The following is a 115343-nucleotide window of genomic DNA, read 5'->3' as shown; positions in this document are numbered from 1 at the left end:
TGGCGGAGAATTTTAGCCAAGAACTATGAACAAAATGCACTGCATTCACATCTGCTGGGAATAATGTAATCGCACCATTGGCTTTTACCAGATCAAACTCAGACCGATGTTGACGCAACCAAATTGCACTCCGCCAAGAAAATATCATATTACGGATAAATTCTGTAGGCCAATTTTTCACTGGAATACTAATCCATTTAACTTGGCTATTTTCCTGTAATTCAGGAGCTACTTGGCTTGCTAATAAGGTAACATAGTGGCCTCGACGAATAGCCTCCCAGGTAATTTCATAATTTACCCGACCTTGACCATTACCTTTGATAACATTGTGGGTAACGATACTAAGTTTCACGCTTCAGTATCCTAAAATAATTATAAGTAAATTTTCAAATACTAGATGGCAACAATAATCTTTCAATTCGAGAACGACGCAGAATTTCTGGCCAAGCTTGAATAGCTTTTCGTTGTAACAAATATCTTGTCATCTGTATAAAATACAAAATAATAAAACTTAGTAGGTTCAAGGGATTAGGAAACAAATCTTTATAGCGTTTAATACCAATATAAAGCCTTGCTGCTTCTATATATAATTCATAATTACTTAAGCCACCTATACCAGATGTACCCACTTCCAGAATGCTATTTTCTCCAATACATTTTGCTTTTAATTCCGAACAATATAAAATCTTGTAACCACGCTTGAGCGCTCGTAAACAAAGTTCTGCATCTTCATAGCCAAAAAATATATTTTCATCCCATTGTTCTTGAGTAAAAAATTGTCTAGGAAACAAAGCGGCATGAATAACTACAGTTTGAGGAATATCTTTAGTAGGAGAGAAATGGCCTTGAAATGTAAGTTTGGCAGGTAAGAGTTGATTGCCAATATCATCATTTTTATGACGACTTGTACCTGTCAAAATAGTATATTTTCTTTCTTCACTCGTCATCTGATTATATCTATCTATAGCAAGTGCAATAAAATCTGGCTCAACAGAAATATCATCATCTACAAAAGCAACAAAATCGGTTTCGGATTCTGGAATTGCATTCACAGCATTATTGCGGTTGCCACAGACACCAGTTCGAGGCCCTAAAATATAACGAGTTCCTGGATATTTTTGGACAATTTGTAGATTTGCTTGCTGTACTTTCTCTTCGGGCGAATCATCGGAGACTACTACAATATGAGGTTTAACTTTAGAACTCCACAAAGCTTCCAGACAAGCATCAAGTTCTTTTGTACGATTTCTTGTTGTGACACAAGCAGATACTCGCATTGATTTTACCTATATAAATTGGAATAAATGAATCTTCTAGATATATGGAGTAAACTTGGATATTTTCTGTAGATATTTAAAATTTTGCTGCTACCTTTGCAGGAGTAAAACTTAGCATTAGTGCAGCCATTGTCCGTAAATTTAACTTCTTACACAAAGAACGCCAAAGATAAGAACGCGCTTGTTTAAGTTGTTCAGCTCGCATTAAACCAATTCCTAAGGTTGTACTTACCTTAACCCATTGTTGACGAAAATATGGTTTAAACTCCTTTAGTCTCTCATCTTCCATAAAACATTGAAAACAAAACATATCTGCCTGAGCTTTGCGAATTTTTGCCTGGTAGTTTTGTCTACCACTAAGCATTGTTTCTGTTTCTTCGTGTCTCCGGTATCTAGTTAATTTTTCCGGAAAATAATAAGCTCCCATACCTGTAGAGCAACACAGGTAAGTTAAGTAAATATCCCATGATCCGCCTACTTCTACAGGAATTTTATCCCAATCTATAACCTCTCTACGAATGACAGCCGCCATTGCTGTAGCTACCGCTTGATCTACTAAGCCAAGCTTATAGAAAGGTTGATAAATACCTTCTTGAAGATTAGCTCTTTGAAATAGCTTTGAACAATGCTCTGTAATCTCATGATTGATTTCACCATCAGCATTGATCACATAATGATCACAAAAAGATAAAACTAAATCAGGATTAGCTTCGAGGGGAGGAATAAGTTTTTCTAAAAAGTCTTCTTCCCACATATCATCATCAAGCAGAGTAGCTACATATTTTCCACGCGCCATTTTAAAAGCTTTCATAGTGTTGCTGAACATTCCTAAGTTCGTTTCATTACGCGAAAAACGAATTCGAGGATCTTTAAAAGAATCCACAATTGCTTGTGGATTTTCCAGACTACAATTATCAGAAACAATAATTTCTATATTTTTGTATGTCTGGCAAATAGCACTAGTCAGAGCTTGCTTTAAATACTCTGGACGATTATATGTTGGGGTAATAATACTAACTAGAGGTTGAATATTCATATCTATATCAATATTTACCTATAATGAAATTCTTAGAAAAACTTAATCAAGGGTAAAACTAAAACATTAATCAGAAAAACAATATTCTGTTAGTTGTTTAAAGTTTTATTAATTAACACATTTTTTCTCATATCCATGTATTGCTGCTTGTAAATTTTTTGCATCTAAAACTTCGTAAGCAAAATGATGAAATATTGACGTTTGTCAATCTCCTCAGATGCTACTATTGTATTTTTTGACATTGACTTGTGAGTTAATTCTACTTAATTAAATTTCTGTAGGCTGCCCACTCATAATTAGTTTTTTCCTTACTAGACAACTGTCTCGTTTACACTTACATTGGGATGAGTCAGCAATTTAATACTCTTCATCCAAAACCGCAACAGATAATAAACTTTTTCCCACAGACGATAAAATCGCCATCCCAGTATCAAGTTTGAGATGGCTAACACTTCTTTGGTATCCCATTTGCTACGTCTATAGAAGTTTGTACGCCGATATTGGAGATTTCGAGATAAATTTACTCTGTAAGGATGACCAATTTGTTCCAAAAATTCGTTAACATATCGGTTAGTCATCTCAATTCCTGCTAGTGCTTGCGCTTCTTCACTTTCACTTGTGGAATGTTTAATGAAGTGATTAGCACCGTGAATGCGATAACTTCCCAGGATTTGATTCAATGTTTTAACTTTGCCCAAAAAGGCAGTACAGTATATAAGACAACCATCTGCACATAAGCGCCACTTACTACAGTCAATAGGAAATACTTTTTCCAGAACTTTACGTCGATAAGCCAGTCCAGAGGTAGGCGGGAAACACCAAGCATTACCAGTGTCTACAATTACTTGTGCTAAATTTTCATCAAGCAACTGACCGACGGTAGAACTACCCTTGACAAGGTTGCCATTGCCATCAATATTGTTCAACAGATGCATCACTCCAACCACCTCGGATCGGTTGAACTCTTCTACTATTCGCTGCAATTTTTGCGGTTGCCATACGTCATCAGCATCCAAAAAGGCGATGATATCTCCGCTGGCAGCTTCAAATCCAGTGTTAAATGCTGCCCCTTGCCCTTGGTTTTGCTGGTAAATCGCCTTAATTTTATCAGGTGCTAATTGCTGTAACTCGGCAATTACCTCACGGCTATTATCTTTGGAGCCATCATCCACTAAGATGATTTCAAAGTTTGGATAGGTTTGTGCCAAAACAGAATCAATAGCTGTTGGTAAGTAACGAGCGTAGTTATAGTTTGAAATAATGACGCTAACCTTCATTTTGTTTAATTGATTATCGATAGAGCTAAAGATACTTTTGCTAATTCTATGATGCTCGTATTATTTATGACTTAGTTGGGAGACACAACTAAAAAATACGTCACTATGTATGAAAGTTAGCAAAAGGAATTACGTATATTTTTTAATTTATATCAAGGCTAATGGCAAAAGGTAATAATATTACCTAGCTTTTTTGAATCAAAATTTTTATTACGACTTTCTTTATAAGAACTTTAATTTGCCACAAGTAATAGCGGATGAACCATTGAGAACGCCACAAAAGATTTTCAATGGGTGTAAACCATTTACTGTCTTTGAGATAGCGAATCCACACTAACTGTTGCGGATGAAGGCAACCTATCTGCCAAGGTTTAGAACCTCCTGCAAAATGAAAGATATAAGGCTTGCTAATTAATTCTTGTCTAATAGCCCCAATCTCTTCCTTGTATGCTGATTCATCCCAAATGTCGTAAAAGTAAATATGTGATATGAGGTTCCATTTGAGATCTAGTCTTCCCCATTGATTAGCCAGCACGACATTAAGTCCTTCTTGGTCTCCTAAGTGAACATCTTGGCTATATTCTTGAAGATATTGAATTACACGTTGGCTAACGTTTTCTGCTCGCCATCTTTTTACATTGATTACCAATACTCCAGAATTGAAATAGGGTGTCTGAGGCGCAAGACCAAATTCTTGGTATTTAGCTATACCAAACGGAGAAGATACATAGGGAGTTCCCAAATCTTGAACAGCTAGTACTGCGTATTCGTTTAATGGTTGTTCCCACAAGTTTTTGAGATTTGCCTCTACTTGCAAGTCACAATCTAAGTAAATAGCTTTTTCAAAATGTTTTGGTAACAGATCTGGAATCAGCAATCTCAGATAGGAGGCTACCGTTATCCAGGGAAGGGTATGTAACTTTTTGAGTGATTCTAACTCTGATGGTGTTACCCATTTAAAATGAACATCAATATGCTCTAGATCAATTACACGCTCTAGCCGTTTTTTACTTTTGTTACTAATACCACCGTCGATAATATACAGATAGAGTGTGCAATTGTTTTCTAAATGGATCAGTGTGCTATACAGAGTTATGGCGAGGGGCATAGCGTAGTTATCATCCGCCCCACAAACTACAACAAGCGGTTCTTGTTGTAACATCGTAGAAATAACCATAGGTTAGTGTTTTAAGATTAAGTATATAAGATTGAAATATATGTAAAATATATTTCAATATTTAAAAATCATAGTTAAAATTCAAAAGCAGAGAACTTGCTTATCAAGGGTAAGTTCTGGGTGTTTTTAGCCTAATTGACCTAATTCATGCTGCATTTGGTGATAATTCCAAAGCTTGCCTCGTTGTTGTAGCAGTTCTTGGTATTTCCCTTGCTCTACAATACGTCCCTGTTCTAAGACAACGACTTTATCTGCTTTGGCTATTGTGGAAAGTCTATGAGCGATCGCGATCACGGTTCTACCGACAGAAAGCTTTTCTATAGATTCTTGGATTAATCGTTCTGATACAGAATCTAAAGCGCTAGTTGCTTCATCCAAAATTAGAATTTCTGGATCGCGTAGCAAAGCACGAGCAATCGCAAGCCGTTGTCTTTGCCCTCCAGATAACCGCACTCCGCGATCGCCTAGTTGTGTATCAAAACCAGCAGGCATTTCCTCTATAAATTCCAATGCATTTGCTAGTCGGGCGGCTTCTCGAATTTCAGCTTCAGTAGCCTCTGGTGTACCGTAAGCTATATTATTCCAAACTGAAGTATTAAAAATAAATGTATCTTGGCTTACTACAGCCATCTTACGTCGCAGCGAGTTAATTTCAAACTGCCGCACATCAACTCCATCAATTAAAACCTGTCCTTGTGTTGGATCATAAAATCGTGGAATTAAATCTACAACTGTGGTTTTACCAGCACCGGATGCCCCAACTAGTGCTGTCATCTTCCCTCGTTCAATCGTAAGTGTAATATTATGTAGTACTAAATCGTTGGGGTCATAGCCAAAATCCACTGAGATTAAATCAATTGCTCGTTTTAAGCTGCTAAACGCAATATCACCGTTCTGAAAGTAAGTTTTATTATCAGTTCGCAACAGCTCTTTGATATTTTCTACTGAACCTTTTAATGTGCTGAGGAAAGCAAATGTTCCATTCATATCTTGAATGCTTGGTACTGCTCTCAGCAAAACAAAGAAAAATGTCAGTAAGGAAGCAACTGGTAGTGTTAATTGCGTAAAAGAAATAATAATCAAACTCACAAGCACTGTAGTGGCGATCGCTTCTGCTACTGGCTTTACCAGTGTCCAAGCTAACGCTACTTTTACTGAGGCATTGAATACATTCTCACTAGCTTTGTAAAAACGCTGGCGCTCAAAATTTTGAGTACAAAATGCATGAACAGTACGAATACCATTAATAAATTCTATAGATGTTGAATTTAAAGTTCCATTGGCATTAGAAATCCCAAAACTTTGTTCTCGTATTCGGGCATTAAAAGTTGTTAGTCCCACTGCTAAAAGCGAGAATACTAACACTGAAATTATCGAAAGTTGCCATGAAATTAAAAACATGGCGATAAAGTAAACAGTAACTGTCAAACCTCGTGTAAATAAAAAAGCAATACCACCAAAACAGGCTTTTATTCTCTCAATCTCTGTGGTGATAGTATTTATTAACTCCCCAGAACGTGTTTTGGCAAAGTAGCTTATTGATAATGCTTGTAGCTGTTCAAACATTTGCACTCGCAAACGATGTGCAAGATTTAATTGAGCTGTTTCTGTATATATTGATGCAAAGTAATTGAATGTTACCCGCATCCAAGTACTCAATAAAATTAGAATAGATATTAGATATAAAGGATTAATGATTGTTGTATTTGCAATCCATGTATCCAACCACCCTATACCTATCTGAGGTTGGGCATTAGGATTAGTTAAGCTTTGCAAAAAAGAAAGTAGAAAACCAATACTAACACCCTCAAATGTTGCTGCTAGTAGAGAAAAGATAATAGCTAAAACTGTAGTTTTGCGAAAATGCTTAAATTCTCGCAATATTAAATAGTTGTCCTTCCAAAATTTATTAGCTGTGACTAGATTTTTAATTAGTTTGCGCAGTAGTTGTAAAAGTTTTAGATGCATGGATATTTTTTACAATATTTTGACAAAGAAGATATTCTGCTCCAGAAGCTATGCATACAATTATCTCAAGCACTTTGCAGAGAAAATAAGCGTTCACTGCATAGGCTTGATCAGCAATTGTTTCAAAATTGAAGAGGAGTTTTACAAATTGATATCTGCAAATGCTGGTATACAGTATAACTCTCATTAATACATTAATCCACTCACTTTAAAAAACGCAGAAGGCGGAAATCTAGAATAATTTCAGACCTTCTGGTGTGTGTAGACACGGCTACCTAAATAAATTCACTCACATAATTTGGCTGTCTAGTTGTAAAAGCTTCGTTTCTGTACCTTCTTGCCATAAACCCGTAATTCCAGGTAATTTATTAAGCTGGCGTTGAGCTTCTAAATTTAAACGTACTGCCTCGGCTAATGTCCAGTAACGGGGGCCAATCAAACTCATTTCACCCCGAACTACATTTAACAACAGTGGTAAGTTATGCAGTCCGTACCTAAGCATGAAGCGTCCCAAAGATGTAAATTGATGTTCATCCTCGCGATCGCCTGCATTAGATTTATAACTTCTTGTTGAATCGATCTGTGTTTTGTCGTTAGCTACAGTTGTGCGAAACTTGAGTACTTTGAACAGCCTACCCCTCTCTCCAATATGCCACTCTTGTTCAAAAATTGGCCCTGGAGAGTAAAAACGCATCAGCAATTGCAATCCGAACATAACCGGACTAATAATCAGCAGCAACATCAAAGCAACACTAATATCTATTAGCCGCTTTAATAAAACTTTTGATTGTGGTACTTTTTCATTAGTAGGTATACGTAAGTATATTGGCTTTGATGCTTGCTTGCATGCATCAGCCCAAAACCTTAGTTTTGCCTCACCCAACTTTGGATCGATGCGGACGAGCTTGATTGAAGAATACTTTAAACATTCTACTAAGTGTTGTTTATGGTCTAGTGAAGGTAAGTATGGCTGTTTGACTTGTCCAAGAGGTCTCACTAATAACTGCCCTTGTCGCCACTGAAGCGTACAATAGGGGGAGCGATGATCCTGGTTTTGTTGAATTACAGTATAGCGATCGTCTAAAGTTGAAAGAATAGAGTTAGGCATACGTATTGTTACTTAATAGTAGGATAGCGCGCCGAACTGATATCAAAAGCTGTTACACTAAATAACCCAATCTATATCTTGCTTTTTTGCAATAACAAACTCGGATAATAGTTATGCAGAGAAAATATGATAGGGTCGGTGTCAAGAATAAATTTGTACCTTAATAAACTCTAATTGAGAAAATGAAGACACACAGACACTAAAGTATTTATTCAGTTTTGAACTATCAAATTACTTATTGAGCGCGTTAATTTTTAATATGTGTTTCAATATCTAGGATATAAGACTCAGTAGAAATAACGGCGCACTAAGTAAACTCTTTATTTACTCTTTAAACAAATTGTCTCTTTCTTCGACTATTGTTAAGTTAGTATGAATTAATAGCAGGATATAATTAGTAAAGCTTATAGCTCATGATGTTGATTCTAACACTACTTAAGTGAATTGATTAACAAAATTTTTACTAATTATGACTTAGATGCACAAGAAAGCAAAAACACAATCAATTATCTGGTGTTAATTTAATCTAGTGATATAATTTTGCAATAAAACAATTAAAATCAAACACATCTATATCAACTTAAATTTAATTGACAAAAAATGAAAACCATGAGTTTCTAAATTGTATAAAATTCTCAATATTATTTTGAATAATTTACGAAGTTCTAAATATCTCACTTGTCAACAAAACGATTCATTATCAAATTTACTTGAGCAGTATTTTTATTATGCTAAATTAGTTTTTTAACCTATTTTTTGTATGGTATACGTAGACGGTTTACCCTCAAGCAATCAATTAACCGATAATCCTTTTAATATTAATTGACTTTATAACCTGTTGTTATTGACATAATCTAGTAGAAACTTTATCCTGGTTTCTGCCCTCAACGAAGTATTTTGAAGTCATTTACTTCAATTTATTAAAATGAAGTGGATTTCCCTACTATTAAGGTAATTTCATTGATAGAACAATACAGGTGCCACAGTCTAGCTTGAAAAATTAACAATAGTATTATTGCTATTTTTACTATCAAATTTTACCCATCTATATAATTGTTCATATCTACTAACTATATGAATGGCAGGATAGATGGTTTTATGATTTGTTATTGGTGTTTGTTAAATATTTATATTAAATTGCAGTTAGTGCTCAAAGGCATATATCCAAATATGGTATAAAGGCTGAATTTATATAATTTATTTTTAGGCTAGTTTGTGCTAAATCAAATTCTTTTTCAGTGTATTAAATAGATGATTCCAACAAGTAAGCAAAATCTAGCTGAAATACTTGAAATTAACTGTGATTTTTAGGGTAGTTAGGTATGTGGAAGCATATTATTAAAATTTGCTTACTTAATTTAATTATTATACCTGCTACCCCAACCATTGACTTAGGTGTCAAACTGATTAACCCAAGTTTTTCCATTTCTTTAGTTGCAAGATCTTTCCAAAGATAATCTTTAATAACCTTGCATAGGAAATGGAGAAACTTGAGAGTATAAAATTGTTATGAAATTTAAATGGTTACACAGTAATATTTTAGCTACTCTTCAATAGCTTGTTGCAATGCAAAAGAGTGATGTCTGGCATAAGGTACGTAGGTACTGCCAGAATTTGATACTCCGTTTGCTACAACACCAATTAAATTTAATTTACTGAGCATAGCTGTCGCTTGTGCAAGCTGATTTTTAGTTACCCTGCCAATACTTGCCGCCATAACTACACTTCGACAAGCTGATGCTGCAAGTAAGGCATCTACCAAGCCAAGGACTGGAGATGCATCTACGATTACCAAATCATAGCTTTCTTCAAATGCTATCATCAATTCCTGCATTCGAGGGGAACTAAGCAGATGAGCAGGATCAGCAGGTGTTGGACCAGCTGTCAAAATATCAATATATGAAGAACCCGAAGATTGAAGATTAATCTGATTTGGCAGAGTTACATCACTTGCTAATAGAGTTGAAAGCCCTTGTTCATTAGGAAGATTTAGCTGTTTATGTATATTAGGATCGCGTAGATTAGCATCTATTAATAATACCCGTTTGTGCAGACGGGCAGCGCTCATTGCTAAACCTAATGCTAAAGCAGATTTTCCTTCATCAGGTAGTGCAGAAGTGACCATTAAGGATTTGTATGTGGAAACTGAGTTTATAAGTTCAATGTTTTTATAAATCAGATCCATCGATTCCCAACGTGGCGGTGATTGTAGTACCTGAATTGTCCAAGGAGCCAAAACCTCAGGCTTTCCAAAAGGCAATTTGAAGACTGAATCTCTAGCTCTAGCTGGAGGCAATTTAGGAGTTGTTCCTAACAGTGGGATGGCGGCTTGCTTTTCTAATTCAGCTGTGGTGTGAACAGAATCATCAGCAGCTTCACGAATAAAAGCGACAACACTTCCTAGCATTAACCCAACTACTGCACCTAACAAAAGGTTTTGCTGGAGATTAGGACCAACGAAAAAGCCTCTGTGAGGTTCTTCTACTACCTGCCAATTAAATCCTCCCTTAGCAAGTTCCTGTCGCAATTCTTGTTCTGCCTTTAACAGCTGCTGTAACCTTTCTCGGCTTAACTGGACTTGCGGTTGTAAACGACCGTACTCAGCCAACTTAGCAGGGAAACTTTTGAGTTCGTCCCGTACTTGCAGTTCTTTTTGTGCCAAAGTTTGATCGCGAGCTGCCAAAGCCAATAAATTTGTTTGAGTTTCAACTAATTGGCTTGCTAGAGTGAGGTCAATTTCACCAAACTGTCCTTGGTTAAGGAGATTTCCTTTTGAAACATCAGTATTTTCAGACTCTCCTCCCAAAGTGCGCCCTACTTCTTGTTGTAGTAGTGCCATCTGCTCCTTACGCTGTTCTAGCAATTTTTGCACTTGGGGAGTTTCATCAGTGAAACGTAAACGTTCCTGTGCTAAAGCTAATTCTGTTTTTTGAATTTCGTTGAGTAATGATTGATAGCGAGAAGACTGACTAAGACGAGAAGCAACCAAAGCTTTTTGAGGAGTACGATTCAGTTGTTGTTGCAAAGATGTATAACGAGCTTTAGCCTCTTCAAATTGAGAACGAGCTGTGCGTCGCTCTTGCAGAATACCATTCAAATTATCTTCTAAAACTTTTGCTTGTGACTCTGGATTAATTAAATTCTGAGTTCGGCGAAAGCGTTGTAAGTTAGCTTCGGCATTTGTAACTTCTTCACTTACCTTTTTGATCTGTTCTCTAACAACTCTAAGACCTCCCCTTAAACGTTCGTCCTGCTGCGCTCTATTGTATTCCAAATAAACTTTTTGTATTGCTTGTAGAATTCTTTCTGTTTTATCTGGGTCTTGAGCTGTATAATCTACTTGAAAAATTTTAGTGGGAAGATTTTCTTCTCCCGTTCTTAATTGATTTAAGACTAAAGCCCCTTTAATTTCATCTACAGTTATGTCTGGATACTCTGGTTTCAATTTGTCAACAGCTTTTTGGATGAGTTTGGAACTCTGCATCAAGCTGAGTTGAGTGGCTGTGTCTATTTCTACATTTGTATCGGTGAACTTATTTTCCCCTGCTGTTCCTTCTTGTTTGCCTTGATAATTTGGCTCTACTAGAAGCTGCATTGAGCTTTTGTAAGTGGGTGGTGTTCTTTTTGTTATAGCTCCTGCAATAGCAATAGAAGCAATAAATACTACTAAAAACCAGGGTAATCTACGGATTAAGATCGCAAATAGTTGCCCATAACCCGGTTCTGTCTCAGTTACTGGATTTACTTGGAGGCTTAGACTGGATTGATTCACGTTTACTATCCCTCAGCTAACAAATCAAACGAGTGATCTATTTAAGTTACAAGCTTGGTCAATTACTTGCTCAACTTTACTAAAGAAAGCCTGTTCAGAAAAATTTGCTACTGCATGACTGCGGATATTTTTATAATCCCAACAGATATTATTGCCTTCTAGTAGTGCAGCTTGCAGGGATTCGGGTGTTTGCCTTTTAAAAAGTACCCCAGTTTTACCAGGTATTTGAGTATCTAATACTCCTCCTGCTCCATAGGCAATCACTGGCGTTCCACTGGCATTTGCTTCTACCGGAACTAATCCATAGTCTTCTAGAGCCGCTATTATGATAGACTTGGCTTTGGCAAATAACTGAGTACGTTGTACATCTGTAACGTGTCCTAAAAATTTTATATTGTCTAAGGCTTTGGATTGCAACCGTTCTCGTTCAGGCCCGTCTCCTGATATTAATAATCGCCATCCGAGCCAGTTAAAAGCTTCAACTATTATATCAAGCCGTTTATAGCTGATCATCCGAGCAGAGGCAAGATAAAAATCTTCTTTGAGATCAGAAAAAATGAACTTAGTAGTATCAATGGGATAGTTAATAACGATCGCTTTTTTGCCATAAGTTTTTTGAATACGATCGGCGACAATACTAGAATTTGCTATGTAAAGGTCTGGTTCCTGTGCGTATAGGAGGTCTATCTTTCTCATAACTTGGAACACTTGTTCAATTAAAGGAGCAAAATATCGATAGTCTCCATACTCACGTAAATAAGTTTCTGTATCCCATAAAAAACGAGTAATATTGTGGCAAAAGCAAATGTGTTTTGCTCTGGGATTTTTTTGCACAGCTTTAGCAAAACTAGTACTGCTACTAATAATCAAATCGTACGCTTGCAGATCCAGTGCGCGAAAGGCGGGGAAATAAAACGGGGCCATCAGACGGAAATATTTTGCTGCACCGGGAATATTCTGTAAGAAAGTTGTTTTAACTATGCGTTCACCCAAGTCAATTGTTTTTTGAGGGTCGTAAACAGAGGTGTAGATGTCGGCCTGAGGGTAGCGCTTGCAAAGTAATTCAAAAACTCTTTCTGCGCCCCCTCGTTGAGTTAAGTAATCATGTACTAAGGCTATTTTCATAAAATTATTCCTTATTAATTTAGTTTATACAAAAGCTAATTTAGCTTTGACACTACACCGACCTAAGTGATTTGTTATTGTTCTTTAGATACAATGTGTTGGCAGAACAAACCCGAATTTTTTCAAGAAAAATTGCTGTAAGTCATGCTAGTTTTGTAAATTCTTGATGAAGATTTACTGTTGTGCTCACAGGCAGCGATCGCACTCGATATAAGTTCGAGGAAACTTCTGTTTAGAGTCTAACTCGACCATCTATACAGGCTATCCACTGTCCATCCTCCATGAGATGAGGATCGATATGGTGCATACCAGAACCATTCCATCCAGTATTACTCGGTTCTAAGATAGGTTTTGGGCTTATTTCTCGTTCACGATACGTTGTTGGTGACAAATCATCGATTTCAAAGGCTCGTACTTGAATCCCGTATTCGGGATCGCAATCTTGGGTATGTCGAATAATGCTATCTTTCATAACTAGAACTCTACCGGCTGGTCTAGCAATATGGGCATTGCCGTTAACTATTGGACTATTTGGATGTTCGATCCAACAACCAAGTAAATCATCGGCATAATAAAGACGGAGGGTATCCCATTTATGTTCTGGGTTAGTCTCAGTGAATAACCACCATTTGTCCGCGTAGCGAAAAACAGATGCGTCCAAAAACACTGAGCCATTCAGAATATTTCCTACAAAATTCCATTGAGTAGGAAATTTGGATGCCTTATACAATTTTACAGAGTTAGCTTGGTAAGTCTCTGGAATCATGTAATATTCATTCATCCATTGAAAAACATACGGATAAGATAGGTGATATGGCTCTGCCAAAACGATTTGTCGATACTGCCAATCCACAGTATTTTGACTAATTGCCAGTCCAATTTCTCCTTTGCATGTCTGACTATTGAAAACTTCAAAAAACATATACCAAGTCTGCTTTACTTGCAGCATAAAGGGATCAGCAACAAAACCTGCCCGCACATCTGATACATCTTGGCGAGTAAGAACAGGATTTTTTTGCAGACTTGCAGAAGATAAATCCAATAATGAATTTCCTCTGTAGATACCAATTGACCATTGAAGAGACTTTACTGGCAAGCCGATAGGCAAGTTATTAGTTAACTTGGGTGGTAGCTTATTGATAATTGGTCTCAGTGGTTTTTTGATGAGTGTTTTTATGCTCTTCATTTACAAATTCTCAGTGAATAGAGGCAGAAGGTTTAGTCTTACATCTTCCGATTCATAAAAACTTTAAATAGGCTCTATGAATTTATTAATGATTAATCTAAGCAGTGTGACGAGATGACGATATATAGGGATATTAACTGAGAACAAGCACAGTAATATATTGTATTTTTGATTTTTTGGTAAAAATAATCTAAAAGTTTTATCTACAGCAAATAAATAGTTTTGCTATGAAGGATAACAGGAATAAAACTTTAGATATATCTGCTTATGAATCCCGAAAATCCTTCTTTGGAGTGAAATAAAATCTCAACTATGTATTTATACCTGAAAATAATATTTTTTAAATATTAACTAGTTAAATAATATAAATATACTCATTTATGTAGTCGTTGCAAATTTTACAACATATAGAAGAGAGACTGGCAATTAAGGTTTGAGTAAAAGCGATTGTTGCATCTAGAAAAAATTATGTATCTTGTTTGACTATTACCTATAATTTTTGTCACTAATTTAATATTTAGGATGCTAAGAAAAATTTTGTAAATTTTCTATACTCAGGTTATTAATCATAGTAACACGGTATTCTCCTGCTCTCTCAACAACAATATTCTCAATTTGGATAAATCTTTAGATAAAACTTAAGACCTACCAACAAGTAAAGTATTTTGCTCTTGGTAGGCATTACTTATCCCTAACTACTTCAATTTTTATGTATTAGCCTAGTATTTAAGACTGGTAATGTTGTTTCGATATTGTGATTTTCTTGGATAGTATTAATTGTCTGTAGATAAGTTGTACGAAATTTCTCTTTGGTATGATGTGCTCTAGCATATTCCCATGACTGTTGTGCCATTAGTTTAAGTTGCGCAATAGACAAACAAGAAATTCTAATAATTGCCTCCTTAATTTCTGTAATGGAACACTCCTGTAAAATCACACCAAAATTATGCACATCTACGCCAGATTCATAACTGAGAATTGGAATTAAACCTGCATGCAGACAAGTTACCACTGCACCAGATTGCCCTTCAGAACAAGAAGGATAAACTAGTCCTATGCAACTATTTGTAATTTCTCGAAATCGATGACTGGTAATATCTATCCAACCTACAGTATGAATATTCGGTGTTTGATACAGCTCTTTATAAAAAGCTTGGACAAAATCTTCTTCTTTGTCAACTGGACCACAGATAGTCAGATGATAGTCCGACATTTGCGAAAACACATCTAAAAGCAGATCTAACCCTTTGTGAACCAAACCACCACTGCTGAACCACACAAAATGCTTACGACAGGCATCAAAGTTTTTATTTTCCGGCCACGGATAGACTACTGGTGTAGTGATAGGAATTGGATAAAGTGGTTTTTGAGCATATTTGTAAGTATTAAGAGTAAACTTATTACCCAGAACTATAGCACAATCAGCATGTTCAATGGCTTGGTTGGGTGGTTCGTACCTACGAGGTTTGAGAGTAATGCCACGTCGCTGTTGTAGTGCCAGAAGTCTATTGGCTTCAGCAGCATTGTGAAACAAAAGATGCGCTGTATCTGCATGGAATATTTTAATGCAATCTTTGTTTAGGTGTGGAGTGCTTCTTTGTAAATTCCAACGGGTTTCAATGAAAAATACGTAGTCTTTTTGTGGGATAAAAACATCATTGTCGCAACGGATCACATCCACGCAATAGCCCATTTCTAAAAAAGTTTTTGCTATTTGCAAGCACTCCCAGTAGTGAGTGTGGGAAACAGGAAGAGATTCATCTACTTTTAAGAGAAACGGTTCAACAATATATGAGATCAGCACGTTACCTATGGCACGCTGTTCTGGCTTGAGCGATACCATCATTCGTCTTTGCATCCGAGCTTGGATTTTGCCTGCCAAAACAGCGACAGTACTTTTGACACCACTGATAACGTTAATTTGCATACACACCTCAATGACATGAATAATGAAAGTTTTGTGGAGAACTAGATTACTCAATTGCCATTGACTGTTGCCGACGAGCACTCCCACTCTAAAGATTGCCTAAATTAAATTTTTATGTGCTTTGCACAACCTGATTGATTACACCATTCTCAAGCTATTCAATGTCAACCGATTATGACCAGACGCGAAATTTCACGCCTGGTTGAATCAGTTTTAAAATTATTGAGTCAAAGTGTTAACTTTCACCAATTTTAGTCCTTAGCTAAAAACTTTTTAAGCTATACTTTCACTCTACTGAGATTGGCACCAGATATGAACTGAAAAGCTTACTTAACTGCTGCTAAGGTTTTAGGCGAAGTGAAATAAGCGTTTTGCTCAGATCTGAGTTTGTCACAAAGTCTGTCTTGGGGTAGTTCTACGTCATCATAGGTTAAAACCCCATCCTTAGGAATATCTCGCTTTAGACGACATCCTTCAGCTAAACCTATAGGCAGGAGATTTTGTTCTTGAGCTATGTCAGAGTTTTCACACTGTCCGTAGGTCATATAGTAGCCTATGCCATCTAAAGTCTCACCTGCTTTCAAGTCAATTTTGGCAGTAGTGACAACATCAACAAGGGGAGCACCTAAAGGACTTAAGACGTAATCTTTGAAAAGAACTGCTCGTGCAACAGACATTGGCACTTCAAAGTGACAAAGGTGGTAAGGAGTGTAGAAGCTATACAGGGGGCCTTCACCCAACTTGTAGAGGTTGAGGTAATGACGTTGCTTGGGATCATCGTGGCTGGCAAATACAAAAACTCCTGGCCCTGGTTTGGCTCCAACGACGTAATCAACGATTCCACCCAATTCTTTGAGTTGTTCAACGTCATACATATTAGTCATTTCATCGACATGGCCGTTGAAGTCGTATCCTAACATTCCACGCTTGGCAACTTTCATTCCTGTGGCGTTAGCAACGATCGCCTGTTCAAAGGAAATTTTTGTGCCATCGGCGAAGCTGGTGACCATGTGGGGCTTCTGTCCCCAACGTTTAGCAAATGCTTCCTGGGTAGTTGGATTTCGGTATGGATCCTGCAGCCCTTTGATGTTACCACACAGTAAGGGAGTTAGACCAATGCTTTTGACAAAACGGTAGAGGTTCATTTGTACCCCTGGTTGATCGCCGTCGCAGGCGGAGAGGATGACGCCTGCCTTATCGGCATACACTTTTAGGATTGGGCCGATAGTGCCGTCAAGTTCAGCATTCATCATGATCACGTGCTTGCGATTGGCGATCGCTTCCATGATTATATGTGCGCCAAACTCAACTGCGCCAGTCACTTCAATTAAAGCATCGATGCCCTCAGCCCGGCATAAACTAAGCGCATCTTCGGTAACTGCGTAGTTACCGTGGGCGATCGCATCTTCTAATTCAGTGACAGTGGAGGCGATTTTAAATTCCTCAATACCTGCTTCTGAATAAGCTCTTTTAGCTGCATCGAGATTACGGTTAGAGATGGCAACTAGCTCCATACCGGGAACAGAATTGATAATTTGATTGGCAATTCCTCGTCCCATAAAACCGGCACCAATCATACCAACCTTAATGGGGTTGCCTGCTTCAGCGCGGGCAGCTAGAGCAGTATCAACGATAATCATCACTTAAACTCCTTTGTTAACTGAATTACTAGCTGTATACGATAGCAAAACTCAAAAATTGTAGTTTAGGAAAATAACTGTGGTATACATGGTTTTTTCCACAATATTTTTCGATAGAGTTAGATAAGTTTGCTTCTTGTGTGATGTGTGCTAGATATAATATTTTCATGATTAGCTCACTGTATACTTCAAGCTACACAATAAACACATTGGCAATTATGATTCAGTGACTTTTTGATTCCTTTCCTACAATTGAACACTCCTTAATTTTGTTTACGATTTTTCATGTAAATATCCCTCCCAATACTTCTTAGAAAATCTGACAATAAGTATCAGGAGGATATAATTAGTTGCACTCACACAAAAAACTAGTGCGATGATTATGAGTGAGATTTAAATTTATTTAAACCTAAAATTGCCTCACTTTAGCAAAGCTCAGTCAAAAATCTGATTATTCTTGTGTTAAGACTAAGATTTCATAGTGTTAGCTGAGTACTTGATGTTCGAGAATTTTTATCCTCGTTAAGAAGATGCACTACCAACAGTCATCATTGTCATCAAAGGCCAAGTTCTATCTTTTTCAGAAATTTCCGTAACTTCTAGAGGCCATTCAATATTAAAAAATGGATCATCATAGCGCAAACCTCTTTCATACCCTGGTGTGTAAAATTCACCAACTTGGTATAAAACTTCAGCTCCATCGGTGAGTGCTTGATAACCGTGGGCAAACATTTCTGGTACATACAGAGCGCGACGATTTTCTGCTGTTAGTTCTACACCGATGTGTTGTAGAAAAGTAGGCGACTCAGGACGCATATCAATAATTACATCGTAAATGGCACCTTGAATGCAGCGAATTACTTTCGTTTCTGCTGCTGGAGGTATTTGATAATGCATTCCCCGCAGAGTTCCTTTTTTGTGGTTAAAAGACAGGTTACACTGAGCAACGGTTGGCTTTAAACCATGAGCCTCAAATTCTTGAGCGCAGAAGGTACGGGCAAAAAAACCACGGTGATCGTGCTTTTCTTCCAAATCAATAATGTATGCGTCTTTAAGTTCAGTTTTGGTAAAAATCATAGATTAATTTAGACCTCGTAAAATTATGGAGAAAATCACCTGTGAAAAATATTTACGATTCACCTATCACATTAATTAATTATAAATAATAGGTGTAAATAAGACTTAGCTAATTTCCCAATACAATACTTTCTGGAATTGCTTCTATTTGCTTACGTGGAATAATAATTCTGAAAGCTGATTTACATACTAAACTCAGATAAGGAATTATTGTGGAGATTGCCAGTAAGGGCCATCTTTTCAACGCACCGAAGAAAACTCTCCAATTATTTTTGATAAAATGCTGCAAGACCAATCTGCTGCAAAATTCTGGAGAATATCCTATTTCCATCAATTTTACATAAAGTTTGGGTAAATCTATATATTGCATCTTCAATAAAACTTTTGGTTCACGCATCCAATAACTCAGCCCAAAAAGGCTTTCTACATATGTATCTTTCGTGACTTTTACACTACCATGAGCAGCACAAAAAGCTGTCCAGTATACTTGTAATTCCATATTATCCAAGCCGGATAAACATTTTTTTACAGCAGACTGGGCCAATGCTGTTCGATATATCTGAGCAGTCATAAAACCTACACCGGAGTGATTTTCCTGCAAGCAACGTTGAAATACTGCTTTGCCATCAACGCAAACTTCTTCATGTTTAATATCAAAGCAGCGTTCATAAATTATTTGACCAGTTGGTTCATAACGACAAGAAAAATTGAGAATTAATAAAGATAATTCTGGATATTCTTTGAGATTATTTGATACATAAGCAATAGTTCTATCCTGAATAGGATCGTCATCACCAACTGTCCATACATATTTACCTGTAGCTTCATTGATACAGTAGATAATATTTTTGATTACACCTATATTCTTGCTATTTCTATTTACTTTGATTTGGATATAACCAAGTCTCTTTAACCATTTTTCAATGATTTCCTGTGTATGATCTGTAGAACAATTATCAGAGATAATAATTTCACATTCTGACTCAAAGCCTTTGATAGCTTGTGAAAGCCACATTAGCTGGCGATCAAGTAATTCAGCACGGTTATAAGTAGGGATAGCGATTGTTAATAATTTGTTCATACGGGATGTGGTTGTATCTGTGGGAAAGTTGTTTTTGTACTTTGTAATTGCGTCATTGGTTACTTCAATTTCAATTACATTCAAAGTAATAAGCAAAATTAAATTAGGTAAATAACATCAGATTTCCTCAAGCAAATCGATGATTTCACATATAGATAATTCCGAATCAACTATGCTTGATTCGGAAACTTTGAAGGTTTGTTACTACCAATCAAGAAATTCTACTACTTCTTCGCCCAAAAGAAATCTTGGTCAATTTGTTGGGTACGAATTAAGTACTCTAGCTGTTTTAACCGAGTGAAACCTCTAGAGAAGAAGGTGTCCTCTGTCATATCAATGAGGTTGAATAAGTCAAATAACTGCTTTGCACCCTGTTCAGCATTCCAATCACATTTAAAACCAGGAAGTTTGGTGTTGATTTTCTCAAAAGAAACACGATAGCTGCGATTATCTGAACCTTGCTCACCAAAGCTGAGTTTACATCCAGGAAATGTGTCTGCAATAATTTCTGCAATTTCTTTGACTCGGTAATTGTTAGCGGTATCACCAACGTTGAAGATTTGGTTATGAACGATGTCGCGGGGTGCTTCAAGGGTGCAGGCGATCGCTTTGGAAATATCCAATGCGTGTACTAGAGGACGCCAGGGTGTACCATCACTGATCATCTTAATTTCTTTAGTAGTCCATGCCAACCCTGCCAAGTTATTTAAAACAATATCAAAGCGCATCCTGGGAGAAGCACCAAAGGCTGTGGCATTTCGCAAAAAGGTAGGGGAGAAATCATCATCAGCTAGTGGTTTAACATCTCGCTCTACCAAAGTTTTGCATTCTGCGTAAGCTGTTTGGGGATTGACAGGTGATTCCTCGGTAACGTCTCCGTCGGTAGCAACGCCATAAACACTGCACGAAGACATATAAACGAAGCGACGCACACCTGCTTCTTTTGCTAGTTTTGCAAGGCGAACTGAACCCTTGTGGTTAATATCGTAGGTAATATGAGGTGCGAGTTGTCCAGTCGGATCGTTGGAGAGTTCCGCCATATGAACGATTGCTTCAACACCTTGCAAATCTTCAGTAGTTATGTGACGGATATCTTTGTTTAATGTTTTGGCTGTTAACTCAGTACCGTTATATAACCAACCAACTTTGTAATAACCTGTATCTACACCTATAACTTCATGTCCCTTTTGAAGCAACAAAGGAGCTAATAAGGAGCCGAGATATCCTTCTGTTCCAGTTACTAGTACTTTCATTAAAAAATCCTTGTTGTTGATTGGTTGAATTTAATTTCTTTCAGGATAATTCAGGTACCTGTTAACTTCTGCGAATTGTTCGCGCTGAGAATTACAAGTAACTACGGACTTTAAACTAGTGCAGTTTCTAAATGCTGTTGCTCAGGAATTTGTGCAATGATTGCTTTACCAATTTCAATAGAAGAAGTCGCTGCTGGGGAAGGAGCATTGCACACATGAACGGAATTTTGCCCATGAATAATCAAAAAGTCGTCTACTAACTTACCATCATTCATTAATGCTTGGGCGCGAACTCCGGCATGGGTAGGAACTAAGTCTTCTGCTTGGACTTCGGGAATCAGTTTTTGTAAACTTCTTGTAAAAGCTACTTTACTAAAGGAACGAATAATTTCCTTAATTCCTTCATCAGCGTGTTTTGCTGCCAGTTTCCAAAACCCTGCATAAGTCATGACTTCAGCAAAATCACGCAAGTCAAAGTCTGTTTTTTTATATCCTTCTCGCTTGAGGCTAAGAACTGCATTTGGCCCGGCATGAACGCTACCATCAATCATGCGGGTAAAATGCACCCCTAAAAAGGGAAATTCTGGATTAGGAACGGGGTAAATTAAGCCTTTTACTAAATAGCGCTTTTCTGGGGTGAGCTCGTAATATTCTCCTCGGAAAGGAACTATTTTTGCTTGCGGATCGACTTTGCCTAACTTGGCAATGCGATCGCTGTGCAATCCAGCACAATTGATCACAAAACGAGCTTCAAAAGTGCCATTACTTGTTTCTAGTACCTGAGTGTTATTACTGCTAACAATCTTTTCAACCTTGGTATTGAGTCGCAGTTCACCCCCTTGCTGTGCAATTATTTGAGCATATTTTTCGCAAACTTGCTTATAATTTACAATACCTGTTGAAAGTACATGAATCCCACCTACACACCTGACGTGAGGCTCGATTTCTTTAACTTCTTCAGGGCTAATTCTCTTAATTTCTATACCATTCTCTAAGCCACGCTTGTATAGGTTCTCTAGACGTGGCAATTCTTCTTCTTCAGTGGCAACAATTACCTTACCGCAAACTTCATAATCAATTCCGTGTTCTTTGCAGAACTCTACCATTGAATGGCAACCGTTACGGCAAAACTTAGCTTTAAAACTTCCTGGTTTGTAGTAAATACCAGAGTGAATTACACCGCTATTATTGCCAGTTTGATGGAATGCCCATTTACTCTCTTTCTCTAGTACTAAAATCCGGGCATGGGGATAGCGTTTACCTAAAGCCATACCGGTGGAAAGACCTACAATTCCTCCACCTATAATTGCAAAATCGTACATTGGTAAAAAGGCCCTTCCACAACAATAAATGAAATTTGAGTGATGAATAATCAGGAGTTAATAGTCAATTTATTTCATCACTAATAACTCTTTAACTAGATTTATAGCCTACCATGCCTTCCAAGGAGCCTTACCACTCTTCCATAGCTCCTCTAAATAATTTTTATCCCTTAATGTATCCATTGGTTGCCAGAAACCATTATGTTTAAAAGCAGATAGCTGTTGCATTTCCGCAAGTTTTTCTAAGGGTTCTTTTTCCCAAACACAAGAATCATCTGAGATAAGGTTGATTACCTCAGGTTCTAAGACAAAATAACCACCATTAATCCAAGCACCATCTCCTTCTGGTTTTTCATGGAAGCTGGTGATTGTAGTTTGCTCTTGTCCTAATATAATTGCGCCAAAACGTCCTGGGGGTTGAACAGCAGTGAGTGTTCCTAAAGTCTTTTGTTCTTGATGAAATTTAATTAGTTCTGTAATATCAACATTACATACACCATCACCGTAGGTGAAGCAGAAAGTCTCGTTTCCGATATGTTCTTTGACTCTTTTTAATCTACCACCAGTCATGGTATTGTCACCTGTATCTACCAAAGTGACACGCCAAGGTTCAGCATAACCTGAGTGTACACTCATTTGGTTAAACCGCATATCAAAGGTCACATCTGACATATGCAAGAAGTAGTTGGCAAAATACTCCTTGATGATGTAACCCTTATAACCGCAGCAAATGATGAAGTCATTAATACCGTGGGCAGAATAAATCTTCATAATATGCCATAGAATTGGCTTACCGCCAATTTCAACCATAGGTTTTGGTCTGATACTAGTTTCTTCACTTAGGCGTGTGCCTAACCCACCAGCCAAAATCACTGCTTTCATGCAATTGCCTCGGATTGTTATAAGTATTAATGATTGTTTGACTGCTTATACACTTAAAATCAAGCAATTTATTGATTGCTAAATTTCTCAAGTATATAATTTAAGCGTATTTCTGCTAATTTTTATGAAGCCTGAGTAAAAAAACTTTCTTTGACTGTGAAAAGATTAAAAAGCTTAAAAATAGTAAGCTTTAATTTTTCAGTAAAACAAATACATAACAAAGTAGCTAGCTAGGTTTTTAAATGTTTTGAGTGATTTCACTCTTCCTAAATTAGGATAAGCTAGCTACCAATGCCAATATTATGATTTGCTATTTGCTTTTTTACTTGTTCTAATCTAAAAAATTAGTGTTTTGGAAGACTGATTCACACTTATTTTCGAGAACTACGCAAATACTACTGAGGGCTTGTTGATAATTATCCACATCTTCTTGCTCAAGGGAAATTTTGGCAGCAGTTTGCAAATCATTTATTGCTTTATTTTTATTAAGACTAGATTCACTGCCTCCATACTGAGCAAGTTCATAGCGAACCATCCCTCGTTTAAGATAAACTTTTGCTAATCGTGAATTCAGAAGTAAAGCTTGGTCAAAGTCTGCAATTGCTTGGTTATATTCTTTTTCAAAGTCACTACCATATTGAGCAGTTTGATAGCGGACAAGTCCGCGTTGGAAATAGGCTTCTGCCCTTGATGAATTAATAGCGATCGCTTGATTAAAATCAGCTATTGCTTTTTGATAATTTAGTTGGGAATCGCCTGTATATTTGGCAATTTGAGCGTGAGAAATGCCCCTTCTGATATATGCTTCTACTTCCTTTTCATTAAAGCGTAAAGCACTATTAAAGTCACTAATTGCTAGGTTGTAATATTTTTCAGGATCGCTACTAGATTCAGCAATCATATAGCGAGCATTACCCCGATTAACATAAGCTTTGACTTCTTTGGGGTTAGTTTGAATTGCTTGGTTATAATCTGCAATTGCAGCCTCATAATCTTTAAGATTATAGTGCGCATTGCCTCTATTTATGTAAGCTTTGGCGTATGTGGGAGCTTGTTGTATTGCCAGAGAAAAGTTTGCGATCGCTTGATCGTAGTCTTTGACTTTGTAAGAGGCATACCCTTGCTTGTAGTACTCTGCAAACGTAAAATTTCTACGATTGGCATTATTGGTATTAGGAGAAATCAATGTTTGTTGAGAGTAGGAATTTTGAGTTAGATAGGGGCGACTGGTAAATTTAACTACTAAGTCTAAATATCCTAATGTACCCAATCCAAGCAAGCCAAGGATAATTGGATAAAATTTGGGCTTTCTGGCAGGTTTGTAATAAGGAACGTTGTGATGAGCAAATGAGCTGTAACGATGAATTTGTTGCAATGGAATAACTGGCTGTGGAACACGCCGATTTTGGGAATAGCGCTTTCTTGATTGTGGGCGGGGTTTGAGATGTTCTCTAGCAGCGATCGCAGCTGGTGAGGGAAAAGGATCGCGTCCTCCCAATCTTAAAGCGCGTTCACACCAAGGGCAAGATTGTAAATGGTTGCTGTAGCGATGTTGGGGGTTAGCTTCACAGTTCATTAAGGCTTCTTCAGCTTCTGCCAAAGCTAAAGCCCAAGTTTGCGCACTAGGACGCAGTAAGGGATTGTTGTGTCCTTCTTCAAAACAACGCACAAACAGATCCTGCAAACTGGGATGCAGAATTTTCCAGGCAGGTGCGATTGGAGTAGGAATATAGGGTACAGAATGATTCTTACTGTAAGTGAAATGACCACTTGCTATGCGAGCTTCGTAAGGAGGTGGTTCACCTGCGCCTGTGTAAATACCAGAAAATGGATGCGTACCTTCCATCAATAGTTGGAATATTAGTACTGCTAAACCAAATAAGTCATGGGGAACAGCGCGATCGCAGTGAGCAAAAGTTTTATTTTGTAGTTCTGGCGGAGTAAATTCTGGTTTGCCAACAGGACAACGGTAAACGAAATCGTTGTCTGGATCGCTGACTTGGAATGAGTCTGTGTCTACAACTGTCACCAAAGCTGTATCACTGACAAGAATATTTGACTCATTCACATCACCAACACAGTATCCACTGGCGTGCAAAGCTGCAAAAGCCGCTGCTAAGTTGCGAGCGGTACGGAGCAAATATTGATAGCTAAATAAAGGACAATGCTCTCGACGAGTTCTGGGATTGTAGAAATCGATGATCGGGCGCATTCCCCGAATGCGCGGCATTAGAAAACCAATAATACTGTTGCTACTATCTTTTGCTCGTAACAACTCTACAGGCCAAGCAATCGAAATGTGTCCTAAGCTAGCTGTTGGGTTTTCTGGTGGGTGAGAGAGCATCACCTCAAGTTTGCGAGCTTGTTGCTCTGAGGGCTTGTGATAAACTTTAGCCACTAAGCCGGTATCTGTTGGCACTGTATAAATACAGGCTTCACCACCACGCCCTAAACTGACAGTGAGATTGAGAGGAATTAATGTTTGGTTAGGAAGATAACGTAGTACCTGCATAATGATGTTGATCTTGATAAATAGTTGGGGTAGGTTGACAAAACTCTTGAAGGCTTTGAGAAGTAGTCTTGCGATTGTCGGTTAATGAGTTAGCGCTGCTACGATCAGGGTCAAATCATCGTCTGTCCTTTGCGCGATTCGCTCTGAACGCAAAAATTTCACTAGTTGCTCTTTCGCCACAATCTTGTCGTCGGCGTTAGCAACAAAGTCAAACAAAGGAAGAAAGAAAGGTTTGTGAGGAGCACTGACAGTCATGTTCATCGCTAACCATTGAAGTCCATCAGTAATAACACTGAGATTAACTACGGATTGGCGCGATATTTTTACTTGTGCTCTTTCTATCGCACCGGGTGAAACCAAAAAAGTGGTTTCATTCATGTATTCACCGTTGTCAGGAGTGGTAAGTGCGCTGAGATTGCCTATACTATCTTTCGCTACTGCCACACCATCTCCGATTTGTACAACTGCCACAAGTTCTGGTGTGGCAACTACAACAATTAATGTGCTTGCCAAATCGTGTGGTTTTCTGTTACAGGCAATAGCCTCTTCTTCCACGGCGGTTTTGGCGGCTAATATGGACTCCATTAAAAGCGATCGCACCACAGCATCATCTTCAAGCGCGGCCCGATGAATTTCTTTTTGAGATATAGTTTCGACTGCGGTTTCTGTCGCAACCATCGCCCCAACCTTACCTAAAATGGCAGATCCAGCACCATCCGCTGCTGCCACCACCAAAACATTATCTGGCAATATTAAAAAATGGTGAGCATCCTGACACAGCTGCTTATTTTTTATGTGACTTGTACCGCATACTGATGCGGCTACTACCCGCCATTGAGGTATTTTAATTGAAGTTTTCATAAAGCCATTTCCGACAGCTGTGTGAGTGTAAGCAGGAAATCTCAATTAAACAGAACCCCAACCAATTGGAGGTAGCGCCACTTGTTCGTCTACTTTTGAATGGGAAACCGCTGACATACTCGCAGATAGCCAGACAAACAACTCTACAAAATTTAATCCATTTAGCTTTAATGGAGTACGGACAGCAATATTACTTAACCGTGTCATATTGGCATTTTCTACACCTACTGTAAAAAAAGCCACTTTTTTGTTAGCTTCATCTACCTGCAAACGTTTCGTAGCTTGGTCTATGATGTTATCTGACTCGCCTTGCGGTTCTCCATCAGTAATCATAAACACCCAAGGACGATAGTAAGCAATGCCGTTACTGCGATACTGAGCTTTGCGCTCTTGAATCATATCTAAGGCTTTATGGATTCCAGAACCCATATTAGTCAATCCTTGAGCAGTCAATATGGGCGGATTAAATTGATCTGCTGTCACAAAGTCTTGTACAACATTGACATGACTATCAAAGGTAACTATAGCTACCTCAACCCTCCTAGATGCCAAGGAATTTTTAATCAATTCATCCTTAAAACTCAGTAACCCTTCATTCAATGCATTAATTGGTATTCCTTGCATTGAACCGGATGTATCGAGTAGCAGCACACAAGGGCAACGTGGCTCAGGATTTTCAGCAAATTCAACTACTTCATCAAGTTTTAATGTATCTTGCATAACTTCTCTTGTTATGTCAAACTCCAAAGATTTGTTTACCTATTGTTCAGAGTATTATAGTTTCCAGTACTGCTAAACCTCAGATGTTTGTGTATGGTTCAGTAGATTGGTTACTATACAATGAAACAGGTCGCTGCTACCAGAATACGCACAACTTCTAAAAAATCTTCCCTAAGACTTAGTTAATAGTTTAAGAAGGGAACTTGCCAGAGGCTGGCATTACTGTAGAAGTGCTGATAATAAATTTATACATTATTAAACTAGAATACTATAATTACGTACCTTTGCTGACGCATTCTTTTAAAGATTTCGTGTAGAACAGTAATATTTTAGATGAAATCCATTAACAGAATTAAATAATCAGCATTATCAATAAAACCTTAAATAAAAATAGAATCAAAATTTCTTAAAAAATACTTAGAACTACTTACTTTAAGCTTGAAATAATTTTTAATAAAGCTAGCAAGATTTAGCTCCAGTAGCACTCCAGCTATGTATAGTCAACAAAGTTGATTTAGAAAAACGAATCATTTAACTTAAAATCATAGTATCTTCTACTATGCCAAATTTATAAAATTTATTTTGAATAACCATGAATTTTTATAGTGATGATATAGATACAGCATATTTACAAAATTATATTCATTCAGTTAGTCATCACAACTAGATGGTTGTTCTGGCAGTAATTGCTTTACAAGCATTAAATAACTCAAGATTCTGGTCAATTTTTCTAGATTAGGGCAAAATCACCTATGATACTCATTGAATTACAGTCTTTGTGCGGCTAGAAACTTAATTACGTCGCTTTATTCATCACATTTCCACCTTATCTTATGACACTTGAGTTCAATTTAGTTTGATATTTGAATTAGACTTAGTATAGTTATTCAACCAAATCTTACAGTAGTTTTCCGGAAGAATTATGTCTCACTTCGTCTCTCTTCAAACTTGAGTTAGAGGAACCTCATCCCTAACCTCTCCCCGCAAGCGAGGAGGGGATGAATAGCTCTGATGTGTGCAAGGGAAGAGAAGAATGAATTTGCTTGTTGTATTTGGTGAGGAACTTCAGCGATTAGTTCTAGAATAGTCATTGCATTCTGATTTCAGATCTGATTTCGCACAAGCACACATTCCATGCGTATTTCTATTAAATGGCTGCGGGAACTAGTCGAGGTAAAACTCAGCCCGGAAGATTTAGCAGAAACTCTGACAATGGCGGGGTTTGAAGTAGAAGATATTGAAGATCGCCGCACTTGGGCAGATGGTGTTGTTGTGGGAAGAGTGCTTGAGCGCCAATCCCACCCCAATGCTGATAAATTAAGTGTTTGCCAAGTTGATGTTGGCACAGGTGAGACTTTAAATATCGTCTGCGGTGCTCCCAATGTCCGGGCAGATATTTATGTGCCAGTAGCAACAGTAGGCACTTATCTACCAAATATTGATTTAAAGATTAAACCTGCAAAACTACGGGGTGTTCCGTCAAATGGCATGATTTGTTCTTTAAAAGAACTGGGTTTGCCTAGCGATGTTGACGGGATTCATATTTTTACCCAGGAAAATTTACAACTGGGTAGTGATGTGCGATCGCTGTTGGGTTTAGATGATGTGATTTTAGATGTGACTGCTACTGCTAACCGTGCCGATGCTTTGAGTATGGTAGGTATTGCGCGGGAAGTAGCAGCCCTGACAGGTGGAAAATTGACTATTCCCGAACCTGTTGAGGTATCGATTCCCCAAGGCGCAGGAAATTTAGCGATTAAAATAGCTGATACACAAGCTTGCCCTGCCTATATTGGCACAGTCATTAAACAAGTTAAAATTGCTCCTTCTCCGGAATGGCTACAACAACGGTTGCGGGCTGCGGGAGTACGACCGATTAATAATGTAGTAGATATTACTAACTACGTATTATTAGAGTGGGGACAACCACTACATGCCTTCGATGGCGATCGCCTACAATCAGTCGCTGGATCTGAAAAATTAACCATTGGTGTCCGCTTTGCCAATGCAGGAGAATCTTTGAAAACCTTAGACGGGCAAACTCGCACCCTCTCTACTCAAAATTTATTAATTACTGCTAACGATAAACCCGTTGCTTTGGCTGGAGTAATGGGCGGTGCAGAAACTGAAGTCCATGAAGGTACGCAAAATCTAGTATTAGAAGCTGCATTATTTGATTCCGTAGCGATTCGCCGTTCTTCTCGAAGTGCAGGATTAAGAAGCGAGTCTTCATCTCGATACGAGCGGGGTGTGAATAGGGCTGGATTGGAAATAGCTACACGCCGCGCCTTATCCCTACTGACGGAACTTGCTTTTGGAAAGCTTGAGACTCAGGAAATAGCCGATACCCGCCCCGATCCATCAACTTGGACGCGTTCGATAGAATTGCGTTTAGATCGAGTGAATCAGGTACTGGGGCCTATTGATTTAGGAGAAAAAAACGGAGAATTACAAAGTGAAGATGTAGAACGCATCCTCACTGCCCTCTCGTGCCAGCTAAGTCCAATCGAAGAGCGTACTTGGATGGTAACAGTACCACCCTATCGTTATCGAGACTTAGAGCGAGAAATTGATTTGATTGAAGAAATCGCCCGCCTCTACGGTTATGATCGCTTTTGCGATACTCTGCCAGAAAAGTCAGAGGCAGGATATTTACCTTTTGAACAAGAAATCTTGCGTAAATTGCGCGCTGCCTTTCGAGCTAAAGGATTGACAGAATTAATGCACTACTCCTTGGTAAAACCGGGAGAAGATAGACAAATAGTGCTAGCAAATCCTTTATTTGTAGAATACTCAGCGCTACGAACCGATTTAATTTCTGGGTTGATTGATGCTTTTCAATACAATTTAGAGCAAGGAAGCGGCTCTCTCAATGGTTTTGAAATTGGGCGTATTTTTTGGCAAGAAGAAAATGGGTTGCAAGAAGCAGATGCCATAGCCGGAATTATGGGAGGCGATCCTACCTCCAGCAAATGGACAAGCAGCGGGCGCGAACAACCCATGACATGGTTTGAAGCCAAAGGCATACTCGAAAGTGTATTTCAACTCATGGGCTTGCAGGTGGAATATCAACCCGATTGCCGCGATCGCCGCTTACACCCAGGGCGCACTGCTTCCCTGTGGCTGGGAGGCTCTAGATTGGGTGTGTTTGGGCAACTGCATCCCCAACTCCAGCAAGAAAAAAATTTACCAGATGCAATCTATGTATTTCAGTTAGATCTAGATGTGTTGTTGGATGCGCTCGATCAAGATGAAATTCTTGTTCCCACTTTCAAGCCTTATTCTACTTATCCAGCTACCGACAGAGACATTGCCTTTTTCGCACCAGTGAAAGTGACAGTTGCAGAAATTGAAAAAGTTATTAACAAAGTTGGCAAAGATTTGCTAGAGTCTGTGGAATTGTTTGATCAATATCGTGGCGAACACGTACCTCAAGGACAGCGGAGTTTAGCATTCCGCTTAATCTATCGAGCCAGCGATCGCACTCTCACAGATGCAGAAGTAGAACCCGTGCATCAAAAAGTCCGCGATACATTGGTGGAGAAATTTGGCGTCTCTTTGAGAAGTTAAGAGTGAGTGGATAGTGGATAGTTGTTAGTGGATATTAGTTACAACCGACTACTGTACGGGCGGATTTTAACAAAAATATCTCTAGAATAACGAAATTATTTATATAAACCCGCCCCTACTACCTACTAACTACTAACCCCTGATCAGACCTTTTGAATTTTGAAATTCGATTAATTATGCCAAAATACGTAATGTGGGGAAGTTACTGCGAAGATGTACTTGAAAAACGCGCTCCTTATCGTCAAGTACATTTAGATGGATTGGCAAAACAGAAAGAATCTGGTGTATTAATTACTATTGGCCCTACCCAAGATTTAACTAAAGTTTTTGGCATTTACGAAGCTCCAGACGAAGATACAGTGCGCCAATTAGTAGAAAATGATCCTTACTGGAAAAACGGTGTTTGGACTGAATACACTATTAAAGAGTGGATTCAGGCTTTTTGACGAGTCTCAAACTTAAATATTGGAGCGATAGAGGAAATACACTTTTGGCAATCCGTTAGAAATACTTGGAACTTTTCAGCGATTCCAGGTTCTAAAAATCAGGCTATATGTTTAGCCCAAATGGGTGATGGCACCAGCGTATGCTACAAGTATTATGAAGTAGTGTTCACTCAGGAAAACTTTGCTGTTGTTTATCCTCAAAACGTGGGACAAAGCAACACAATTTCAACTTTGACTGTCCTCTGATTGGGTAAATTAGTTGAGGAACGTAGATCTATGAACAAGATTTTCAAACGCGCACTCATACCTAACCTGATGGCTGCCAGCTTAATGGGTGTTAGCTTATTTCCTGCTCAACCTGCATCTGCTGATGAATACATCCTCCAAGATACCGCGATCGGAGCCGGCACTGGTATCTTATCTGGTGCGATTAGAGGGCGTGGTAATGTAGTCAGAAATGCAGCTAAAGGTGCTGCTGCTGGTGCTGCTGTCAACGCCGTTCATGGCACTAGACGCCAACCTCAAAACCGTAGAAACCGTAACTTAGGTCAAGATCTGGCAGCTGGTGCAGCTACGGGTGCAGCAGCTAGTGCTATTCTTAACGGAGGCAAAGATGTTGTTGGTGGTGCAATTGACGGTGCAGCAGCAGGTGCAGCTATCAATATTCTTACCAATGGAAAAAGACAGTAGTTGAAATTTCCATTTCAAGTACGAATTACGTGCTGATAGCAAAACTCCAATGCCTCTGAAATATTGGTTGTTTGCTGGGGATAATTAACCTCTGGGCGGTTAATCACCACTAAAGACACATCTAACTCTGCTGCCACTTTTTGCTTGACGTCCTCTCCTCCCGCCTGCCCCGATGCTTTAGTGACAACTAAAGAAATGTTCCACTGTCGCCACAGTGCCTTTTCTAAATCAACTGAGATGGGAGGACGCAAGCAAATTATTCGATCCATTGTAAATCCTGCCTTAAAAGCTGCTTCTAAAGCTGTCACCGAAGGAAGTAGCCTTGAAAACAAAACTGCTCGCTCCTGCCAAGACTGAAATAGATGCAACTGTCTATAGCCTACAGTCAATAGCACCTGTTGCTGTTCTAAGTATTTTCCGTTTACTAAAGTATTAAAACTATCTAAATAAATAATTCCTCTTTTCCCCTTGTCTCCCCCTTGCTCTCTCTCCTCCACAACTGGGCGTTCATAGCGTAAATAGGGGATCTGCAATTTTTGACAAACAGCGATCGCACCTTGAGATATTTCTACCGCATAAGGATGGGATGCATCTAAAACAGCGGTAATTTGTTGTTGATACAAAAATTCATCAAAGTTTGTAAAATTTAAACGCCCTACCCAAACTTGCAATGTCGCTACATTTGGGTAGAGCGAATGCGCTGCTTCTGTGGTGACAGAAACAATACATTGAATTTGAGAGTGGGCGATCGCTTTTGCCAATACAACACTTTCAGTAGTTCCACCAATTAACCAAATCCGCCCCACTGCCCTACTCTCATAACTAGAAATTGACAATTAGCCTTTAACCTTTGAGAGCCTTTCTAAAGTTTTGACGATAGGATTTATTACTAATGTACAAAGCAGGCCACAGTAAGGATAAACTCAGGCGATTGCTAAGGCTTTGGTTGAAATTAGTTTTTCTAAATCCACTCCAGAACTTCCACACGCCAGCTGCGTAACCCACTATCACTACGAAACCGATTAACTCTCCCATTCCAATTAACTCCACAAAAAAATTTGAGTTAAGCATTCCCACACTACTGTGGTATTTCATCACCAAAATTCAGAAGACATTACTGAATACCGCGATTCGGCATTTCAGTCAATTTATAAACCTCTATACCCCAGTTTAAATCAGCCTCCTCTGGAGTAGGGAGTACAGGAGTAGGAAAGTGGGAGAGTGAGTTAGGAACAGATGAGAAAGATAGGGAAGATGGGAAGAATGATTCTTTGTGTTCCCGCGTCTAAGTGTCTCCGTATCTCCATGTTCTCTTCCTATCACCTAACAAACAAGCTACTGTGGAGAGTAGTTTTACTTACGTCTTCCTAGATGCATCTTGTGGAAGTTCCTCAAATTTCAATATCCGTAGGAGACTAAAGAAAGAAGAAAAAGTTTATCTGATTAGTCTTGACGCAGCAAGTGGTGCAAATAGCTCAAGGAGGATTGTATGCGAGCAGTACTGATGGCAGGAGGATCGGGAACGCGACTTCGTCCGCTAACTTGCGATCTGCCGAAACCGATGGTACCAATTCTAAACCGACCGATTGCCGAACATATTATTAATCTTCTCAGACGACATGAAATAACAGAAATAATTGCCACACTGCATTATTTACCTGATGCGTTACGGGATTATTTTCAAGACGGTAATGATTTTGGCGTACAAATTACTTACGCTGTAGAAGAAGACCAACCTTTGGGTACTGCTGGCTGCGTGAAAAATATTGCCGAACTTTTGGATGAAACATTTTTAGTAATTAGTGGAGATAGTATTACAGATTTTGACCTAAGTGCAGCAATTGAATTTCACAAACAAAAAAAATCAAAAGCAACTTTGATTTTAACCCGCGTTCCCAATCCAATTGAATTTGGAGTTGTAATTACTGATGAAGAAGACAGAATTCGCCGATTTTTAGAAAAACCTTCTACTAGTGAAATCTTTTCTGATACTGTTAACACCGGCGCTTATATTCTAGAACCAGAAGTTTTAGAGTACTTACCTGCTAATCAAGAATCTGACTTCTCTAAAGATTTATTTCCGTTACTGCTAGAAAAAGGCGAGCCAATGTATGGTTACATTGCTAAGGGCTACTGGTGCGATGTTGGTCACTTAGACGCCTATCGAGATGCTCAATATGATGCATTAGATCGGAAAGTAAAACTTGACTTTCCTTATCAGGAAATTTCTCCAGGTTTATGGGTTGGTCAAAATACTTACATAGATCCCTCTGCTGTAATTGAAACTCCTACCATTATTGGTGACAATTGTCGTATCGGTGCCAGAGTTAATATTGAAGCAGGAACCGTAATTGGAGATAATGTCACCATCGGTGCTGATGCTAATCTCAAACGCCCAATTGTTTGGAACGGAGCGATTATAGGCGATGAAGCACATTTGTCGGCTTGTGTAATTTCTCGTGGTACTCGTGTAGATCGTCGCGCTCATGTATTGGAAGCTGCTGTAGTTGGTTCGCTGTCAACCGTAGGAGAAGAGGCCCAAATTAGTCCAAGTGTACGAGTTTGGCCAAGTAAAAAGATTGAGTCGGGGGCAATTTTAAATATTAATTTAATTTGGGGTAACACCGCTCAACGCAACTTATTTGGACAACGGGGTGTACAAGGGTTAGCAAATATTGATATTACCCCAGAATTTGCAGTGAAGTTGGGTGCTGCTTATGGTTCTACTTTGAAACCCGGTTCTAAAGTTACAGTTTCGCGTGATCAACGAAATATCTCTCGGATGGTTACCCGATCGCTAATTGCCGGTTTGATGTCGGTTGGTGTTAATATTCAGAACTTAGACGCTACAGCTATCCCGATCGCACGTACAGTTATACCAACGATGGGAGTAGCTGGCGGTATCCATGTGCGGGTACATCCTGATCGCCCAGATTATATTTTGATCGAATTTTTGGATGCGAAGGGCATTAATATTTCCAAAGCCCAAGAAAAGAAAATTGAAGGAGCTTACTTTAAAGAAGATATGCGGCGATCGCTAATTCATGAAATTGGTGATGTTGCTTATCCCAGCCAAGTAGTTGACATTTACTGTACAGCCTTTGAAAAGCTCTTACACATTGATACACTACGTAACAGTCGCGCCAAAGTGGTAATTGACTACGTTTATGCGGTGTCTGGTGCGGTGCTACCGCAAATGTTAGACAAATATGGGGCGGATGCGGTAGTACTCAATGCTAGTCTTAATAAAACAGCAGTGTCTACTACTGATCGCGAAGCCCTATTGGCACAGTTAGGGCAGGTAGTGGAGGCGTTAAAGGCTAACTTTGGTGTTCAAGTATCGGCGAATGGTGAACAGCTGATTTTAGTCGATGAATCTGGGATACCGATTCGCGGCGAAATGTTAACAGCACTGATGGTAGACATGATCTTAACTTCTAATCCTAGAGGGACAGTAGTTGTACCAGTGCATGCATCCAGCGCTGTAGAACAAATTGCCCGTCGCCATGATGGCAGAGTGATTCGCACCAAGGCAAACCCCACAGCACTGATGGAAGCAAGTTACAAAACTGCGAATGTAGTTTTGGGAGGCAGTGCAGATACAGGTTTCATTTTCCCGCAACTACATCCAGGGTTTGACTCAATGTTCTGCATCGCCAAAATTATTGAAATGCTCACAATTCAGGAGCGATCGCTTGCTTCTGTGCGAGCAGAATTACCGCGTGTGATTCACAGAACTCACACAATTCGTTGCCCTTGGACAGCCAAAGGAGCGCTGATGCGCTACTTGGTGGAAACTCACCCAGCCCAAAACCTAGAATTAATAGATGGGGTAAAAATTTGTCAACCTCACGATGACAGTTGGGTGCTAGTTTTACCAGATGCTAGCGAACCACTCGTACATTTGTACGCCAACAGTCATGATCGCGATTGGGTGGATGAAACTTTGAGACAGTACCGTACCCGTGTTCAGGCGTTTGTAGAAAAAGAACAGGAACAATTGGTGGCAGAAGTTTAAGTAGGTAACAGGGAATAGGGGACAGGGGACAGTAGTTTTTGATTCCCTGTTCTCTATCAATGCTCGCTTCCGATAAGTTGACTAATATGCTTGAGTACTTGTTTAGAGTCAATTACTGTTATCCACAAATTTTTTTTGATCAGTAAAAAATCAATTCGCCTATTTTATCTACCAGTCAATATATTTTTAATTAACCGCTGAGTACCAGAAACCACAGAGGAAGAATTAAAAGAGAGCTTAAATCATTATTTATTAATTCAAAAAAGCGGCTTTTTGATTACTAACGTTATTGGAGTTGGTGTGTGCGAAAAATAAATTTCTGTAGGGTAGGCATAGCCCACCCTACTAGTAATTAGCGGTCTACAGACCCCATAATCACATCAATACTACCCAAAATCACTACAATATCTGCTACCTTTACACCCCGCAGCAGATGAGGAAGAATTTGCAGGTTATTGAAATCTGCCGGGCGAACCTTCCAACGCCAAGGGAAAACGTTATCATCCCCAACCAAATAAATTCCCAATTCTCCTTTGCCGCTTTCTACACGGGAGTAGATTTCACCTTTGGGAATTTTGAAGGTAGGAGCGACTTTCTTAGCAATGTACTGATAATCAAACGCATCCCACTCAGATTTAGGCCCAGCTTGCATCCGCTTGGCTTCCAAATTTTCGTATGGGCCTCCCGGAAGCGCTTTTAGAGCTTGCTTGAGAATCTTCACAGATTCGCGCATTTCCCGCATCCGCACCATATAACGGGCTAAACAATCACCAGCAGTTTCCCACTGTACGTCCCAATCAAAGTCATCGTAACATTCATAATGGTCTACTTTCCGCAAATCCCACTTCACGCCAGAAGCACGTAGCATCGGCCCAGAAAGTCCCCAATTAATTGCCTCATCGCGGGTGATGGTGCCAATACCCTCTACGCGACGGCGAAAAATAGGATTATTTGTAACCAAGCGCTCGTACTCATCTACTTTGGGCAAAAAGTAGTCACAGAAGTCCATGCACTTGTCAACCCAACCATAGGGCAAGTCAACTGCAACCCCCCCAATCCGGAAGTAGTTATTGTTAACCATGCGATAACCTGTGGCTGCTTCCCACAGATCGTAAATCATTTCTCGTTCGCGGAACTGATAGAAAAAGGGAGTTTGAGCGCCTACGTCCGCAAGGAACGGGCCAAACCACAACAAGTGGTTGGCGATGCGGTTTAACTCCAGCATAATCACGCGGATGTAGCTAGCGCGTTTGGGAACGGTAATGCCTGCTAACTTTTCTGGGGCGTTAACGGTAACAGCTTCGTTGAACATACCCGCCGCATAGTCCCAGCGACTCACATAGGGGACATACTGGAGATTGGTGCGGTTCTCCGCAATTTTTTCCATTCCTCGATGTAAGTAGCCAATTACCGGTTCACAATCAACTACATCCTCGCCATCCAAAGTCACAATTAATCGTAGAACCCCGTGCATTGAGGGATGGTGAGGCCCCATGTTCAGCACCATAGGTTCAGTACGGGTTTCTATTCTTGCCATAAATTCAGTGTTCTCCGGTTTATGAACGATGAAGCCAGTAACCCCTACCTAGAAAGATGTTTGACGTTTTGAGTTCGGGTGGCCTTTTGAATATATGTTTGCTACGAATACCCTGAAATCAACAAATTTATGTTGTGGGATTCATGCGTTTTGATTGCATTTAACTAATCTAATTATATTGAGATGGGTGTAATGAAGCCGATTTCTACTCACAGAACTATCTATAAGCATTCTAGAAGATTGCTATAGGTTCTATTGGTATTTGATTAGGTTGCTATGCATAAGTATGACTTTAAATCAAGAGCATTTTGATATATTGGTTCAGATACTCAATATTGAACTCGTCCGCGTCGTTGAAGTTTGCGTTCTAACTGTCCATTTCTGCGCTAGTCTATATGAATTCTCATTCCTCAGAACCACTAGATATCGAAGAATTAACTTTTTCCCATGTTCCCGTCTTACCTAAAGAAGTTATTGAAGGTTTAGCAGTGCGTTCGGGGGGAAATTATCTTGATGCAACGGTAGGAGGTGGTGGGCATACTCGGCTCATTCTTGAAGCCTCACCAGATGTACGAATAACGGCGCTTGATCAAGATGAGGATGCTTTGGCAGCGGCAAAAAAGAATTTGGCAGAGTTTGGGGAGAGAGTTAGTTTTATTCACACTAATTTTGCTGCTTATAAGTATCCATCTAATAATTTCGACGGTATACTTGCCGATTTGGGTGTGAGTTCTTACCATCTAGATCAGCCAGAGCGGGGTTTTAGCTTTCGCAATACTGCTAGTTTAGATATGCGGATGAATAGGCAGCAATCCCTGACAGCAGCTGATGTCATTAATAATTGGGATGAAGCTAAATTAGCAGATATTTTCTTTAAATATGGAGAAGAAAGACTATCGCGGCGCATTGCCAAACGTATTGTTGAACAGCGTCCGTTTCGCACTACTACCGATTTAGCAGAAGCGATCGCATCTTCTGTTCCCCCCAAATACCGTTACGGCAGAATTCACCCTGCTACCCGTGTTTTTCAAGCACTGCGAATTGTGGTTAACGACGAATTAAAATCTCTAGAAACCTTTTTAGAAAAAGCACCAAATGCTCTCGTCTCAGGTGGCAGAATCGCAATTATTAGTTTTCACAGCTTGGAAGACAGGATTGTCAAGCATAGTTTTAGAAATTCCCCAATGTTAAAGGTTTTGACGAAAAAACCAATTACTGCCCAAGCAGAGGAAATTGACATTAATCCCCGTTCTCGTTCTGCCAAATTGAGAATTGCCGAGAAGGTTGGGTGAGGAGGAGTGGGGGACAAAGGGACACGGGGACGCGGGGAGGGGGAGACAAGGGGAGGAATAGACAAGCAAGTTACTAACCACTAACTACTGTACGAGCGGGTTTAAAAGATAAATCGTCGATTCTAACCCAAAGTTAATCAACAAAACCACTACCCACTAACCACTAACAAATACCTCTCGACTTTTAACCCTTATCTAATAACTAACCACTAGATGGTGCTATTGACTCCAATAATGGGAACACTAAAAAAAACCAATTGTGGTTAATTACTCTTATGTTTTACGTTAGTTCCCATTTATGAATAGTACTAAGGAAGATTCTACAATTCAATTTGTTGATTTAACTAACTGCGATCGCGAACCTATTCATATTCCTGGTTCGATTCAACCTCATGGTGTATTGTTTGTATTACAAGAACCGACTCTAAAAATTTTGCGGGTTAGTAGCAATACCTTAAGTTTTTTAGGAGTATCACCAGAGAGCTTACTTAATCAAAGTTTGGGTGATTTGCTCGATTCTTATGCGTTTGAGTCATTAAAACAAAGCCTATCACAACCCGAACTTGAGAACGTCAATCCCCTAAAACTGTCGCTTCAGCTTGAAAACAAGTCTCTTCTTTGCAATGGTATTGTCCACCGTTCTCACGGGTTATTAATTTTAGAATTAGAGCATTCACTCACGCCAGAAGTTCTATCTTTTTTGGATCTTTACCACTTGGTGAGAACCTCCGCTAGCAGCATCCAAAAAGCAAAAACCCTCGAAGAATTATGTCAAACCGCTGTCAAAGAGATTTGCAAGCTGACTGGCATGGATCGGGTAATGATCTATAAATTCGATCCACAAGGACATGGGACAATCGTTGCGGAAGAAAAACTGGACAAATTGTCAGCATTTCTAGGGTTGCACTATCCCGCTTCTGATTTACCCAAACAGGCAAGGCGACTTTATCTGGAGAACTGGATTCGACTCATTGCTGATGTGAATTATCAGCCTGTGGAAATTATTCCTGCAATTGCATATCCATATGATCAATCGTTAGACTTGAGTTTTTCAGTACTCAGAAGTGTTTCTCCCCTTCACATTCAATATCTCAAAAATATGGGGGTGGGTGCATCTATGTCAATTTCGTTAATTGCCGAACAAAAGTTGTGGGGATTAATTGCCTGTCATCACTATTCTCCTAAACAGATTGCCTACGAAGTCCGAACAGCGTGTGAATTTATCGGGCAGGTGATGTCGTCACAAATTCCCTATTTGGAAGCTAATCAAGATCAAGACTATAAGCTTTACTTGAAATCTATTCAGAACAAACTAATTGAATATGTATTTGCTGAAAATGACTTTGAAAATAACTTTACTGATGGTTTGCTGAAGTATCAACCCAATTTGCTTAATTTGGCGCAGGCTCATGGTGCTGCAATTTGGTTTAACGGCGATTGTAAGGTAATTGGCAACACACCTGAACAAGAAGAGATTCAAGCCTTGGTTGAGTGGTTAGCTCAAAATATGCCGCAAACTGTCTTCCAGACTAATTGTCTGTCTCAGCTTTATCCACAAGCAGAAACCTTCAAAGAAGTTGCTAGTGGATTGTTAGCGATCGCTATTTCTCCGAGCCAATATGTATTATGGTTTCGCCCAGAAGTTATTCACACCGTTAACTGGGCAGGCAATCCGAACAAGCCAGTGGAAATTGACGAAGATGGAATTGAGCGGCTCTCACCTCGCGGCTCATTTGAACTGTGGCAAGAAACTGTACGGCTGACGTCACAACCCTGGAAGCCTTGTGAAGTGGAAGCTGTAGATGAGTTGAGAACTGCCCTAGTTGGCATTGTGTTGCGTCAAGCAAACGAACTTGCCAAGTTAAATCAGGCATTGCGGCAATCGGAAGTGGAGCAACGTCAGAAAGCGATGCAGTTAGAGCAGGCATTACAGGAACTGCAACATACTCAAGTTCGCTTGATTCAAAGTGCAAAAATGTCGAGCTTGGGACAACTGGTGGCAGGAATTGCCCATGAAATCAATAATCCGATCAACTTTATCTATGGTAATCTCACTCACGCTGATACTTATATAAACAATTTGCTAAAGCTGCTGCATCTTTACCAGCAGGAATTAGCCACACCAGGATCTGAACTGCAAAAAGAGTTGGAGGCGACTAACGTTGAGTTTGTTCGAGAAGATTTACCCAAGCTGTTGCAGTCAATGCAAGCAGGAGCAAGCCGCATTCGCGATATTGTTTACTCATTACGAAACTTTTCACGGTTAGATGAGGCAAAGCTCAAGTCTGTGGATATTCATGAAGGATTAGACAGTAGTTTGCTAATTCTCAGCAATCGATTGAAGGCAAGATTGGGCTTCCCAGAAATTCAAGTGGTGAAAGAATATAGCTATCTGCCGTTGATTGAATGCTATGCCAGTGAACTTAATCAGGTGTTTATGGCTCTGCTCACAAATGCGATTGACGCGCTGGAGGAGCGTCATCGTCAGTATACACTCGATGAAATTGCTACCAATCCAAGCAAGATTACAATTCGCACATCTGTGGTTAGTAGTGATCGCCCATCAGTAACCGAGAAAAAAGTGCTAATTCAAATTATCGACAATGGAATGGGAATTGCAGAAGATATTCAATCCAAAATCTTTGATCCCATCTTTACCACCAAATCTGGAGATAAGCGTCTGCGGGGAATGAGTCTGGCTATTAGCCACCAGATTGTAGAAAAACATCAAGGACAAATTACTTGCATTTCCAGTTTAGGTAAGGGAGCAGAGTTTCGGGTTGAACTGCCGATGTAACAAACTTTAGGCAATTGTTAGTTGGGCGATCGCTACTTTCACACAGGGTATATTGTGATCAAAATCACCTAATTTAGGGGAGTATAACTCCAAACTGCTGCAAAAAATTACGTGCTGAAGGCGTATCCAGCCGATAATCTACATCAGTGGCTCGGCAAACAGTGTCGCCCGTGCTAGTAATTGCTACAATCATGTCTGATTTTTCGTCGCCAAGGAAATGTGGCCCGCCAGAGTCGCCGTAACAAGTGCCACCATCTCCCGTCGAGGGATTTTGAGACAACCGCAACCAAGCTTTGTTCAAAGCCTGGAATGTTTGCAGTACCATGTTTCGATTAGCATTATCCATGATTGCCCGTGGCCCCAAACGCTTTGTCTCACGCACTTGTCCATAACCGACAGCTGTAAAAACTTGATTTTTAAGCTTTCCTTGAGCCTTCAAGTTATCAAGTAAACCAGCCTGAGGCAGCTTGGCTAGAGGTAGCGGTGTTAACGTCCCAGGTTGTAGTGGTTCCTCATTTAACAGGATGACACCGATATCCTTTGGATCGTTCTGATTTTTGCTGTATTCTGGGTGGGGAACGTAACTACCACTGTAAAATGTGTTGGATTGATCGAACGTTTGATTGAAGCTAACGTAAACTGTACTAATGCCGTAGCCAGGGAGAAAGTCAAGGCAGTGTGCTGCTGTTAGCACAACCCTCGGCGCAACCAAAGTACCCGTACAGAAGGCAAATTTCGTACCTGTACCATCAAAATCAGCCGAGAGCGCGCCAACATTAGGGTGACGTCCTTCGTCTGACTCGCCAAAGGTAATACTACTGGATTTAGTAACAGCGAACAGATTAAGCAGTAAAGCCGCGGACAAAACGAACGACAGCCGACGCATGGTTACTCCTTATACGCACACTTACACTCACATATTTTTGAATTTCGATAGGAGTATAACTTGCATCAAAAACAGATGCAGAATTTTTCGTCATCCTTAAGCAGAAATGGAATGACGAAGGATTCCCCTATCATTGGTTGAATTGTTTTAGACAATCACCAGCAGATTGTACCGGAAAAGAAGGGCAAAAAGTATATTCACAACTGGATTTTAGCCACCTGACACGATCGCAGATTTTTTTGTCTTACGATGCTCTTAAGTGGCGCTGCTGTATCCTTTCAGGGCTACCAGTAGGAATGGAAGCAATTAATTTCTGAGTGTATTCCTCTTTTGGTTCGCGGTAGATGTTTTCGGCTATACCTTGCTCTACGATTTGACCTTGATTCATCACCAGAATGCGATCGCTCATAAATTTGACGACACTCAAGTCATGGGAAATGAAAATATAAGTCAAACCAAATTCGCTTTGCAATTCTTTAAGTAAATTTAGTACCTGTGCCTGCACTGATACATCTAAAGCCGAAACCGATTCATCGCAGATAATAAACTTAGGATTTAAAGCCAAAGAGCGGGCAATACAAATTCGCTGCCGTTGCCCACCAGAAAATTGATGGGGATAACGGTTCATGGCATCTGCACTCAAGCCCACCCTTTCTAACAGATAAGCTACCCGTTCTCGCCGTTGTTGTTTTGTTTTGGCAATAGAGTGAATTACCAACGGTTCTGCGATCGCAGTTCCCACTTTCATGCGCGGATCTAAGGCGCTAAAAGGGTTTTGGAAGACAATTTGCATTTCCCGCCGCAGTTTTTGCAATGCTTCGCCTTTGAGAGTAGTAATATCTCGCCCTTCAAAGACGATCTGCCCACCCATTGGTTCGATCAACCGCAGTAAGGTTCTGCCTAAGGTTGTTTTGCCACAACCCGATTCGCCAACTAACCCCAGTGTTTCCCCACGTTTAACATCAAAGGATACGCCATTTACAGCCATGTTGTAGCGTTTTGTACCACCAAACATTCCTTTGACGGGAAAGCCTACCTTGAGATCGTGTATTTCCAATAGAGGCTGTTCTTTTTCTAAGATTGCCAATCTTTGGGCAATTTCTTCGGGCGTTAAATCTGGAGGTTCTGTCGGTTCTTTTGCCTGAACGATCGCTTGTCCTGTTGGCAGTTCCTCCACGTTCATATAGTCAGCAACGGTGAGTAGCTTTTGGGGATGGCGGTGAAGTTTGGGACGACATGCTACCAAACCTTTAGTATAGGGATGCTGGGGGTTAGCAAAAATTTTGACTGCATCATCAAATTCGACAATCTTGCCTCTATACATCACTGCAACTCTATCTGCAACTTCCGCGATTAGTCCCAAATCGTGGGTGATGAAAATCAATGCCATGTTGCGACTAGTCTGCAATTCTCGCAGCAACTCAAGAATTGTCGCTTGCACCGTTACATCCAATGCTGTGGTTGGTTCATCAGCAATTAATATTAACGGGTTACAGGAAATTGCCATCGCAATCATCACCCGCTGCAACTGTCCCCCAGAAAGTTGATGGGGGTAACGTTCTAGAATTGCTTCTTTGTGTTGATTTACTAACTTCAGCAGTTGGTGTTCGTCTTGAGTAGTTTTTGAGTACTGTTGTTTGAGTTGCTCATCGCTCGGAAGCAGTTTTACTTCTTGCAGGCGGGCGATCGCTTGTTGTCGCGCTTGGTGCGTGGAAATATTTTGATGTCGCAAAATTGCTTCTACAAGCTGAAAACCAATGGTATAAACCGGATTTAGGGAACTCATTGGTTCTTGAAAAACCATAGCGATGTCACCGCCCCGATATAATTGCATTTCTTGAGGAGGCAACTCTACTAAATTCAGAGGTTTGCCATTCTCCTGGGGATGAAACCAAATTTCCCCGCCACTTATTACACCTGGAGACTGTAGCAAACCCATCACCGCTAAGGCTGTTACCGATTTTCCACTTCCCGACTCTCCGACTATTCCTAGAGTCTCACCACGATGCAATTTAAAGGAAATATCATCTACGGCTTTAACTATTTTGTCATCGCCAGCAAATTCAACTTGCAGATTGCGAACATCTAGGATAGTTTCTTTCATAGAAGCCGGGTATTAATCTTAAATTTAAAATTATTAGGATTTTAACAGTCGCTATCTTGTTTTATGTTAAATCTAACTTTTGTTAGACGAAAAGTGCGTGTCAGGGTGGCTACAAAGACTTCCAGTGGTAAGCCAAGGCAGTTGTAGCCTCCTTGACATTTCTATAAATTTTTCAAGCCATGTTTTTGTCTGGCACTCCTGAAGCTAAAAAGGAATGTCATCAATATCCGGTTCTTCGTTCGCAGCTGGTGTCGAATAAGAACTACGCTCGTAATTGGAGCTTTGCGATACAGGTTCTGAGAAGTCTTTTTGGGAAGTGACACCAACTTTATTTGAAGCTGGAGCCGGTTTACTCGACGGTGGTGATTCGTAATTGGAAACTGTTTTCTGGCTCTGGGTGGGGGTAGTAACAGGTACTGCTGTCGCTCCTGGCGATACTGTGATATTCCCGTCCACAACTAGCGGGTAAATTTTTTGCAATGTTAATTCAGCTCGTTTTTCTTTGAAACCTTCAGGGCGATCAATAGTGTGCATTCCTAAACGCCCTTCTACAAGTACGCGATCGCCTGCGTGAAAGTTCTGCTGAACTTCTTTTGCCAGATTGCCCCAACCTACTACTTTCAAAGTTGCTGGCGCTTCACCTTCTCGTGTAGCTGAAAACTGCACTAGCATTTCTGTCAGTTCCAATCCATCTGGTGTATAACGCAGTTCTGGCTCTTTGATAATTTCCACCATCAAAATGCAGCTGTTCATTCAATCCTCCTGTCTTGAAAATGGGATGGGGTGTAGGGGAGCCACTGCGCCCTTTCGGGTTAAGCGCGTTGTAGCAAGTGGCGTGTGTAGGAAGAGTCAAATTTTCATCCCCTCATTGTGGGCTATTTGCCCGTGGGAGTCTGACTTCAAAAAATGCTCAGTGCTACCCGGTGTAAATAATTAAACACTTTAAGTAAAATTATACACTTGTTAGCCCTGTATATTCATCTACAGATATCGCAAATTTTGTTTTTGGTCTCGATCAAGATTATTAACCATTTCCATATTTATACCCTTGGCATTGAAACTGTTCTAGCATAAAAGCCAAGCAAGTACCTTTGTTTTACTTTGCACCCAAATAGTATAAATGTACCACACTTAAGTTTTGACGTGAGCAGGAAAAAGTCCATAGGCTACTAACCGTAATGGAAAGTCACGCAACCAAGGTAAGCGCAACCAAGCTGGCAACTGCAACAGTTGATTTGAGTTGAGAACGCGGGCAAAGATTCGCTGCTGTACTAAAGATTGAAATGCTTGAATAACGCGGGTTGGCAATTCCCGTTGGCGCTGCACTTTTGCCAGATGAGACAGTTCTACACGTCCTTGTTTGAGTGGTTTACTAAGAACATTGGCGGCAACGACAGCATCTTGAATGGCATAGTTAATACCGACTCCACCCACAGGAGACATGATATGGGCGGCATCACCGATAAGCAGTAGTCCAGGACGATACCAACGTTTGAGGCGGCTAGACTCTACCGACAAGAAAGCAATTTGTGACCAATCTTGTAAGTATTCTACGCGGTCTTGTAACTCTGGTACTACGTCTACGACAGACTTTCTCAAAGCTTCTAAACCAGCAGCACGAATTTCTTGATAACCACCCTTGGAAATCACATAAGCAATTTGCCATTGCTCACCACGATCTAACATAGCTACAATGTGACCGCGACCGATACGCCCTATCCCACCTTCTAAGTCGTCTGGTTTTTTGGGTAAGCGGAACCACAGTACATCCATTGGCGGTGAAGTTTGGATAGATTCAAAGTTAGCCGACTGACGCAGGCGCGAGTGACGTCCATCGGCACCGACTGTCAGGATTGCCCGAATTTCGTGCCAACCACCATGCCCGCGATAGCGCACACCCCGAATTACTCCATCCTCTTCTATCAACTCCTGCACGTTCGCACCCATAATCAGCTGAAAATTTGGGTACTTTTGGGCTTCGGCAGTGATAAACTCCAAAAATCTTGCTTGCGGAAGCATCGTAATGTAGGGAAAACGCGTATGGAGATGACTGAAGTCAGCCAAAGTAACACTAGCTTCTGGAGTTTTAATGCTGATTTGACGCATCTTGGCGTGGGGAAGTTGTAGCAAGCGATCAGCTAAACCTAGTTCCTCCATAATTTCCATCACCGATGGATGAATTGTATCTCCCCGAAAGTCACGGTCAAAATCTTTGTGGGCTTCGAGCAACATCACAGGGATACCTTGGCGTGCTAAAAGTAAAGCAAGAACCGCTCCCGCTGGTCCACCACCGACTATACAACAATTTGTAGTTTGTACGTCTACAATGTCATGGACAGGAGTTGGCATCTCTGTTGGAGAAGGATTTGAGGTGAGATGAGAAGCCATAAACACAATTCCCAAATGTGCTTTCTTCCAAGGTAGTGCGGTTGTGATCGTAAAAGCTGTTTTTTTTACTTTTCGTAGTCACTACAAACGTGTATCATGAGCGCTAAAAGTTTTATATCGTTTATCCTTACTCATGGGATAAATAACCATTGCCTTAAATCAAGATGAAGTCAATCTACAATCTCAAATCCAAAATTCAACGACTGGTGATTTTGAACAATTGCGGTAACTAACACTCGTGGCGCAGGTAGTTTTAGAAAACGTTTATAAAAGTTTTCCCCCTCGGAAAGGGGAAAGTGTTGCTTTACCAACCCAACTCACATCTACGTCTGAGAAGAGTGAGGAAGCAACAACTCTAAAAAGTGCAGATAGTGTGAATGTCTTACGGCGGATTAACCTGACTGTGGCAGATGGTGAATTTGTGGTGCTGGTGGGGCCTTCTGGCTGTGGTAAAAGCACCTTGCTGCGGCTAATTGCTGGGTTAGAGGCGATGACTGGAGGCAATATCTGGGTGGGCGATCGCCTAATTAACAACCTCCCTCCCAAGGAACGCGATATTGCAATGGTGTTTCAAAATTATGCCCTCTATCCCCACATGACGGTGTATGACAACATTGCTTTTGGATTGCGACGCCGTTCTGGAGGAGTCGGAGAGGGGGAGAGAGGGAGAGGGGGAGAGAGTCTCTCTTTTGCAGAAAATTTATTAGTAGGAGTGACAAGAAATTTCCCTAAAGGACTCCGCTATATTTCTGAAAAAGAACGGGCGGTACATGAACAGGTACGGTATGTTGCCCAACTGTTGCAGATTGAAGCTCTACTAAATCGCTTACCCAAGCAGTTATCTGGAGGACAAAGACAAAGAGTCGCGCTCGGAAGAGCGATCGCACGTAACCCTCAAGTGTTTCTCATGGATGAACCGCTTTCTAATTTAGATGCGAAACTGCGGGCGGAAACTCGCGCCCAAATTGTTAAGCTGCAACGCCAACTAGGGACAACAACTATTTACGTTACTCACGATCAAACAGAAGCAATGACAATGGGCGATCGCATTGCTATCCTCAATCAAGGTCAACTCCAACAAGTTGATCGACCGTTAGAACTTTATAATCGTCCTGCTAATCTTTTTGTTGCCGAATTCATTGGTTCACCGCCAATGAATTTTATCCCTGTAGAGTTTCACGCCCACCTGTTAATTACTAATGGCGATTTTCGTCTCACTCTTCCAGACTTTTGGGGAAGTGCTTTGCAAAAATACGACGGGCGCAAGCTTATTTTAGGTATTCGTCCAGAACACTTGACTTTAAGTGTACCTGCAACAAAGAATTTACTAGTTCAAGTAGAATTGGCAGAAAATCTTGGTAACGATTCTTTTCTTTCTACAAAACTTGTGGGAACTAGTTTTCAACAAGCTGGCACATTCAAAAATTCTCTGCAAGTACGAGTTCCTCCAGAGCGTTTTATCAGTGTAGGCGAGCAAATATGGTTATCCTTTACACCAGAAAAAATCCACTTTTTCGATCCAGAAACCGAACTAGCGATATTTCCTAAAAGTCTATCGCCGTCTCTACCATTAACAAAATAGGTTGTAAAAAAGGATTCAGAATTCAAGTCTGATGTGAATTAAAATGGCAAGTAACAATCATGTTTGAGAAATCGACCACAGATGGACACAGATAAACACAGATAAATCATCCGTGTGCATCTGTGTTTATCTGTGGTTGTTATTACCAGAAAATTGGATTTTGCAATCAATCTATTATTTATTTGGTGCGACTTAAGGTGAGTTCGGCTAATTCACATTAGACATAATTTATAATTCAACTACCAAATACCTGCGGCCAAGTTGTAATTAAGAAAACTACAACTGCGGCGATCGCAAGCAACCCCTGAATTAAATTTCCAACTACAGTACCTACCACAATTCCCACACCTGCTTTCACCGCTAGGAAAAAATCCCGTCGGTACAAAAATTCTGCAATAATTGCTCCCAATAATGGCCCTAGTAACATTCCTAACAACGGGCCTCCCACAGGCAAAGCCGGTAATAATCCCAGAAATCCGACAATGAAACCGACTATCGCGCCAATTTGCCCCCACTTGCTAGCACCTGCTCTTTTTGCACCCAAATAAGCAGCTAAAAAATCTACTCCAATACTTAAGAGTAGAACTACAGCTGTGACAACTAATGGCACGCTAATAGTAGCAAAAGAACCTCTAACAAATCCCCAAATAACAATAGCAACTAAGATTAAACTAGCTCCTGGGATAGCAGGAACCACAGAACCAATAATACCTACAACCATCAAGGCAACGAGCAACCAGTAGATTGTTTGCATAAGCTTTAATTGTTAATTAGAGGGCAACGACAGAGGGAATAAGCGGAGGCAGCAGCCCACAAACTTCGTTACCAGGTTGAACCTGGTAAGAGAACTAAAGTAGAGCCTCTGGCTCTTTCAATCGTTGGGCGTAAGATATCAGTCCACATACTTAATTGTGATTAGCTATTCGCCATTTCTTCATTTAAAGTAACAGCTAATTTATCAGCAATTCCAGCAATCCAATTTTCGTCTTGTTTGGTATAACTACGAGGAGCATTTGCTCCTAAAATTAAAGCACCTTGACTGCCAAGGGGTTGACAAATTACTCCTTGAGTATTCTCTGGTAAATAATCAAATTCAATTCTGCCTGGATAAACTTTTAAATCAACTAAATAAATCGGCTGTTGTTTTTCTAATACTCTTTTTAAAATTACTCCTGGTTTTACCTCAGATTTTGTATTTAAAATTCCGCGACGCAATAACACTTTTCCTTGATAAAAAACTACAAGCGATCGCGTCACTGTATTAGTTAATAATAAATGAGATGCCCAAGCTAATTCTGTTTTTACTCTGCCTGGCAAATCAGGGGCAAGTACAAAACCTTCTTCTCCAATTAGTTCTACCGCATCAGGCGATCGGGGTTGTACCTGTTGCCAAATCAAACCTATTAGAATTAATACTGCACTTAAAATTACACCCAGCACATCTGCACGGGCTTGGGAATCGGTGATTTGGGGTGTTAACAAACGATTAACCAGCAAAAGTATAGCGCCTAACCCACCAACAAAGATAGGCAGACGCCGCAAAACACGATTCGGATCGGATTTAGTCATGCTCGATCTATTCTGAAGGATAAAGGATGAAGGAAACAGTAGTCAGAAGCCAGGAGTCAGGAGTCAGAATATTCTGGATTCTGGATTCTTTAGACGCCCTCCGGGCGACTTCCCGTCGAATATTCTGGATTCTAAGTTCTTATTTCTACCTTTTTCATACTTCATACTTTACACTTCATAATTCATTCCTCTCCTGGTTCTATAATGCGTTGAAACAAATAACCTGTACCTCTAGCTGTGAGAATTAACTCTGGGTTACTAGGATCATCTTCCAATTTTGCCCGCAGACGGGAGATATGCACATCTACCACACGAGTATCAACATGACGTTCTGGTGTGTATCCCCACACTTCTTGTAAAATTTCTGACCGAGAAAAAGCTTCGCCAGAGCGACTTACTAATAACTCTAGTAAGCTAAATTCCATACCAGTTAGGCGAATACGCTCGTCACCTTTATAGACTTGCCGCTTATTCGTGTCGATTTTAATATTACCAACATGAATTACTCCTGAACTGGGAATGCCAGAGGCTCCTGTTTTGTCTACGCGCCGCAAAACTGAGCGAATCCGAGCTTCCAATTCTTTCGGAGAAAAAGGTTTAACTACGTAATCATCAGCACCCAATTCTAAACCAGTAATGCGATCAGCAACGTCTCCCAAGGCTGTTAACATAATAATTGGGACGTCTGATTCTTTGCGTAATTCTTGACAGACACCATAGCCATCTAGCTTGGGCATCATAACATCCAAAACAACCAAATCAGGGTCAGTTTTGCGAAATGTTTCTAATGCTTCTTCCCCATCGCCAGCAGTAACTACATCGTAGCCAATCATAGAAAGGCGCGTTTCCAAAATTCTGCGAATACTGGCTTCATCATCTACTACCAGAATTTTTTCTTTATGACTTTCCAAGTTTCTCAACGCTCCTTAACTAAAATTTTTCATGATTAATTTTTCATACCATAATATTAAGATATCATTCCATTCATTAAGTTGGAAAAAAGCTGTAAGTACCACCATAATTTAGTTTTAGTTTTGTCGAATAATTAAGGAAAAATTAAGATTATTTAATAAGATTTAAGAATGCCAAAGCAAAAAACTTATTACGTTTGTAACGAATGTGGAGCAGAATCTCCTCAATGGTTTGGTAAATGTCCAGCTTGCGGCACATATAACTCTTTAGAAGAGGAAATTGCCATCCAATCTTCAACGGATATACCAAGTCGGGGAGTGAGTGCTTGGCACTCCCAACAGGGAAGTGGAAAATCTACTAATAAACCAGCCAAGCCCCGCTCATCTCTAAGATTCGACCAAATTAGCGATCGCCAAGTAACGCGTTGGGCTTCTGGTTATGGGGAACTAGATCGGGTATTAGGTGGTGGTGTTGTTCCCGGCTCAATGGTGTTAATTGGTGGTGATCCAGGTATCGGTAAATCTACTTTATTGTTGCAAGTATCAAATGAACTAGCACAGAGATACCGGATACTTTATGTTTCTGGGGAAGAATCAGGACAACAAGTAAAATTAAGAGCTTTGCGCTTAGGAGTCACACCAGTTCTTAATGTTGTCAGCAATGATAACGGTAAAACTCAAGCAGTCCAAGAGACACAAAAGCTACAAGAATCTGATGAGGAAGGCGCAGATTTATATGTATTACCGGAAACAGATTTGGAAGAGATTTTAAAGGAAATGGACTCTCTCAAACCAAATCTAGCAGTAATTGATAGTATTCAAACAGTATTTTTTCCTGCACTTACTTCTGCACCTGGTTCAGTAGCACAGGTACGCGAATGTACCGCCGCTTTGATGAAGGTGGCAAAGCACGAAGACATTACCATGTTGATAGTGGGACACGTCACCAAAGAAGGGGCAATCGCCGGGCCGAAAGTTTTAGAACACCTAGTAGATACGGTGTTGTATTTTGAAGGCGATCGCTTTGCCTCCCATCGGTTATTACGCACGGTGAAAAACCGTTTTGGTGCCACTCACGAAATTGGCATTTTTGAAATGGTAGAAAATGGGTTGCGAGAAGTTCCCAATCCCTCAGAATTATTTTTGGGCAACCGCGACGATCCCGCTCCCGGTACGGCAATTGTAGTGGCTTGCGAAGGAACGCGCCCCATCGTTGTGGAATTACAAGCTTTGGTAAGTCCTACTAGTTACCCTTCACCCCGACGTTCTGCTACAGGTGTAGACTATAATCGCCTCGTGCAAATTCTCGCCGTATTGGAAAAGCGGGTGGGAATTCCCATGTCTAAATTAGATTCCTATGTAGCTTCCGCTGGCGGGTTGAATGTAGAAGAACCAGCAGTCGATTTGGGAGTAGCGATCGCCCTTGTTGCCAGTTTTCGCGATCGGATTGTAGATCCCGGTACTGTGTTAATAGGTGAAGTCGGGCTAGGCGGGCAAGTACGTGCTGTCTCACAAATGGAGTTGCGGCTAAAAGAAGCGGCAAAATTGGGATTTAAGCGAGCGATCGTGCCGAAAGGGCAAAAATTTCCTGACTTAAATATTGAGATTTTGCCAGTGGCAAAAGTAATAGATGCGATTATTGCCGCCATCCCGCAGCATACACTGGAAGATTCTGATTTAGAACCAGACGAGGATTAAATCTTCAAAAAGGGTGTAAGGGGATAAGTGTGTGAGGAAAACTATGTTGAGTTTTGAATTTATAATCCCCTACACTCCTATACCCCCACCCCTAGTGAAAGGAAAAATCACTATGACAGCAACTGTCACTCAAGACTATAAAATCACTTGGGAAAAATTACCGGATGATTACAAACTGCCAGATGAGCCAGTGGATAACATCAATCAGCCTTCCCTCGCCGCAGCCTTAACCGAAAGCTTAGAACTTGCTGGCAAATTACCTCAAAACGCCCTAGCACCAACAAATTACGGCATCTGCGCCACCGTGAATGGCAAAATTGTCATTAAAGCTCCTGATTGGGCATATGTACCCAGCATCCGCGTTGCGCGAGAGGAAGTAAAACGCAGTTACACTCCCCAGCTACAGGGAGATATGCCGGTAATTGTGATGGAATTTATTTCCGATACCGATGGTGCAGAGTATTCTATCAAACCGACTTATCCCCCAGGCAAATGGTTTTTCTACGAACGCATTTTAAAAGTACCGAACTACGTCATCTTTGAACCAGATAGCGGCAGTATAGAAGTTTATCGATTACACAATTCAGAACAGTATCTAGTACAACCGCCTGATGAAAATAACCGCTACTGGATAGCAGAAATGAATCTCCATTTGGGCGTGTGGCAAGGAACCCGTGAAAACCGTACAGGCTACTGGTTGCGGTGGTGGGATGAACAAGGGCAGTTGCTACTGTGGGGATCGGAGTTAGCCGAACAAGAAAGACAACGCGCAGAGCAGGAACGACAACGTGCCGAACGATTAGCAGCACAATTGCGAGCGGCGGGGATAGAACCGGAAGTGTGAGAAATTACCTATTGTTGGCTATCATCCAAAAGAAGCAATCATCGAATTGATGTAGCTAAAAATTACATCTAATTCCCCTATTGCTTCCAGTTCAGCCGCTTCTTCTGGCGTCAGATGGTGTCAGAGAATCAGCTTTTTTTCTATCTAGGAGTTCTTGCATCCGTAAACCTAATTTCTCTGTAAATTTAAACAGATTCGACTCCAATACCTGTCATTAGCCAGAACGAGGGTGTGATTACTACGGTTGTCATAGGCTTATTTCCAATTGAATATATTGCTGCTAGAGTTTTTGTGATTTTGAAAAAATTTTAGGGAATTCTATAACTGTAGATTAAGCGATCGCCTGTTACTTAGATAACTTCTTTTCTATTCTGAAATAGTTGCTTGACAAGATAAACAGGTTAATCGCTGCATATCATCTCAGCTATCTGTTGTCATATAAAAACATTTGGTCAAGAAGTGCTAGAAGATGAATATAGCTTATGAGCAAAGCTAATTGAAAGAAAATATATGAGTTTTTATGTAGAAAATTAACTGAAAATATGACTTCCTATCCTCACCTTATTCCCCAATCCGATCCCCCACTTCCGCCTTGGGAAAACCTACCAACAATGTATGATTTACCAAGCGATCGCCCAGAGGAGCCAGGTTTGCCAGACGACTTTCACTTTTTACAGCCCTTACTTTTATATTTAACTTTTCAACCAATTAACTGGAATCCAGAACTAGTTTACAGTGCTGCCGATCTCAATCTCTACTACAATCCCCAGCGTCCTTTATGGTACAAACGCCCAGATTGGTTTGGTGTGGTAGGAGTACCAAAACTATATCAAGGGCGAGATTTACGTTTAAGTTATGTCACTTGGCAAGAGGAAGCTAATCCTTTTGTTGTTGTAGAGTTATTATCCCCAGGTACAGAAGAGGAAGATTTAGGTATCAGCACAAATGAAGCAGATAAACCTCCTACTAAATGGGAAGTTTATGAACAAATTCTGCGGGTTCCTTACTATATAGTTTTTAGTCGCTACAGTGATGAAATTAGAGCATTTCAGTTAGTAGGCGGACACTACGAACCTATGAATTTAACTGGGGGACGCTTACAAATGCCAGAATTGGGTTTAAGTTTGGGATTATGGCAAGGGGCATTTCGAGATATTGAAAGGTTGTGGTTAAGATGGTTCACTTTAGAAGGAAAATTGATTCCCATACCCGCAGAAGAAGCTGCTGCTGCTACTGAAAGAGCTATCATTGCCGAGCAGGAGGCAAGGGAAGCTCAACAAGAAGCTGCTCAAGCAAAAATAAAAGCAGAACAATTAGCATAAAAATTACGTCAGCTAGGTGTAAATCCTGACGAATAAGTTATCAATTAAAACTAACTAGAAATCTTACCCAGTCTACTAAAGTAGACTTTGGCTTTGAGTCAAGAAATTTATTTCTTGGCGGACAAGAGCGTAGATGCAAGATATAAGTTAATAAATATTGCTCGAAACCTAAAGCAAAAAATGTCAATAAAACCTTTGTTTATTTGTTTCCCTATAGGGATCTAAAACCCAACCCAAACTTCCTGTTCCCTGTTCCCTTTTATTACACAATATCTTTGCGCTTCTGCAACAACACCGCCACGATTAAGTAAACTAACGTATGCACACCCAGAATTCCCCAATTTAAACCTAAATTATCCCAACTTGGCTCGTAAACAGCAGAAGTTTTAAAAATATTATCTAAAGACGGTAAACCTGGAGTATTTTTTGGAACCATTGCATTGACATTAATTAGGGTTCCATATGCGCCAATAGACCACCTACTAATTGTTAACCATCCCAATTTAGCAGCTAATCCTTGCATTTCAAATAAAACCCCTGAAAGAATTATTTGGGGAATCATAATTAAGGGGAGAATACTATTTGCTTCGTTTTCACTTTTAACCAAGGTAGAAATCATTAAACTGAGGCTGACACTAGCCAGCAAAGTTAAAAATGTCGTCATTCCTAAACCCAGAAACCAAGGCAATAAATCAGATTCTGGTGCTTGAAAACCAACTAAAATTGCGACAACAATTAATAGAGTTTGCAGTAAGGTTAAACCAGAACGAATCAAAATTTTAGAACCTAAATAAGGAAGTAAGCCTAAATTAATCAGTCGCTCTCGTGTGTAAATGGCTGCTTCTTTGATAATTTCACGTACAGAACTAGAAAGCCCCACCCAAATGCCAATACAACTGAAGATAAATAGTACTTTAAGCGCTAAAGGGCCTTGCGTTATCTCTGGCGGCACAAGTCTTTTTAGAGGAGTCTCATCTTTTAAAATCCAAGCAGTCAGCCCGATCGCTATTGGCCCCGATAATAATGAGAAAATTATGCTCGCGCGATCGCGTAAAACTAATTGTAAATAACGCTGACTCAACAGCCACAGTTGCTTGAGCGGCGATATGCCTGTGTGGATAGAGTCATCAGGTTTAGAAGTACGATCTTTACCAGGTTTTAATTGTGATTTAACGTAAGTTTTAAATTCTGGTGATTGCTGATATTTTAGCGACCAATGGTCAACCGTGGCTGCAACGTCCTTGCCATTTCCCCCTTGGTCAAGTTTGATATAAATATCTGAAAAATACTTTAAATCTTCCGAGGGCATTTCAAAAAAGCCCAATGCTTGCTGGGGTGGGCCGTAGTAGCAGAGTTTACCACCTCTACCCATAAAAGCAATGCGATCGCACACCTCAATATTTGCTGTCGCATGGGTAACTAGAACTACCGTGCGTCCTTGATCTGCCAACTCCCGCAACAAGCGCATCATCTCTTTATCTAAGCCTGGATCGAGACCAGAAGTTGGTTCATCTAAAAAGAATAATTTCGGATCGGCTAACAACTCTACACCGATGCTGACACGCTTGCGTTGCCCACCACTGAGATTGCGAATAAAGTTTGTTCTCACATGAGTGAGTTTAATCTGTTCTAAGGTAGTATCGACTACCTGCTTCACGTTGATATCTGGTGGAAGCCTCAATTTACAAGCATAAGCTAGAACTTCTTCTACTCTTAAGTCGGGATGCACAATATCATCCTGAGGAACATAACCAATTTGCGATCGATACATCGGCCAGTTCTGCCGCAAATTATCTCCATTCAGATATACTGTGCCAGAAGATACTGGTTCAATTCCCAGTAAAGATTTCATCAAAGTGGACTTACCAGCGCCACTACCACCCACTAAAGCCACTAATTGTCCCGGTTCTATCACTAAAGAGACATCGTTGAGGATGATTTTTTCCCGCCCTTCCTTGTCTTTCACTTTGCGCTGCAAGCGGTGAACATCCAAGCGGATTTGACTACCAGTATTTAGTAATTCTAAGTAATCAGTGCGATATAGCAGGCTAAAAGGCCCAATCTGAATCCTGCTTTCATCCTCTAAATGTACGCGTTTGGAAATTCTTTGACCGTTAACAAAAATACCATTTGTACTGAGGTCTTGCAGAATGTGTTTTCCTTGCCCATCTGGATAAATCGTGGCGTGCAGGCGAGAAACTGTAGGCGCATCTAACTGCATTGAAGAGTAGCGATCCGACTTAGGAGCACGCCCAAGTTGTACAGGCCATTCTTTCAAGCCTTTCAATACTAGGCGGCGATTACTAGGAATGACTACCGGAGATTCAACTGGATTACAGTAAGTCAACTGAATGCGGTTGTGAGGAGATTGTCCGATTTCCAGTTGCGCTCCATTTTTTAAAAGATAGCCTTCAGTGGCATCAATTCGGGTTTGATTGATGAATATTCCATTGCGACTGGCAGCGTTACCATCACCATCATAAATTCGATAGTCTTCTCCTTCTTTTTTTAAAACTGCTTGTTTTCTAGAGAAGACTTCCCAACCTATCGGCACTTCTAAATCTGCCCAATCACGACCACGCCCTAACCGATGTTCATCTTCTTGTAGGTAAAGCCGCAATATATGACCGCGATTATTTAATTCCAAAAAAGGTTGAGGACTAACAAGTGTGGCTTGTTCAAAACTCCCTGCCATGAGATTAACTGACCTATATTCTCAATTAAAGTCACACCCCTAAACTACAAGACTAACTAGTTATTTTACGGATATATTTTTAAACAACTAGCTCTATTTTCTAATAAGTTAAAAACAATCTATGTTAGTCAACAGAAGTTTTTAAACATTAACATTGACTGTAAGTTAAAGTTAATTTTTAGTGCGATCGCATTTTTTAAGCAGATGGATATAGAGATAATCAAACTTGATATTGCATAATTATCATCATAATCATTAATGTGTAAATTCATATCAATCTATAACAATTTAGTGATGAAAATTATTATTTCGCCACGTTTTTTTCTCCTTATACTACTAGTGTTAATCGGACAACTTGGAATAGGATGTAATTCAAAACAAACAAACAATATCCCAAACAGATTAACTATAGGCGTAGTCAGCTACGGTGAAGGAAAAGTTTCACTCGACAAGTACGAGCGCTTCAAAGACTACATAGGCTCACAAACCCGTTCGCTCATCGAACTGGAACCAGCATACAACGAATTGCAGGCCGTTGCTCAAATCCAGCGCAAAAGATGGGATATTGTATTTGCAGCTCCCGGTTTAGCTGCGATCGCGATCGGCAAAGAACTTTACATTCCTTTATTTTCGATGGAGGGAGTTAGTAGCAGACAACGCTCTTTACTAATTGTGCGAGATGAGCAGCCGATTAAAAAAATATCAGACTTAGCTAACAAAACAATTGCTTTGGGGGAAACAGGTTCTGCCGCAGGTTATTATGTTCCTTTGTACGATCTCTACGGTTTAACCCTGGCTCAAATTCGCTCTGCCCCTACTCCTGAGACAGTACTAGAGTGGATTAGTGACAAAACTGTAGATGCTGGCGCCATATCCGAGCAAGATTTCGAGCTTTATCAACGGAAATTTGCCACAACCAAGTTTAGAATTTTACACACTAGTCGGTGGATACCACCTGGAGTGGTCTTGCTTGCACCAACTGTAGAACGAAATCAACAGCAGCAAATTCAAAAAGCAATGAATGATGCACCTGCTGATATTGCCGCTGACGCTGGTTATGTTCCTGCTGCTAGAATACCTAATTATACTGAGTTTATTAAACTAATCGAAAAAGTCAAACCTCTTGAGGGAAGGGTTAAGCAAACACCTGCAACGCTTCTACCTGAAAAACCTAAGCAGCCAAAGTAAGATTAACGGGCAAGTTACATACTCATATTTGTTAACAAAATTTCATGTCTTACCTGCATATTTTTTGAGAATTATCCCGATAAATAATTAGGGTTTAAGTCACTGCTTGAGTGAATAAATTTCTCTAAAAAAAGTAAATTTTCTTTTCAAAAAGTCATTATATGTAAATACCTAAGCAGTTATTCTAGAAAATCTAAGCTTTAAAGTTAATAAAAACCTTGCTGTTAGAGTCACTAAGTAAATTATTACCTAAGTATCTACAGAAACAGTAAATAAAATTACTTCTTTAATCATCTTGACTGAAGAAACCAAATTCAAATTATTTATATAAATAGAGCTAGGAGCGTCATGATATGTCTCAGTCCCCCTTAATCAAATCGGAAATTCCCTCAGGAACTATAATAGATAACCGCTATATCATCCAGCAACTTTTGGGACAGGGGGGTTTGGGGCGAACTTACTTAGCCTTCGATACTCGACGCTTCAACGAACCTTGCGTTCTGAAAGAATTTGCCCCTATTGGTACTGGAGAAGGGGGGCTAGAAAAATGTCGTAATCTTTTTAAAAGAGAGGCGAAAATACTTCACCAGCTAGAACATCCTCAAATTCCCCGATTCTTAGCTTGCTTTGAAGGAGATGGTAGGTTATTCCTGGTACAAGAGTTTGTGAATGGGAAAACCTACTCAACATTATTACGAGAACGTCAAAAGCAAGGACAAAACTTTTCGGAAGATGAGGTGATTCGCTGGTTAAAAAATTTACTACCTGTTTTGGAATATATCCATCAGCACCATATTATCCATCGAGATATTTCTCCCGATAACATTATGTTGCCAGAAGGCAAAACTTTGCCCGTGCTAATTGATTTTGGAGTGGGAAAGCAAATCGCCGATCTCAATGATGGTAATAATTCTAACCAAGCAACCTTTGTTGGCAAAATGTCCTTAGTGGGAAAAGTGGGGTATGCTCCCCGCGAACAGATTAGTTTGGGGTTGTGTTCTCCAAGTAGCGATCTTTATGCTTTGGGAGTTACAGGTGTTGTGTTGCTAACAGGGCGAGATCCATCCTTTTTGATGGATCAGTATAGCTTGGAATGGAAATGGCGTTTTTACACATATGTCAGCGACGGCTTTGCTGAAATACTCAATAAAATGCTAGCAGATACACCGAGACAACGCTATCAAACATCTAGAGAAGTTCTTGCAGATCTTGAGCTGATTGGGCAGCCTCATGTATCGCAATCAACAATGTTTGATGTTCCTCCAACTGTACTGACTCGTGAGTCGGAACCTACAATGATAATGCCGCAGACAGATCAAGTATCTCCATCTCCGGCAGAAACAACTATGATTTCACCTTCTACTCAACAGACTAGACACAATCAACAAACTTCTCGGACTCAGGGTAATACTTCCCGGACTCAAAATACTTCCCGAACTCAAGGAAATACCTCAATTAATGCAGCCTTCATACAACGCTGTCAAAAAGCTTTAGCTTACTATATAGGGCCAATGGCAAGCTTTATTGTAGAAGACACATTAGCAGAAAATGAGCAAGTTACTCCTTATCAGTTTGTTGAACTTTTAGCCAAGGAAATTCCAGAGGCAGAAGCAGCTCTAGAATTTACTCGACGTTTGTTTTCATAAAATACTTAAGCTCCTGTTCCGTGGGTGTTGCCATGAGGGCGCTTAAGCCTTCTCATGGCCATTTCTAAACTTAATTTCATCCGCTTAAAAGCTTTAGCAAGATTACCAATTTCATCATTAGATAACTGCTCAAATTCAACATCCATGTGTCCTGTGCTGACTTCCTCTGCTAAACGAGTTATGCGTTTTAATGGACGTACTACTTGCCTATTTAAAAAGACGTTAACCAAAAAAATGACGATCGCAAAAACAGCCGATACTAAACCCACAATTAGAATAGAGGACTGATTAGCTTTTTGGATAACTCTGGTAGCTGGCACTGTTATTACCTGAGCACCAACAATTTCTCCTAGTTTCCAGTTAAATCCGTTCGCAGTACCATAGCGATCAAGCATACTTTTTGGCGCTCTTTCTGGCGTGTCATGGCATTCTAGACACTTTTGTTCAGAAACTATTAACGGACGAGCAGTATAGAAAATTTCTCCACCTGGTATAGAACGAAATCCACTCAATTCTTTTAGTTTATTTTCCTTTTTAAACCGCTCGACAATTTGTGTCTCAAAACTATCAGCCTTATCTCGAAGATTAGTAGGATTTAGTGTTGCTTCTTTATAAAAAAAGTCTCTGTAGCCGGATTTATTACGTAAGTTCTCAAAAACTTCTCGCGCTGAATATCCAGGTACAGATTGCGGCAAAAATTCAGTTTCTAGCTTATCTACTAGTTCTGGATTAACTTGACTACTTGTATATTGCCGAACAGAAATCATGGTTTCCATTAGCATCAAAGCTGTTGAGGTAATTTCTTGCCTAGCATTTTGTCTAAGCACAGAAGAGAGAGCAAAGCCACTCAAGCTCAAACCTATAACTAAAATTACAAGTAGTAAAATTGTAAATTTTTGTCTCAATTGTAAGTTTTTTAACATATTCTGAACTCACCTCAAACCTCATTAGCAAAATTTTTGACTTTAGCTATATTTTCATCAAATCAACTTAGACAATACGCAGTTGGTTTGAAACATGATAAAAAATTTTACACACCGAAATATCATATCTTCTAAAATAGGCGATCGCGTAAAATTTTCAAGATATTTTGGGATTATTCAATGTAATTTTGCTTACATTGAATACTGTACTCACAAGTATTGGAATCAAGACATTATCCAGGTTTTACTTGTATCTTTTTATCTTATTTGTAATTCAAGTACCTTTTTGCTGACAAATATGAGTCGATAACTAGATACACACTTTTTGGTAATGATTCCAGAAATTTTTAACAATTTTATTAAAACTTTTAAAAATACGATTGATATTTGATTAAATATGAGCCTGTATTCAGGCTGAAATAAAATTTCAAAAAATCATTATTTTAAATAATTAATTAAGATTTTTTCATATCTTTATTCCTGAGTCTTCTCTACTTCCAGAGACTAGTTTAAGTCTAATAACAGCTATTTATAAACAAATCTACAAACTTTTACAGGTTGTGTACGATAAAAATCAGTTTTCTGTTAATTGGGAAATGGTGGCTCACTCAATGCATGAGTTTGGTTACTAAAAGAACTAGTTCAGCAATCATATTTCATTTATAAAAATCTTTTAAAAGTCGGGGATTTTTGTTCTCGCGTTGCCATGAGCAACAAAACTATAGCGACAATTTGAAATTTAGCGTTATGCTGTAGCATATAACACAATTTCAATTCTCTAAAGGTTAGCCCTACTACAAGCGCGTAGCATAACATCTCTCTACCCAACTCTATTGTGTTGTCGTGTCAAAATAAATATCAGAATTTGAAAATTAATACTAATGGTCTGGCATCCGGGACAGCGGTTATTTGGGGGACGCTACATTCTCGAAAGAAGATTAGGCGAAGGCGGAATTGGTCTTACTTATCTCGCCAAAAATGAACATGGCGAATTACGAGTGATTAAAACTCTGAAAGAAGAAATTCTTAATAACCCCGCCTGGAAACCACACCGAGACAAATTAAGGCTAGATTTTCGAGATGAAGCTGTTAGATTGGCCGTATGTCGCCATCCCCACATAGTGCAGATCGAAAATATTTTCGATGAAGGAAATATGCCCTGCATAGTGATGGAGTACATCGAAGGAGAAGATTTAGGTAAGCGGTTACGGCGCTTAGGAGTATTATCGGAATCAGAAGCACTGCTATATATCCGGCAAATTAGTGAGGCTGTAACAATAATTCATCGAAAAGGCTTGTTACACAGAGACATTAAGCCGCGCAACATTATGATCCGTAGTGGCAAATCAGAAGCAGTCTTAATTGATTTTGGTATTGCCAGAGAATTTATTCCTAATGTGATCCAAAAACATACGGTTTATCGCACTCCTGGTTTTGCTCCTCCTGAACAGTATGAATTGGAAGCACCACGAGGAGAATACATAGATGTTTACGGTTTAGCCGCAACATTATACAGCTTAGTAACAGGAGTAGTACCAACAAGTGCGGAAGAAAGACGTCACAGTATTACTTTAGAACCTCCGCAACACTACAATCCCCACCTTAGCAACAAGGTAAATTATTTAATCATGCGCGGTATGGAATTACAGCCAAAATATCGTCCTCAAACCGTGCAAGAATGGCTAGCTTTGATGAGTTATCAGGGCGATGAGCATTTAAGTTCCACACCACCTACACAAACCATAACTACAAACACACTATCTCGAACAACTATTCTAACAGGTCAAGTAGAGTGGCAGTGCGTATATACCCTGAGAGGTCATACTAGCATGGTTCAATCTGTCACGATTAGTGCTGATGGACAACTATTGGCTAGTGGTAGTTCTGACAATACTATTAAACTGTGGCAAGTGGCGACAGGAAAATTACTACGTACTTTTGGCCGTTGGTTTTCTGGTCATTCTGGTATGGTTCATACTGTTGCCTTTAGCTCTGATGGGGAACTTCTCGCAAGTGGCAGTTGGGATGAAACTATTAAACTGTGGCTGATCAGTTCTGGCAAGGAAGTTCGTACATTTAAAGGTCATACCAATTGTATTAATTCTGTTGTTTTTAGTCCGGATGGGAAACTACTAGCCAGTGGTAGCGCGGACTGCATTGTTAAAGTATGGCAGGTAATTTCAGGCAGAGAAATTTGCACTCTTACAGGTCATGCCGACTCTATTTGGTCTGTGGCTTGGAGTCCAGACGGTCTAATTTTGGCTAGTGGCAGTTCTGACTACACGATTAAATTATGGCAAGTAAGTACAGGCAGAGAAATTAACACTCTCACAGGTCATGCTTTCTTTGTAAATGCGATCGCCTTTAGTCCAGATGGAGAAATTCTCGCAAGTGGCAGTAGCGATTCTACAATTAAACTGTGGGATGTAAGTTCAGGCAGAGAAATCCGAACCCTCACAGGACATCTCAACTCGGTGTGGTCAGTTGCTTTTAGCCCAGATGGAGAATTGCTCGCAAGTGGCAGTTGGGATCAAACTATCAAAATTTGGCATATCAGCACAGGTAGAGAAATTTTTACTCTCACTGGTCACTCTAACTATGTTAGATCTATTACCTTTAGCCCTAGTGGACGAACTTTGGCTAGTGGCAGTGATGATGACACCATCAAAATATGGCAGTGTAGATGATTGTCTTTCTTAGGGTTTGCTTCTTCAGATAGACTTATAGATTCTGAAAAATTGGGAAAATAATGACGGCAAACCGTTATTTTTAAAACAATTTTTATGAGCTTCGGTATTGGTGATTTATTCTGGATTTTTCTTCTTCTTTCTTCTTTACAACCGCTTTGGCAAAGACGTCAGATTGAGTATCGTCGCTTCCGTAGCATTCAAGAATTTCAACAGCAACGCAAAAGTCGGGTCATTTTGCTCATTCATCGTCAAGAGTCCATTAGTTTACTAGGAATTCCCCTTTCGCGGTACATCACCATAGAAGATTCAGAGCAAATTCTGCGGGCGATTCGCCTCACTCCACCCGAAATCCCTATTGACTTAATTTTGCATACTCCTGGTGGTTTGGTCTTAGCTACTGAACAAATTGCTAGGGCATTAATTCGTCATCCTTCTAAAGTCACAGTGTTTGTACCTCACTATGCAATGAGTGGCGGTACTATGCTTGCCCTTGCTGCCGATGAAATTGTTATGGATGCTAACGCTGTTTTAGGCCCGGTTGATCCTCAACTAGGCAACTTTCCAGCCGCAAGTATTCTCAAGGTAGCAGAAGAAAAGCCTATTAGTGAAGTTGACGACCAAACTCTGATTATGGCGGATTTATCGCGCAAAGCCATTCAGCAGGTACAGCGTTTTGTGCGAACTCTGTTGAAAGACTGTACACCTAAACAGAAAATAAAGCCAGAAAATATTGAAAATATTGTTGAAGCTCTAACAACAGGACGCGTTACCCACGACTATCCTATTACCGTTGAAGAAGCAACAGAAATGGGGCTGCCCGTAACGGTTGGACTGCCCCGAATTGTTTACGACCTGATGGAGTTGTACCCACAACCACAAGGCGGACGCCCGACAGTACAGTACATCCCCATGCCTTATGATGACCGTCGCCCATTGCTACCAGTTCCCAAAGGCAGACCCTTAGAAGAACCAAATCAGAGAACCTAACAAACTTAGGCGATCGCTTTTGCCGACACGAACTATCAAGTGGTTGTGAGTTGGTGGAGAAGACGAACTAGTGTTCGCTCTTAACCACCGCGCCATTTCAGCTTTAATAAATTTTAAGGAGTAGCCGTTGGAGTAGCCGTCGGAGTAGCAGTTGGTGTCCCTGTAGGAGTAGCCGTTGGAGTAGCCGTTGGTGTCCCCGTCGGAGTAGCCGTTGGTGTCCCTGTAGGAGTAGCCGTCGGAGTTGCTGTCGGCGATGCGGTTGGAGTTGCTGTTGGTTTAGCTGTCGGTGTTGCTGTGGGCGATGCCGTTGGTGTCGGTGTAGATGCGGGAGCAGCGGCAGGTTTTTGAAGAAGTTCTCTAACCTCTTTGTCAAGTCTCTGTCTTAACGCTAAGTCGGCAATTCCTGTTTCTTGCAGCCCTAATTTTTTCTGATACTGCTTAACTGCCGCTTCGGTTTGAGGGCCGTAGAATTGATTCCTGGGAAGCGGGGGATTTGGCTTTAGCACCGCATTCAAGTTTGCCTGTAAAATCTCAACTATGTTGGCTGCAAAGTCTTGGGTTTTTGCTCCTGCAATACCATCAGTAGGTTGTAATTTATAGCCTTTTTGAAATTCCTGAATCGCTTGTTTCGCGTCTGCATTCGTTAAAGGTGCATTTGACACTGGAATTTTATAACCAAGTCCATGTAAGACAGCGCGGAATTCCTGGGGGGTATAGTTACGCGCTCGAACGGCAATAGCAGAGTCTGCCATCGCTACACCGACTGTTACTAGACAAACAACTGCAACATTAATACTTGGTTTTCCAAACTCACACCACATGGTTAACACTCCTTCTAAGAAATTCACCAAAATATCAATCGAAACAGATGCATTTTAAATTTATTCAACATCTGTTTTATTGATTATTAATGATTTTTGATTCATTTTATCCATGTCAGTTAAAATTAACTAGTTTCTTAGATTATGTATTGTCATCTATCATAAGTGGTAAATTATGTAACATAAAAGTAACTTTATAATTAAATTTATTTATTTATAAATAAATATCATGAACTGCGTACATCAGAACAGATAAAAAAACTTCTTTACCTACCTACGCTCTTGCGCGTAGCGGCTACTGTCATCTGCCATCTGCCCTCTGCCTTCTACTTAAATTATTTGGCTGAATTTTTTGCCAGTAAAGAAATAATGGTCAACCCAAAATCACCGAAGCATTCCTACTTATGGATTGAGAGACTAATGGCAATTATTGCCACCATAAATTTAGGATTGGTTTTGTTTAATTTGAGTTACGTTCCTTGGCGAGATTTTTACTTGCGACATCTGCCTCAGCTCACTCCTATATACGATCCTATTAAAGGTATTGAACCTCACAGAGAAACTCAAAAATATCTCAATACTGTCTATAAACTACAAGAAGTAGTAAATCAGACAGGTTTAGGCTCACCAGAGGCAAAAGTGCAGCTAGAAGAATTGAGCCGCCTGAGTACGGAGATGATCGATAATAATCCGTTTGCCGCAGCAGGAAAAAGTGGCACTCTAGAAAAAATCAAAAATAGAATGCGCGATCGCCTCAAGCAAGAATCTGCCAAGCAAGCCTTTGCAACTTTTTGGAGTCAGAATTATTTATTGCAAAACGGTTGGACACAAGAATTTAATTTTTTTAATCGGCAAATTCGACCTTTAATTGCGACTAACTACTTTCGGCAAATCGGAGAAAATGGCGAATTTATTGATAATTTTTGGTTAATTGACTTACCGTTCCTATTTATCTTTGCTGTTGACATAGCAGTTCGCAGTTACTATATAAAACGCCGCTATCTTGGTTTTAGCTGGTTAAATGCAATTTTATGGCGCTGGTATGACTTACTTTTGTTACTACCGTTTTGGCGGTGGTTGCGAATAATACCAGTTTTAGTTCGTCTTGACAAAGCAAAATTACTAAATTTACAACCACTAAGACAGCAAATTCATTTGGGTTTTGTGACAAGTTTTGCCGAGGAAATCACAGAAATTGTTATTGTTAGGGTAATTAGTCAAATTCAAGGCTCCATTCAAACTGGTGAGTTTGTCCGCTGGCTTTCACAAAAAGAAAACTTGCGTCCCTATATAGATATCAATAATGTCAACGAAGTAGAAGCGATCGCTGCTCTTGTAATACAAACGATTGTTTACCAAGTTCTTCCCAAAATTCAGCCAGAAATAATTGCCATTTTGCGTCACAACATCATTGGGGCTTTCAATCATTCTCCTATCATCCACAACCTGCAAAATTTGCCTGGGCTGACACAGGTAGAAATCCAGTTAAGTGAGCAACTAGCAACCCAATTAACTACTAACCTCTACAATGCCCTAGTTACTGCTGTAGAAGATCCCGTTGGAGCCAAATTATCGACTCAGCTAGTACAACGTTTCAGCGAAGCCTTAGGAACGGAAATACAGAAAAAACAAGTACTTTCAGAATTACAAAGCTTGCTTGTAGACTTTTTGGAAGAAATTAAGCTTAACTATGTAAAACGCTTATCCCAAGAAGATTTTGAGAAAATTTTAGAGCAAACCAGGCAATTGAGAACTTATGCTTCATCTCAATCATTTGTTGTCAAAGGTTCCACTTTGCTAGTGCAAGAAGGCAGAGGGCAAAAGGAATAAATAGGGGATAGGGGACAGGGTACAGGGGACAGGTGACTAGGAAAGAAGCACCAGGTGCAGGGGAGAAAAACTTTCCCAATCTCCAGTACCTAATCTAGAAAGTGTCTAATTCAACCAAAATGTACTAGTCTAAATTTCTATCCGGGGATAGAAAAAAAAGAAACTATTTCTTGCTTCTCGCCCTTAAAAAAATGCGCTAAACTCGAAATGAAGGCGAATCAAAATTGGTTCGCAAAAAGACTTCTTGGAAGATATCCCTATCGCAGGAAGTGGGTCGGTACCCACTTTTTTTGTTGGAATCGTTGCATGACTCATCCTTTAGTACCACAAATTGTAGATTTGGCTACACCAGTAGCGGAAGAACTGGGATTGGAAGTTGTTGGAGTAATCTTTCATACGAACCAACGTCCGCCAGTTTTGCGGGTAGATATTCGTAACCCTCATCAGGATACTGGTTTGGATGATTGCGAGCGGATGAGCCGTGCTTTAGAAGCTACATTAGATGCGGCGGAGGTCATTCCAGATACCTACGTCTTAGAAGTGTCAAGTCCCGGTATTTCCCGTCAACTAACTACAGACCGAGAGTTTGTTTCCTTTAAGGGATTTGCTGTGATCGTTTCTACTTCCCCACCCTATGAAGGACAACAGGAATGGACTGGTCAGTTGATTCGCCGAGATGAAACGTCAGTCTACCTAAATCAAAAAGGCCGCGCGATCGCGATCCCCCGCGCCCAAATTACTAAAGTGCGGCTGGATGACCGTCGATAAAAAAGACTAGGAGCAAAAAGACTAGGGGCTAGAGGATTAGGGCTAGAGATTAGAGGCGCTTAGGCTAGAAGAGTTAGGGCGTAAGGAAGAGGGCAAGGGGACACGGAGACACAGAGAATTTTTCTCTCCAGTCCCCGCGTCTCAAACTCTCCACGTCTTTCTCCTCCTCCTGTTCCTAGTCTCTATTTCTCAGTCCCTAATCCCTATTTGTAAAGGAGATTGCTTATGTCAATGGTAAGTTTACCTGGATTGAAAGAGTTAATTGAAAATATAAGTCGGGAGCGTAATTTACCCAAAATTGCAGTGCAAGCAGCCATTAGAGAAGCACTACTTAAAGGATACGAACGCTACCGTCGAGCTCAAAATTTAGATAGAAAGCACTTTGATGAAGATTACTTCGATAATTTTGATGTGCAGCTAGACGTTGACGAAGAAGGCTTTCGAGTCGTTGCAACCAAAACCATAGTTGAAGAAATTAATAATAACGATCACGAAATTGCCTTACAACAAGTTCAGGAAATGGGAGGAGAAGAAGCACAGTTAGGGCAGGAAGTAGTGCTTGATGTCACTCCAGATCAAGGGGAATTTGGACGAATGGCAGCAATGCAAACTAAGCAAGTCTTGGCACAAAAACTGCGGGATCAACAGCGGCAATTAATTCAAGAAGAGTTTCAGGATTTAGAAGGAACAGTTCTGCAAGCAAGAGTTCTGCGGTTTGAGCGGCAATCGGTGATTATGGCTGTCAATAGTGGCTTTGGTCAGCCGGAAGTAGAAGCGGAATTACCAAAGCGCGAACAATTGCCCAACGATAATTATCGGATCGGTGCTACGTTCAAGGTTTATTTGAAAAAAGTCTCCCAAGGTCAGCAAAGAGGGCCGCAATTATTGGTATCCCGTGCTGATGCTGGTTTAGTAGTGTATTTGTTTGCTAACGAAGTACCAGAAATCGAAGACGAAGTTGTAAGGATTGTGGCGGTGGCGCGAGAAGCTAACCCCCCGTCCCGTCACGTTGGGCCTCGAACTAAAATTGCTGTAGATACCCTCGATCGCGATGTAGATCCAGTCGGTGCTTGTATTGGCGCTAGGGGATCGCGAATTCAAGTCGTAGTTAACGAATTACGGGGTGAAAAAATAGATGTAATTCGCTGGTCGCCAGATCCCGCAACTTACATTGCTAATGCCTTAAGTCCGGCACGAGTAGATGAAGTACGCTTGATGGATCCAGAAACTAGGCAAACTCATGTGCTTGTGGCTGAAGACCAACTCAGTTTAGCCATTGGAAAAGAGGGACAAAATGTCCGTTTAGCTGCTCGCTTAACTGGTTGGAAAATTGATATTAAAGATAAAGCGAAATATGATCATCTAGCTGAGGATACCAAGTTTGCAGAGGCAAGAGCCAAGTATAAACCCGAAGACATAGATGATGTTGCCGATATAGATGATGTTGATGATGATATTTATGAAGAGGAATTAGAAAATGAAAATCAAGAAGAACTAGAGAATGAACTAGAAGACGAAAACTATGATCGCGACGAGGAGTAACTAAAATAATTACAAATTAAAAATTTTTAACATCTAAAATCTGGGTAGACAAGACTTTCAAATCAATGAAACCAAACCATCGGCGTTGCTTGAGTTGTCGCAAAGTGGGTTTAAAAAATGAGTTTTGGCGGATTGTCCGCGTCTTTGAGTCTGGACAGGTACAATTAGATGAGGGCATGGGGCGTTCTGCCTATATTTGCCCAGATCCGAACTGTCTCAGTGCAGCTCAGAAAAAAAATAGACTAGGACGCTCGCTACGTGCATCAGTGCCAGAAACACTGTATCAGACATTGTGGCAACGCTTAGTTCAAAGCAATTTTCAAAATCAAATTGAGTTTTAACCGCTAAATGGCGGTTATCTCCAGAGGAACTGTGCCGGCAGCCGCACCCCAGCGCTATCGCCACACCCTCTGTTACGCTAGAAATTAGTGCCAAAATAGTAAAGGGGTGTCTGGCAAGTCGCTCTTAAATATTTAAAGGAGCGAAGCAACACTCATCACAAGATTTACGCTTAATGTGTTGTGGAAGACTCAGAATCAGCAAAACAAAAAACTAAAAAATTGCAATCTGGTAGCGCCCACGCGCAGTCCGGCGTCAACCATCATCTCTGGTGGCGATGCCAGCATTAAACCGAAACATCTCTCTTTCCTGATTGGAGGCACCGGCAACAAAACGGCAACCTAAAAACAGTAATCAAAGGATGGAGATGTCGCACTAGCTGGCACCCATCCGTTAAAACTGTAAATTATAGGGGAAGAGTGGATGAACAACGGCAAAGTTAGAATCTACGAATTATCAAAGGAATTGAATTTGGATAACAAAGAGCTATTAGCAATTTGCGACCAGCTCAATATTGCGGTCAAAAGCCATAGCAGCACAATTACAGAATCCGAAGCGGAACGTATCCGTTCCCAAGCAGAAAAACTGGCAGCTACTCATGTGATGCCAAAAAAAGATCATCACGGTACAACCAGTCATAAACCAAGTACACTACAAATAAACTCACGCAACCGTCCTGCTGCATCTCAAAAACAAGAATTGTTAGAAATTCGCAAACCAAAACCACCCAAAAACACTCCTGCCAACGCATCTGAGGCGTCGGCTGCTACCAATAATCAAGCTGCTCTTTCTGAGCTGAATCCACCACCTCCAAGACCCTTCGCTCCTTCACCTGTCTCATCAATGAAGCCGACGGCACCAACTCGACCTGTACCCCGGAATCAGTCTGAGACCTTACAAATAACAGCTGTGACAGACGCGGACAACACCCCCAAGACAACCCAGCCAGGGGAAAAAATTGCAGCGGAAAAACCAGAAGCACCTTCCCCTGCACCTCAAAAACCAAAACAAGAAAAACCTCAAAAACCACAACTGTCAGCTCCACCTGCAAGACCTGTTGCAGAAAAACCGGAATCGGCCACCCAAGCCAGTCAGCCAGAAAAACCGATCCTCAAACGTGATCGGGATAAAGGTGGCAAGGGTAAGGCACAGACTCCTGTCGGTGTGGAAGCTGGACAGACACAGCAGCCACCGAGACCGTCACGTCCTACTTCACCCCAGCCAAAATCTGATCGCAAAGAAGGCAGACCCAATTCTCCACAAGGAGAAGGTCAAAAAACCAGAGTTCCGGCACGTCCTCCTCAAGCACCCTTGGCACCAACGCCACCCAAACCCATGCCTGTGGGAGCTACAAAGGCGCAGGTAGGACAAGAGTCAGAGGAAGAGGAAACAGAAGTAACCGAAATCATCGAACTCAAGCGTCCAGCCCCACCTCGTCAAACTAAATCTGGGAAGAAATGGGAAGAAGAAGAGATTGACGAAGTCAAAGAGTCAGCAAAAGCTGGCAAGCTAGGCGCTAAAGGCAAACGCCTCAAGCCCATTGTCGATGATTTTGAGGACGAAGATTTCCTTGATGAAGAACTGGAAACAGCAGAATCTGCCATTCAAATCAGTAATGCGATCGTTCGTCCGCCCAAACCTAAAGCTGCTAAACCAGCACAACCAGTTGCTTCAGCACCAGCAGCTAGACCGAAAAAGCCAGCGGCAGCAACCCGCGAGCAGCAACGTCGCCCACAAGAGCAAAAGCGTGAACGTCCAGAAAAGCTGATCGTGACAGGTACGATGACCGTGCAAGAGTTGGCTGACGCTTTGGCGGTTGCTGATACTGAGATTGTGAAGATTCTGTTCCTCAAAGGCATGGCGGTGAGTATCACTCAAAACCTTGATATTCCCACAATTACTCTGATTGCAAAAGAGCTAGAAGTAGAAGTAGAAACCCAAGAACCAGAAGCAGAAGCTCGCAAAGTCACGGAAATGCTGGATGTGGCAGACTTGGAAAACCTCCACAGACGTCCGCCAGTAGTGACGATTATGGGTCACGTAGACCACGGTAAAACAACCTTACTTGATTCGATTCGCAACACCAAAGTAGCAGCTGGTGAAGCTGGTGGAATTACTCAGCACATCGGTGCTTACCACGTCGATGTAGAGCATGATGGCAAAATCCAACAAGTGGTATTTTTGGATACACCAGGTCACGAAGCTTTCACAGCCATGCGGGCGCGGGGAGCACGGGTGACAGATCTTGCTATTTTGGTAGTAGCTGCCGATGACGGGGTTCGTCCACAAACAGTGGAAGCAATCAGTCACGCCCAAGCCGCAGAAGTGCCAATTGTCGTAGCAATTAACAAAATCGATAAAGAAGGCGCTCAACCTGATCGGGTGAAGCAAGAATTAACTCAATACGGTCTGACTCCTGAAGAATGGGGCGGCGAAACAATTATAGTTCCCGTCAGTGCTATCAAAGGTGAGAACTTAGATACCTTATTAGAGATGATTTTGCTGGTAGCCGAAGTAGAAGAACTATCTGCCAACCCAGATCGTCCTGCGAAGGGAACGGTGATTGAAGCCCACCTAGATAAAGCAAAAGGTGCAGTTGCTACTCTGTTAGTACAGAATGGTACCCTGCACGTAGGTGATATCCTAGTGGCTGGCTCGGTGTTTGGAAAAGTCCGAGCAATGGTGGATGACAGAGGTGCCAGAGTCGAAGCCGCTTCTCCTTCTTTTGCTGTTGAGGTACTAGGTTTAAGTGATGTGCCTGCGGCTGGAGATGAGTTTGAGGTCTTCCACAATGAGAAGGAAGCACGAGCACTTGCTGCTGAAAGGGCTGAAAAACAACGTCAATCCCGCCTCATGCAGGGACGCGTGACTTTGGCTGCTATCTCCGCTCAAGCCCAAGAAGGCGAGTTGAAAGAACTCAACTTAATCTTGAAGGGAGACGTACAAGGATCGGTAGAAGCGATTGTGGGATCACTCAAGCAAATTCCGCAAAACGAAGTGCAAATCCGCTTGTTGTTGGCTGCCGCTGGGGAAATTACCCAAACGGATATTGACTTGGCTGCTGCAAGTGGAGCTGTCATTATCGGCTTCAACACTACCTACGCTAGTGGTGCCAGACAAGCCGCCGACGAAGCTGGTGTCGATGTACGCGAATACAATATCATCTACAAACTCCTAGAAGACATCCAAGGCGCTTTAGAAGGTCTATTGGAGCCAGAGTTAGTGGAAGAACCTCTGGGACAAGCAGAAGTCCGTGCTATCTTCCCTGTTGGTCGTGGTGCGGTTGCTGGTTGTTATATCCAATCTGGCAAGCTGATTCGCAACTGCAAGCTGCGGATCCGGCGTGGTGGCAAGGTAGTCTACGAAGGTATCCTTGATTCGCTCAAGCGGATGAGAGAGGACGCACGCGAAGTTAACGCCGGTTATGAATGCGGTGTTGGTGTGGATAAATATAGTGACTGGTCAGAAGGTGACATTATCGAAGCCTACCAAATGGTTACTAAGCGCCGCACCCTCTCGGCTGCTAGATAAATAAAGTGAAAGAGTAGCAGAGTGGGAGAGTATAGTGAATACTTAAACTCATTATTCCCCCATCTCCCTCTCCTTCTACCCTCTTGCTTGATTTAAGTTGTCTGTAATTCCTAAGCTACAAAATAACTAAAGGTTAACCACCACAATCTGCTTGCTTGTAAATGGTATTTACTCTGATTAGAAATTCTAAGTTTTCATAACTGGGGTTAGACTTTATGATTAGTTAGAGTGCTGTTGTAGATTTAGTAATTTTCTCTATGGGTAGCGGATTTTGTCAGTTTTCTATTTTCTAAATGAAGCGGCTGAGGTTAGTTACAAACTGATTGCAAAATTTCTCAAAAAATCTGTTGTAGCCACATTCCGTAAGCACATCACGGATTTTAGTCACAAATGAAACAGAATTTGCTGCCGTAAAATATTACCTTTAGATAAAGATTTAGCAAAATTTCACGATTGTTATGGGTATACAGTTTAATGGAATCTTCAAATGGTTTCGTAAGCTTGCCCCAAATACAGATCACGCAAACAGTAGGTCAATCAGCTGACCAAGCTAAGACTAAAAACTGAGGTAACTATGGCTCGAATTCAAACTTCTAGCGATCGCCCATTCTCTTATGATGCCAATATCTGGAATAGCTTAAAGTGTGCGATCGCCACTAGTTCCGGCTTCCAGCGCTGGTTAATAGAACGCGATGTTCAATTTCAAAAGCTTAGTCTGGAACAACAAGTTCAGCGCTATTTGCGGGAAACTTTAGAAAATTTAGCTTACTAAAATCCTTTGGTTGTACTTGTCCTTATTTCTAGGATAAGTATTGTGCAACTTAATCTCTTAGCTTTGCATATGAATAGTGAAGACAGACAAAATCTGTAGTCATTTGGTGTAAACAAATTAAGATAAGTTGTATTCCAAGTGTTGTCAATTTGTAGTTTAGGTTTCCTTTCTCAACAAGAGCAAATTGATTGATTAACTTCAAAGGAAGCTTCATCTGCTCATTTGATACGCTGTACGCGTATACGAGAAAGTAATGTGGCGAGGCATAAGGTAAATTATACTGCTGATGTTATACCATGATGGATTTTAGATTTTGGGTTGAAATCACCTGAGCAGAATCATTTTTTAATTGGTGTTAGTATCAGCTTTATTGTCTTGCTATTTTTAAATATTAAAATATTTTATATTTAAGTGAATCTTTAGAATTCTCTTGACAGGACTAATAATGCTGTTAAGAATTCCAGCTATGGTAGTAAAAGAATTAAGTAAGTTAACATCAATGACTATATAGATTATATCCCTGATCTTTTAGAGAAATCAGGGATATTATAGAGTGGATTTTGAGTTTAATTTGATTGTTCTACTTACTAGTTTTTGAATAGTAGATACAGAATTACTATGTATAATTTGCCAAAAACACATATCAGTTCTGAGGAGATTGTCAGTTACCTTAAAAGTGAAATGAGTTTGCGGCAAGTATATCAAAAGATACTATCTCAAAAACTAATACATCATGTAGCCCAAGAAAGAGGAATCTTTGTTACTACAGAAGAAATTCAAGATGAAGCAGATCGCCAACGACGCGAAGAGCGTTTAGAAAAAGCTGCGGATACGATGGCATGGTTAGCACAGCAATTTGTTAGTCCTGATGATTGGGAAGTAGGAATCCGTAATCGACTGTTAGCAAAAAAAGTAGCAGAAACACTTTTTTCTCAAGATGTAGAAAAATTTTTTATTCAAAATCGCTTAGAGTTTGAACAAGTCATTCTCTATAAAATAATTATTAGTTGTGAAAAACTTGCTCAAGAAATTTACTATCAAATTGAAGAAGGAGAAATCAGTTTTTATGAAGCGGCTCATCTTTACGATATTGATGAAAATCGTCGAAAAAAGTGTGGTTATGAAGGTAAAATTTATCGTTGGTCACTTCCACCAAATATAGCTGCTATTGTCTTTAACGCTACTTCTCAACAATTGATTGGCCCAATTAAAACTGAGCAAGGTTATCATCTGTTAATGGTAGAAGAGTTGAGATCAGCAGAGTTAACATCGCAAATATATGAAGAAATTTTAAATAATATGTTTCAACAATGGTTAGCTGCTGAGGTGGAATGTTTGCTGCAATGATAAGTGGTTAGGCAAAATTAAAGTTATGGGTGGAGGCAAGGGAACAGGAAAGCCAGCGCCTTGGAGAAGCAGCCTGGTGGGCTGGTTCCCGCGTTGTAGCGACTGGCTGTCAACGGGGAACAGAAGAGGACAAGGTGATAAGGTGACTTGGGGAGGACACTTCCGTGCGGGGGTTCACCCGTTGGGGAAAGTGTTCGTCGACAAGGAGAATCGTGATTCAAGTTCTTTCCCCTTTTCCAAGTATTCCTTCTGCCCTCTGCCTTTTGAAAGCACTACTCTCGTTGTATTGGCAAATTTAACCAATTACTTAATTCATTAGCTAACCATTCGATTTCTAATTCAGATTCGACAGGAGCACTCTTGCCACCAATTTGATACCGATTAACTCCTGCCCAAATAACCAGTTGGGGTGGAACCTCGATTCTGTTACCTTGAAAGTCGCTAGTAAAAGTTCTCGGTGTATAGACTAGCTTTGTAATTTCTTGTGTGGGTGTTGGCGCAACACGATTGAATTTCAACCCCAACATTTCAGAAGTAAATGTTATGAAAGAGCGATCTAGGTGCAATCGGATACGTTTTAGTATGGGAGAAAAAATTAAATATACCATATGCAAGCCAGCACCCCAAAAAGGTAGCGAGAACAAAGCAAGGGGAATATTAGCAGGAAAAGGAGCGGCTAAAGCATTAATTGTCCAAAACAAGATAAATGAATTCCAGGCGATCGCAAACAAAACCATGAACGCCGTTGAACCTTTAAAACCTGTGGGTGGAATTAGAATTTCCAAAGCATCTGCATTTTTAGTTAGCGTAATTTTGCTACCAATTGGTTTGGTAATACTTAAAGCAGTGCTATTGATGACTTGGGGGTTTTCTAAAGCCTCCAGTGCTTTTAGGGCAGAAGGCAAACGTCTTTCTAGACTAAGTTCAGTCATCCACTTCAACCAGTGGCTCAAAGCAGGAGTGAGATTTACTATTTGCTCAAATTGAATACGAAAATCCTTTTGGGGTAAATCTGCGGGATGAGTTCCCGTCACCAAGTAAATTAAAGTTGCTCCCAAACTGTACAAATCAGAAGCAGGTACGGTGCGTCCGCCAAATTGTTCTGGTGGCATATATCCATAAGTTCCTACCACCGTGACTGTGCTGCCTTCGCTTGCTGCCACAGTTTGTACTGAGCCAAAATCTACCAAATAGACTTGCCCGACACTATTACCAGAGCGATCGCTCAATAAAATATTGCTAGGCTTAATATCACGGTGAATCACAGGAGGATTTTGCTCGTGCAGGTAAATGAGAATTTCTAAAATTGCTTTGGCTATCTCTTTGACTTCCGCTTCTGTAAAAGTGCGTCCAGCTTTTAAATATTGCTCTAAAGATTGCGCTGGGATATAAGTCTGCACCAAAGCAAAACCTTTAAAATTCTGTGTATTTACCTCAAAATAATCTAAGTAGCGCGGAATTGAGGTATGAGACAAAGATTTTAAAGTCTCAGCTTCCCGCTCAAACAGTTTGAGATCATCCCATTCAAAATCACTGTTGAAAGATAGCAACTTGACTACAACCAATTCACCAGTCATGCGATCGCGAGCCAATAAAGTCCGTCGCCCAGCCTTTTTACCTAGCTGCTGCTGTACTTCGTAGCGTGACGCGAAGCTATCGCCATCGGGCAACTCGCCTAAGATTTGACTAGTCATAGTAATTGGTTATAGCGCTACGTTGAAGCCATATCTTTCTTTACTATAACTGTATACAAATATATGCCTTCTCAACTCTGGCCTTACATTAGTCCTGGCATCCCCGACGATTTATTCGAGCACTTACCGGGAATTCCCTTAAGCCAACGAGAAATTCGACTACTGTTGATTGCTCAATTGCGCCTTCAGCCCGATACAATTTTGTGGGACATTGGTGCAGGTACAGGTACTATTCCTGTAGAAGTTGGTTTGTTATGTCCCCAAGGGCGAATTATTGCTGTGGAAAGAGATGAAGAAGTTGCCAACCTAATTCGCCGTAACTGCGATCGCTTTGAAGTCAAAAATGTTGAAGTTATAGAAGGTAGTGCTCCCGATTGTTTACACGAACTCAAACAAACACCCCAACGCGTTTGCATAGAAGGTGGACGCCCAATTCAAGAAATTTTGCAGACAGTTTGGCATTATTTGCCATCATCGGGTAGAGTTGTCGCCACAGCTGCTAATCTAGAAAGTCTGTATGCTATTTCTCAGAGTTTTGCTCAATTGCAAGCAAGAAATATAGAAGTTGTACAATCCGCAGTTAACCGTTTGGAAACACGTGGTTTTTCTCAAACTCTCGCTGCCGTAGATCCAATTTTTATTCTCAGTGGTGAGAAACTAGACTAATTCTGAAGGATGAAGGTAGAAGGATAAAGGATAAATATTTCTTAATACTTCACTCTTCATCCTTGATACTTCATACTTCACAGTTATGCCTTGGTCTCGAATTTTTAGTGGAATTGTAGCAATTACTGTTGCACTATTGGCAACAGTGTTAGGTGGATGGTATTTTACCATTGTATTTGCCGTGATTATCTTTTTAGGTCAAAACGAATACTTTGGATTAGTGAAAGCCAAAGGCATAGCTCCTGCTGCAAAAACTACCATTGTTGTTAGTCAAGTTCTTTTAGTTATTTGTACGCTAGATGGCAACTTAGCTGATGCAGTTATGCCAGTGGCAGGTACTTTCATTTGTTTTTACCTATTGTTTCAGCCCAGAATGGCAACGATCGCCGATATTTCCGCTTCGATTTTAGGGCTATTTTACACTGGTTATTTACCAAGTTACTGGGTAAGATTGCGAGCGATTAATAGTACAGTTGTCAGCAACCTTCCTTTGGAAGGTTATTGGCCTTCAAGTTTGACAGAATTTCTTCAACAAAGACATTCAACTTCTTTGCCAAACGGTTTAACAGCAACACTACTAACTTTTGCCTGTATCTGGGCAGCCGATATTGGTGCTTACATTATTGGTAAATTCTTTGGTAAAACCCCTTTATCTGAGATCAGCCCGAAAAAAACTGTTGAAGGTGCTGTCTTCGGTGTTTTTGCCAGCATTATCATTGCCTTTGCTGGAGCTTACTATTTTCGTTGGCCTCAATACCCGATTACTGGTTTAACATTGGGTTTATTGATTGGCATTGCTAGTCTTTTAGGCGATCTCACCGAGTCTATGCTCAAGCGAGATGCAGGAGTCAAAGATTCAGGGCAATTAATTCCCGGACACGGTGGTATCTTAGACCGTACCGATAGTTATATTTTTACGGCTCCCTTAGTTTTCTATTTTGTCACTCTCCTGTTGCCACTACTGGTTTAGTAGTCTGCCATGCAAATTATCAAAGGTTATAGATCCCAGACTTAAAAAAGTCGGGGATCTGAACACCATATTTTCAGGTGAGACAACACACGGCAGAAAGGAAAAACTTTTACCGATAAAGATATTATGAAGAATTAAGAGATAATATTTTTAATCTTTAAGTTTTTACTTTAAGGTTTAACGTTAACTTGCCCACGACACACTACCTTTCCTGGGATCAGTTGTAGTTCTTGGATGTCAACTTCTGAACCCAAATCTATATAATGTTCATTCTCATTTTCTGCTCTAACTTCCGTGTTGTGGTTCGGGAAAAACTGTGTTACTTGTAACTCATGTTGACTCAGTAATTTTAAGCGCACACACATTTCTGATGGAGTAGAGTTGTTTTCAGGAAATAGGGAAAAATAAAGTATAAAGTGACCATTGCCAAGAATAATTTTTTGCCAAATTATCGACTTGGATTGTGAGCGTTGTTCTGGTGATAGTTTATCCAGTAGCTCATTTAATCCCGATACTAATAAAGTAGAAGCAATAGAGGCATTAAGATCGTCCTCCTCCAAGGAAATTTCCCCACTAACTGGTACTGTTTCTAACAGTCGCAGTGGCTGTCCCTTAAGTACTGAGCCAATATTGATACGAATATTTTGTGCTATTAATTGAATTTGCCTAACATGAAGACCTTTGTAAACAGCGTAACTAGCACTAATGGACACTAAGGGGATAGAACCAGAGAGAATTTGGCGATCGCTAGCTTTGATCTCGACTTCTAACTCAGAGATTTGACTAACTTGTGATCTTAACCATACCTTTAGTGCTGCTTTCAACACATTTGTGACAATCCGAAGTTTTTTCTGGGAACTTTGGGTTTCTAGATTGTTTTCTGACATTTACTCACTCAATGTAATGAAGATTTACTTACAAATCTACAAGAGTTTCAACAAAACTTAAATGTATCATTTGTGGCTACCAATAACCAACCACAAATATACGATTTAAGTATGTCGGTACAAATAAAGCTAACTCGTTAAGACCGTCATTTGTCATTTGTCCTTCGTCATTGGTTAGGTTTTTAAACATATTTACTTTTCGTAACTTAGTTTTGTTTATTACCGCCGACTTACTTAATCAATAAAGGACTGACAAAAAAGTAGTCACGAGTTAGAAGTCAGAATAATTTGTATTCTGGGTTCTGAGTTCTTCAAGTAATTTTTTAAGTTTTAATTTTAGAATAAGCAATTTCCACATGGAGACTAGGTTACAAAAGATTCTATCTCAATGGGGTATTGCCTCGCGTCGTCAAGCCGAAGAAATGATTAGGCGATCGCGCGTGCGTGTCAATGGAGACGTAGCGCATTTGGGGCAAAAAATTGATCCTCAAAGAGACATAATTACAGTTGATGGCAAGCCAGTATCAACTGTAGAACGTCCAGCTTTAGTGTATTTGTTACTACACAAACCAGCAGGTGTAGTCTCCACTTGCTACGATCCCCAAAATAGAAAGACAGTTCTGGATTTACTACCACCAGAATTGCGTTCTCGTCAAGGTATTCATCCTGTTGGGCGTCTAGATGCAGATTCTACCGGAGCATTAATACTCACGAACGACGGAGAATTGACATTTTGGCTCACCCATCCGCGTCACAGTATTTCTAAAACCTATCGTGTTGTGGTGAAGGGACATCCTCCGCAAGCTGTACTGCAAATGTGGAGTAAAGGAGTGATGTTGGATGGAAGAAAAACACGAGCAGCACAAGTAAAACTGATCGAAAGATTAGCCGACTCTAGCTGTTTAGAAATTATTTTAAAGGAGGGAAGAAATCGCCAAATTCGCCGTGTTGCCCAAAATTTGGGCTATCCAGTTATTAAATTACATCGTACTGCTATAGGTTTAATTCAATTACAAGTGCCTAACCACAAGGGCTTACGTGAAGGTGAGTATCGTTACCTCAAAGAGAGCGAAATTAAATTTTTACAACAAATTCAAGTAGATTCCCAATTCAAGATTTAGCTAGATCCAAGGAGCATAACAGCCAATGAAGTGGTTTAGAAGGAATAAGCATAAGTCTACACCTTCAGTTGACGAGCGCCAGCAAGCCGAAAAGTTAGCAGCCATAGGTGGGCAACTGAGTGCCTCACGCCAGGAAAAAGGTTTATCACTAGAGGAAATGGTTGTACTGACAAAAGTTCCTCGGCGGCTATTGCAAGCAATTGAAGAAGGTAATTTAAAAGAACTTCCAGAGCCAATCTACATTCAAGGGTTGATTCGACAATATGCCGATGCATTGGGCTTTGATGGTACAGAATTTGCTAGTCACTTCCCGGTTAACATCAACAAAATCATTACTAGGCCTGCTTTAAAGACTACGACAATTAGTGAATTACGTCCAATTCATCTTTACCTTATTTATGTATTTGTGATTTTATCTTCTGTGATTGGCTTGTCTCGGTTATTGAATCCCAACGCACTACAAACAGCCGATAAAACTCAGCAACAGCCAGATGTAGAAGCCGTTTTAGATTCACGATCGCAAAATGCCCAGCAACATCTTCAGTCAGTCAGTGAGATTACAAGTAATGAAGAACAACAGTTGCAGATTGGTGTGATCTTGACAGAGAAATCCTGGATTCAGGTTAGAGTCGATGGTAAAGTCGAGTACGAAGGTGAACTACCACAGGGCTTTCGTGGCAATTGGCAAGCCCAAGAGCAATTAACAGTGAGAACTGATAATGCTGGAGGCGTATTGGTAAGTGTCAACCGTCAAAAAGCCAAGCAATTGGGAGAGCCAGGCAAACAAAAAGAATTTACGATCGCTGCCAACACAAGGTCATAGTTGAATTGTTCTAATGTGAATTAGCCTAACTCACCTTTAGTCGTACCAAATTATAGATTGATTGTAAAATCCAATTTTAGGTATAACGACCACAGATGGACACAGATAAACACAGATAAATCATCCGTGTGTATCTGTGTTTATCTGTGGTCGATTTCTAAAACATGATTTTTGCTTGCTGTTTTAATTTATATCAAGATGTAAGTGTTGAGTTTATTTATAACTCAACACTGATAACTCAAAACTTATGACTTTGGTTGCGGGACACGTCCGTATAATGTGGTTAAAGCTTTCAGCTTCCAGGCTGACTCTTGAGTCAAAGCCTCTGCTTCATAACGCCATTCCCAATTGCCCTCCGCTTTGCTGGGAAAATTCATCCGTGCCTCAGTTCCCAAACCGAGAATATCTTGCAAAGGAAGAATTGCCAGATTAGCGATCGAACTCAAAGCCAGACGAATTAAATCCCAGTGGATGCCATCCGGGCTGAAGCAACCTAAATAAAGTGATAAATTTTGCTTTTCCCAATCTGACGCTTGATTGAACCAACCTACAGTAGTGTCATTATCGTGAGTGCCGCTGTAAACGACTGCATTACGTTGGTAGTTAAAGGGTAAGTAGGGGTTAGCAGAATCGGAGCCAAAAGCAAACTGCAAAATTTTCATCCCTGGAAATTCAAACTTGTCTCGCAGTGCTTCTACCTCTGGGGTGATCGTACCTAAATCTTCAGCCAAGACTGGCAGTTTACCCAGCTTTTGTTTTATTGTCTCAAATAACTCTTCTCCAGGCGCTTTCACCCACTCTCCATTAATAGCTGTTTCTTCGCCTTTTGGTACAGCCCAATAAGATTCAAATCCCCGGAAATGATCGATGCGAATAATATCGACGTAATCCAGCATCGCTTCAAATCGCTGAATCCACCAGCTAAAGTCTTGTTTTTGCAAAGTTTCCCAATTGTAAACCGGGTTGCCCCACAACTGACCGGTAGCGCTAAAGTAATCTGGTGGAACTCCCGCCATCAAATCCACTTCACCTGTCTGTTGATCTAGGCAAAAGATATCAGGATGCGCCCAAACATCTGCACTGTCATGAGCCACATAAATAGGAATATCACCAATTATATAAATATTCCGCTGATTGGCATACTGCTTCAATTCTGACCATTGGCGGAAAAACTCGTATTGAGTAAATTTATGGTAAAAAATTGCTCCAGCCAGCAGCAGCCGCGCTGCCTCCATTGCTTTATCGTGGCGCTTGGCAATTTCCGGTTCCCATGTGTGCCAACTTGGGCTAGCTTGCGCATCCTTGAGTGCCATAAACAAAGCGTAATCATCCAACCAATAGGCTTTAGTTTGGCAAAAATTGGCGAATGCATGCTGTTGTTCTGGTGTAGCATGGCTCTTAAAGTTGGCGCAGGCTTTTTTCAACAGAGGAGTTTTAGCTGCTACAGCTAGCTGGTAATCTACCTTTCCTGTAGGAAATGCTGGTAAATTTGCAAAATCCTCTTCCTCCAGCAACCCTTCATCGCGCAGCTTTTCTGGGCTAATTAATAGAGGGTTTCCTGCCATAGCCGAGTATGACATATAAGGAGAATTACCGTAACCAGTTGGTCCCAAAGGCAATACTTGCCAATATTGTTGGTTACTTTCTTGGAGAAAATCAATAAAACGATAAGCCCATGTTCCCAAATCTCCTATTCCGTAGTGACTGGGAAAACAAGTGGGATGCAACAAAATACCACTAGCTCTCAAAGGATGCATAATTAACCTGAACTGTAGGAGGAAGATATCCCAACGAATTTACCACGGAACAGACGTCTGCTTTCAGCTAACTGAATCACCAGACTTAATGCAAAAATGGTGTTTTATGAATCATCAAAATCCTGTTCCGACTGTTGATATCATCATCGAATTGGTTGACCGTCCTCATCGACCAATAGTGTTAATTCAGAGACATAATCCGCCTTTGGGTTGGGCAATTCCCGGTGGTTTTGTAGATTATGGCGAAACTGTGGAAGCCGCAGCCCAGCGCGAAGCCACGGAAGAAACGGGTTTGCAAGTGGAGTTGATAGAACAATTACACGTGTATTCCGATCCGAATCGCGATCGCCGCAAGCACACGATCAGTATTGTTTTTTTAGCCACAGCAAAAGGAGAAGCAAAAGCAGGAGATGACGCCAAGGATATTGGAATTTTTGAGCCTTGGTGCATACCTACTAATTTATGTTTTGACCACGATCGCATTCTCCAAGATTATTGGCGATATCGGCACTATGGGATACGTCCGAGGTAGGCGATTGGGAAGAGGACACAAAGACGCAAGGACGAGGGGACACGGGGAATGTAAATACCCTGTTCCCTAGCTCCTAGTCCCTAGCCCCTAGCCCCTCTTTTGGTAAAAATAAAACACAGGGACAACCAATGAATAAAAAAGTAATAAACACTGAACAAGCACCTGCACCAGTCGGCCCCTACAATCAAGCTATTGTTGCTTCTGGTCAAATGATGTTTGTAGCTGGACAAATTGCGCTCGATCCAAAGACGGGTGGCATTGTCGGCACAGGAGATGTGACTAAGCAGACAGAACAAGTAATGGCTAATTTGCAGGCGATTTTAGCTGCGGCTGGGGCAAAGTTTGAGGATGTAGTCAAAACAACTGTATTCTTAGCTGACATGAATGATTTCGCAGCGATGAATGCTATTTATGCTAAGTATTTTGACGAGGCTACAGCACCAGCACGAGCCTGCGTACAGGTATCTCGTTTACCTAAGGATGTGTTGGTTGAGATTGATTGTATTGCGGTATTTTAGGGGCTAGAGGCTAGGGACTAGGGGCTACTAGGAATTAGGAAGAGGAGGGAGATAGGGAAGATGGGGAGAGTGGGTGATGATTATTATCCTTGTCTTTGCGTCTCCACCTCCCCGCGTCCTTTTCCCAGTCCCCTTTATCTTATCTTCATCATTTCCTCGGAGAATATTCGGTTTAGCGATCGCCTTTTTGTTTCTTTGGGAACACTCTATTAAAGAGTGTATTGAGGGAGTGTCAAAAGTGACAGACGATTATGTAAATTCACCTCTTTCCTTAAGTGACAAAGAAGTGGTTATACAGGCTATTACTACTATTCGGGAAAGATTGCCACTATTAATTGATGTTACTGAGCCGCAGTGTAAATACTTACCAGAAGATGAGGAGAAAAATCAGGAGTTAGTCAATAAGGCTTTAGAGGTGGCAATGCAAAATCCGAATTTTGTGTCTTGCAGCAAACTACCCCAAAAGCGCCAGACTCTGCAACAGATTCTCAAACAACGCCAACAATCAAGTTTCGTGGGGCGGGAAGAACAAATCGCTCTATTTCGCCGCAATTTAGAATTGCCGTTTGCTGATCATCAACATAACTTTATCTTCAATGTTTTTGGTCAGGGTGGTGTAGGAAAAACCTCGTTATTGCGGCAGTTTCGTCAAATTGCTGAGAATGCAAAATTCCTCACCGCTTATACAAACGACTCGGAAACTAACATTCCGGCAGTAATGGCTTATTTGGCAAAACAGCTAGAACAACAAGGTTGTCAATTAACCAAATTTAACGAACGTTACCAAGCTTACCAAAATACACAACAAGAATTAGTAACTGATACTGAAGCTCCCCAGAATTTTTCGGCTTTTTTAAGGGGAACTGTGCCGAAAGGAGATATATATTTACAGCTACAAATTCCTCGTACTCAGCTTGTTTTGGAATACGTGGATCAAGATATCGAAGCAATACAGACAGAATGGGCATCCTATCTTGCTAGAAAAATCCACAATCAAGACAAACGACGCTTGTTGCAAGAACCTGTTGCCGTGTTAACACCTTTATTTTTAGAGGAGTTATGGCAGATAGCAGAAAATTCCGATTTGGCTCTGTTTTTTGATACTTACGATCGCACAGAGGGATTTTTAGATGGCTGGCTCAGAGAAATTTTGGATGGTTGCTATGGTGACGTACCACCCAATATATTACTAGTGATTGCTGGTCGGCAGGAGTTAAATCAGAATTATTGGGCGTGCTACGAAGATTCAATCCAGCGTCTTGGTTTGGAACCTTTGACTGAAAACGAAGCCAGACTATATCTAAATCACAAAGGCATTAATGACGCCCAGACAATTGATGTTATTCTCCGTCTGTCTGAACGCTTACCCTTATTGGTAGCAACTCTTGCTGCTGAAGCTCCTCAAGATCCAAGCCAAGCTGGTGATGCTAACGGCTTAGTGATAGAACGCTTTTTAAAATGGATAGAGCCAAAACAACGGCAAGGAGTTATGAGCGCTGCAATGCCTCGGTATTTGCACCGGGAAGTGCTCGTGCAGTTGCGTGGTGAACAAGAGGCAGATGAACTTTTAGCATGGCTCAAACAATTGCCATTTGTGGAAGCACATCCTCACGGCTGGGTATTTCATGATGCTGCCAAGACTTTGATGTTACGTCACAAGCGTCTTTCTTCAGCACAAGCTTGGGCAGATTCGCAGGGAAAATTGGCAGACTACTACGATGCTCTGGCAAATAACTTGCAATTAGACGAACAGCAAAAGTGGTGTGATGCGACTTGGCAAAATCACAAACTCAATGTCTTGTATCACCGCTTGTGCCAATCCACGCAAAAGAACTTGTCTTTAGCTTTAAATGGATTTTTGACAGCTGTTCAGCACCAATATGATTTTGCTTTGACTTGGGCAGAAACAATCATTCAGGTTGGCAGAGATGCTGATGCCCTAGAAGTTCAGCGTTGGGGTGAAAAGCTACTCAAAGGGCTAAAAGCCTTAAAAGAGGATGATTATGAAACCACGATCGAAATGCTGAGTTCACTCATCGATCAGGGGAAGCTAGATGCTAAGTGCCGAGCTTTAGCTTTTAGCTTTCGGGGTGCGATATATCATGTTACCAAACGTGATGAAGAAGCCCTCAAAAACTTTAAACAAGCTACTGCTCTCGACTCTACAGTCAACTTAGCAAATTTACTACGAGGTTCTATTTATGCTGAATCGGAGCGTTACTCGGAGGCGATCAAAAACTTTGATCAGATAATTTTCTTTGAACCCCTAAATATTCAGGCGATCGCCCAACGAGGTTATACCTACCACTTGATGAAGCACTATCAAGAAGCAATTCAAGACTTTGATCGTGCTATTGCGATTAACCCAAATTACATGTGGGGCAGAATGCAGCGGGGGTATAACAATTTGTTGATGCAACGCTACGAAGAAGCAATCCAAGACTTTGATTGTGTTCTGGAAAATGACTTACAACAAAACGGGGCAATTGCCCTCCGAGGAATTGGATACTACTTGCTTGAACGCTATTCCCAAGCTATTCAAGATTTTGATCGCTTCCTGGCATTAGAGCCAGACGATATCAAAGTAATCTTACTGCGGGGTACAGCATATTACTTGCAAGAGCGCTATGACGAAGCGGTGCAAGACTTTAACCATGTTCTCAAGGTAGAGCCAGAACAAACCCAAGCCCTTGTCTTGCGAGGTACAACATATAAGTTAATGGAGTATCACGTAGAAGCGATTCTCGATTTTGATCGCGTCATTCAACTAGAGCCTACCAACAAATGGGCGATCGTTCAACGAGGGCAAACTTATCGCCGCATCGAAGATTATGCTCAAGCAGTGCAAGACTTCGATTTGGCGATCGCTTTAGATACCTATGACATTGGAGCAATTATTAACCGGGGTGAGACTTATCAATTGATGGGAAACTATGACAAAGCCCTCAAAGATTTTAATCGTGCTATTTCCCTTAACCCCAACAATACTTGGGCAATTACTAGCCGGGGTGAAATTTACCAATTGATGAGACAGTACGAAGAAGCTCTCCAAGACTTTGAGCGTGCGCTAGAACTCAATCCTAATTGCACCCAAGCTATCAGCAGTCGAGGTAAAACATATCAATTAATGGGACATTACGATCAAGCCCTCAAAGAATTTAAACGAGCAATCGAATTTAAACCCCAAGACACTTGGTTAATTGCCTGTCGCGGTGAAATTTATCAATTGATTGGGAACTATTCTAAGGCTCTCAATGATTTTAACCATGCTTTGAGCCTCGATCCTAATTACACCTGGGCAATTGTTTGCCGGGGCGAGGCTTACCAATTGATGGGGCGCTACGATCAAGCCCTCACAGAATTTAACCGCGCCCTAGAAATCGATCCGATGAATGATAAAGCCATAGCAGCAAGAGGTTATGCTTACTGGACAATTAATAATTACACTGAAGCTCTCAAAGACTTTGATCGTGCCATTGAACTAGACTCCAATAATGGCAAAGCTTGGGTTGGGAGAGGTTACACATACCGAGGGATGAACCGTTACACCGCAGCTCTCAAAGACTTTGATCGTGCCATTGAGATAGATCATAATAACGGCTGGGCATTAGCTGGGCGAGGAGCTATCTATTGCCGGATGGAGAATTATAACGAAGCTCTCAGCGACTTTGAGCGCGCTCTGGAAGTTAGTTCAAAACAACATTACGAGTATGCATTAGCTGGGCGCGGTTACACTTATTTGCTACTCAAACGCCATAACGAGGCTTTAGCAGATCTCGATCGCGCGATCCAATTAAATACCAGCAATGATTGGTATATGTATTTACGCGCTTTAGCCTACCAAACCCTGAACGAAACAAGTAAAGCACGAACTGACTTAGCCTCAGCCATTAAGCTTGCTAAACAACGTTACCAAGATAATCCTCAAGACTGGCGCAATACCTTTAATTTAGCCCTTTACTATTTGGCAGTTCAGTATTATCCAACCGTAGAAAACTTATATCGATACGCCATATCTAAAGGTGCATCTTTAGAGCATATCCGTGAAGCTATTCATGACTTGGATAATTTTTTGACTGTATTCCCCGAACATCTCCAGGCTAAGTTTATGCGCCAACTGTTACAGTCTGCTTTTAATTGATGGAGTAGAGACGCGAAATTACCCTACGGGAACCCCTGCGGTGTACGCGTCTCTACAATACAAACAGCCACCAAGCAGCAGCCCACAAACCCTCGTTATCCTTGTTACCAGGTTCACCTGGTAACAATAACTAGAGCCTCTGGCTCTACTTTAAATATTCTCTAGCCCCTAGCCCCTATTTAGCGATCGCTTTTCTAATTTTGGGAACACTGAAATTAAAGATTTAGATTGAGTAATTTATATGACAACAAAAAGCATCAGTGCCAATATTTCCAAAGCAGACAGGGAAATGGTGATGCAGGCGATCGCGACTATCAAAGAAAAGTTACCGTTTTTGGTTGATTTGACTACTGAGGAGCGGCGTTCAATGTTAAAAATGGGAGATAAAAGTCGGGCTTTTGTCAGCAAAGCCTTAGAGGTAGCGACACAAAATCCTAATTTTCTCCCTCGTTCTTTTGATGTTGAGGAAATGCGCCGTGATATTGAATTGTACGAAGCGTTATATCCCATATTGCTATCTCTCACACAACTACAAGAATTAGTAGACGATACTTGGATGACAACTGGGAGTGAAGCATATGCAGCAGCACTGGCAGTTTACAGCTATGCTAAAGCCAGTGGTGACGTGATGGGATTAGACGGGGTGATTGATGAAATGGGACGCAGATTCACCCGCCGTTCAAAGAAAAAGCCATCAGAAATTCCTGTTAGTTAATTAGCGATCGTACTTTTACCCTACAGGCTATAAGCCTGGGCTACACAAACAAAGCCTGCCTCCGCAGGCTTTAAAATTTTCATTATCTTTTAGTCCGCGTCGGCGGACTTGGTTTGTGTAGCAGCGAATTCTATTCGGCACATCTTGATATGTTGAGCTTGAGAAGGTGAAAGTTGAGCTTTTGAGGTTCAACCTTGAGCTTGAGAAGGTGAAAGTTGAGCTTTTGAGGTTCAACATTGAGCCTCTGAAGATGAAGTTTGAGCTTTCGAGGTTCAACCTTGAGCTTTCGAGGTTCAACCTTGAGCTTTTGAGGTTCAACCTTGAGCTTGAGAAGGTGAAAGTTGAGCTTTTGAGGTTCAAAGTTGAGCCTCTGAAGGTCAATTGTGACTTTTTTTGAATAAATTTTAAATTTACTTGTGTTGTTCAGAAAAAAAGATGTCTGGCGTTGTTTAAATAGATTGGCTAAATATCTCTACAGCGTCACACAACAGCCATGAGCAGCGAATCGGGATTTGCAGTCACTAAGCCTGTTGCATTATGGAATAAACCAGTAAAAGCAGACTTCAAGGAACTCTTTAAGTCATTAAGCAAAGCTGCAATCAATACTGCTTTAGGCAAGTGGGATAGTGTTGCCACCGATGTTGTAGACGCTTCAGCTGCACTGGGTTTAGCAGAAACACCACAAGAAGTTGCCTGGGTATTAATTTATCGCTCCTTGACTCAAGCGATGTTGGATTTGGTAGAGGGCAATAAGGAGTTACTTACCAACCAACCAGACACCAATGAAATAGAAATCATTTGCAATCATCGCCTAAATCTCTCCCTGGAAAATATAGAGTTACGCATTGACGAGGATTTTTTTCGCTACCCAAAAAGACTACCGATTGTAGAAGCCATTAAAACTCCATTTGCCCAGTGGTTAGAAGGCTTTGGAGTCACACCAGCACAAGCAGAGACAATTAGCCATCGCTTGCCTACCTATTTTGTCTTTGCCCTGCATGAAGAATGGGCAAAACATCCAGATAAATACGCCTGTTTAAAAGAAGAACTCGATACCCCTTTTACTCAAGCCAATGCACGAGAACAAGCATGGCAGCGTTATGGCACTTGGCTGCAAAAACAAGTTGAAGAACCGATGTTTTTAGAAGCCTTTGGCTTGAAACAGGTTTATGTTCCCTTGCGTGCCTACTACCAGCGCAAAACTGACAGTCAAACAGAAGACGAATTTGAATACCGTCTCAAAGACAATAAACAATATGAGCGGGTTGTAGTTGATCTAGAAAAACAACTACAAACTTGGTTGAATAAAAGCGATCGCCATGATGCCATCCGGGTAATCAGTGCTGGCCTCGGAAGTGGGAAATCTTCCTTTGCTAAAATCTTTGCAGCCCAGGTAGCAGAAAAGGGAGAAATTAAAGTTTTATTTATTCCTTTGCATCAATTTAATCCCCTAGATGATTTAGTTGATGCAGTCGGTAAGTTTGTAAACTCAGATATTTATAGTATTTTACCTTCTAATCCCCTATGTTCAGAGTATGCCGAATCGCGGTTGCTAATTATTTTTGATGGCTTAGATGAACTATCTATGCAGGGTAAAGTGGCAGCAGAAGTTGCCCAACAATTTGTCCGAGAAGTACAGAAAAAAGTAGATAGATTTAATCAGCAAGAAACTCACGTACAAGTCATAATTAGTGGTCGTGACTTAGTAGTCCAAGCAAATAGCAATGAATTTCGCCAACCACAGCAAATTTTGCATATCCTGCCTTATTTCATCACTGAAGATGAGAAAAAAAAGGAAAAATACATTGATAATCAAAACTTGTTAGCCCAGGATCGGCGGCAATTGTGGTGGCAGTATTATGGCAAAGCTAAAGGTTACGGATATACAGGTTTACCACCAGAGTTAGACCAAGGTAATCTCACAGAAATAACTTCCCAACCTTTGCTTAATTATTTAGTGGCATTAAGTTTTGTTCGCGGTGAAGTTGAGTTTTCTCAAGACAGCAACTTAAATACTATCTATGCCGATTTGCTCAAAGCAGTTTATGAACGTGGTTGGGCGGGATATCAACATCCTGCACTACAGGGAATTCAGGAAAAAGACTTTGTTCGCATCCTCGAAGAAATTGCACTAGCTTCTTGGCATGGAGATGGACGCACAACAACGGTTAGAGAGATTGAAAGTCATTGCGATCACAGTGGTTTAAAGCGGCTTTTAGAAATATTTCAAGAAGGGGCAAAATTAGGAATAAATCGTCTGTTAACTGCCTTTTATTTTCGGCAAAGTGGATTTCATGAATACGAGAAAACTTTTGAATTTACCCACAAAAGTTTTGGTGAGTATTTAACAGCAAGACGCATCGTGCGAGAAGTTCGGCGTATGCATGATATGTTGCAACGTCGCCAAGACGATCCAGATGAAGGATGGGATGAACGAGACGCGTTACAACGTTGGGCAACTCTCTGTGGTGCATCCGCTATGGATGAGTATCTTTTTAATTTTGTTGTTGATGAAATGCGTTTGCAAAATCCTTCAGATGTCAGCAATTGGCAGCAGACGCTATGCGCTCTAATCGGTTTTATGCTGCGTCATGGAATGCCGATGGAACGCTTAAACCCCAGAGCAGATTTTCAGGAAGAAAACCGACAGGCGCGTAATGCAGAAGAAGCGTTGTTAGCTGTTTTAAATGCCTGTGCTAGGGTGACAGAAAATATTTCTCAGATTAAATGGCCTGCTCCAGAAGCGTTTGGTACTTGGATTTCCCGGCTGCAAGGGCAAAGGGTAGATTTTGATAATGTTTTTTGCTTAAATTGCCTAAGTTTTTTAGACTTGCAAAACTGCATTCTCATCCTCAAAGATTTTTGCGGAGCAAGCCTTGTAGGAGCGAACCTTTTAGGAGCAAACCTTTTAGGAGTAAACCTTGAAGGCGCGAACCTTGAAGGCGCGAACCTTGAAGGTGCGAACCTTAAATGGGCGAACCTTAGATGGGCGTATCTTGTAGATGCGAAGCTTGCAGGGGCGTACCTTGAACGGGCGTACCTTGAAGGCGCGATCTTTAGATGGGCGAATCTTGAACGGGGGAACCTTGAACGGGCGAATCTTGAACGGGCGAACCTTGAAGGGGTGAAGCTTAGAGGAACGATTCTTGAGGGCAAAGATTTATCAAACTTGAATGTGGTATCAATTTCTGACACTGATGAATCTGAGACAAAGTAGCCTTCAGTCTTAGTAGTTTCAACTTTACAAAGGCAACTGTAAGCGCACTCTCAAAAAAGCAGCCAGTAGTGGCGTGTCAAGACTAAAATGTTACATGATAGCTTTCTTGTGGGATAAGCTCTCTAGCCCGTCCGTGCGGACAAGATGTCCACACCACAAGATTTATTTTTATGGACGTTAGTCCTAACGCACCGAAAATTAGAATAGTGCGGCGCTTGGCGACAACACACCCTTAAAATTGCAAATCGTCGCCAAGAATTTCGGCAATTGTTCTAGCAACTTGATCGGGATCAATTGGCTTAGTTAAAAAAACTTGGACACCAACCCGCATCAGTTCTTCCCGCACCAACTCGCGCAAATCTCCCGAACACACCACAATTGGAGTCGAGCGATCAAAAGCACGAATTCCATCAATTAATTCAAAGCCTGTGCCATCCCAGAAATACAAGTCTATCAGGTAAAGATTGAACTCCCCACTTTGAGCAACTCGCAAGCCGTCAGTCACGCTCTGTACCGTCTCGATCTCATATCCCGCATCGTCTAGAATAAAACTTAACAACTCACAGTTGTCCTGTGAATCATCGACGTAGAGAATCCGTTTTTTGACGGGAAGAACCACAGTTACTTTTTTACCATCCTACTTTAGGTGCCTTTCTGCTCTGGGTAAGATTACCAATCTAAAGTAATACCTGTCCGTTCTCCAGCGAACGGACAAAGGAATAGAATTATGCTGAATTTTAGTGAGCCTGAGCGATCAAAAAATTTCATTCTAAATTCGCTACCGCAAGAAGAATACGATCGCCTATATCCTCATCTAGAACGAGTTGAGTTGAACCAAAATGATGTTCTCGTGCATATTAGAGAACCAATCACTCATGTGTATTTTCCAACTACTGCCCTGCTTTCTTTGGTGCATTCAACAATGGAAGGAGAAAGTGTCGAAGTTGGAGCTACGGGATTTGAAGGAATGGTTGGAACTACTTTTATTCTCAATCGAGATATTGCACCCTGGGAGATTAATGTTCTCATCACGGGCGAGGCATTCAAGTTAAGCGCTGAAGCTTTTGTCAGTGTTTTGCACAAGTCTGTTGTTCTACGGCAAAAAGTGACGGCTTTTGCTTACCTAAAAGTTATGCAGCTCATGCAATCCGCACTTTGTAATCGCTTCCATACGGTTGAGCAACGCTTTTGTCGCTGGTTGTTGGCAGCTCATGATCAAGTCAAAACCCCCGAACTGTTGCTGACGCCAAACATCCTAGCTACGATGATTGGTTCAACTCTTCCCGCCGTTAACATTGTTGCTGGAACTCTGCAAACAGCCGGATTTATTCGCACCACTCGCGGTAAAGTTACCATTCTCAACCGCGAAGAAATGGAAGAAGCAACTTGTGAGTGCTATCACATCATTAAAGATGAATTTGAGCGATACCTCCGAAACTGAGAGTTTTGTTTTGAATTTATCTCATGGCACTTCTAGCCAAGCAAATCATTTCACTGCTGAAGAATATTACCCTGCAAATCCTCAACATGGAGAGTCCGATTTTTAACAGGTGTTCAAATCCCCGACTTTTTGAAAAAGTCGGGGATTTAGTAATACTAAGTTGCAATTTTGAGGTAGTATTTCTCCCTTTGCTCCCCTGCTCCTCTGCCCCCTTGCCCCCCTGCCTGCCAAAACTAATATGTTTGAATGTAACTCGGTATAAGTTCGCCGTTCCCCCAACCCTGTTCCTACTTGCCATCCTGCTTTGGTTAGAAATAGACAGATTCTAAAGCTAAAATAACTCCTCCGTTCGCTGGAGAACGGACGAAGAAGGGGTAATCGTGCCATTTTGGGAAAATTGTACGTTAAGCAATATGCTCATACTGCCAAACCATTACTATGTTTGGGTTGCAAACGCGCAGCTAGCTTCCCTAGCCTTCCAAGTTCAAGAGCAATTTACCGAAAATGTATCTACCTGAAAGTCAAACAGTATAAGGCTTTGGGAGGTGCTCGAAATCTATCTAAATTTATTAGCGTACAATTTTCCCCCTTCGGCACGATCACCCTAAGGAAATTATGCTAAATTCCAATGAGCTTCAACGGTCGAAAAATTTCATCCTTAATTCGCTACCGCAAGATGAATATGATCGCCTGCATCCTCATTTAGAACTAGTTGAGTTACACCAAAACGAGACTCTCACTAGGATTAGAGAACCGATCACTCATGTCTATTTCCCAACAACTGTCTTGATTTCCAAGGTACATTCAACGCAAGAAGGCGAAACCGTAGAAGTCGGAATCACTGGATTTGAAGGAGTGGTAGGAACAGCATTTCTGTTCAATCAAAATTCTGCTCCTTGGCAAGTTGAGGTGCAACTTACAGGCGAAGCATTTAAATTAAGTGCCGAAATCTTTGCTAGCGTGCTACACAAGTCTGTTGTTCTAAGACAAAAAGTGACGGCTTTTACTTATCTAAAGCTGATGCAGTTGACGCAATCTGCACTCTGCAACCGCTTCCATACCGTTGAGCAACGTCTTTGCCGTTGGTTACTCGCAGCCCAAGATCGTGTCAAATCCCCCGAATTGTTACTCACGCGAGACACTCTAGCCTCAATGATTGGTTCAACTCGTCCCGCCGTTAGCATTGTGACAGGAACTCTGCAAACAGCCGGATTTATTCGCGCTACTCGCGGTAAAGTTACCATCCTCAACCGTGAAGAAATGGAAGAAGCGACTTGTGAGTGCTATCACATCATTAAAGATGAATTTGATCGATACTTAGAAATTAAATAAGAAGCGATCGCTAAGAGTTCCGTATACGCGATCGCTCCGAGTCGCTCCTCAGCTGGAGGAAACATCGATCCAGATTATATTGGTTACTGTGCCATTATTGATTGCAGTGGCAATCCCCTCATACCCCCAACCCCTCAAGGCTGATCAAAAAACTGCTCAACTTCTTGATGGACAACAACAAAAATGAGCGATCGCCTATGCTTTGATTCTGTCTCCATGAACTATTTAACAAAACGTCCACTTACAACCACTTATAAATAGATTTCGCTACTTTCTATAGGTAGATGTTGAGAAATTATTCATATGTTTAGATACTTAGAGATTAAAAAAATTCTCAGCGTCCGTATAAACTTAGGTTACTAAGTGGATGGATAATACGAAATACAAATGTTTCTGAAAAAATGAATATACAATACAACTAAGAAACTGTAATTTTTGATTCAAAAGCAAAAACTTTTTATCTTTAAATTTTATACTTCCATTTTTAGAAATTACTGGACAATATGATTTTTTATATGTAAGTAGCTGATATATCTGGGATAAGCAATTATTATTGAATATTCATCCAGCTTGCTTTATGTCTATTCTGAGTTACCTTTGAACTAAATTTCAGTTCACGTAGGTGTCTATTTTCATGTTATCTAAACAAATAGTTATCAAGGCTACAAAAATAGTTCCTATGAAACAATTTTTACCTTAGGGATGAAAACTTTAGTTTTTGTCTATCTTTGTGATCAGGAGAGAGAAATAATAGATAAATACCTCTACAGGTAGATTATTCTTATCTAAGAATTTGTTAATAAAAAAAGTCCTAGCTTCAACAAGAAGTCTAGGACACTAAGTGAATGGATAATTGTCTACCATCATAGCTAAAACTTCAAAGGATTGAATGAAAATTAAGTTAAATATTGAGTAAACACTTAAATATTGAGTTAAGTAAGTTTGAATAATTATTTAAATTTTTTTAAATTTTATTAAGCTCTTTACGAACGTCAAAGTTATAGTGGCTCAAAATCAAAAAATGTAACTTAACTTTGAGTAAACAATAGGCGCTATTTGGCTTTTGCTTAACTCAATCAAGCTGTTTTTTAAACATGAAAAACAATTATACAAGTCATACTTTTTTGTATAAATTTGAGACAAGTACGACTTAGTATACGTAAATAAAAGTTTTTTATTGGCTTTATAACTAACTTTTAACTAAACAGTAACTGTGCTTGCAATTGGCATTGTTACTTCTGTGACATTCTTTTTCTTCTGGCTTACACTGCTATCAGTAAAATGCTTTTCCATCAATGCAGGTACTTGGGTAGCTTGAATACGACTGTAACGGGTTTTGTCTGGCATCACTACATTCGGCCCTGCTTTACAGTTTTTCATACAGCCAGTAGCTTTGATAGTTACTTGATCTGCTAAACCGCGATCGCGCAAAGCTCCTTGCAACGCTTGACAGATGCCATTCGCACCACGTTTCATGCAATCAGACTTTTGACACACCAAAATAGTCGCTTTGGCTGGTTTTGCCTTGGCGTTAGTAGAAGAGGACACAAAGAAATTTTCTCTGTTTGTTTGCTTTTCTCCCCCTTCTGCTGTTCCCAACTCTCGCCGTGCCGCCATTACTTGTTGAGCTTTCAGCTTAACTTCGCCCGTCTTGCGATCGTGTTTTTTCTCACCTATGACTTGTAACCAAGTACCAGGTGGTAAGCGCCAGTCAAACGCCACTCGCAAGTGTTTAGCCAGCTTTACGTAACATTCACCTTCAGAAGTCGCTATTAGCAAGCCTTTGAGCTTGTAGCCATCTTTAATCACAAAATCAAGAAATCTTCCCTCAAGACAAAATTCTGATATTTCGTTGCTATGGGAATTACTCATGTTTCTAACCTTTTCTTTAGTTTTTACGAAAACCAGCAATCAGGGAAGGCAGGTTTTGAGATGCACAACAGCTTCCCATCCGAATTCAAGGCTTTTTAGCGTTTAACTACTGATGGCGATGCTGCCAACAGAGTTCTAAAGTCCAAATCAATTCTTGACGAGAGACTGTGAATTGTCGCATCACACTCCAAACTTGAATAGCTGCAAGAGTATTGTCAATTTGGACTGTTAATGGCTCGTTAGCCTCACACCAACAAGGAATATCTAGTTCCTGTAGGCGCTGATAAACTAGCCAACGCTCTGCCCAATTCACTTCTATAACGTGTTTTTCTTGTAATTTTGAACTGAAAGACTTCAAGATTCCTGCCCCCAGAATGCTAGAAAATCGCAGCAAATGGTGTGTTATCGCTTTTTTATGGTTTTGATTGTGCGGAGTATTACTCCTTAAATCAGAATAACCTAAGTGCGAACTTTTCTCAGTAGTTTTTGAAAAAAAATCTCAACCATCCCGCTAGCGGCTAGGAGCTAGGGGCTAGAAAGCTTGTCGTTACAATATCTTGGCAATCTCCGCGTCATCGCTATTTAGCTAGAGAATGGATTTTCTGGTGAGATAACTGACGCTGCGTATTTAAGTCTACTGAGGTGAACTTGCGCTATTAGCCTGGAACTTTTAGTTGTAGGCAAGATTTTGATGATTACAAAAATATGGGTAATGGCAAAATGGCAAGGGTAAAAAACTATCGGTTGGGGCTGGTAAAGTGAATAAGCTAATCCGCCTTTAAGTTGCATAATCCTTAGCCTTAGAAAGACGCGGGGATGCAATTTGAATGATTATTAGCTTAGGAATACAGATCACTGATGCCTAAATTATTATCCACGCCATTACCTTTATTCCTGACAAGGAAATAGACGACTGTATATAGATAAATAGAAAAACTGTTAATACTGTTAATGAAATATTGATGAGATATTGATGAGATTTATCGTCGTTAAGTAATAAAAGTAGAAGTTTTATTACTTCTAAAAAATCAAACTTTTATCGTATTGCTTGGTCTTGATTTCATTTCTTAAAATGCTAGGATGTAGAGACCAAGCGGTTAGTAAAGAATAACTGCTTCAAAGCGAGGAGAACCATGTCTGAAACACAAACTTTATTACAAAACTTTGGTCAAGTTTATGACAATCCTGTACTGCTAGATCGCAGTGTAACGACACCAGTTTGTGAAGGCTTTAATGTCGCTTTAGCTAGTTTTCAAGCACTGTACTTGCAGTACCAAAAACACCATTTTGTAGTTGAAGGTGCAGAATTTTACTCACTGCACGAGTTTTTTAATGAAAGCTATGAGGAAGTTCAAGGACACATCCATGAAATTGGAGAGCGTTTAAATGGACTAGGCGGTGTACCAGCTGCTAGCTTCAGCAAACTAGCCGAATTGTGCTGCTTCGAGCCAGAATCTGATGGTGTATTCTCTTGCCGTCAAATGGTGGAAAATGACCTCAAAGCAGAACAAGCGATGATTAAGCTGATTCGCAGCCAAGCTTCACAAGCTGAGAGTTTAGGCGATCGCGCTACTCGTTATTTATATGAACAAATTCTGTTGAAAACAGAAGAACGTGCTTACCATCTGGCTCACTTCCTTGCCAAAGACAGTTTAACCTTAGGATTTGTTCAGCCTGCTCAAAACTAATATCCTAATTACTCAAGCTGTCTGTTTGAGACCAAAGAAAAAGTTAGATGCTCTAGTTCTAAATAAATTATAAAGAAAAGGCAGAAAATGATATCTTTGAATATCTCTGCCTTTTTTAATATATGTATACAAAAAAACACAAAGCTTACTTCTAGGTATTCCTTTGACGCAGCTATTAGAAAGTATTCTTGTTTAACTGAGTAAAAGCATTAAATTTTGTCTTGCTGATGCTTACCGAAAAACAATTCAGTAATTGAGAAATATAGCTAATAATATTTTTTATATGATTTAGACAATTGATAAATTTATTCATAGTTATCACATACAATTTTAGACAGACTAAGACAGCAAAGATAAAAATTCAAAATGTAAAAATTAAAAAAGTAAATGCAAATACATATATTTTTTACTATGCAATTGTGATAGCTGCTTCTAACTTCTATCAGTTCTGTTTGTCATGTCATCCTGACTTAAACAAGACTAAAGACTACCCGCTTAGACTCTAAACAAACTGATATCAAGTATCCTGCTCCTTGTCTGTTCTCTGCAAACAGTTACAGAAAAGTTGATAATAAACAGCATTAGTGGTGGGTAAAGACCTTTAAAATAATCAGGATTTGTATTCTCTTACTCCAAAGCGACAACTATGCCCCGCCGTGATGACATTAAAAAAATTCTCCTACTAGGATCTGGCCCTATAGTGATTGGGCAAGCCTGTGAGTTTGACTATTCTGGCACCCAAGCCTGCAAGGCGTTGCGAGAAGAAAACTACGAAGTGGTACTAGTCAACTCCAATCCTGCAACAATCATGACCGATCCGGAAACAGCTGATCGCACTTATATTGAACCTCTAACACCAGAATTAGTCGAAAAAGTTATCGCCAAAGAACGCCCCGACGCCCTCCTACCAACAATGGGAGGACAAACCGCCCTTAACATTGCTGTAGCTTTATCAAAAAATGGAGTCCTAGAAAAATACAATGTTGAGTTGATTGGTGCAAAGTTACCAGCCATTGAGAAAGCCGAAGACAGAAAACTGTTTAACGAAGCAATGGCAAAAATTGGGGTGAAGGTATGTCCTAGCGGCACGGCTTCATCACCAGAAGAAGCCAAAGCGATCGCCCGTCGTATCGGCACTTATCCTTTAATTATTCGTCCCGCCTTTACAATGGGTGGTACTGGTGGCGGTATTGCTTATAACGAAGAAGAATTTGCCGAAATGGCGCAAACAGGCTTAGATGCTTCGCCTGTATCGCAAATTCTCATCGATCAATCTTTGTTGGGATGGAAAGAATACGAACTAGAAGTCATGCGCGACTTGGCAGATAACGTGGTAATTATCTGCTCGATTGAAAACCTCGATCCAATGGGCATCCACACCGGAGACTCAATTACTGTTGCACCCGCTCAAACCCTTACCGATAAAGAATACCAGCGGTTGCGGGACATGGCAATCAAAATTATCCGCGAGATCGGTGTAGAAACTGGCGGTTCCAACATCCAGTTCGCCGTCAACCCTGTAAATGGGGAAGTAGTTGTAATTGAGATGAATCCCCGCGTGTCTCGCAGTTCAGCTTTAGCATCAAAAGCGACTGGTTTCCCGATCGCGAAGATGGCAGCAAAGTTAGCAGTCGGTTATACCTTGGATGAAATTAACAATGACATCACCAAAAAAACACCCGCTTCTTTTGAACCGACAATTGATTATGTAGTCACCAAAGTACCCCGCTTTGCCTTTGAAAAGTTCCCCGGTGCCGAACCTGTGCTGACAACACAAATGAAATCAGTCGGCGAAGCAATGGCAATGGGACGCACATTTAACGAGTCTTTCCAAAAAGCACTGCGTTCTTTAGAAACTGGGCGAGCTGGTTGGGGATGTGATGCCAAAGAAAAACTTCCCAGCGGTGAGCAAATTCGCGCCCAACTGCGCACACCAAATCCAGAACGGATTTTTGCCGTGCGTCATGCCATGCAGTTAGGGTTGAGTATTGAAGAAATCTACGAATTAACTGGTATCGATCCGTGGTTCCTCGATAAAATGCAGGAACTGCTAGAGATAGAAAAATTTCTTAAGCGCACGCCCTTGCAGCAGCTGACAAAAGGGCAAATGTATGAAGTGAAGCGGCAAGGATTTAGCGATCGCCAAATTGCCTATGCTACTAAAACTAGCGAAGATGAAGTCAGAACATACCGCAAACAATTAGGTGTTATCCCTGTTTACAAAACAGTAGATACCTGCGCGGCTGAGTTTGAGGCTTTTACTCCATACTATTATTCCACTTACGAAGAAGAAACAGAGGTTATACCCACCGATAAACCTAAGATAATGATTTTGGGTGGTGGCCCCAACCGGATCGGTCAGGGAATAGAATTTGACTATTGTTGTTGTCATGCTGCCTTTGCTTTAAAAAAAGCGGAGTATGAAACCATCATGGTTAACTCCAATCCCGAAACAGTTTCAACAGACTATGACACAAGCGATCGCCTTTATTTTGAACCGCTGACAAAAGAAGATGTACTCAACATCATCGAAGCGGAGAATCCGGTGGGAGTGATTGTGCAGTTTGGCGGACAAACACCTTTGAAGTTGGCAGTACCAATCGAGCGATATTTGCACTCACCAGCTGCTAAGGAGGCAAATGTCACCACTTGCATTTGGGGAACTCCTCCAGATTCAATTGATATTGCCGAAGATAGGGAGCGGTTTGAGAAAGTTCTCAAAGAATTAAATATTGCTCAACCACCAAACGGCATTGCCCGTACTTACGAGGATGCGCTAATTGTCGCCAAACGTATCGGTTACCCTGTGGTTGTGCGTCCTAGTTACGTATTAGGGGGACGGGCTATGGAAATAGTCTACTCCGATACAGAATTAGAACGCTATATGACCTTTGCTGTGCAGGTTGAACCAGAACATCCAATCTTAATTGATAAGTTTCTAGAAAATGCGATTGAAGTAGATGTAGATGCGATCGCCGATCAAACTGGACGAGTTGTGATTGGTGGCATCATGGAACACATCGAACAAGCAGGCATTCATTCTGGAGACTCGGCTTGTTCTTTACCGTCAATTTCTCTACCACCAGGAATTCTCAATCAAATTCGTCAGTGGACAGTGCAATTAGCACAGGCGTTGAATGTGGTAGGACTGATGAATATTCAGTTTGCCGTTGTTGGTACTCAAGGTTATTCTCCCCAAGTTTATATCTTGGAAGCCAATCCCCGTGCCTCTCGAACCGTACCTTTTGTTTCTAAAGCCACTGGTGTGCCTCTGGCAAAGTTGGCATCCTTAATTATGTCAGGCAAAACTTTGGAGGAACTTGGCTTTACCCAAGAAGTCATACCATCCCATATCGCTGTTAAAGAAGCAGTGTTGCCATTTAATAAATTTCCCGGTACCGATACTATCCTCGGTCCAGAGATGCGCTCTACTGGTGAAGTAATGGGTATAGACAGCGATTTTGGACGCGCTTTTGCCAAAGCAGAATTAGGTGCAGGCGAACGTTTACCTTTAAGTGGTACGGTATTTGTGTCAATGAACGATCGCAATAAAGCAGCAGTTGTTCCTGTTGTCAAGGAATTTCTCGATTTAGGCTTTGCTGTGATGGCAACTGATGGTACACGCCGCGTCCTCCAAGAACATGGTTTAAAAGTGGAGTTAGTACTTAAACTCCATGAAGGGCGTCCCCATGTCCTAGACGCAATTAAAAATCGCAAAATCCAACTCATTATCAACACCCCTTCTGGAGAAGAAGCCCAAACCGATGCCAGACTCATCCGTCGTACAGCTTTAGCCTATAAAATCCCCATCATCACTACTATTGCCGGAGCAAAAGCCACCGTTGCCGCGATTCGTTCCTTGCAAAATACTACTTTAGATGTCAAAGTTATCCAAGAATACTGCATGGTTCGTTAAATAGGGGACTAGGAAGAGAGGGAAGATGGGGGAGATGGGGGAGAAAACGCTTCCCACAATCCCCAATCCCCAATCCCTTGTTCTCCGTATAAATTCCAAAAATCAGGAAAAATTTAACAAGTATCATAAAAAGATTCTTATCGTTATTATTGAGTTTTGTTAAGAAAGATTAGAAAGTTTTCTAAGCGCTGCTACAGTTATGGAATAAAGATGCGAATAATATTCCCAAAAATATAGAGTTAAAGAAAACTGCCAAAAATAAAAATTTCTATCTGCTTTGTGGTCAAAAATTTATCATAAATGTTACACTTGTTTACGATGTCAAATTAAAAGACATGTTCGACAAGCTACTTTTTATCTAACTATAGATACTTGTACAAAGAAAAAAGAAATGTAATTTTTAGCAGTTAAGAACAAAATTGGATTTTTACGAGGCGCTGAATTTATCAAGTGCGTAAGTTGTAAGTTAAAGAACGGGTTCCCAGCCTGACTGGGTAGGTACCCATCAAGACACATCTACATCAGTTAACTACCCAACTGTTAAACCCAAAATTACTAAAGAGTAGTGCCATGAAGACCGCTCAGACAGCTACAGACCTTGTGCGGACTTACCTGCGTGAGATTGGCCGTGTGCCACTCCTAACCCATGAGGAAGAAATTTTTTATGGCAAACAGGTGCAACGTTCAACAGCTTTGTATGAAGTGAGGGAATCTCTTGCTACCCTGTTAGGCCGTCAACCAACTTTAGAAGAGTGGGCAAAAGCGACAAAGTTAGAAGCAGCAGAATTAAACGAAGCGATCGCCGAAGGTGAAATTGCCAAGCGCAAGATGGTCGAAGCGAACTTGCGGCTAGTCGTGTCGGTTGCAAAAAAGTACATCAAACGCAACGTCGATTTGCTCGACTTGATTCAAGAAGGTAGCATTGGGATGCAGCGGGGTGTAGAAAAGTTTGACCCTACTAAAGGTTATAGATTTTCCACTTATGCTTATTGGTGGATACGGCAAGCAATTACTCGCGCGATCGCCGAGAAAGGGCGTACAATTCGCTTACCAATTCACATTACTGAAAAACTAAACAAGATAAAAAAAGCACAACGCCATCTATCTCAAAGGTTAGGACGTGCCGCTACAGTTTCTGAATTAGCACAAGAATTAGAATTAACTCCCAAGCAAGTGCGAGAGTACCTAGAACAAGCACGTGTTCCTTTATCCCTAGATATACGGTTAGGAGATAACTACGATACCGAACTTGGAGAAATGTTAGAAGATACAGCAGCTTCTCCAGAAGAGTTTGTGACTCAATCTTCCCTATCTACTGACATAGAGCGTCTAATGGCAGAACTAACCCCACAACAAAGGGAAGTAATATCTCTGCGCTTTGGTTTGACTGATGGGAAAGCACTTACTTTGGCTAAAATTGGCGAGATGCTGAATATTAGCCGTGAAAGAGTACGGCAAATCGAGCGAGAAGCCCTAAGTAAACTCCGCAAGTCCAAATCTGACATGGGAGAGTATTTAGCAAGTTAGTTGATAGATAGTAGATAGTGGATAGTAGTTAGTCGGAAACAACGCAGTGGAGGAGTGGGAAAGGAGCCAGTACGTTGATCTTCCAGAGTTGTAGAACCTAGAACCACTAACTACTATACGGGAGGCAGCGCGCCCTTGCGGGTTCCCCGCGTTGTAGCGACTGCCGTGCAGGTTTAAAAGATAAATTGTCGGTTTCAACCGAAAAATCATCGGCAAACCGCCCCTACTAACCACTAACTCACAAGGTGATACTTTCCGGCTCATTTGGTACGGTTACAACGACTGCCAATAGAAAAATAGCCTGTTACATTAGGTTCCAAGAACACATGATAGTAAATTCATACATTGAATTAAGGATAAAATTTAGTAAATTATACCTATTTAGATAGCTTTAAGTGTTACTGGTCAATATAACAGGAGGAAAAGACGTGAGTAACCCATCCAATCGAGTTTCAGAATTTTTTAACTCTGAGTCAGAGGCTAGCAGCCCGTTATGGCAATATGTTAAATCTTTAAGTCCAGAGACTATCAGTCAGCTTTCCAAACCTGGTTCTTCAGAAGTCCTCCAAGTGATGGAACGCAATATCATCGGACTATTAGGGAATCTACCTTCCGAACACTTTGATGTTACCATTACTACCAGTCGGGAAAACCTTGGTCGCTTGTTGGCATCAGCTATGATTAGCGGTTACTTTTTGCGTAACGCTGAACAAAGAATGAATTTTGAATTAGCATTGCAAGGAATGGAACCTCACAATCCAGAAAATGAATAACAATTAGAAATTTACTTTATGAATATAAATTCTAGATTGTTTGGTTCCTGCTTTTATGCCGACTACACACAACAAATTCAATACTCATCTGTCTGTGCTGACAATCTCACAGTTTTACATTACCCCTATGTTCAATCATCCAGAATTTAACATTCAGACTTTTGCCCAGACTTATTTTTTTCAGTTCGTCTGAACAAAAATTAGATAATTCTAAAAACTGGAACTAGACTAAATAAAATTGATAAATAATAAAATATTGTTATAAATCGTAATAAAATACAAACTCGGCAGTCTTTTGTCGAGTTTTTCATTTAGCGTCAAAGTCAACTACTAACCACTGTACAGGAGGCAGCGCGCCCTTGCGGAGCCAGTGCGGGTTTATAAAGATAAATTATCAATAAATGGCAAGATTATCAGCAAAACCGACACGCCAGTTGACGCCAGTCACCTGCGCCCGTGTTACCCTCCCAAGAGTGCTGGCTCACCACTGTACGGGCGGGTTTAGAAGATAAATTCTTGGTTTGAACGGCAAGATTATCAGCAAAACCCGCACGCCAGTTGCTACAACGCGGGAAACCCGCAAGGGCGCACTGGCTCCCCTACTATCTACTAACCAACAGCTTTCCCATGAATGAAACTACTTCTCTCCCACCTCATAAAATTATCGGTGTTGCTGTAATTTGGAACGACAAGAGGCAAATTTTAATTGATCGGCGTCTTCCCAAGGGAGTAATGGGTGGTTTGTGGGAATTTCCTGGAGGGAAAATCGAACCTGGTGAAACAATCGAAGATTGTATTCAACGAGAAATATATGAAGAATTGGCGATAGTGATAGAAGTAGGTGAGCATCTAATCACTATTGACCATACCTATACACACCTAAGAGTTACCCTCACAGTACATAATTGCCGTCATATTACGGGTATTCCGCAACCAATCGAATGCGCAGAAATCCGCTGGGTAAGTTTAGATGAACTAGAGCAGTTCGCTTTTCCGGAAGCCAATGTTGACATTATTAAGGCTTTACGGGAAGCTTTTATGTAAATTTTTACAGTCTATGTTCTATTATTTAGCTTGGATACACTGGTAACGTAAAGTGAAACCATGCTCCACCATTAGGGGCAGTATCTACCCAGATTTGACCATAATGGGCGCGGACAATACGTTGGCATAAACACAAGCCTATTCCGTAACCTTCTTGAGCTTCATCTCGTTCTAAACGGAAATGATTTTCAAAAATGCGATCGCGATTTTCTTCGGGAATGCCGGGGCCTGAATCGCCAATACTGAACTGAACTTTTTGCGTAGTGCGATGCAGTCCTGCCACACTAATAGTACCACCATTAGGCGTATACTTAATCGCGTTATCCAGCAGATTCATTAAAACTTGGCGGATACGTTCTGGATCGGCATAAACACAAGGTAAATCTTTAGGAATATCTTTTTCAATCTTTAAAGATTTGATGGTGTAGCGATCGCGTAATTCCTCAATCATTTCAAAACAGAGTTGACCGAGATCTGTTTTTTGCGGTTGAATGGGAAATTCTCTTTCGTTGTTACGACCTACTTGTAAAAGATCAGTAATCATACGGTCAATCAGCCGAGTTTGGTTGCGCCCTTGTTTAAACAAGTGGGCTGCCATAGTTGGTGTTAGTCGATCAAATTTGCCTTTTTCTTGATTGTAGTTAGATTGTAGAGTATCTATGGCGATCGCAATCGCAGTTAAAGGATTACGTAAATCGTGGGCTAACATTGCTATTACCCGGTCTTTAAACTGTAGTTGCTCTTCTAGTTGCTCTTTTTCCTGTTTCAAGCGAAAAATTTCATCAGATAATCTAATTAGTTCAGCAGAAACAGCAACTGAACGAATAGAGGATTTAGGTGATGATGGGGTACGCCCATTATCCTCTAAATTGTCCTGCAATCCATTCTGTAATTTTACGTAAGCATCTACTGCGGCTTGCCAACGCGGCCACCAACTTTTTAGTTGAGCGACTATATTACTACCAGCTAGAGTGTGTCTGGGTTCTGGGTGAATTTTGATTAAAGCTGGTGTTGCTACCAGTTTAAAATGTTCCGCCAGATAGGGTTGTTGCCCGACATCAATAATTTGAAGTTCAAACTTATAGTCAGCCTCTAATTCTTTTAAGTAAGCACGAATTCGCTGCACTTGTTGCCGTGACTTTGGTCGCCCATCGACAAACAGTAACAACTGCAGTGGAGCCTCAGAATAAATAGGCTGATCCTGGGAAGCTTGCATGTAATCGTGTTTTAGCACTGGTAACAAACCGACGACGCTTGGGATGAAAGTAAATTGAACTGGCGTTTGTCGATAGCAATGATCTTTGTTGTTTTCAATTTAATATCTATTTTAGATTTTTCATACGCCTATCCCATACAGGTTTTTGAGCAGAGATATAACTTTTTGAGCTTTGCCTACCCTTTTAGCGAATTTCTATTTCTGGCAAACCCTTTACGACCGAAATCTCAGTCGCAATCTTCACGCCGATTGCAATCTTTCGTCAAGAGCAGATGAAAGTTTTTATACCGAATATAACTCAGGTGGTACAGTAATAGATCAATTAAACTTGATCACTTATGAAGTTAATAGTGACTGCCTTTAGTTGCCTGGATGCGCTAGGGTAGGAATCGACACTCAATTTGTGATTTACCGTGCTGCACTCAAACCCTTTGGCTGTCTCGATCAGCTTGGCAGTTTTACTCACCTCTTTAACAGCCTGTTCCAACAGTCAAATCGCCAAGAATCTAGAACAGTCTTTGGCGGCAGACTCAAGGTTGAAAGACAATCCTGTAATTTTTGGTGGCAACCAAACAGGCGATCGCCAAACTCAACAAAATAATTCAGTAGTACAGTTACCAACTGATTTTCCCAAAGAAATCCCCCTTTATCCCAACGCCCAATTACAGGAAGTTATTCCTAGTAGCGATCCAGAAAACCGAGTATCAACACGTTGGTTAAGCTCAGATCCGACTAATTTCATCGCTAGCTACTACCGCAACCAGTTTCAGACAAACAACTGGCAAATTGTGCAACAGCCAACTGATGAACAGGGAGGCTCTTTTGAAGTACGGCACAATGATTTACAGCTTAAAGTAACTATTGCGCCTAAACCTGTGACTAGCGCAGCACCTAACCAACCACAAACAGCCACTGAATTACTAATTGAGTATCAATCAAATACTACAACCACAGCACAAACGGAGCAAAGTACTAATAACATAGTTCCTCAGCCGAGTGACTCGCAGTTTGTAGGGCCCGTGCAATCAAACAACTCAGTCTCACAGCCAGTTAGCACACCTAACACCACAAATAACACTATAGGCGCATCTGGAACAAGTCCGCAGGAATTTAGTGACCTGAATAAGGTGCCACAAGAATTGCGGAAATACATTCAAGATTTGGCAGCCTTGGGTGTTTTGTCTGTAGAATCCAATGCTACCAAAAGCAACTCCAACAACACAACCAACCAGTTTGAACCAAATCAAGCCATTACCCACCGCGAATATGCTCGTTGGCTAGTAGCTGCTAATAATGCCATGCATCCCAATAATCCGTCTAAACAGATTCGTTTAGCATCGGAGAGTGCTCAAGCAGCCTTTAGTGATGTGCCATCAACAGATCGCGATTTTTCAGCTATTCAAGGATTGGCAGAAGCTGGTTTGATTCCCAGTCCTTTATCTGGTGATTCTACCCAAGTTTTGTTTCGTCCTGATGCACCTTTAACACGAGAACAGTTGATTTTGTGGAAAGTGCCTCTAGACACTCGCCAAGCATTGCCAGCTGCTAACTTAGATGCGGTAAAACAAACTTGGGGCTTTCAAGATGTCGGTAAAATTGACCCCAGAGCGTTACGAGCTGTGCTGGCTGACTTCCAGAATGGCGAACAATCAAATATTCGACGGGTATTTGGCTATACAACACTTTTTCAACCGAAAAAGCCAGTAACTCGTGCTGAAGCTGCTGCGGCGCTATGGTATTTTGGCACTCAAGGTGAGGGTATGTCGGCTACTGACGCTTTGAAATTACAGCGATCGCCACAACCAACTTCTCAACCACAATCCCAGTAGATCAGCCATTCCCAAGCTTATATAAATAGGAACACCTTTATCGTTTCTTTATAAAAAACTGCCTAATTATAAAAAATCAATCAAGATAAATTTTCTCTGGAACTTTACTCTCTTTTATATAAGAAAATACAGAGTTAATTTGTGTTTATTTACGCAATAGTAAAGTTGCCAAGCTTATTTTGATATCAAAAATACTTAAGTATAATCGCCTGCGCAGCACTTGTCTTTTCTAACAACTAACAAGCAGGGACTAATTTACATGAAAATAAAACTGTTAGCGGCAGGGTTGTTTGTTTTGTCTTTGCTGTCGCCACTGAAGACTGCAGCTGCAAATACAGATCCTGAAAAAATTTATATATTTGGCGATAGTCTTTCTGATGCAGGTAATCTCTACAACGCTACAAAGTTTCAAGCACCGCCAAGTCCACCTTACTTTGAAGGACGCTTTTCCAATGGAAAAGTGTGGGTAGAATATCTTGGAGAACGGTTGGGACTAAAGCCAGTTTTATTCACCAATTTGCAGAATTCTACTCCGTCTGATGGTATTAATTATGCATTTGGTGGTGCTGGTTCTGGTCTGTTTAATACCTTATTTGACCCTAAAGAACTATTTCCAGGAGCATTAGCGCAAGTAAACTTGTTTACAGAAGCTCAACAAGCCGATCCAAACGCACTTTATATCGTATGGGCAGGTGGGAATGATTATTTGTTTGGTAACGTCACTGATGTGAAACAACCAGTTGCTAACATATCAGCAGCGATCGCACTACTTGCCGTGGCAGGTGCCAAAAATATAATTGTGCCTAACTTGCCTGATTTGGGCAAGATTCCTTTTACATCAAGAACAGAAAATGCCAGCCTGCTAACAGCTTTAACCAAAAAACATAACCAAGCATTGGCGGAAGCTTTACAGAAACTGAGTATAATTCCTGGCATTAAAATTATTCCGCTAGATATTGAGTCTCTATTTAATAGAGTGCAGGCTGCCCCCAGTGAATTTGGCTTAAATTTAACCAATGTTACTGATGCCTGTTTAGTAGGCAGCTTGCAGGATGTAGTACAAGGTAATTTTAGTGTGTGTCCCAACCCAGACAATTATTTATTTTGGGACGGCGTACATCCGACGACACTCGTGCATAATGTCATAGCAGAAACCGCACTTTCCGCACTTGATATTGAGTACGTACCCAAACCTTGGGTGAAACTAAAAGATTTGAATGTACAGCTTTCGAGTAGTAAAAGTGTTCCAGCGCAAATCAAAACAGTCAATATCACCCAAACTCTATAAGAACTAAGCCCGCTTCGCGGGCTATATTTAGAGCTTATTATATAGTGTCCGACTGGGGGCGTACCACCCGCTACAAATGGAACAAACAACCTTATCTTCTGCCTCCTGCCTACCTACGGATACGCCGTACCTACGCTTTTGTGCGTAGCGACTTGGTGCAAGTAGCCGCTTTGCATCTACCGCGTCTACTGCCTTCTGCCTTATTTCTGAAAAGATAAACGATATTACTCCAACAAGTCGGGTTCTTGACGCACAATCATCTCATACAGTGGTTGAAAACTAAACCATCCCATGTAGTGCGAACCGACTTGGCTGTGTGCCAAACTAGCATATTCGTGTTTGATTGGAATAGGCTTACCAGCAGCCTCTGCCAGTAATTGAGCTTGACAGCTGCGCTCCATTGTGATAAACCACCATGCAGCTTCATCAACCGAATGACCGACAGTGAGCAAGCCGTGATTTTTAAGAATAATGGCTTTATGAGCACCTAGAGCTTTAGCAATACGTCTGCCTTCTTCTGGTTGCAGAACCACGCCTGTATAATCATCAAATAGGGCGTGGTTTTCATAAAAAGAACAAGCATCTTGGGTGAGAGGATCAAGTAGGCGACTAAGACTAGACCAGCTTTTACCGTAAAGGGAGTGAGCATGAGCTGCTGCTACAACATCAGGGCGAGCCATATGCACTTGAGAGTGAATGGCAAAAGCTGCTTGGTTAATTGGGCGATCGCCTTCAATCACGTCACCTTGATGATTCACCAAAATTAAATCACTCACCCGAATTAAACTAAAGTGCATTCCAAAGGAGTTAACCCAAAAGCAATCAGGGTATTCTGGATCACGAGCGGTAATATGTCCTGCCACACCTTCGTTAAATCCAAAGCGAGAAAAGAGCCTAAATGCTGCTGCCAGTCGCTGCTTGCGATGCAGGCGTTCTTCTTCTGGTGAGGCAAAGGTGGGAGGTTCAGGCAGATTTGGCTTATTAAGAGATATAGCTTGCATAATGAGAATTTCAGATCATGAGTTAAAAATTTAAAGATATTTTTGCTTAGTATACTTAAATTGAAATTACAATCACTTTTAAAATAATTGAAGAATTGGTTATGTACCACTTCGTCAGCGAAGTAGAAACAGAAATTAACAACACTTGCTGCAAAAATTTGTAGCCTGGAGTTAGAGCCTCCTTTGGTTTTAACCATTTTTTTTCAAGGAAGATTCACTCAGTATACTTATTTATATCTTTCACTTTTAAATACTTAGCCCTAAGAAATTGGATAAAATTAAGCGCTTCTACTCCAAGGAATTCTAGAGCTTGTTCAATCTCTTTCAGCAGAAAGTCTTTTATACTTGTTTTTACTTTATTGTACTGATTTAAAAAATAATTATTCATTCAATATTTTACTAATCTAACAACAACACCAACCAAAACTAACGAGCATTCTTGATTAGTTAAGTTAGTGCGATCGCATGACTAGTGAATTGAGTTTTACTAGGTTTTACCCAAAGCTACATAAGTAACAATCTATTTCACTCCATCAAGTTAAGACCTGCGATTTTCTACAATAAACCCAGAGTCATTGATAAAAGGTATCACCAAAGCCCATGCCTAGAACCGTTGCTGACGTGATGAGCCGCGATCCAATCGTTGTTCGCCCAGAAACTCCTCTTCAAGAAGCCATCCAAATTTTGGCAGAACGACGCATTAGTGGGCTACCTGTTGTAGATGATGCCAGAAAACTAGTAGGTATTATCTCAGAGACAGACTTGATGTGGCAAGAAACTGGTGTCACTCCTCCGGCTTACATTATGTTTCTTGATAGTGTCATCTATTTAAAGAATCCTGCCACTTACGAACGTGATTTACACAAAGCTCTGGGGCAAACTGTAGGGGAAGTGATGAGTAAAAACCCAATTACTATTTCCCCCGATAAACCTCTAAAAGAAGCTGCAAAAATCATTAGCGATCGCAAAGTTCACCGCTTACCGGTACTTGACAGCGAGGGCCAAGTTATTGGTATTCTCACCCGTGGTGACATTATTCGGGCAATGGCAGCAAGCCAAGATTAGTCATTGGTTAGTAGTTAGTGGTTAGTAGGAGCGGGTTTAAAAGAGAAATTATCGGTTTTAACCGAAAAATAATTCATGAAACCCGCACGGCAGTCGCTACAACGCGCTTAACCCGCAAGGGCGCGCTGCCTCCCGTACAGTAGTGAGTGGTTAGTAGTTGGTTATTCTCCTCTGCTCCTGTGCTCCTCTGCCCTTGGTGCTTTGTTGTCCCCTTCCATCTCCCCGCGTGCTCTTGAATACGCAGTTCATAACGACTATTTTAAAAAAAGAGAGATAAAAAATGAGTGTTACCCCTGATTCTGTAAAGCAATTGCTGAGTTCTGAGGATTTAGGCGATCGCTTGCGAGCAGTAAATCAAATCCGTCAACTTGAACCAACAATTGGCTTTGAATTGATACAAAACGCCATTAATGACAGCAATTCTCGTGTGCGATACTCGGCAGTGAGTCAGTTTGATACATTGGGCGGACAGAATTTAGATTTATCTTTGAATGTTTTGCGCGATCGCTTGCTCAACGATCCAGAACCCGATGTGCAAGCCGCAGCCGCAGACTGTTTAGGCGCTCTGAAGCTAGATGCAGCTTTTGAAGATTTACAAAACCTTTATCAAACTAGCAGTGAATGGATTGTCAAATTCAGTATCATCGCAGCTTTGGGAGAATTAGGCGATCCGCGCTCTTTTGATTTATTAAAACAAGCACTTTCTTCAGATAATGAGTTAGTACAAACTGCTGCTATTAGCTCCTTTGGAGAATTGGGAAATACACAAGCAATTCCGCTGTTGGCTCCCTATGCCAACAATCCAGATTGGCAAGTTCGTTATAGAGTGGTGCAAGCCCTTGCTAGTTTGGGAGGAGCAGAAGCGAATTCGGTATTGCAAACTCTAGCTAATGATGAAGTAGAAGCTGTTGCGTCTGAAGCGAAGAGAGCTTTGCAATCTAGCTAAAAGCTGAATTACCACCCAGCAAGCGCTTGAACTCTCGTTTGACGATTGCATAACACTCACAGGAGGTAGACTCCAAACCTTCTGTGTCAAGAATTGTCATCTTGCCATACTTGTAGCTGATGAACCCTGCTCTTGCAACAGTAGCGGCAACTTCACTCACACTCGCGCGACGCACCCCCAGCATTTGTGCTAGAAACTCTTGGGTGAGAGGAAATTGATCTGCTCCCACTCGATCGCGAGTCATCAGCATCCACCGACAAAACCGCTGTTCAATCGAGTGCAGGCGGTTGCAAGCAGAAGATTGAGCGATGAGATTAAATAGCGCTTGTGTATAGAGTTGCAGCAGTTTGTAAAGCGGGCTACCTGGAGTCACTTCACGTTGAAATACATCCGCCCCCATTCTCATCCCTTCACCAGGAATTTGTTGAATAGCCTCACCGGGAATTGAGCTGGCTTCCAGGAATATAGGCAAACCCACCATCCCTTCATTGCCCACCGTACCTACTTCTACTGCATCGCCACTTTCTACAAAAGTAAGCAGAGAAGTGACGCCACTGTTGAGGAAATAGACATATTGAATCGGTTCGTTAGCTGCGTAAAGGATTTTTTTGAAATCTAGAGAGACTAACTCCATGCAAGGCACGAGGCGTTCGTATTCCTCTGGGGGTAGGGCAGCCAACAGCCGATTCTTAATTGAATTATGGGGGTTTTGCGACGCGCACATAAACAGCCTCTTTGAGCCAGTCTTATCTCTATCAGATAGCTCAAATCACTGGGCGCAGCCCTCTGGCGAAAGACGAACTCTTTTGTAAATAAACATTGTACGCTAAAGCACATTTGAGAAATTTCTCCATACAATGAGAATTGTACTGTAACGTACAATTTCTATTCACTCTCTATATCCAGGCGCTGTAGTAGCGATGAGGCGGCGGAGGTGATCGCTTACAAAAACATCAGCAAGCAGAAAAAAAATAAGTAATATTACATGAGACACAGGGTTATTTCTCACTTTCCTAATGTTGCTTACAACGTAGTAGCGATCGCTGCTTCTAAAGGTGGGCTAAAAGCCATTAGCAAAATTTTGTCTGCATTGCCGGCTGACTTTCCGGCAGCGATCGTGATTGTACAGCATTCATCTCCTCATTACCTCAGCTATCTAGCAGAAATCTTCAGCCGTCGCACAGCTTTACGGGTAAAGCAGGCAGAGCCAGGAGAGCTTTTACAACCAGGAACAGTTTACACGCCTGTTCCGAACAAGCACCTGCTAATTAACCTAGATGGCACTGTATCTCTTTCAGATGCACCAAAAGTGAACTTCGTTCGTCCGGCAGCTGATAAACTGTTTGCGTCAGTGGCGGCTACTTTTCAAAGTCGAGCGATCGCGGTTGTTCTCACTGGTAAAGATAGTGATGGCGCTTTGGGGATACTAG

At 40.8% G+C, this 115343-nt stretch carries 86 protein-coding genes and 1 pseudogene (1 of these 87 running past the window's edge); 44 read left to right on the top strand and 43 right to left on the bottom strand.

Annotation, left to right across the window (positions count from 1 at the left end; translation table 11 throughout):
* From U2718_RS23720 to U2718_RS23625, 20 genes are all read right to left on the bottom strand, one after another.
* A protein-coding gene (locus U2718_RS23720; RefSeq protein ID WP_342002639.1) for a glycosyltransferase family 4 protein crosses the window boundary here: on the bottom strand, positions 1-352 show its 5' portion. It extends 809 nt beyond the left edge of the window; the window shows 352 of its 1161 coding nt (coding positions 1-352); the start codon lies at positions 350-352; its stop codon lies beyond the left edge, outside the window.
* A 34-nt stretch (positions 353-386) separates the two neighbouring features.
* Entirely contained in the window at positions 387-1277 is an 891-nt protein-coding gene (locus tag U2718_RS23715; protein WP_342002638.1) for a glycosyltransferase family 2 protein, read from the bottom strand.
* Between the two features lie 76 nt (positions 1278-1353).
* Complete coding sequence (locus tag U2718_RS23710; protein ID WP_342002637.1) at positions 1354-2313, bottom strand: glycosyltransferase family 2 protein; 960 nt, start codon at positions 2311-2313, stop codon at positions 1354-1356.
* A 311-nt stretch (positions 2314-2624) separates the two neighbouring features.
* Entirely contained in the window at positions 2625-3590 is a 966-nt protein-coding gene (locus U2718_RS23705) for a glycosyltransferase family 2 protein (RefSeq protein ID WP_342002636.1), read from the bottom strand.
* Positions 3591-3774: 184 nt separating this feature from the next.
* Complete coding sequence (locus U2718_RS23700) at positions 3775-4767, bottom strand: glycosyltransferase family 8 protein (protein ID WP_342002635.1); 993 nt, start codon at positions 4765-4767, stop codon at positions 3775-3777.
* A gap of 126 nt (positions 4768-4893) precedes the next feature.
* Positions 4894-6735: a heterocyst formation ABC transporter subunit HepA gene (hepA, locus tag U2718_RS23695; RefSeq protein ID WP_342002634.1), complete on the bottom strand. Its 1842-nt coding sequence runs from the start codon at positions 6733-6735 to the stop codon at positions 4894-4896.
* Between the two features lie 289 nt (positions 6736-7024).
* On the bottom strand, positions 7025-7843 hold the full coding sequence (hepC, locus tag U2718_RS23690) for a heterocyst development glycosyltransferase HepC (RefSeq protein WP_342002633.1): 819 nt from the start codon (positions 7841-7843) through the stop codon (positions 7025-7027).
* Between the two features lie 1543 nt (positions 7844-9386).
* Positions 9387-11615 carry a polysaccharide biosynthesis tyrosine autokinase gene (locus tag U2718_RS23685; protein WP_342002632.1) on the bottom strand — a complete coding sequence of 743 codons (2229 nt, stop codon included), beginning with the start codon at positions 11613-11615 and terminating at the stop codon, positions 9387-9389.
* Positions 11616-11639: 24 nt separating this feature from the next.
* Positions 11640-12740, bottom strand: a complete 1101-nt coding sequence (locus U2718_RS23680) for a glycosyltransferase (RefSeq protein WP_342002631.1) — start codon at positions 12738-12740, stop codon at positions 11640-11642.
* 232 nt (positions 12741-12972) lie between these two features.
* The gene (locus tag U2718_RS23675; protein WP_342002630.1) at positions 12973-13926 is read right to left on the bottom strand and encodes a hypothetical protein; all 954 of its coding nucleotides are present in this window, start codon (positions 13924-13926) and stop codon (positions 12973-12975) included.
* Between the two features lie 700 nt (positions 13927-14626).
* Entirely contained in the window at positions 14627-15853 is a 1227-nt protein-coding gene (locus U2718_RS23670) for a glycosyltransferase (RefSeq protein ID WP_342002629.1), read from the bottom strand.
* Positions 15854-16179: 326 nt separating this feature from the next.
* Positions 16180-17493, bottom strand: a complete 1314-nt coding sequence (locus tag U2718_RS23665; protein ID WP_342002628.1) for an NAD(P)H-dependent oxidoreductase — start codon at positions 17491-17493, stop codon at positions 16180-16182.
* Positions 17494-18015: 522 nt separating this feature from the next.
* Positions 18016-18570: a dTDP-4-dehydrorhamnose 3,5-epimerase gene (rfbC, locus tag U2718_RS23660; RefSeq protein WP_342002627.1), complete on the bottom strand. Its 555-nt coding sequence runs from the start codon at positions 18568-18570 to the stop codon at positions 18016-18018.
* Positions 18571-18679: 109 nt separating this feature from the next.
* On the bottom strand, positions 18680-19651 hold the full coding sequence (locus U2718_RS23655) for a glycosyltransferase family 2 protein (protein ID WP_342002647.1): 972 nt from the start codon (positions 19649-19651) through the stop codon (positions 18680-18682).
* A gap of 224 nt (positions 19652-19875) precedes the next feature.
* Positions 19876-20904: an SDR family oxidoreductase gene (locus tag U2718_RS23650; RefSeq protein ID WP_342002626.1), complete on the bottom strand. Its 1029-nt coding sequence runs from the start codon at positions 20902-20904 to the stop codon at positions 19876-19878.
* 110 nt (positions 20905-21014) lie between these two features.
* Positions 21015-22226, bottom strand: a complete 1212-nt coding sequence (gene lhgO, locus U2718_RS23645) for an L-2-hydroxyglutarate oxidase (RefSeq protein WP_342002625.1) — start codon at positions 22224-22226, stop codon at positions 21015-21017.
* 108 nt (positions 22227-22334) lie between these two features.
* The gene (rfbF, locus tag U2718_RS23640) at positions 22335-23108 is read right to left on the bottom strand and encodes a glucose-1-phosphate cytidylyltransferase (RefSeq protein ID WP_342002624.1); all 774 of its coding nucleotides are present in this window, start codon (positions 23106-23108) and stop codon (positions 22335-22337) included.
* Positions 23109-23439: 331 nt separating this feature from the next.
* The gene (locus U2718_RS23635; protein ID WP_342002623.1) at positions 23440-25620 is read right to left on the bottom strand and encodes a tetratricopeptide repeat protein; all 2181 of its coding nucleotides are present in this window, start codon (positions 25618-25620) and stop codon (positions 23440-23442) included.
* A gap of 81 nt (positions 25621-25701) precedes the next feature.
* A complete protein-coding gene (locus U2718_RS23630; RefSeq protein ID WP_342002622.1) occupies positions 25702-26481 on the bottom strand; it encodes a PP2C family serine/threonine-protein phosphatase in 780 nt (259 codons plus the stop codon).
* A gap of 45 nt (positions 26482-26526) precedes the next feature.
* Positions 26527-27201, bottom strand: coding sequence for a vWA domain-containing protein (locus U2718_RS23625; RefSeq protein WP_342002621.1), 675 nt, complete (start codon positions 27199-27201; stop codon positions 26527-26529).
* Between the two features lie 1134 nt (positions 27202-28335).
* Here U2718_RS23625 and pheT point away from each other — a divergent pair.
* From pheT to U2718_RS23610, 3 genes are all read left to right on the top strand, one after another.
* Entirely contained in the window at positions 28336-30771 is a 2436-nt protein-coding gene (gene pheT, locus U2718_RS23620; protein ID WP_342002620.1) for a phenylalanine--tRNA ligase subunit beta, read from the top strand.
* Positions 30772-30947: 176 nt separating this feature from the next.
* Positions 30948-31217: a YciI family protein gene (locus tag U2718_RS23615; RefSeq protein ID WP_342002619.1), complete on the top strand. Its 270-nt coding sequence runs from the start codon at positions 30948-30950 to the stop codon at positions 31215-31217.
* Between the two features lie 276 nt (positions 31218-31493).
* Positions 31494-31907 carry a hypothetical protein gene (locus U2718_RS23610; RefSeq protein ID WP_342002618.1) on the top strand — a complete coding sequence of 138 codons (414 nt, stop codon included), beginning with the start codon at positions 31494-31496 and terminating at the stop codon, positions 31905-31907.
* 14 nt (positions 31908-31921) lie between these two features.
* Here U2718_RS23610 and U2718_RS23605 read toward each other — a convergent pair whose 3' ends face one another.
* Both U2718_RS23605 and U2718_RS23600 read right to left on the bottom strand, forming a co-directional pair.
* Positions 31922-32713, bottom strand: a complete 792-nt coding sequence (locus U2718_RS23605) for a cobalt-precorrin-6A reductase (protein ID WP_342002617.1) — start codon at positions 32711-32713, stop codon at positions 31922-31924.
* A 37-nt stretch (positions 32714-32750) separates the two neighbouring features.
* A complete protein-coding gene (locus tag U2718_RS23600) occupies positions 32751-32978 on the bottom strand; it encodes a hypothetical protein (RefSeq protein WP_411813357.1) in 228 nt (75 codons plus the stop codon).
* A 418-nt stretch (positions 32979-33396) separates the two neighbouring features.
* On the opposite strand from U2718_RS23600, the gene U2718_RS23595 reads away from it, so the two are divergent.
* On the top strand, positions 33397-35925 hold the full coding sequence (locus tag U2718_RS23595; RefSeq protein ID WP_342002615.1) for a mannose-1-phosphate guanyltransferase: 2529 nt from the start codon (positions 33397-33399) through the stop codon (positions 35923-35925).
* Between the two features lie 352 nt (positions 35926-36277).
* Here U2718_RS23595 and U2718_RS23590 read toward each other — a convergent pair whose 3' ends face one another.
* On the bottom strand, positions 36278-37462 hold the full coding sequence (locus tag U2718_RS23590; protein ID WP_342002614.1) for an NAD(P)H-quinone oxidoreductase subunit H: 1185 nt from the start codon (positions 37460-37462) through the stop codon (positions 36278-36280).
* Between the two features lie 395 nt (positions 37463-37857).
* On the opposite strand from U2718_RS23590, the gene rsmH reads away from it, so the two are divergent.
* Together rsmH and U2718_RS23580 are read left to right on the top strand one after the other, a co-directional pair.
* Positions 37858-38754 carry a 16S rRNA (cytosine(1402)-N(4))-methyltransferase RsmH gene (gene rsmH, locus U2718_RS23585; RefSeq protein ID WP_342002613.1) on the top strand — a complete coding sequence of 299 codons (897 nt, stop codon included), beginning with the start codon at positions 37858-37860 and terminating at the stop codon, positions 38752-38754.
* Between the two features lie 298 nt (positions 38755-39052).
* Positions 39053-41551, top strand: coding sequence for an ATP-binding protein (locus U2718_RS23580; RefSeq protein WP_342002612.1), 2499 nt, complete (start codon positions 39053-39055; stop codon positions 41549-41551).
* 73 nt (positions 41552-41624) lie between these two features.
* Here the strand turns inward: U2718_RS23580 and U2718_RS23575 are convergent, their stop codons facing one another.
* From U2718_RS23575 to U2718_RS23560, 4 genes are all read right to left on the bottom strand, one after another.
* The gene (locus U2718_RS23575; RefSeq protein WP_342002611.1) at positions 41625-42437 is read right to left on the bottom strand and encodes a S1 family peptidase; all 813 of its coding nucleotides are present in this window, start codon (positions 42435-42437) and stop codon (positions 41625-41627) included.
* A gap of 244 nt (positions 42438-42681) precedes the next feature.
* Positions 42682-44541, bottom strand: coding sequence for an ABC transporter ATP-binding protein (locus U2718_RS23570; protein ID WP_342002610.1), 1860 nt, complete (start codon positions 44539-44541; stop codon positions 42682-42684).
* Between the two features lie 204 nt (positions 44542-44745).
* Positions 44746-45294 (bottom strand): single-stranded DNA-binding protein, encoded by a 549-nt coding sequence (locus U2718_RS23565; protein ID WP_342002609.1) that lies wholly within the window; start codon positions 45292-45294, stop codon positions 44746-44748.
* Positions 45295-45672: 378 nt separating this feature from the next.
* Positions 45673-46929 (bottom strand): FAD-dependent oxidoreductase, encoded by a 1257-nt coding sequence (locus U2718_RS23560; RefSeq protein WP_342002608.1) that lies wholly within the window; start codon positions 46927-46929, stop codon positions 45673-45675.
* 238 nt (positions 46930-47167) lie between these two features.
* Between U2718_RS23560 and U2718_RS23555 the strand changes: the two genes are divergently transcribed.
* Positions 47168-48511 carry an ABC transporter ATP-binding protein gene (locus tag U2718_RS23555; RefSeq protein ID WP_342002607.1) on the top strand — a complete coding sequence of 448 codons (1344 nt, stop codon included), beginning with the start codon at positions 47168-47170 and terminating at the stop codon, positions 48509-48511.
* A 235-nt stretch (positions 48512-48746) separates the two neighbouring features.
* Here the strand turns inward: U2718_RS23555 and U2718_RS23550 are convergent, their stop codons facing one another.
* The 3 genes from U2718_RS23550 to rpaB form a co-directional block, all read right to left on the bottom strand.
* Entirely contained in the window at positions 48747-49265 is a 519-nt protein-coding gene (locus tag U2718_RS23550; protein ID WP_342002606.1) for a DUF456 domain-containing protein, read from the bottom strand.
* A gap of 161 nt (positions 49266-49426) precedes the next feature.
* Positions 49427-50080 carry a cofactor assembly of complex C subunit B gene (locus U2718_RS23545; protein ID WP_342002605.1) on the bottom strand — a complete coding sequence of 218 codons (654 nt, stop codon included), beginning with the start codon at positions 50078-50080 and terminating at the stop codon, positions 49427-49429.
* 182 nt (positions 50081-50262) lie between these two features.
* The gene (rpaB, locus tag U2718_RS23540) at positions 50263-50991 is read right to left on the bottom strand and encodes a response regulator transcription factor RpaB (protein WP_016872551.1); all 729 of its coding nucleotides are present in this window, start codon (positions 50989-50991) and stop codon (positions 50263-50265) included.
* A gap of 171 nt (positions 50992-51162) precedes the next feature.
* Between rpaB and radA the strand changes: the two genes are divergently transcribed.
* On the top strand, positions 51163-52689 hold the full coding sequence (radA, locus tag U2718_RS23535; protein WP_342002604.1) for a DNA repair protein RadA: 1527 nt from the start codon (positions 51163-51165) through the stop codon (positions 52687-52689).
* 112 nt (positions 52690-52801) lie between these two features.
* Positions 52802-53533 carry a Uma2 family endonuclease gene (locus U2718_RS23530; protein WP_342002603.1) on the top strand — a complete coding sequence of 244 codons (732 nt, stop codon included), beginning with the start codon at positions 52802-52804 and terminating at the stop codon, positions 53531-53533.
* A gap of 21 nt (positions 53534-53554) precedes the next feature.
* Here the strand turns inward: U2718_RS23530 and U2718_RS23525 are convergent.
* Positions 53555-53784, bottom strand: a pseudogene (locus U2718_RS23525) (hypothetical protein).
* Positions 53785-54075: 291 nt separating this feature from the next.
* Between U2718_RS23525 and U2718_RS23520 the strand changes: the two are divergent.
* The gene (locus tag U2718_RS23520) at positions 54076-54855 is read left to right on the top strand and encodes a Uma2 family endonuclease (protein WP_342002602.1); all 780 of its coding nucleotides are present in this window, start codon (positions 54076-54078) and stop codon (positions 54853-54855) included.
* A 262-nt stretch (positions 54856-55117) separates the two neighbouring features.
* Here the strand turns inward: U2718_RS23520 and U2718_RS23515 are convergent, their stop codons facing one another.
* Positions 55118-57550: an ATP-binding cassette domain-containing protein gene (locus U2718_RS23515; RefSeq protein WP_342002601.1), complete on the bottom strand. Its 2433-nt coding sequence runs from the start codon at positions 57548-57550 to the stop codon at positions 55118-55120.
* 294 nt (positions 57551-57844) lie between these two features.
* On the opposite strand from U2718_RS23515, the gene U2718_RS23510 reads away from it, so the two are divergent.
* Together U2718_RS23510 and U2718_RS23505 are read left to right on the top strand one after the other, a co-directional pair.
* Positions 57845-58738, top strand: coding sequence for a phosphate/phosphite/phosphonate ABC transporter substrate-binding protein (locus tag U2718_RS23510; protein ID WP_342002600.1), 894 nt, complete (start codon positions 57845-57847; stop codon positions 58736-58738).
* Between the two features lie 353 nt (positions 58739-59091).
* Positions 59092-60384, top strand: a complete 1293-nt coding sequence (locus U2718_RS23505; protein WP_342002599.1) for a serine/threonine-protein kinase — start codon at positions 59092-59094, stop codon at positions 60382-60384.
* Between the two features lie 5 nt (positions 60385-60389).
* Here U2718_RS23505 and U2718_RS23500 read toward each other — a convergent pair whose 3' ends face one another.
* A complete protein-coding gene (locus U2718_RS23500; RefSeq protein ID WP_342002598.1) occupies positions 60390-61307 on the bottom strand; it encodes a DUF3365 domain-containing protein in 918 nt (305 codons plus the stop codon).
* Positions 61308-62188: 881 nt separating this feature from the next.
* Here U2718_RS23500 and U2718_RS23495 point away from each other — a divergent pair.
* Positions 62189-63994: a serine/threonine-protein kinase gene (locus U2718_RS23495; protein WP_342002597.1), complete on the top strand. Its 1806-nt coding sequence runs from the start codon at positions 62189-62191 to the stop codon at positions 63992-63994.
* Positions 63995-64090: 96 nt separating this feature from the next.
* Complete coding sequence (locus tag U2718_RS23490) at positions 64091-64984, top strand: SDH family Clp fold serine proteinase (RefSeq protein ID WP_342002596.1); 894 nt, start codon at positions 64091-64093, stop codon at positions 64982-64984.
* A gap of 113 nt (positions 64985-65097) precedes the next feature.
* On the opposite strand, the gene U2718_RS23485 is transcribed toward U2718_RS23490, so the two are convergent.
* A complete protein-coding gene (locus tag U2718_RS23485) occupies positions 65098-65805 on the bottom strand; it encodes a peptidoglycan-binding domain-containing protein (RefSeq protein WP_342002595.1) in 708 nt (235 codons plus the stop codon).
* 369 nt (positions 65806-66174) lie between these two features.
* Here U2718_RS23485 and U2718_RS23480 point away from each other — a divergent pair, with 369 nt between their 5' ends.
* The 7 genes from U2718_RS23480 (at position 66175) to U2718_RS23450 (ending at position 75934) form a co-directional block, all read left to right on the top strand.
* Entirely contained in the window at positions 66175-67635 is a 1461-nt protein-coding gene (locus U2718_RS23480; protein ID WP_342002594.1) for a hypothetical protein, read from the top strand.
* A 306-nt stretch (positions 67636-67941) separates the two neighbouring features.
* Positions 67942-68403: a ribosome maturation factor RimP gene (gene rimP / locus U2718_RS23475; RefSeq protein WP_342002593.1), complete on the top strand. Its 462-nt coding sequence runs from the start codon at positions 67942-67944 to the stop codon at positions 68401-68403.
* A 231-nt stretch (positions 68404-68634) separates the two neighbouring features.
* Positions 68635-69945 (top strand): transcription termination factor NusA, encoded by a 1311-nt coding sequence (nusA, locus tag U2718_RS23470; protein WP_342002646.1) that lies wholly within the window; start codon positions 68635-68637, stop codon positions 69943-69945.
* A 65-nt stretch (positions 69946-70010) separates the two neighbouring features.
* Complete coding sequence (locus tag U2718_RS23465) at positions 70011-70286, top strand: YlxR family protein (protein WP_342002592.1); 276 nt, start codon at positions 70011-70013, stop codon at positions 70284-70286.
* A gap of 421 nt (positions 70287-70707) precedes the next feature.
* A complete protein-coding gene (infB, locus tag U2718_RS23460) occupies positions 70708-73815 on the top strand; it encodes a translation initiation factor IF-2 (protein WP_342002591.1) in 3108 nt (1035 codons plus the stop codon).
* A 574-nt stretch (positions 73816-74389) separates the two neighbouring features.
* Positions 74390-74587: a hypothetical protein gene (locus U2718_RS23455; protein ID WP_342002590.1), complete on the top strand. Its 198-nt coding sequence runs from the start codon at positions 74390-74392 to the stop codon at positions 74585-74587.
* A gap of 618 nt (positions 74588-75205) precedes the next feature.
* A complete protein-coding gene (locus U2718_RS23450) occupies positions 75206-75934 on the top strand; it encodes a peptidylprolyl isomerase (protein WP_342002589.1) in 729 nt (242 codons plus the stop codon).
* Between the two features lie 272 nt (positions 75935-76206).
* Here U2718_RS23450 and U2718_RS23445 read toward each other — a convergent pair whose 3' ends face one another.
* Complete coding sequence (locus U2718_RS23445) at positions 76207-77628, bottom strand: serine/threonine-protein kinase (RefSeq protein ID WP_342002588.1); 1422 nt, start codon at positions 77626-77628, stop codon at positions 76207-76209.
* 63 nt (positions 77629-77691) lie between these two features.
* Here U2718_RS23445 and cbiT point away from each other — a divergent pair, with 63 nt between their 5' ends.
* Both cbiT and U2718_RS23435 read left to right on the top strand, forming a co-directional pair.
* Positions 77692-78294, top strand: a complete 603-nt coding sequence (gene cbiT, locus U2718_RS23440) for a precorrin-6Y C5,15-methyltransferase subunit CbiT (protein WP_342002587.1) — start codon at positions 77692-77694, stop codon at positions 78292-78294.
* Between the two features lie 85 nt (positions 78295-78379).
* Positions 78380-79264, top strand: coding sequence for a phosphatidate cytidylyltransferase (locus U2718_RS23435; protein ID WP_342002586.1), 885 nt, complete (start codon positions 78380-78382; stop codon positions 79262-79264).
* A gap of 170 nt (positions 79265-79434) precedes the next feature.
* Here U2718_RS23435 and U2718_RS23430 read toward each other — a convergent pair whose 3' ends face one another.
* A complete protein-coding gene (locus U2718_RS23430) occupies positions 79435-80151 on the bottom strand; it encodes a DUF2993 domain-containing protein (RefSeq protein WP_342002585.1) in 717 nt (238 codons plus the stop codon).
* Positions 80152-80507: 356 nt separating this feature from the next.
* Here U2718_RS23430 and U2718_RS23425 point away from each other — a divergent pair, with 356 nt between their 5' ends.
* A complete protein-coding gene (locus tag U2718_RS23425; protein WP_342002584.1) occupies positions 80508-81272 on the top strand; it encodes a pseudouridine synthase in 765 nt (254 codons plus the stop codon).
* A gap of 25 nt (positions 81273-81297) precedes the next feature.
* Entirely contained in the window at positions 81298-82095 is a 798-nt protein-coding gene (locus tag U2718_RS23420; protein WP_342002583.1) for a helix-turn-helix domain-containing protein, read from the top strand.
* Between the two features lie 245 nt (positions 82096-82340).
* Here the strand turns inward: U2718_RS23420 and malQ are convergent, their stop codons facing one another.
* Positions 82341-83852, bottom strand: coding sequence for a 4-alpha-glucanotransferase (malQ, locus tag U2718_RS23415; RefSeq protein WP_342002582.1), 1512 nt, complete (start codon positions 83850-83852; stop codon positions 82341-82343).
* 106 nt (positions 83853-83958) lie between these two features.
* Between malQ and U2718_RS23410 the strand changes: the two genes are divergently transcribed.
* The 6 genes from U2718_RS23410 to U2718_RS23385 all read left to right on the top strand — a co-directional run bounded on the left by U2718_RS23410 (position 83959) and on the right by U2718_RS23385 (position 92975).
* The gene (locus U2718_RS23410; protein WP_342002581.1) at positions 83959-84384 is read left to right on the top strand and encodes an NUDIX hydrolase; all 426 of its coding nucleotides are present in this window, start codon (positions 83959-83961) and stop codon (positions 84382-84384) included.
* Between the two features lie 128 nt (positions 84385-84512).
* Entirely contained in the window at positions 84513-84902 is a 390-nt protein-coding gene (locus tag U2718_RS23405; protein WP_342002580.1) for a RidA family protein, read from the top strand.
* A gap of 76 nt (positions 84903-84978) precedes the next feature.
* Positions 84979-89043: an ATP-binding protein gene (locus U2718_RS23400; RefSeq protein ID WP_342002579.1), complete on the top strand. Its 4065-nt coding sequence runs from the start codon at positions 84979-84981 to the stop codon at positions 89041-89043.
* 241 nt (positions 89044-89284) lie between these two features.
* Positions 89285-89758 (top strand): hypothetical protein, encoded by a 474-nt coding sequence (locus U2718_RS23395; RefSeq protein WP_342002578.1) that lies wholly within the window; start codon positions 89285-89287, stop codon positions 89756-89758.
* Between the two features lie 166 nt (positions 89759-89924).
* Positions 89925-90155 (top strand): hypothetical protein, encoded by a 231-nt coding sequence (locus U2718_RS23390; RefSeq protein ID WP_342002577.1) that lies wholly within the window; start codon positions 89925-89927, stop codon positions 90153-90155.
* A 96-nt stretch (positions 90156-90251) separates the two neighbouring features.
* Positions 90252-92975, top strand: coding sequence for a pentapeptide repeat-containing protein (locus U2718_RS23385; RefSeq protein WP_342002576.1), 2724 nt, complete (start codon positions 90252-90254; stop codon positions 92973-92975).
* Positions 92976-93207: 232 nt separating this feature from the next.
* Here U2718_RS23385 and U2718_RS23380 read toward each other — a convergent pair whose 3' ends face one another.
* Positions 93208-93594 (bottom strand): response regulator, encoded by a 387-nt coding sequence (locus U2718_RS23380; RefSeq protein WP_342002575.1) that lies wholly within the window; start codon positions 93592-93594, stop codon positions 93208-93210.
* A 108-nt stretch (positions 93595-93702) separates the two neighbouring features.
* Here U2718_RS23380 and U2718_RS23375 point away from each other — a divergent pair, with 108 nt between their 5' ends.
* Together U2718_RS23375 and U2718_RS23370 are read left to right on the top strand one after the other, a co-directional pair.
* On the top strand, positions 93703-94416 hold the full coding sequence (locus tag U2718_RS23375) for a Crp/Fnr family transcriptional regulator (RefSeq protein WP_342002574.1): 714 nt from the start codon (positions 93703-93705) through the stop codon (positions 94414-94416).
* Positions 94417-95031: 615 nt separating this feature from the next.
* Entirely contained in the window at positions 95032-95748 is a 717-nt protein-coding gene (locus U2718_RS23370) for a Crp/Fnr family transcriptional regulator (RefSeq protein WP_342002573.1), read from the top strand.
* Positions 95749-96948: 1200 nt separating this feature from the next.
* Here the strand turns inward: U2718_RS23370 and U2718_RS23365 are convergent.
* Together U2718_RS23365 and U2718_RS23360 are read right to left on the bottom strand one after the other, a co-directional pair.
* The gene (locus U2718_RS23365) at positions 96949-97620 is read right to left on the bottom strand and encodes a (2Fe-2S) ferredoxin domain-containing protein (RefSeq protein ID WP_342002572.1); all 672 of its coding nucleotides are present in this window, start codon (positions 97618-97620) and stop codon (positions 96949-96951) included.
* Positions 97621-97726: 106 nt separating this feature from the next.
* Complete coding sequence (locus tag U2718_RS23360) at positions 97727-97978, bottom strand: Asr1405/Asl0597 family protein (protein ID WP_342002571.1); 252 nt, start codon at positions 97976-97978, stop codon at positions 97727-97729.
* Between the two features lie 775 nt (positions 97979-98753).
* Here U2718_RS23360 and U2718_RS23355 point away from each other — a divergent pair.
* The 5 genes from U2718_RS23355 to mutT all read left to right on the top strand — a co-directional run bounded on the left by U2718_RS23355 (position 98754) and on the right by mutT (position 106568).
* Positions 98754-99308, top strand: coding sequence for a Dps family protein (locus U2718_RS23355; RefSeq protein ID WP_289789271.1), 555 nt, complete (start codon positions 98754-98756; stop codon positions 99306-99308).
* A gap of 646 nt (positions 99309-99954) precedes the next feature.
* Positions 99955-103224: a carbamoyl-phosphate synthase large subunit gene (gene carB / locus U2718_RS23350; RefSeq protein ID WP_342002570.1), complete on the top strand. Its 3270-nt coding sequence runs from the start codon at positions 99955-99957 to the stop codon at positions 103222-103224.
* Between the two features lie 570 nt (positions 103225-103794).
* Entirely contained in the window at positions 103795-104751 is a 957-nt protein-coding gene (locus tag U2718_RS23345; protein ID WP_342002569.1) for an RNA polymerase sigma factor, RpoD/SigA family, read from the top strand.
* A 428-nt stretch (positions 104752-105179) separates the two neighbouring features.
* Positions 105180-105524 (top strand): DUF760 domain-containing protein, encoded by a 345-nt coding sequence (locus U2718_RS23340; protein WP_342002568.1) that lies wholly within the window; start codon positions 105180-105182, stop codon positions 105522-105524.
* Between the two features lie 627 nt (positions 105525-106151).
* Entirely contained in the window at positions 106152-106568 is a 417-nt protein-coding gene (mutT, locus tag U2718_RS23335) for an 8-oxo-dGTP diphosphatase MutT (protein ID WP_342002567.1), read from the top strand.
* 25 nt (positions 106569-106593) lie between these two features.
* Here mutT and U2718_RS23330 read toward each other — a convergent pair whose 3' ends face one another.
* Positions 106594-107784: a histidine kinase gene (locus U2718_RS23330; protein WP_342002566.1), complete on the bottom strand. Its 1191-nt coding sequence runs from the start codon at positions 107782-107784 to the stop codon at positions 106594-106596.
* Positions 107785-108197: 413 nt separating this feature from the next.
* Here U2718_RS23330 and U2718_RS23325 point away from each other — a divergent pair, with 413 nt between their 5' ends.
* The 3 genes from U2718_RS23325 to U2718_RS23315 all read left to right on the top strand — a co-directional run bounded on the left by U2718_RS23325 (position 108198) and on the right by U2718_RS23315 (position 111119).
* Positions 108198-109613, top strand: coding sequence for an S-layer homology domain-containing protein (locus tag U2718_RS23325; RefSeq protein WP_342002565.1), 1416 nt, complete (start codon positions 108198-108200; stop codon positions 109611-109613).
* Positions 109614-109872: 259 nt separating this feature from the next.
* A complete protein-coding gene (locus U2718_RS23320; protein ID WP_342002564.1) occupies positions 109873-110901 on the top strand; it encodes an SGNH/GDSL hydrolase family protein in 1029 nt (342 codons plus the stop codon).
* Positions 110902-110945: 44 nt separating this feature from the next.
* The gene (locus tag U2718_RS23315) at positions 110946-111119 is read left to right on the top strand and encodes a hypothetical protein (protein WP_342002563.1); all 174 of its coding nucleotides are present in this window, start codon (positions 110946-110948) and stop codon (positions 111117-111119) included.
* A 6-nt stretch (positions 111120-111125) separates the two neighbouring features.
* On the opposite strand, the gene U2718_RS23310 is transcribed toward U2718_RS23315, so the two are convergent.
* Positions 111126-111902, bottom strand: a complete 777-nt coding sequence (locus U2718_RS23310) for a class II aldolase/adducin family protein (protein ID WP_342002562.1) — start codon at positions 111900-111902, stop codon at positions 111126-111128.
* Between the two features lie 600 nt (positions 111903-112502).
* On the opposite strand from U2718_RS23310, the gene U2718_RS23305 reads away from it, so the two are divergent.
* The gene (locus tag U2718_RS23305; RefSeq protein WP_342002561.1) at positions 112503-112967 is read left to right on the top strand and encodes a CBS domain-containing protein; all 465 of its coding nucleotides are present in this window, start codon (positions 112503-112505) and stop codon (positions 112965-112967) included.
* Positions 112968-113247: 280 nt separating this feature from the next.
* Positions 113248-113913: a phycobilisome degradation protein NblB gene (nblB, locus tag U2718_RS23300; RefSeq protein WP_342002560.1), complete on the top strand. Its 666-nt coding sequence runs from the start codon at positions 113248-113250 to the stop codon at positions 113911-113913.
* On the opposite strand, the gene U2718_RS23295 is transcribed toward nblB, so the two are convergent.
* On the bottom strand, positions 113906-114637 hold the full coding sequence (locus U2718_RS23295) for a Crp/Fnr family transcriptional regulator (RefSeq protein WP_342002559.1): 732 nt from the start codon (positions 114635-114637) through the stop codon (positions 113906-113908). The two genes, nblB and U2718_RS23295, sit on opposite strands and share 8 nt — an antisense overlap.
* A gap of 261 nt (positions 114638-114898) precedes the next feature.
* Between U2718_RS23295 and U2718_RS23290 the strand changes: the two genes are divergently transcribed.
* On the top strand, positions 114899-115343 hold a 445-nt coding region (locus tag U2718_RS23290), incomplete at its 3' end, for a chemotaxis protein CheB (protein ID WP_411813356.1).

It is taken from the genome of Chlorogloeopsis sp. ULAP02, from assembly GCF_038404745.2.
GTDB lineage: Bacteria > Cyanobacteriota > Cyanobacteriia > Cyanobacteriales > Nostocaceae > Chlorogloeopsis.
Note: the sequence above shows the minus strand (reverse complement) of the source record. Positions and strands in the feature narration are given on the sequence as shown.

Coding starts and splice junctions, on each gene's coding strand:
- U2718_RS23550 (WP_342002606.1), bottom strand. CDS start 49,265: ATGCAAACAATCTACTGGTTGCTCGTTGCCTTGATGGTTGTAGGTATT.
- infB (WP_342002591.1), top strand. CDS start 70,708: ATGAACAACGGCAAAGTTAGAATCTACGAATTATCAAAGGAATTGAAT.
- U2718_RS23665 (WP_342002628.1), bottom strand. CDS start 17,493: ATGATTATCGTTGATACTGCTCTAGCTGCCCGCGCTGAAGCAGGCAAC.
- U2718_RS23610 (WP_342002618.1), top strand. CDS start 31,494: ATGAACAAGATTTTCAAACGCGCACTCATACCTAACCTGATGGCTGCC.
- U2718_RS23375 (WP_342002574.1), top strand. CDS start 93,703: ATGCTGAATTTTAGTGAGCCTGAGCGATCAAAAAATTTCATTCTAAAT.
- pheT (WP_342002620.1), top strand. CDS start 28,336: ATGCGTATTTCTATTAAATGGCTGCGGGAACTAGTCGAGGTAAAACTC.
- U2718_RS23530 (WP_342002603.1), top strand. CDS start 52,802: ATGACAGCAACTGTCACTCAAGACTATAAAATCACTTGGGAAAAATTA.
- U2718_RS23670 (WP_342002629.1), bottom strand. CDS start 15,853: ATGCAAATTAACGTTATCAGTGGTGTCAAAAGTACTGTCGCTGTTTTG.
- U2718_RS23600 (WP_411813357.1), bottom strand. CDS start 32,978: ATGCTTAACTCAAATTTTTTTGTGGAGTTAATTGGAATGGGAGAGTTA.
- U2718_RS23405 (WP_342002580.1), top strand. CDS start 84,513: ATGAATAAAAAAGTAATAAACACTGAACAAGCACCTGCACCAGTCGGC.
- U2718_RS23595 (WP_342002615.1), top strand. CDS start 33,397: ATGCGAGCAGTACTGATGGCAGGAGGATCGGGAACGCGACTTCGTCCG.
- U2718_RS23385 (WP_342002576.1), top strand. CDS start 90,252: ATGAGCAGCGAATCGGGATTTGCAGTCACTAAGCCTGTTGCATTATGG.
- rfbF (WP_342002624.1), bottom strand. CDS start 23,108: ATGAAAGCAGTGATTTTGGCTGGTGGGTTAGGCACACGCCTAAGTGAA.
- U2718_RS23435 (WP_342002586.1), top strand. CDS start 78,380: ATGCCTTGGTCTCGAATTTTTAGTGGAATTGTAGCAATTACTGTTGCA.
- U2718_RS23615 (WP_342002619.1), top strand. CDS start 30,948: ATGCCAAAATACGTAATGTGGGGAAGTTACTGCGAAGATGTACTTGAA.
- U2718_RS23370 (WP_342002573.1), top strand. CDS start 95,032: ATGCTAAATTCCAATGAGCTTCAACGGTCGAAAAATTTCATCCTTAAT.
- U2718_RS23400 (WP_342002579.1), top strand. CDS start 84,979: ATGATTATTATCCTTGTCTTTGCGTCTCCACCTCCCCGCGTCCTTTTC.
- mutT (WP_342002567.1), top strand. CDS start 106,152: ATGAATGAAACTACTTCTCTCCCACCTCATAAAATTATCGGTGTTGCT.
- U2718_RS23590 (WP_342002614.1), bottom strand. CDS start 37,462: ATGGCAAGAATAGAAACCCGTACTGAACCTATGGTGCTGAACATGGGG.
- hepC (WP_342002633.1), bottom strand. CDS start 7,843: ATGCCTAACTCTATTCTTTCAACTTTAGACGATCGCTATACTGTAATT.
- U2718_RS23675 (WP_342002630.1), bottom strand. CDS start 13,926: ATGAAGAGCATAAAAACACTCATCAAAAAACCACTGAGACCAATTATC.
- nusA (WP_342002646.1), top strand. CDS start 68,635: ATGGTAAGTTTACCTGGATTGAAAGAGTTAATTGAAAATATAAGTCGG.
- U2718_RS23510 (WP_342002600.1), top strand. CDS start 57,845: ATGAAAATTATTATTTCGCCACGTTTTTTTCTCCTTATACTACTAGTG.
- U2718_RS23485 (WP_342002595.1), bottom strand. CDS start 65,805: ATGTGGTGTGAGTTTGGAAAACCAAGTATTAATGTTGCAGTTGTTTGT.
- U2718_RS23320 (WP_342002564.1), top strand. CDS start 109,873: ATGAAAATAAAACTGTTAGCGGCAGGGTTGTTTGTTTTGTCTTTGCTG.
- U2718_RS23630 (WP_342002622.1), bottom strand. CDS start 26,481: ATGAAAACTTCAATTAAAATACCTCAATGGCGGGTAGTAGCCGCATCA.
- U2718_RS23420 (WP_342002583.1), top strand. CDS start 81,298: ATGAAGTGGTTTAGAAGGAATAAGCATAAGTCTACACCTTCAGTTGAC.
- U2718_RS23395 (WP_342002578.1), top strand. CDS start 89,285: ATGACAACAAAAAGCATCAGTGCCAATATTTCCAAAGCAGACAGGGAA.
- U2718_RS23495 (WP_342002597.1), top strand. CDS start 62,189: ATGGTCTGGCATCCGGGACAGCGGTTATTTGGGGGACGCTACATTCTC.
- U2718_RS23515 (WP_342002601.1), bottom strand. CDS start 57,550: ATGGCAGGGAGTTTTGAACAAGCCACACTTGTTAGTCCTCAACCTTTT.
- rimP (WP_342002593.1), top strand. CDS start 67,942: ATGACTCATCCTTTAGTACCACAAATTGTAGATTTGGCTACACCAGTA.
- carB (WP_342002570.1), top strand. CDS start 99,955: ATGCCCCGCCGTGATGACATTAAAAAAATTCTCCTACTAGGATCTGGC.
- U2718_RS23710 (WP_342002637.1), bottom strand. CDS start 2,313: ATGAATATTCAACCTCTAGTTAGTATTATTACCCCAACATATAATCGT.
- U2718_RS23455 (WP_342002590.1), top strand. CDS start 74,390: ATGGCTCGAATTCAAACTTCTAGCGATCGCCCATTCTCTTATGATGCC.
- U2718_RS23425 (WP_342002584.1), top strand. CDS start 80,508: ATGGAGACTAGGTTACAAAAGATTCTATCTCAATGGGGTATTGCCTCG.
- U2718_RS23490 (WP_342002596.1), top strand. CDS start 64,091: ATGAGCTTCGGTATTGGTGATTTATTCTGGATTTTTCTTCTTCTTTCT.
- U2718_RS23680 (WP_342002631.1), bottom strand. CDS start 12,740: ATGAAAATAGCCTTAGTACATGATTACTTAACTCAACGAGGGGGCGCA.
- U2718_RS23520 (WP_342002602.1), top strand. CDS start 54,076: ATGACTTCCTATCCTCACCTTATTCCCCAATCCGATCCCCCACTTCCG.
- U2718_RS23480 (WP_342002594.1), top strand. CDS start 66,175: ATGGTCAACCCAAAATCACCGAAGCATTCCTACTTATGGATTGAGAGA.
- radA (WP_342002604.1), top strand. CDS start 51,163: ATGCCAAAGCAAAAAACTTATTACGTTTGTAACGAATGTGGAGCAGAA.
- U2718_RS23655 (WP_342002647.1), bottom strand. CDS start 19,651: ATGAACAAATTATTAACAATCGCTATCCCTACTTATAACCGTGCTGAA.
- U2718_RS23365 (WP_342002572.1), bottom strand. CDS start 97,620: ATGAGTAATTCCCATAGCAACGAAATATCAGAATTTTGTCTTGAGGGA.
- U2718_RS23505 (WP_342002599.1), top strand. CDS start 59,092: ATGTCTCAGTCCCCCTTAATCAAATCGGAAATTCCCTCAGGAACTATA.
- U2718_RS23565 (WP_342002609.1), bottom strand. CDS start 45,294: ATGAACAGCTGCATTTTGATGGTGGAAATTATCAAAGAGCCAGAACTG.
- U2718_RS23625 (WP_342002621.1), bottom strand. CDS start 27,201: ATGCAAGATACATTAAAACTTGATGAAGTAGTTGAATTTGCTGAAAAT.
- U2718_RS23560 (WP_342002608.1), bottom strand. CDS start 46,929: ATGGCTTCTCATCTCACCTCAAATCCTTCTCCAACAGAGATGCCAACT.
- U2718_RS23700 (WP_342002635.1), bottom strand. CDS start 4,767: ATGGTTATTTCTACGATGTTACAACAAGAACCGCTTGTTGTAGTTTGT.
- U2718_RS23570 (WP_342002610.1), bottom strand. CDS start 44,541: ATGAAAGAAACTATCCTAGATGTTCGCAATCTGCAAGTTGAATTTGCT.
- U2718_RS23430 (WP_342002585.1), bottom strand. CDS start 80,151: ATGTCAGAAAACAATCTAGAAACCCAAAGTTCCCAGAAAAAACTTCGG.
- U2718_RS23410 (WP_342002581.1), top strand. CDS start 83,959: ATGAATCATCAAAATCCTGTTCCGACTGTTGATATCATCATCGAATTG.
- U2718_RS23345 (WP_342002569.1), top strand. CDS start 103,795: ATGAAGACCGCTCAGACAGCTACAGACCTTGTGCGGACTTACCTGCGT.
- lhgO (WP_342002625.1), bottom strand. CDS start 22,226: ATGTACGATTTTGCAATTATAGGTGGAGGAATTGTAGGTCTTTCCACC.
- U2718_RS23295 (WP_342002559.1), bottom strand. CDS start 114,637: ATGTGCGCGTCGCAAAACCCCCATAATTCAATTAAGAATCGGCTGTTG.
- U2718_RS23305 (WP_342002561.1), top strand. CDS start 112,503: ATGCCTAGAACCGTTGCTGACGTGATGAGCCGCGATCCAATCGTTGTT.
- hepA (WP_342002634.1), bottom strand. CDS start 6,735: ATGCATCTAAAACTTTTACAACTACTGCGCAAACTAATTAAAAATCTA.
- U2718_RS23465 (WP_342002592.1), top strand. CDS start 70,011: ATGAAACCAAACCATCGGCGTTGCTTGAGTTGTCGCAAAGTGGGTTTA.
- U2718_RS23445 (WP_342002588.1), bottom strand. CDS start 77,628: ATGACTAGTCAAATCTTAGGCGAGTTGCCCGATGGCGATAGCTTCGCG.
- U2718_RS23575 (WP_342002611.1), bottom strand. CDS start 42,437: ATGCGTCGGCTGTCGTTCGTTTTGTCCGCGGCTTTACTGCTTAATCTG.
- cbiT (WP_342002587.1), top strand. CDS start 77,692: ATGCCTTCTCAACTCTGGCCTTACATTAGTCCTGGCATCCCCGACGAT.
- U2718_RS23500 (WP_342002598.1), bottom strand. CDS start 61,307: ATGTTAAAAAACTTACAATTGAGACAAAAATTTACAATTTTACTACTT.
- U2718_RS23310 (WP_342002562.1), bottom strand. CDS start 111,902: ATGCAAGCTATATCTCTTAATAAGCCAAATCTGCCTGAACCTCCCACC.
- U2718_RS23545 (WP_342002605.1), bottom strand. CDS start 50,080: ATGACTAAATCCGATCCGAATCGTGTTTTGCGGCGTCTGCCTATCTTT.
- U2718_RS23715 (WP_342002638.1), bottom strand. CDS start 1,277: ATGCGAGTATCTGCTTGTGTCACAACAAGAAATCGTACAAAAGAACTT.
- nblB (WP_342002560.1), top strand. CDS start 113,248: ATGAGTGTTACCCCTGATTCTGTAAAGCAATTGCTGAGTTCTGAGGAT.
- U2718_RS23330 (WP_342002566.1), bottom strand. CDS start 107,784: ATGCAAGCTTCCCAGGATCAGCCTATTTATTCTGAGGCTCCACTGCAG.
- malQ (WP_342002582.1), bottom strand. CDS start 83,852: ATGCATCCTTTGAGAGCTAGTGGTATTTTGTTGCATCCCACTTGTTTT.
- U2718_RS23355 (WP_289789271.1), top strand. CDS start 98,754: ATGTCTGAAACACAAACTTTATTACAAAACTTTGGTCAAGTTTATGAC.
- U2718_RS23705 (WP_342002636.1), bottom strand. CDS start 3,590: ATGAAGGTTAGCGTCATTATTTCAAACTATAACTACGCTCGTTACTTA.
- U2718_RS23650 (WP_342002626.1), bottom strand. CDS start 20,904: ATGAAAGTACTAGTAACTGGAACAGAAGGATATCTCGGCTCCTTATTA.
- rfbC (WP_342002627.1), bottom strand. CDS start 18,570: ATGATTTTTACCAAAACTGAACTTAAAGACGCATACATTATTGATTTG.
- U2718_RS23450 (WP_342002589.1), top strand. CDS start 75,206: ATGTATAATTTGCCAAAAACACATATCAGTTCTGAGGAGATTGTCAGT.
- U2718_RS23580 (WP_342002612.1), top strand. CDS start 39,053: ATGAATAGTACTAAGGAAGATTCTACAATTCAATTTGTTGATTTAACT.
- rsmH (WP_342002613.1), top strand. CDS start 37,858: ATGAATTCTCATTCCTCAGAACCACTAGATATCGAAGAATTAACTTTT.
- U2718_RS23635 (WP_342002623.1), bottom strand. CDS start 25,620: ATGCAGGTACTACGTTATCTTCCTAACCAAACATTAATTCCTCTCAAT.